We start from the raw sequence: 115343 nt of genomic DNA, 5'->3' as shown, positions 1-115343 counted from the left end.
AAAGAGCTGAAAAAAGGTATTAAACTCGTTAAAGCAGAAATGCTTCCTATAGAAGAAAGTATTACGCTCACCGGAGAAGTGGAGAGTAACTCGGATAAAACGGTTCCTTTTGTAAGTCTTGTAGACGGAGTAGTGATAGATACTTATTTTTCCCTTGGAGATTATGTAAAAAAAGGACAAACTCTGGCCAGTATAAAAAGTACAGCTGTCAACGAAATGCAGGATGATACCCAAACATTACAGGCTCAGCTTGCAGTAGCGAAAAGAAAGCTGTCTTCTGTAGAGGCCATGTATAAAGATGATATTGCTTCTCAGAAAGATTTACAGGAAGCAAAATCAGAAGTGGCCATCTTACAATCCAATATTTCCAAGACACAGAAAAATATGCAGCTTTATTCCGCAGGAGGAAATACCATTCAGATAAAAGCACCTGCGGATGGATATGTTATTTCAAAGAATGTTTCCAAAGGAATGCCGGTTACAACAGGAGGAGATCAGCTTTTTACGATTTCGAATCTGGATAAAGTGTGGGTAATGGCCAACGTGTATGCAACCAATATGAGACATGTTTATGTAGATCAGCCGGTAGTGGTAAAGACTCTTGCTTATCCGGACGACAGTTTCTCCGGAAAGATTGATAATATCTCTCAGGTTTTCAATGAAAACGAAAGGGTACTCAAGGCTAAAATCATTATGGATAATAATGGAATGAAGCTAAGACCGGGAATGTCTGCGGATGTTGTGTTACCAGTGAATTCACAAAACAAAAGTGCATTGGCTATTCCTGCGAAAGCTTTAATCTTTGATAATAACCAAAGCTATGTTGTGGTTTACAAAAAAGACTGTGAGCTAGAAATAAGACCGGTTGCGGAGATTGCTTCCAATAGCCAGTATATCTATGTAGAAGGCAATTTAAAACCAGGTGAAAATATTATTGCTTCCAACGGACTGCTGATTTATGAAAACCTGAAAAACCAATTAAATAATTCCACGAAGTAATGCGAAAATTTGTACAGAATATTGTATCCTTCTCTTTAAAAAACTCATTGATTGTTCTTTTGGGAACTTTTCTTTTGCTGGCCGGAGGAATCTATTCCTATATGCATACTCCTATTGAAGCATTTCCGGATGTTACCAATACCAGAGTAAGAGTTATTACCCAGTGGCCTGGAAGAAGTGCTGAAGAAATAGAAAAATTTGTCACACTTCCTATTTCCAAAGAAATGAATGCGATTCCGAACAAAACTTCGGTGCGTTCTATTTCCTTATTTGGATTGTCTGTGGTGACGGTTATTTTTGATGATCATGTCAATGATTTTTATGCCCAGCAATATGCTTCCAATAAACTCGGAAATGTAGAGCTTCCCACTGGAGCAGAATACAGTATTGAACCTCCCTCTGGTGCTACAGGTGAAATTTACAGATATATTATCAAAAGCAAACTTCCCATCAAAGAAGTGACAGCCATTCAGGACTGGGTGGTGGAAAGAGAATTACTGGCAGTTCCTGGTGTTGCTGATGTGGTAAGCTTTGGTGGAGAAGAAAAAACATATGAAATAAAAATTAATCCTACGGAATTACACAATTATGACCTTTCCCCCCTGGATGTGTATGAAGCGGTTTCCAAGAGTAATATTAATGTAGGAGGAGATGTAGTGGCAAAAGGAGATCAGGCTTATGTAGTGCGGGGGATTGGTCTTTTAGAGAAAAAAGAAGATATTGAGAATATTCAGATCGAAGTAAAAGGATCTACGCCTATTCTGGTAAAGCATGTGGCTGAAGTGAAAATTTCAGCAAAGCCAAGATTAGGTCAGGTAGGATATAACAAAGAAAATGATGTTGTAGAAGGAATTGTGATCATGCTTAGAGGTGAAAACCCAAGTGAAGTTATTGCAAGACTGAAAGACAGGATAGAAGAACTGAATGGGGGAGAACTTCCCGGTGATGTTCAGATTGTTCCGATCATTGACCGTACAGAATTGGTAAATACGACAGTTCATACCGTTTCCAAAAACCTTATTGAAGGAGTTATTCTGGTTTCTATCATCGTATTTATATTCCTTTACAACTGGAGAACAACCTTTATTGTAGCATCAGTAATTCCTTTGGCTTTCTTATTTGCCATTATTATGTTGAAAATTCAGGGATTGCCTGCCAACCTGATTTCCATGGGAGCTTTGGACTTCGGACTTCTGCTGGAAGGAACGCTCGTCATTGTTGAACATGTCTTTGTTGCTCTCGAACTTAAAGCTAAGAAGATAGGACTGAAGAGATTCAATAAAATTTCAAAACTTGGTATTATTAAGAAAAGTGCAGGAAGTGTAGCAAGTTATATTTTCTTCGCCCTATTGATTCTTATTGTTGCTCTGATGCCGATCTTCTCTTTCCAGAAAGTGGAAGGAAAAATGTTCTCTCCATTAGCATTTACATTGGGATATGCATTATTGGGATCTTTGATTTTAAGCTTGACTTATGTTCCGGCAATGTGTAAGCTTTTGTTAACGAAAAATATTGAAGAGAAAGAAAACTTTATCTCAAGATTCTTCAGAGTGAATATCTATAGAATTTACGAATTCAGCGACCGTTATAAAAAAGGATTCATCATTGGATTTGTTGCTTTACTTGCTGTCTGTGGATGGAGATTCTCCAATTATGGATCTGAATTTTTACCCAAGCTGAATGAAGGCGCAATCTATGTAAGAGCAACGCTTCCAAACAGTGTCAATCTGGATGAATCGGTACGGCTAACGAAAGAGATGAAAGGAATTCTTATGAAATATGATGAAGTGAAATTTGTCATGACCCAAACAGGCCGCCCGAACGATGGTACTGATCCCACAGGTTTCTTTAATATCGAATTTAATATTCAGCTAAAACCGGAGAATGAATGGAAGAAAAAAATATCCAAAGAAGAACTTCTTGAAGAAATGAGAGTTTCCCTTGAAAAATATCCGGGAATCAATTTCGGATTCAGCCAGCCTATTCAGGATAATGTGGAAGAATATGTAGCAGGAGTAAAAGCTCCGCTGGTAATTAAGATTTTCGGGAATGATCTTTTTGAACTTGAAAATTATGCCAATAAAGTTGCAAACTCTATCAGAACAGTTCCGGGAATATCTGATGTCAATGTTTTTAAAAATATTGGATTACCGGAATTGAGAATACAGCTTCATGATTCCAAAATGGCAAAATATGGAGTTTCCACAGCAGATGCGCAGGCCGTGATTGAAATGACAATCGGAGGACAGGCCGCTACCAAGTTTTATGAAGAAGAAAGAATGTTTGACGTAATGCTTAGGTTTGAAAAAGATTACAGGGATACGCCGGAAAAAATGGGAAATATTCTCATCCCGACTCAGGATAATAAGAAAGTACCGTTGAAAGAAATTGCAACAATTGATTATCATACCGGACCGTCATTTATTTACCGTGAAGGAAACAGCAGATATATCGGAGTTGGATTCAATATTGAAGGTCGTGACCTTGGAAGTACCATTAAAGAAGCCAAAGCTAAAGTAGATAAAGAAGTAAAACTTCCGAAAAATCATAAAATGACCTGGGCAGGAGAATTTGAAAGCAAAGAAAGAGCAGCAAAACAGCTGGCAATGGTAGTACCGATTTCTTTAGTTCTTATTCTGATGTTATTGTATTTCAACTTTGGGAACGTAAAAGATACGCTGATTTCTTCCATTACACTGGCATTTGCATTTATAGGAGGATTTTTATCCCTTTGGTTTACGGGAACCATCTTCGGAATTTCAGCGGGAATTGGTTTTATCATTCTTTTCGGAGTAGCAACCATAGATGGTATCGTTCTGATCGGCGTGATGAAAGAAAATCTGCAAAACAGGTTGTCTCTCAAAGAATCTATCGCAGAGGGAGTGAAAAGCAGAATCCGTCCGGTAGTAATGATCGCTCTGATGGGATCTATGGGACTTCTTCCGGCAGCAATGTCAAACGGGATGGGTTCCGAAATTCAGAAACCTTTAGCCATTATGATTGTTGGAGGACTGATTGTCTGTATGCTGCTGTCATTTACAATACTGCCAATTATTTTCCATTATGCTTATCGTAAAAAGCATAAGGAAGCAATATAGTTTCTTTTATTTTGTTCATTATGAGGCCGGAATCCGTGAGGAAGATCCCGGCCTTTTTTAGTTAAGAATTCTTTGTAGATTCTAAGATCTAAATATTTTTTACCACATCACTGCTTTCACATTTTTTAAATTCTTTTAAAAGGGAAGGAGTGAGGATCTTCGGGTTCAGAATTTGTGTAGCGACTTTAGCCGCCGCATAATCTACAATGCCGATCACAGATACTCTTAAGAAATTCGGAGTGTTGGATGCAATGACTGCCGTTGCCCAGGAAGTATCTCTTGCTTTGGAAATGGCAAAATCAAGTACAGCATTATCTTTCCCATTGGATAGTTTATCAATAAGATCTACAGGATAACAGATTTTGTTTAAAGAGTCCTGAACATTCTGATTAATGGAAGCAATGACATTATTAATATTTTCAAAATCTTTTTTCAAAGGATTTATCTTCCGGTAAGGCATTATGGAAGCTGCAGAAATACCAAGATCCAGATTGATGTGTGCATTCATTCCCAAAAATATATGCTGTAGAATCAACAGGTTTTTATTCTTGCTGGCTTCAAAGGCAATATACCATGAGTTGGTACATTTTTCTCCTTTGCTGTAGCTTTCCCATGCCTGAAGATATCTCTGTGCAAAAGCAAGGTCCAGTAATGTCATTCTGGGGTTGTCTTCAAATTTTTTCTGTTGAATACCTTTCAGAACCTGTGCGGTCATGATTCGATAGGTACAGGCGAAATATCCTGCAGGGCTATTATTTTCCTTGCACCAGATAATGATTTCATCCAGCTTTTTAAGAACTTCCTCAATAGTTTTCATGATGTTTTTTTGTTTAAAGATATCGAGAAATACATTATTACAGTATAATTGACCTATTGTTTTAATTAATTCCCTTATTTATGATTTATATCATTCTGGCTTTCGATGCAAAGAATTAAGTTTGCAGACTTAAAATAAAAATATGAAAAAACTAAGTTTCTTTTTTGCCAGTATTATATTACTGTTTGCAGCTTCTTGCTCTACTGATGAGCTTGAAAATCCTAACCTAAATGAAAACTCAAAAAAAAATTCAGGGAGAAATTTCGCTAAAAGCGCTGGTGATGGTATCTATGATGTCTTAGGGTATGGTTATAATGCCACTGGGGAATATGCTAATTCTAACTCGTCAGGATATCAGGTGATTGATATTGAGAGATTTAAAAATGAACAGGCGGGTAGATTGATCACTGATAATGTATTTTCTCAGGAATATCTTGAAGAATATGGGGAAAACGCAGAAGCTTATTCAAAAATGGTCTCTACAAAAGTGGGAGCTTCAGCTGGGTTCTCTTTATTTAAAAAACTTATTTCGGTTACTTTTAGTTCTGCGGTTAGCAACACTACTACTAATAAATTTGATGCTAAATATATTTATGGTAGTTATAATCTTTTAATTAAACAAAGAAGATTTAGATTTAATGCTACCCCTGTCTTATTATCTGATTATTTGACACCGGAGTTTTCTAGCGATTTACAGTCCAATAGCCCTGCGCAAATTGTAAACGATTATGGAACCCACGTTGCAATTGATATTTATACAGGGGCTAAGTTAGATGTTATGTTTCAATCTGAAACCACTAATCAAAGCCGTGAAAAAGCAGCTAGAGTTGGAGTTAAAGTTGGAGTAAAGAGTATTTTTGATGCCAATGTTGATAATGACATAGATACTTCAGAATCAAGTAAAAACTTTTCTAGAAAATTATCCTTTAAAACCAGAGGGGGAGATCCATCGAAGAGTTTGGTGGGAGAGCTAAACCTTGACCAGGCAAATCCTAAAATTAATATTTCCAGCTGGCAGAACAGTTCCACACCAACTAATGCTGTGTTGGTAGAATTTGGGAGTAATGGTTTGATACCTCTTTATGAATTGGTTAAAGATCCTGTGAAGAAAGCTCAATTAAAATCTTATATAGATCAATATTTAATTGATAATCAGGTGAGGCTGGATTATACAAATACTGCAAATCTTGTGAATGGTAATTTTGTTAGAAATCCTGCTACCAACCAGATATTTTTTATGTTTGAAAATAAACTGAGATATATCCAGAGCCCTATGACACTTTATGGATTATTTAATATTACGAGTGGTGAAATCGCTACTGTGAGTCCAAGTAATTTGTCAACAGTAGAACGTGGGGCTGATTTAACACCTGATAATGATCTTAAACAGGATAATTTTACCAATAAGATATATATGAGAGAAGGTAATATCTTAAGATATATTCCAAATATTGGTATTTATAATAAATATAGATTTAATAATAATGCGGTTAAAAAAATAAATGGTACAAATGGCTATATAATCGGTAGCGATATTTTTTAATTAAAATTATAATTGTAAAAAAGAGACTGTCTTTGTGACAGTCTCTTTTTATTTATTGTTCAGATTATGGAGTGATTATAATCGGATCCGGAAAAGGTTCAAGAACCAGTGGTTTGCACATTGCTGCCGGTTGACAGGTTCCTCCCATGCATATAAAATTCGTCATTGTGGTGGTGCCGTCAGGACATCTGATCATGCCTTCACCGTGGCATCCTCCGGGACATTCTGCCGGATAAAGAGTTCCTCCAAATACATCTTTCAAATCTGTTCTTAAAAGTTTTGTTAAGTTCTTTTTCATGGTTTAATTTTTTTTGTTTAGTAAATTAATTTATTCTTAACACTCTTATAATTAAATAAGTAGGGTTAAAAATATTAAACTAAAATAGTAAATTAATCTATGATAATTGAATTAATTTATGATAAATGTTAAAATGAAGGTTAGATTTTTCTAAAATGGCAAATAAGTTTAAAATAGAAGAATGTCAATTAGATTTGAAATCTAGCTATGAATAGTATTGTGATGTTATTTCTGTTTATTTGTACTTTGTTTTTGCCTCCAGTTTAGGTAAGTCTTTTTTATATTGTTCAGGATCCCATTTCATTTGCCAATTCTTTATATACTCAGCCAATGGAGGAAGTCCAACATCTGCGCGTCTTTTATCTACATTTTCAGGATCTTCTAGTGGGGATACATAATATACTTGTGTTTCAGGATCACGTCCGATCTGGCTGCCATAAATTTGTCTTTTACCTTGTCTCAGGGCCACCCTGTCTTCGAGAAGGGCCAAACTGCTGCTTTGTGCTTTACCATTTTTTACAGCATCTCTCATCATGGGTAAATACTTTTCCTGTGTTGCCTGATCTGCATGTTGGATAACAAGAAATAATGTAACGCTTCCCTGTCCGCCCACAACATCAGGACCCACCCAGCCATATTTATCAAGAATGGCTTTTACCTCAATAAGATTTAGTGAATCTTTTTTATTGATAAGCTGCCAGTGCTCGTCCATTTCTTTTGAGTTTCCACCGTATTTTTTTTCAATACCATCGATTTGTTTTCTGTACTTTTGGTCTTCATTATAAATGTCACCAAGCTTTGCGACCAAGGGTTTATTCAAATTTGCTTCTGCTTTCTCCTGATTCTGTTTGATTTTTTCGATGAGAGGCTTCCATCGTTTATCACTATGTAAAGAGCTAAGGTCTGTATCCGTTGTTATATGGTTATAATTACTGAATTTTACTGCAATCCTTTCAAGTTGGGAAAATGCACTGTCTGGCCCTGATGCCATTGCCCAAGAGCATGCTGCATTGTACCTGTCATTTAGAGATGCTTTCCAGCCGTTAGATTTAAATGCTTCAGAATAGTTGCTGGCAGAGTTTTTGAAATCCTTGGCATGGTAAAGTGATTCAGCCGTTTTTACTTTATCGGTGTATTCTTTGGGAACAGTTTGCCCGAAGAGTAGTTTTGTTGATGCTAAAAACAGCAAAACGAATAGTCTTATTTTCATGGGTATTATTTTTTTTGAGTTTGGTGATATCTGGTTCTGTTGGAAGAAGTATTGAAATAGTTATTTTTTTCCACTCATCTTTAATGATTTTTACATCCTCACTTTCTTTTTTGCTAAAGCCTTTCTTTTTTTTCTTAGTGTGCGATGTTTTTCTTTTGAATAATCAGTCTTTTTACAAAAATGTGAATTTAAATTTAATTCTTCAAGATTTTCAATGTGCTTTTTAAGATAATATCACGGGTTTTCTTTTGAAACTTCATCATGATGTTTAAGATACAATGGTAGAGCAGCAGATCCATACCAAGGAAAGATTTCATAACTGAAAACTCCAGCCTGAACTGCAGGGTCTGTTTTTACCCATTCCTCAGCTTCTTCCTTTGACTTGGTGTTGAAGATAAACATACCACGGTAGTTTTCTTTATTCTTTTCAAGGAAAGGACCGGCAACTACAATTTTGCCCTCATCTGCCAGTTTCCCGATATTGGCCATATGACCTTTCATGAGTTCGCTCATTTTGGCTTTGTCTTCAATTTTAGTATCGCCAGTTGTCAGCATGACAATCGTATAAGGTTTCATCCCGTATTTATCAGCTCCCAGTGATGTGGCCAATTCCTGATTGTACTTAAGTTTTTCTGCTTTCTTTTCCTGTGCAAAAGATAATGCTGATATGAGGAGGCATGCAGTTAGTAATGTTCTTGATTTCATCTTGTTTTATTTTGATAAATATAATAAAAACCTTAAAGATTTCTGAGAGCTGAATTTCAAAAATGATATGATACAAAAAAACCTCGATGGTTACGAGGTTATATCTAATAGTTCTGATGAAGTTATATTAATCTTTTATTCTTAAAAACTCTTTAGCCAGTTCAATCATCTTAGGATCGCCTGTGTATTTACCATGTTCATCAGAAAGCTTTACTGTTGGAATCCATTCTTTGTTAGGAGCCTGTACACCGATGAGCTTCATCACGATGTTCATTGGTTTCAATCCAACATCATTCGTAAGGTTGGTCCCAATTCCGAATGAGATACCAATTTTCCCTCTGCAGTAATTGGTGATTTCCTCTACTTTTTCAAGATTTAATGCATCTGAAAAAATAATGTATTTAAACATAGGATTAATGCCATTTCTTTGATAATGGGCAATGGTTTTATCTGCAAATTCTAATGCATCCCCGCTGTCGTGGCGTACACCGTCAAAAAGTTTTGCGAATTTTTTGTCAAACTGCTGGAAGAAAACATCCGTGGTATATGTATCAGACAAGGCAACTCCAAGATCACCTCTGTAAACATCTACCCAATGTTCCAAAGCCATTTCATTGGCCATTTTGAATCCATATTCAGCAGCATGGAACATAAACCATTCATGGGCATGGGTTCCGATGGGTTTTACACCATACTTCATAGCAAAATGAACGTTTGAACTTCCGATGAAAGTTGATTCTCTTTTTTGAGTTAATGCTTCCATCACCAGGTTCTGTACCTTATAAGAATGTCTTCTTCTTGTTCCAAATTCTGCAAAGGTTACTCCAAGTCTGCCTAATGAGTCTGCTTTTTCTATCGTTTTGCTCATCACCACTTCATTGGAATCTCTTTCCATATGGTTCATTTCATAATGCAGCTCACTGATCAAGGCCAGTAAAGGAACTTCCCAGAGAATTGTTCTGTACCAAAGCCCTTCTACAACAACGGAAAGGTCTCCTCCTTCCTGATGTATTTTCACTTCAGAAGGATCATAATGGTATCCTTCCAGGAAATCCAGATAAGGAAGATCAATATAAGGACATGTTCTTGCCATGAACTTTTTCTCGTCTTTCGTAAGTTTCAGTTCAGCCATTTTATTAACGGCTTCCCTTAACGCAACATCAAATCCTTCCGGAAAGTGGTGTTTTCCCCTGTTGATAAATTCATATTTTACAATAGAACTTGGGAATAGTTTTACCACTGCATTCTGCATGGTTATTTTATAAAAATCATTATCTAGGATAGAGTTCAGTCTTACGTCGTTCATGATATGTGTAATTTTAACGCAAATATAAAAATAAAAAATAAAATCGCCTAAATGTAAGGCGATTTTTTTGAAATATTTCAATACATTTTATGGAGTTATTTTCCAAGATAAGAATTGTACATCCAAACTTCTTTCTCCTGTTCAGTAATATAATCGCTCATTTGCGAATTGGTACCTTCATCTCCTGCTTCATCCGTAATATCTAAAAGTTCTCTCTGCAGATCAATGACTACTTTGAAAGAACTTAGAATCTGCTCAACACTTTTGATGCCATCAGTTACTTCTTTGCTTTCTTTAATGGTTGACACCTTTAGATAATCTGAGTAATTGTGTGCAGGAGTAGCTCCCAATGTCAGGATTCTTTCTGCAATTTCATCAATCTTTAAAACAAGACTGTTGTACAGTTCCTCAAATTTTGGATGAAGGGTAAAAAACTGTTCTCCTTTGATGTTCCAGTGAGAACCTCTTGTATTCTGATAAAATACAGAATAATTGGCTAACAGTACATTTAATTTTTCTGAGATTTTTTTACAATCGGCTTCTTTAAGGCCAATGATACTAGCATTTTTCATATGTATATATTTATTTTTTTAAGATTAGATACAATCACCGGTTTCAGTTGAGTATACTGTAAGCTCCATTAAGGTGATAGATGTGTTTATCATTTTGTATACTCCAAATTTACGAAATATCATGCCGAACTCCCTTGAATATTAATAGATGATAACTATACGAAAGTTTTTTAAAATAGTTTGGATACATCAGATGAGGTGTTCCGGGTTTTGTTTTAAATGAAGAATTGTGATGGTTATCTTTATAACATAAATTTCATAATTATTTAATACTCATTTTTTCAGCTGAGAAATTTATATTTTCTGTTCCTTTTCCTTATGTATATTATGGTTCTCTGATTGTCATGGAGAAACATGTTCAATTTCTGATGTAAGTATTTGATTTTAATTTTTATATAAGTGTTTGCAGATTAAAAAAATATTACTATTTTTGCACCCTAAAATAAAAAGCAATTAAATGCCTACTATTCAACAATTAGTAAGAAAAGGAAGAGCCACGCTTGCCAAGAAGAGCAAATCGGCTGCCCTTGATTCTTGTCCACAAAGACGTGGTGTATGTACGAGAGTATATACAACTACACCTAAGAAACCTAACTCTGCACTTAGAAAAGTAGCAAGGGTAAGACTTTCTAACGGTAAAGAAGTGAATGCCTATATCCCGGGCGAAGGACATAATCTACAGGAGCACTCGATAGTATTGGTTAGAGGCGGAAGGGTGAAAGACCTACCGGGAGTACGTTACCACATCGTAAGAGGTGCATTAGACACAGCTGGTGTAAATGGAAGAACTCAGAGAAGATCTAAGTACGGAGCTAAGAGACCTAAACCAGGACAAGCAGCTGCTGCTCCTGCAAAAGGAAAGAAAAAATAATCATTAAATAAGGTACAAAAGCAATGAGAAAGACAAAAGCGAAAAAAAGACCGTTGTTACCAGATCCGAAATTTAATGATCAATTGGTAACGAGATTCGTAAACAACTTAATGCTTGACGGTAAGAAGTCAATCGCATTCAAAATTTTCTATGATGCATTAGAGATCGTAGAAACTAAAAAAGGAGATAACGAAAAAACTGCACTTGAAATCTGGAAAGATGCACTTACAAATGTAATGCCTCACGTAGAAGTACGTTCTAGAAGAGTAGGTGGAGCTAACTTCCAAATCCCTATGCCAATCAGAGCTGATAGAAAAATTTCTATGGCAATGAAATGGTTAATCAAATATTCTAAAGCTAGAAATGATAAGTCTATGGCTTTGAAATTAGCTAATGAAGTTGTAGCAGCTTCTAGAGAAGAAGGTGCAGCTTTCAAAAAGAAATCTGATACTCACAAAATGGCGGAAGCTAACAAGGCTTTCTCACACTTCAAATTCTAATCTGAAATGGGAAGAGATCTTAAATTTACAAGAAATATTGGTATTGCCGCTCACATTGATGCTGGTAAGACAACCACTACAGAAAGAATTCTATTCTATACAGGGGTTAACCACAAAATTGGTGAAGTTCACGATGGTGCTTCTACAATGGACTGGATGGAGCAGGAAGCAGAAAGAGGTATTACTATTACTTCTGCAGCTACCACTTGTTCTTGGAACTTTCCAACGGATCAAGGAAAAGCTTTACCTGAAACTAAGCCTTACCACTTCAACATCATTGATACACCGGGACACGTTGACTTCACTGTAGAAGTAAACAGATCTTTAAGAGTATTGGATGGATTGGTATTCTTATTCTCTGCAGTAGACGGAGTAGAGCCTCAGTCTGAAACAAACTGGAGACTTGCTGACAACTACAAAGTTGCGAGAATGGGATTCGTAAACAAAATGGACAGACAAGGTGCTGACTTCCTTAACGTGGTAAACCAGGTTAAAGATATGTTAGGATCTAACGCCGTTCCAATCGTTTTACCAATCGGTGCTGAAGAAGATTTCAAAGGTGTTGTTGACTTAATTAAAAACAGAGCTATCATCTGGGATGAAGCAGGACAAGGAGCTACTTTCGAAGTAGTGCCAATCCCTGAAGACATGAAAGCTGAAGTTCTAGAATATAGAGAGAAATTAGTAGAAGCTGTTGCTGACTACGATGAGACTTTGATGGAGAAATTCTTCGAAGATCCAGATTCAATCTCTGAAGACGAAATCAACGAAGCTCTTAGAAAAGCTACTATCGATTTATCTATTATCCCAATGACTTGTGGTTCTTCATTCAAGAATAAAGGAGTACAGTTTATGTTGGATGCGGTATGTAAATACCTTCCTTCTCCATTGGATAAAGATGATATTAAAGGTACTGATCCAAGAACTGACGCTGAAATCACAAGAAAACCATCTGTAGATGAGCCTTTCTCTGCATTAGCATTTAAGATTGCTACTGACCCGTTTGTGGGAAGACTAGCATTCTTCAGAGCATACTCTGGAAGACTGGATGCAGGTTCTTATATCTTGAACACTCGTTCAGGTGATAAAGAAAGAATCTCTAGAATCTATCAGATGCACGCTAACAAGCAAAACCCAGTAGAATATATTGAAGCTGGTGATATTGGTGCAGCGGTAGGATTCAAATCTATCAAAACTGGTGATACTATGTGTGACGAGAAAAACCCAATCGTTCTTGAATCGATGGTTTTCCCTGATCCGGTAATTGGTATCGCTGTTGAGCCTAAAACTAAAGCTGACCAGGATAAAATGGGTAACGCTTTAGCTAAATTGGCTGAAGAAGATCCTACGTTTACGGTTAGAACTGACGAAGCTTCTGGACAAACGATTATCTCTGGTATGGGTGAGCTTCACTTAGATATCATTGTTGACCGTATGAAGAGAGAATTCAAAGTTGAAGTTAACCAAGGACAGCCTCAGGTAGAATACAAAGAAAACTTAACAAAAGTTGCTCAACACAGAGAAGTTTACAAAAAACAATCTGGTGGTAAAGGTAAATTTGCTGATATTGTATTTGAATTAGGACCTGCTGAAGAAGGTAAAATTGGTTTAGAATTCATCAATGAGATCAAAGGTGGTAACGTTCCTAGAGAATTTGTTCCTGCAATTGAAAAAGGCTTTAAAGCTGCAATGAAGAACGGTCCTTTGGCTGGTTTCGAAGTTGAAGGTATTAAAGTTGTTCTTAAAGACGGATCTTTCCACGCGGTGGATTCTGATGCTCTTTCATTTGAAATGGCTGCTAAATTAGGATTTAAAGAAGCGGGACGTGCTGCTAAGCCAGTAATTATGGAGCCTATTATGAAACTGGAAGTTGTAACTCCGGAAGAATATATGGGTAACATCATTGGTGACCTTAACAAAAGAAGAGGTACAATCAGTGGTCAGGAAGAGAAAAACGGTGCTGTTGTAATCAAGGGTTCTGTTCCACTTTCTGAAATGTTTGGATATGTTACTACTCTAAGAACACTTTCATCAGGAAGAGCTACTTCTTCTATGGAATTAGAGAAGTACCAAGCTACTCCACAAAACGTTGCTGAAGAAATCATAGCTAAAGCAAAAGGTTAATTTTTAAATTAAAGAAATGTCACAAAGAATCAGAATAAAACTAAAATCTTACGATTACAACTTGGTAGACAAGTCTGCTGAGAAAATCGTAAAAACGGTAAAGGCTACTGGTGCTGTTGTAAACGGTCCAATTCCATTGCCAACGAATAAGAGAATCTTCACAGTGTTGAGATCTCCGCACGTAAACAAAAAAGCAAGAGAGCAGTTCCAATTATCAGCTCACAAGAGACTAATGGATATCTACTCTTCTTCTTCTAAAACTGTTGATGCTCTAATGAAATTAGAACTTCCTTCAGGTGTAGACGTTGAAATTAAAGTGTGATAAATGCATACTTTGCAATGATTATACAAACCGTTCCTTTTTAGGAGCGGTTTTTTTTTGAATTGATCTGAAAAGCATATTGGATACATTATCAAATCTGTTTTTTTTGAATTATACTTTCTATACTCATAAAAAGTGTTAAGGAGATTAACCTTAACGATAGAGTAGTTCTGTTTAGGGATTTTAAAGAGTCCCTTCGAAGGATTAATGATCTGATATTAATAGTTCTTTTTCAGGTGACATATGTCACTCTTGTTTATTTATTTAGAATTAATAAAAATAATAATTTTGCCAAAAATTATCAGATGAATAAAGTAGTATCCTTTTCTCTGCTGCTATTGGGTGGAGTTCTGGCCAATGCGCAGAAAGTAAATGATTCAGTTAAACACAAGAAAATTGAAGAAGTAGAACTGTTTGGTGAAAAAAAGAAACAACCACAAGGGTTGGACGCAATTACCAGATTGCCATTGAAAACCAGAGATCAGATTCAAAGTATTTCTGTGATTTCCCATAAAGCAATTGAAGAATTAGGAGCGCTTACAGTCACTGATGTTGCGAAAAACGTTCCGGGGGTAACCCTATTTTCAAGCTATGGCGGAGGAAACGAAAGTATGTCAATCAGAGGATATCGTGGAGTTCCTGTACTGAAAAACGGAGTTCAGCTGGATTCAGATTTCCGTACCGCAGGGATGATCACTGATATGCAGGGTGTAGAAAGTATTCAGGTTATCAAAGGATCTGCTGCTATTGGTCAGGGAATAGGAAATGGTTTGGGATCTGCAGGAGGTGTGATTAATGTTGTAACAAAAAGACCTCAGTTTATTGATCAGACTAATGTAGGATTCCGTTATGGAAGCTGGGATTTTTACAGACCTACAGTAGACTTCCAAAGAGTATTGGATCCTCAGGGAAAAGTAGCTTTGAGGTTCAATGGAGCGTACCAAAATAATAATTCATTCAGAAGCCATGTACAGGGAGAAAGGATTTATGTAAACCCATCTGTCGCTTTCCGTCCGGATGATAAAACATTAATCAATGTGGAAATGGATTATCTTCATGATAAAAGAACACCGGACAGAGGAACAATAAACCTTGCTCCAGGAACTATTGAAGCATTATATCACATGCCAAAAGGAAAGTTTTTAGGATATACATCTGATTATTCAAAAACTGAAGCCTACAACTTTGCGACTACAATCGTACGTAACATTACGGACAAATTAAAAGTGAGAGCAGCTTTCGTGAATTCCGTAAGTAATACAGATTCTGAAGCTTCATCCGTGTCATTGCCTGCTGGTGAAACCAACTACAATATCAGACAGCGTACTATAGGAAAATCACAGGGAGAAGATATCAACAAAGTATTACAGTTAGACTTCATTGGAGAGCAGATAAAGACCGGATTTATTAAACACACATTCCAGGTTGGTTTTGACTGGAGAGAAACAGAAACCTCTTCTACAACCTTTGAAGCATACAAAAACTCAATTGCACCCGGGAATTTAATTACTGCACGTAATACAAAAATCGGAAATACAACCTATGCGGCTAATCCACTTGATATTGTTGACGTAGTGAACGGAAATATCCCGAACCAACTTCCGGTAAATGTCATTTATAAAAATCTGGGAAGATCAAACGCAGTATTGACACCAAGTATCGGTGCAATGGCTCAGGATGTGATGACGATTGGAAAATATGTAAAAGCTCATTTGGGACTTCGTTACAGCAGGCTCAATGGTTCCGCCAATGAATCTGTAGATACATGGAACCCTAATTTCGGATTGATTGTTTCTCCACTTCCAAATGTTAATGTATTTGGATCGTATACTACAACCACATCTTTAAGATCTTCTAATAATTTCCTTTTAGATGGTGGAAGAGTAGGCCCGTCAATGACTAAACAATGGGAAGCTGGTATTAAATCAGATTGGTTTAATGAGCGTTTAAGATTTAATGTAACGGTATTTGATATTAAAACAGATCATCTTTCCTTCACTATTCTTGACGAAAATTATAACCCTGTTGTAATTGACAAACAAACAATGTATGGCCTTGCAGGAAACCTTAGAAGAAAAGGAGTGGAAGTAGAGCTTATCGGAAGAATTCTGCCAAACCTTCAGGTAATGTCCGGATGGGCATATCTGGATGCTCAGTATCAGGACAGTCCTGCTTACATGAACGGATCTGCACCAATGAACGCTCCTAAACATACAGCAAACGGATGGCTGAATTATAAATTCAATAAAGGTACTTTATCAGGACTTGATGTAGGGGCGGGAATTTATTATGTAGGAAAAAGACCGGTTGACGAATGGACTCAGAAAACATTTACAGCAGGTCACCTGAACAGTGTGAAGCCTGGAGACAAACCTTTCGATATGCCGGAATATACTACCGTAGATGCCCAGGCAGGATATACACTGAAAAATGGAATGGGAATAAGAGTATTCTTTAATAACATTTTTGATAGCGTAGGATACAGCTCTTATTTCAGAGGAGGATATATCGATCAGATTCAGCCAAGAAACTTTGCTGTACAGGTAAACTATAAATTCTAATCAACAAAATTATTCATTATGAAAAGTATCAAAACTATATTCTTAGCATTGGCTCTTGGCGCAGCAGCTGTGTCATGTTCCGGAGACAAAAAGAAAGGAATAGATTATAATCAGTTTAAAACAGAAGTGAAACTTACTCCTGAACAGGAAAAGAGCTTTAACGAGATCACTGCAAAATATCAGCAGCTTCAGGAGCAGAATTTTCAGGCAGCAAAAGCTCAGGGTGGTAATATGGACCGCGTAGCTTTAGGAATAAAGAATGAAGAACTGAGAGCGCAGCAGTCTATTGAAATGGCTACCGTTTTAGATGGTCCTCAGATGGAAAAGTTCAATAAGTTTGTAGATGAAAATTCCAGAAAAAGACCAAGATATGACAATGTATTGTTAGAAAGAATCAAAACGGAAGCACAGCTTTCCGAAGAAGAGTTCAAAGTAGTAAATGCTGCGAATGATGCCTTTGAAAAAGCATTCAATGATGCGCACGATGTATATCATGGGAACAACGATCTGGCAAAAGAATACTGGGAGAAATTTGATACCCAGAGAAAAGCTGCTATTCAGAAAGCACTAAGTCCTGAACACTATACTAAATTTGAAGAAATCGTAAAAGAAGTTCAGTTCAAAGGAAGAAAATAAACGACATTGATACCAGTGAGGGCTGGAAGCAGGAAGAAGGAGATGGATATGATATTGGGCTAAAAGTTCTTACTACTTTTAAGAAAACGTATTCAATTTGGTGAATGTAGATTAAAGTTTGGTCAGTAATCTTTTAGACTAAATAACTTCCATCAAAAGCTTCATGCTTCCTTTCCCGAATTTGTATTAACTTTTTTTAATTTATTCATATCAATTTTAATTTAAAACATTAAGACGGTACAACTGTCTTAATGTTTTTGCTGTTAAATAATGAGAGTATTACTTAAAAGCCTTTACAGGAAAAGAAGAAAAAACGAATCGGTTACAAAATACCTGATGTGGATCATTCATCTCTGGCTGGGACTTTTATCAAGCAGTATTGTTTTTATCATGTGTCTTACCGGATGCCTCTATGCATTCAAAAATCAGATTACCGATTTTAGCAACAGAGATAAAGTTTACATAAGTCCGGGTTCAGGAAAGGCGATGAATCTTGATCTGATCCAGGTGGAATTATTAAAACATAGTAAAGAACTTACTTCTCTGATGATTCCCGATGATAAAGGGAAAAGTTACGTGGTCGGTTACCGTGAAAATAATTTGGATAAAAGTACTTACTACAACCAATATACAGGAGAAGTTCTTGGACAGCCCAATGTTGACTCCAGTAGATTCTTTGAAGTTGTTCTGGATCTTCATAGAAATCTGATGATGGGAAATGTAGGAAGACAGATTATAGGAGCTTCAGTTCTTATGTTCTGTATTCTGCTGATTTCAGGATTTATTCTTTGGCTCCCGAAGAAACTGAAGTTTTTGAAACAGGGACTCACTGTCATGTTCAAAGCAAAATTTCAAAGGGTCAATTATGATCTGCACAATACACTGGGGTTTTATACATTTCTCATGCTTTTCTTTATTGCTGTTACCGGATTGTATGTGACGTATCCGTGGGTAAAGAATACTCTCATCATAAGCCTGGGAGGATCGTCAATAGATAATATTTCAAAAGAAAAAGACAGTGGAGATGATGCTTTCGGGGGACTTCTGGAAGATATGCTTCAGAAACAGGACGAAAAGAAAAACCTGAAAGACGCTACTTCCGCTTCTGTGGATAATATTTTAAAGCTGGCAGACCGTCATCTTCCTTACAATGCTGTTACAAGTATAGAGCTCCCCAATAAAGAAAATCCGCGGTATGTTGTTATCAAAACCAACAGAGAAAACTTCCTTGGAATGATGTTCCCGGACGAAGTAACATTTGATAAAACGGGAGTTTTCAAAACAAAAGAACTGTTTTCTGACAAACCTTTGAACAAACAGTTTACATCTTTAGCAAAACCTTTACATACGGGAGAAATCATGGGATTGCCAAGTATTATTCTCTACTTTATAGTTTCTCTTATCGGTTGTTCACTGCCGGTGACAGGGTTTATGATCTGGTGGCATAGATTCAGAAAAATGAAATAAAAACAACCCAAAATATTTAGATACCTCATATTCTTAGCCTTTTCATGATTTCGGATTAATTTTTATACATTTAGTATATAAAAACAGAAGCTATGAGTCATAAAGGTCATCATTTTTTTGAACAATTTTCAAACTGGGCTGTAAAATTTACCGGAAGTCCATCTGCTTTTATCGGGGCCTTCCTTATCGTAGTAATATGGGCAGTTACAGGTCCTTTTTTTAACTATTCAGAAACCTGGCAGCTGGTAATCAATACCGGAACTACGATCATTACCTTTCTGATGGTTTTCCTCATTCAGAAAGCCCAGAATAAAGATTCAAAAGCCATACAGATCAAACTGAACGAAATTATAGCCGCTCACGAAAAGGCAAGCAACAGAATTGTAGATATTGAAGATCTTACGGAAGCAGAACTTGACCAGCTTCATCTTTATTACGAGAACCTGGCTCAGTTTGCTAAGGAAGATACTGATATTCATATGTCTCATTCTATTGATGCCGCAAAGAGAAATCAGAACTATAAACACGATTTTTTCAGAGAGAAGCATGAAGAATGGTTACAGAAGCAAGAACAAAAAAAGGAATCTAAATGATTCCTTTTTTTGTCTGATAAATAATAAGCTTGTCTTGAACTCCATCTAAAATATGTAATCTTCATTTTATACAAACTTCTATACATTCTCTTTAGAATCATCGTTTCATAAAATAGCTGAAATAACTACAGCTTCCCATCAGGCTTTTAGCAGCTTCGGTCTCAGAATACTGAGTTTTTAACTGAGCAAAATAGGTTCTGTACTTCTGATTTTTAAGATTGTCCATTTCCTTTTGGCGGGCGTCTTCTTTTTCGGACCACTTCGGATCAGAATAATCAAAATCTTTTGGAGCTTTTGCTTCGTACTGATAATATTTACCCTGTTCGGCACTTGCCATCTGGAATAAGATTCTTGCTTTTTCTTCTTTATTGTTGGAAAGCTTAAGTGCCTTTTGATAATAGTTGATCGACAGATCAAAATTATCAGGTTCAATATAAGAAGTGTCCAGGAAGTTCTTATAATAATACTTGTAAGGATTCTTTCTGTCTGTATTCCAGAAGTCATATTTGCCTCCGTTGCTGTTGTCAATATCCATTACAAACAACTCGCGGTAATATCCTAAAATAGAGGTGTTGTACAATAGATTTCCGATAAGCTGGTTAGCTTTTGCGGCTTTTTCATCCGTTCCGTTTCCTATCTTTTTAAGCTGAATCAATACATCAGCTAATTCAAGTTTGTCCATGTTGGTTTTAATGAAAGGAAAATCAGTATAGCTCTCAGCTTTCATACTTTCTGCATCAGGACTTCCGAAACTTTCCCAAACATTATGCCCGAATACAAGATTTGATATATTTTTAAATCCATCATACTCTGCAGAAGTATATTGTTTTGGAGTGATCGTTTGGCCATTCTTTTCTGTCCATTCGTAATTCTGTCTTGGAATACCGGCAAAGCTTTTTGCTTTTTCATAATAAGACTTCGCCTTTTCAAAATCGGCAAGTCTCATAGCTCTGTCCCCGTAAATGGTATTGAAGAAAGCATCAATATTACCTACGCTATCCATATTTTTAGCAATGATTTGCTGCTCAAACTGAGTTTTATTTGGCTTTCTGTAAAACTCTTCCACACTCTTCACAAGACCAGAGTTAGGATTGTATTGAAGATCCGAAAGCTTATTGTTCATCAGGAATGATTTTCCGTCTTCTCCCTGAAGGAAATAACGGTTTGCCATAACATCCTTTAGGAAATCTGCAGTAGAAGGTACTTCACCATAATAATCGAAATTATCTGTAGTGGCTGTGTCTTTCTCTACCTTTTTCTCCACAAAATATTCAGCATAATCTTTCATCAGGTGATCCTCATAGGCGGCGTCAATCCTTGGCTGGGAAACAATGTCATTCAGAACTTTCATTCGTTTAATCTCTTCCAGATATTCAGGATTCGTTGTTTTAATATCTTCCAGGATTTCTGTACTTCCTTTGTAATCTTTTTTCAGGAATTTAAGATAAGCATCTGCGATCTGCCAATATTCGTCCTTAGACTTCTCTTTCGTTTTGTCAGTGAATTTTTGAAGGTCGTCAAGATAGTCCTTCATCTTATCATCATATCCATAGCCGGAAGTGGTGTAGAATGGAATTCTGTTTGGATTGTCCAGCAATTCGTCATCGCTTTGATCCGTTTTCTTTCCATCAGCAGATTCTTTAGATTTTGAACCTCCGAACAGGTTTTTAAAAAACCTTACAATTTTTTGCCAGAAAGAAATCTTCTCCTCCTTTACTTCAGTTGTAGAAGTGGCTTTAGCATCTTTTGAAGAAGTATTGTTGTCAGCTTTTCCTCTTTGTATATACGGACTATTGGCAGCGTCTGAAGTGTAATAATAAGTAGGGAGATAACTTCTTTCCAGTTCATTGATGCTTCTTGCGGCCATTACCTTCAGGATCTCAGAATCAGGATTGATCTCATACATCTTTTCCATAGTAGGAATCGGATTGTTGAAATCTTCATACCCTAAAAGGAAATAAGCCATATTCTTTTCTTCATTAGTATTGGCTCTTTTCATAATATTGCTGAAAGATGCCGTATCAGAAAGTTTCATAGAAACAAATGCAGATTCCTTGCGGTCTTTGCTGTTCATGAATACCTGAAAGAAATTCCAGTTGGCATCGCTGTTCATTTCCAATCCTCTCTGTGCTCCTGCCAATTGGTCCAGAGACATGAAGTAAACCGTTCCTTTCAGTTTGATTGGAGCAACGTAGGTTTTGAAAGCCTGCATTGCGGAATCATAGTTTCTGGTATAATGATTCAGACGCACCAGCTGGTATCCGTAGCGTTGTTTGATCTCAGGGTTTCTTGCCGCATTGTACAAAGACGTTAACGCAGCAATGGTTTTATTATAATCAAGAGCTGTGGCATTTTTCCTGTTGGCATCTCTGTCATAATAAAATGAATTATCACTTTCAACATAATTGATGCTCATATAAGGTTCCAGATACTTGGCTTCAATCAAATAATCAAGACCTTCCTTATATTTTTGGTAGAATCCTGTTCCTAGCTTTTGTAGAAGTGGATTTGCTGGGCTTCCATTCTTTAAGGCATTCAGGTCGTTCATACTCATCTTATATACCAGATTCTGAGTTTCGGTATAGCTAAGCTGATTGTTAAAGAACTTTTTCCATGTTTCAATATTATCATCAGGAATCAATGATGGATTGTATCCTCCGTAGAACCTGCTCGAATAGTTGTGCAGAAAAGGAAGGTATGCTTTATCCTTAATAATGCTTTGCGTAAAAAGGTTGAAGTAATCATAATCAGGATCTGACCACGCACAGGCGTCAGATTTTGTATAGAAAAGTGATACAACCGCAAGTGAAAGAATATACTTTTTCATAGGGTTTGTGGTGTTTTTTTAATTTTGTGTAATAGTTTATGGTTTGGTCTTGACAGATGTGTGCCTCTATCTCTGAGAGATTAAAATTTCCGATCTGACACAAATTTACTATCTAATTGATAATAAATAATATTAAAATGCGGGATTTTTTTCTGTAAAAAAGAGATAACCTCTTCAAGCTGTTCTTCAGAGATTTCTTCTGCTTTTATTTTGAAGCCTTTGTTTAAATAACTTCCAAAATAGAATCCGTCCTTCAAAACCTGAATTTCATGATCGGATATCTTTTTGAAATTTGAATTTTCAAGATCTCTTTTGGATAAAGCATTGATCAGTTTATGTTTACCTAAATGATTGGTGACAATTCCCCAGGAATAGATAGGAAGGGCTACTTCAATTTTTTTGATAGGGTAGTCTTCCATTTTTGAAAGATAGCTTTTTAGGATGTTGATGTCCAGAATCGAGTTCTTGTCAGAATTTTCCAGTGGTGATGAAGTGGAGTAGCACATCAGATATACTTTTTCTACAGGAGGAATTCCGGTCTGCTTTTTATCTTTTACCTGGTGAAGACGAAGCGTGCAGGTAATTTCCTTTCCGGAGATCTTTTTGAGTTCTTTCAGAAATTTAAAATAATCATTTCGTGTTCCGGCTGTCCAGTCACAGTCGATCTGAATTTCATTATTGGTTTTCAGATGATACTCTTCCGTTTTCTTTAGAATCAAAAGATGAATACTTTCCGCTAGAAACCTTACCTCTTCTGTGGAAATACCCAATAAAGTCTGATTGGTAATGAAAACGGTGGGAACAATCTGTTTATCCGTCTGAAAACTCTTGTCTTTTGTAATAACAGCTACCGGCTGGAATTTTCCGTTCACTTTATCTACATCAAAAAATCTGGTGTACAAGTAAGGAACGGTTGCCTGATCTAATGTTTTCTTTTCTTCGTGATCCAGTTTCAGATGGGTTTTCCAGTAATAGAATGTGTAAGGATAATTTTCTTTCTTATTGCATGATACTACAAGAAAGAGAAGAAATACGAATAGAATTTTAAAATGTCTCATTGATACAAATCACTCTTGAAGCCACAATTCATTGTAGCTATATGTTTCTTCAAAAATAAAGATATTTAAACAAAGTATAAACCGTAAAATCCCGGTGATTAATCTGATGGGATTGCTTTTCACAACAAGAAAGCCGCCCCGGATGGAGCGACTCTCTATATATACTATTTTACTACTTGTAAAGTTCACTTTCACACTTACAGGTTTCTTTATCAATGCTCTCTCTGGAAGAACAGCATCCATCAAGATGTAGAATATTTCCCCTTTCATCGGTAAGATAAATCTTGTCTTTGTCGAATTTCACCAAAAATGTCTCGTCATATTCTTTGAAAACTACTTTCATGACTTTATTTGGAGCATATTTTCCGGCATTGATTTCCTCTGTTGTTTCTTTTCCGTCTGCCTGATTCACCTGAACATATCCAAAATGAACATCACCATTTGCTTTTATATTCAGATAATAGTGGGGAGTACCGGTGCCGCTGTATCCTTTCATGATATCAAAACTTCTGTGTCCGGTAAAAGGAAGCTTTACTTGCTGAGCCAATGTAAAAATACTGATACACAGAATGAGTAAACTGAAAATCTTTTTCATTCTTTTTTTTTTCAAAAGTAAATATATTTAAGTAAAATATTCTCCGTAAAAACCCGGTTATTGGTGGGATTTCCACCCTATTTTAAATTCTTTTAATCATTCTCTTTCTTAGGAAGAACGACGTCACAAAAAACCACTTCAAAAGAAGTGGCTTTTCTGTAATTTAGTTAAATTCAGATTAAAAAACGGTTGCTGCAAGCTGAATCCTTGCATACTTGTTAGACGGATTCCACATAGCCATCATGGATACAGGAAGACTGTAGTGATCTGTGATCTTAACCACTTTCCCTGCTTTCACCCCTACATTTACAATATCAAAGCTGTTTTTGCCATTACCATACAAAAAGGTTTTGTCATTAAGGGCAAATCCGGCTCCTACAAAAGCATCCAGGTTTACTTTCTGACCACTGATGACAGGATAACTTGCCTGAACATACGTAGAATATCTGTTTTTTTTATAACTTCCGTCAGCTTCCAGAATGACTTCTCCTGCATTGGCTCCTCCATACAGCATAATGTCAGCTTCAATATTGATTGGAAAAGAAGGACCAAAAGTATAATTTGTTCTTAGATCAATAATATGGGCAGTTCTTCTCTGTGAATAGCTGAAGATATCATCAGCAGCCACTGCAGTGTTGATATTTCTGGAGTTGTAAAGATCCCATACTCCAATATAAAAACGACCGTCAGAATACTGAACATAGTAGTTGATCTCTTTATAATGGGTATTGTCCTTATCGTCCGCTAATGCAGAAGCTCCCCAAATTCCCACTTTCCATTTCTTCTCCGCATCCAGAGCATAGGAAATATTTCCCATCACAACAGGCTTGTCTGTAATAATAAGCCCTCTCCATAAGTGATTGTTCTGAATGTTGGCCGTAAAATCAAGTCTCCCTTCTTTGGTTTCCTTGGTTTCACTATTTTCCTGTGAAAATAACCTTCCTGTGCCCATAGCAAGAAGAAAGATTCCCTTTAAGATTTTTTTCATCATTTGTTTATTTTAAAAATCCATATATAACTGCTGCGATAACAGCCCCTGTAATTGGGCCTATAACAGGAATCCAGGCATATCCCCAATCACTGCTCCCTTTTACAGGTAAGATGGCATGCATGATTCTTGGGGCAAGGTCTCTTGCCGGGTTTATGGCATATCCTGTTGTTCCTCCTAGCGATAAACCAATTGCCCACACCACAAACGTAACAGGAATGGCCCCAATAGAGCCTAGTCCAACTTTAGCGGTTGGATCTGCCTGTAAAGAAATGTTGGGGCCTGCAAAATAAAAAACACAGAATACCAGTACAAATGTTCCGATAATTTCACTAATCAGGTTAGAGGATGTTTTTCTGATAGCCGGACCAGTACTGAAGCAGGCTAATTTAGCTCCTTCATCTTCCGTGATCGCAAAATGATCTTTGTGGAACAACCACACCAAAAATGCACCCAGCATTCCTCCAATCATTTGAGCTGCGATATAAGACGGAACGAGATCCCAGGAAAATTTTCCTGCAATGGCCAGTCCAATGGTTACAGCTGGATTCAGATGGGCACCACTTATTGGCCCTGCAACGGTTACTCCCACAAAAACGGCCAATGCCCATGCGGTAGTAATAACGATCCACCCGGAATTATTTCCTTTCGTATCTTTTAAGACAACATTGGCTACAACGCCGTTGCCTAACAATATAAGAAGCATCGTCCCGATAACTTCTGCGATAAATGGGGTCATATAAGTTTTTTTTTGTGAGTGAATTAATCTTCTATCCAGCTTTGAGCACTTTTTACAGCTTTCTTCCAGAAGTGGGTCATTTTATCCACTTGTTCTCTGTCCAGTTGAGGGTAGAAGTCCTTGTCTACAATCCATTGTTCCTGGATTTCGTCTATACTTTTCCAGTATCCTACTGCAAGACCGGCAAGATAGGCTGCGCCTAGTGCTGTAGTTTCCAAGGTTTTTGGACGTGTTATTTTAACCGCGAATAAATCAGACTGTATCTGCATCAAAAGATCACTCGCTGATGCGCCTCCGTCTACTCTTAGCTCAAGACTCTCTCTTCCTGAATCAGCTTCCATAGCTTTTACAATTTCATAAACCTGAAATGCAATTCCTTCCAATGTAGCTCTTGCGATATGGGCATCGGTAGTACCACGGGTGATTCCTACAATCGTTCCACGGGCATATTGATCCCAATAAGGAGCGCCAAGACCCGTTAATGCAGGAACGAAATATACACCGCCATTATCTTCTACCGAAGCAGCCAGTTCGTTCACCTGATCTGAAGAATGAATGATTTTAAGACCGTCTCTTAACCATTGAATGGCTGCACCTCCTACAAATACACTTCCTTCTAATGCATAGTTCACTTCTCCATTGATTTTCCAGGCTACTGTTGTAAGAAGATTGTTTTTAGAAGAAACCGCTTCAGCTCCTGTATTCATTAATAAGAAACAGCCTGTTCCGTACGTGTTTTTTACCATTCCCGGAGTGGTACACATCTGCCCGAATAAAGCAGCCTGCTGATCACCCGCAATTCCGGCAATCGGGATTTTAGTAGAGAACAGAGTAGTGGCCGTTTCACCATATACTTCACTGCTTTGTTTTACTTCAGGAAGAATAGCTTTCGGAATGTTGAATAATTCTAATAAATCATTATCCCATTCTAGAGTATGAATATTCAGAAGCATTGTTCTGCTGGCATTGGAAACGTCCGTGATAAACATTTTTCCGCGGGTAAGTTTCCAGACAAGCCAGGTGTCAACGGTTCCGAAACATAATTTTCCTTCTTCAGCCTTTTGTCTTGCTCCTTCTGTATTATCGAGAATCCATTTTAGTTTAGTCGCTGAAAAGTAAGCATCCAGAACAAGTCCTGTTTTTTCTTTGACCATTTCCGCATGACCTTGTTCTTTCAGTTCATCACAGTATTTTGAGGTTCTGCGGTCCTGCCATACAATAGCATTGTAGATGGGGTCACCGGTTTCTTTATCCCATACTATGGTTGTTTCACGTTGATTTGTAATACCGATAGCGGCAACTTCCAGACCGGAGATTCCGGCTTTTGCTATAACTTCTGCTGCTACGGAGATCTGTGAAGACCATATTTCATTCGGATCGTGCTCTACCCAGCCCGGGGTAGGAAATATCTGTTCGAAATCTTTTTGCGATACATATTTGATTTCTCCACTGTGGTTGAAGAGAATCGCTCTGGAGGACGTTGTCCCCTGATCTAGAGCGAGAATTAGTTTTTCATTCATGTATATAATGCTAATTTAGGTTGATAACTTTAGGTGAATAAGGTGTTAATAAATACCCTCTTGCTAATTCAATAAATTCATTTTCCTGCTGCTGGGCCCATTCTTCAGAATATCCTTTTTCCTCAGCAATAATTCTTGCTATGTTATGAGCACTGTCTATAGCGGCTCTTGCGTCAAGGAACAGTAAACGAACTCTTCTTGCCAGGATGTCCTCAATAGTTTCTGCCATCTCCGTTCTTACAGCCCATACGATTTCTGCGACAGTAAAAGGATGATCTGGGTGAATCTTTTGAGCATATCGGGGATTGCTTTCCTGCAGTGCTTTTATAGAAGGAATATCAGATCCGTAAACGTACAGGTGATTCGTTCTGTCTACCTGTTCTGGTTTCACATTTCCATGGATGGAAAGATGTTCGGTTTTAGATGGGCTATTTCCCAACTTGTGAACTTTCATTGCTTCATCTACAGTATCTTCTGCCATTTTACGGTAGGTAGTCCATTTTCCTCCGATAATAGAAACCAATCCTGTTTCTGAAGTAATAACTTTATGGCTTCGGGAAACTTCTTTTGTGCTTTTGCTTCCGTCTTTAGGAGCGGCAAGAGGACGAAGTCCGGCGAAAACTGATTTTACGTCTTCACGAGTCGGTTTTTTAGCTAAATATTGTCTGGCAGTATTTAAAACAAAGCTAATTTCTTCTTCCAGTGCGCGGGGTTCAAAGCTTTCATCTTTTAAAAGAGTGTCTGTAGTTCCTACTAAGGCTCTGTCATGCCATGGAACAACAAATAAAACCCTGCCGTCTGAAGTTTTAGGAATCATGATCGCATCATCACTTTTCAGGAAGGACTTATCTAATACAAGGTGAATTCCCTGGCTTGGTACTACAAGTTTACCATGCTTAGGATTGTTCATATTAAGGATGTCATTCGTAAAGACACCAGTTGCGTTGATGACCACCTTACCATGAATCTGATATTGCTGCTTAGAAAACTGGTCTTCTGCAACGACACCAATTACTTTATCGGAAGCATCTTTTAGAAGATTAATAACTTTTACATAATTGACTGCACTTCCGCCTTTTTCAATGATGGTTTGGGTAAGGTTAATCGCAAGTCTGGCATCGTCAAATTGTCCGTCCTGGTAAACAACCCCACTCATCAAGTGCTTTTGTTCAATAGTTGGAAGCTTTTCAACAGTTTTTGATTTGCTGATGTATTTCGTTTTACCCAGACTCAGTTTTCCGGCAAGGAAATCATAAATGGACAGTCCTATTTTATAGTATATTCCTCCCCACCATGTGTAATTTGGAATAATGAAAGACTGATTTTTTACGATATGTGCTGCATTTTTTGCTAAAAGTCCTCTTTCCTTTAATGCTTCTTTTACCAATCCGACATCTCCCTGGGCAAGATATCTTACTCCGCCGTGTACCAATTTGGTACTTCTGCTGGATGTTGCTTTTGCAAAATCATGAGATTCAATCAATAAAGTTTTGAATCCCCTGCTTACTGCGTCTAATGCTGAACCTAAACCACTGGCTCCTCCTCCTATGACAATAAAGTCCCATTCTTTTACATTGGTTAACTTACTTAGTTCTTCGTTTCGTTTCATAAATGTTTCGTTTATGTTTCGTTTTCAAATATATAAATTAAAAATGAAAGCAAAAAGAAAATAAACGAAATTTTAAAAAGTGAAAAAAAAACGGTATTTTTGATGAAACGAATAAAATGGAAAAGCTAATACCAAGACAGGATGAAATATTGAAAGAGCTTGATGAAAAAGGACATGTTCTTGTTCAGGATCTGTGTGAAAAACTCAATGTTTCTTCAGTTACGATCCGAAAGGATTTGAACTATCTCGAAAGTCTGGGGCTTCTTTTCAGAAATCATGGAGGGGCAAGTAAGCAGATGAGGTATGCTTATGAAAAAAATGTTGTAGAGAAAGAAAGTATCAATGTAGAGGCGAAGCAGGCTATTGCCAGAGCGGCTTTATTGTTGATTCAGGAAAACGACTGTATTATTTTAGCATCTGGAACAACCATGCATTATCTTGCCAGGATGCTGATGAATTTTGGTCCGCTTACGGTACTCACATCTTCTTTGAGAGTGGCAATTGAACTTTGCAATAATCCTAATATTAATATTATACAGCTGGGGGGTGAAGTACGAAAAAGCTCTACTTCTATAGTGGGTTCTATTTCCGAAGGCATTCTTAAACAGTTTTCATGTAATAAACTCTTTCTTGGAGTTGATGGTATTGATCCGGAATTCGGAATCAGTACTTCCAATGCTGCAGAAGCCCATCTGAACCAGATTATGATGGAGTGCGCAGATCAAACTGTAATTCTTGCGGATTCTTCCAAACTGAATAAGAAAGGATTTGGTAAGATTGCCGCTTTGGATCAGGTGGATTATCTGATTACTGATAATGGTATTTCTGCTGAAGACAGGGCTGGGCTGGAAGAAGTTGGGGTGACAGTTGTTGCTCAATAAGGTCTTCATTTTAATTTCTTTTTTTTAAATCAAAATAAATCTTTGAGAAAGTTGTTCTAATTTTTTTCAAAATTACCTAATCGATTAAAAATCAAAATATTTTACTCGAAATATTTGTCAGTTATAAAATTATTCATAAATTTGCACACTCATTTTAGGAGCGTAGTATGCCTATATCAAAAGTAGAAATTACTTCAGACTTCCAAAAAATGGGGATAAATAAAGGATAAATTTTATTATAATATAAACAATGTCAGGTATTATTGGTAAAAAAATCGGTATGACGTCTTTGTTTAACGAAGAAGGAAAAAACATTCCTTGTACGGTTATTCAGGCTGGTCCATGCTCGGTTTTACAGGTCAGAACCATAGAAAAAGACGGTTATAAAGCTGTTCAATTAGGTTTCGATGACAAGAGTGAGAAGAACGTTGGTAAAGCGTTAGCTGGCCATTTTAAAAAGGCTGGTTCTGCTCCTAAAGCTAAATTAGTAGAATTCTACAGAGAATTCGTTGATGAAGTAAAAGTAGGAGAAGAAGTAAAAGTTGATCTATTCACGGAAGGTGAATATGTTGACGTAACAGGAACTTCAAAAGGTAAAGGTTTCCAGGGTGTTGTTAAAAGACACGGATTTGGAGGTGTAATGCAGGCAACTCATGGTCAGCACAACAGACTTAGAGCTCCAGGTTCTATCGGTGCTGGTTCAGACCCTTCAAGAGTATTCAAAGGGATGAGAATGGCTGGAAGAATGGGAGGTGAGCAGGTAACTGTTCAAAACCTTCAAGTGTTAAAAGTTGATCAAGAACAAAATCTTTTAGTAGTAAAAGGTGCTGTTCCGGGAGCTAAAAATTCTTATGTAATTATCAGAAAATGGAACTAGTAGTATTAAATACATCAGGAAAAGAGACCGGAAGAAAAGTAACTCTAGACGAAACAGTATTCGGAATTGAGCCAAATCAGCACGCGGTTTACTTAGAAGTTAAACAGTACCTTGCTGCACAAAGACAAGGAACTCATAAAGCAAAAGAAAGAAGCGAAATTACTGCTTCTACTAAAAAGCTTAAGAAGCAAAAAGGATCAGGATCTGCTAGATATGGTGATATTAAATCTCCAACTTTCAGAGGTGGAGGTAGAGTATTCGGACCTAAGCCAAGAGATTACAGATTCAAATTGAACAAAGCTCTTAAGAGATTAGCTAAGAAATCTGTTTTATCTCAGAAAATGAGAGACAACAGCATTAAAGTTTTAGAAGATTTGAGCTTTGGTGCTCCTAAGACTAAAGATTTCATCAATGTATTAAATGCATTGGAACTTAACGGTAAAAAATCTTTATTCGTTCTTCCTGAAGCTAACAAGAATGTGTATTTATCTTCAAGAAACTTGCCTAAAACTAAAGTAATGAACTTCAACGAGATCAGTTCTTACGATTTAGTAAATGCAGGTGAGATTATTTTCTTCGAAGGTGCAGTTGAAAAATTCCAGGAAAATTTAAAGAAATAAGTCATGTCTATTATTATTAAACCAGTTATTTCAGAAAAGGCTAATTACCTTACAGATTTAAGAGGTTCTTATTCTTTCTTAGTTGAACCTAAGGCGAATAAAATCCAGATTAAAAAAGCTGTTGAAGCAGCTTACGGTGTAAAAGTAGCAGACGTTAATACAATGATTTATGCTCCGAAGGTTTCTTCAAAGTACACTAAAAAAGGTCTTCAAGTAGGAAAGACAAACAAATTGAAAAAAGCGGTAATCAAACTTGCTGAAGGTGAGGTTATCGATATTTTTGCTGTAAATTAATTATTAATTATAAATAATAGTAATGTCTGTTAGAAAATTAAAACCTATCACCCCGGGACAGAGATTCAGAATTGTAAACAATTTTGAAGAAATTACTACCAACAAACCAGAGAAATCTCTAACAGTTGGTATTAGTAAGTCAGGTGGACGTAACCAAACTGGTAAAATGACCATGCGTTACACCGGAGGTGGACACAAAAAGAAATACAGAATTATTGACTTCAAAAGAAACAAAGCAAACGTTGAAGCAACTGTAAAAACTGTAGAGTATGATCCAAACAGAACTGCATTTATCGCTTTATTAGAGTATGCTGATGGAGAGAAGAGATATATCATCGCTCCAAACGGTATCAAAGTTGATCAGAAGGTAGTATCAGGAGAAAGCGTTGAACCAAACGTAGGTAACGCAATGAAATTGAAAAACATTCCATTGGGTACTGTAATCTCTTGTGTTGAAATGAAACCTGGACAAGGTGCTATTTTAGCAAGAAGTGCTGGTTCTTCAGCTCAATTAACCTCTAGAGACGGTAAATATGCAATCATCAAGTTGCCTTCAGGAGAATCAAGAATGATCCTTACTGAATGTATGGCAATGATTGGTTCAGTTTCCAACTCAGATCACCAATTAACTGTATCTGGTAAGGCTGGTAGAAGCAGATGGTTAGGTAGAAGACCTAGAACAAGAGCTGTTGTAATGAACCCTGTAGATCACCCAATGGGAGGTGGTGAAGGACGTTCTTCAGGAGGTCACCCAAGATCTAGAAACGGTATGCCTGCTAAAGGGTACAAAACCAGAAAGAAAAATAAAGCGTCTAACCGTCATATCATATCTAAACGTAAATAATTATGGCAAGATCACTTAAAAAAGGACCATTCATTCATCATACTTTAGATAAGAAGGTTCAGACAAATATAGAGTCTGGTAAGAAGACAGTTATCAAAACTTGGTCTAGAGCATCAATGATCTCTCCAGACTTCGTAGGACAAACTATTGCAGTACACAACGGGAAATCTTTTATCCCTGTTTATGTTACAGAAAACATGGTTGGTCACAAGCTAGGCGAATTTTCTCCAACAAGATCTTTCAGAGGTCATGGTGGTAACAAAAACAAAGGAAGCAGATAATCATGGGATCAAGAAAAAGAGAAAGTGCATTAGCACGTAAATTGACAAACCAAGATGTAGTAAAAGCAATACACAATGATTGCCCATCTTCTCCAAGAAAAATGAGATTAGTAGCTGATATCATTAGAGGAGAACAGGTAGACAAAGCTTTATACATTCTAAAATATTCTAAAAAAGACGCATCTAACAAGTTAGAAAAAGTATTGCTTTCTGCAATGGCTAACTGGCAAACTAAAAACGAAGGTGCTGATATTGAAGAAGCTAATCTTATCGTTAAAGAAATTTTTGTAGACAGTGCAAGACAATTGAAGAGACTAAGACCAGCTCCACAAGGTAGAGGGTATAGAATCAGAAAAAGATCAAACCACATTACATTAATCTTAGGTAAAAAAGAAAATTAATCAAGGTATGGGACAGAAGACAAATCCAATTGGTAATAGATTAGGTATCATCAGAGGTTGGGATTCTAACTGGTTTGGTGGAAAAGATTATGGAGACAGAATCGCTGAAGACTACAAAATCAGAAGATACCTTGAGGCTAGATTATCTAAAGGTGGTATTTCAAAAATTTATATTGAAAGAACACTAAAATTAGTAACAGTTACAATTACTACTGCTAGACCGGGACTTATCATCGGTAAAGGAGGTCAGGAAGTTGATAAATTGAAAGAAGAATTGAAGAAACTTACTGGTAAGGATATTCAAATCAACATTTTCGAAATCAAAAGACCTGAATTAGATGCTGTATTAGTTGCTGATAGTATTTCTAAGCAAATTGAAAACAGAATTTCTTACAGAAGAGCTGTTAAAATGGCAATGGCAAGTACTATGAGAATGGGTGCTGAAGGTATCAAAGTTCAAATCTCTGGTAGATTGAACGGAGCTGAAATGGCAAGATCAGAATCTTTCAAAGACGGAAGAATTCCATTGTCAACTTTCAGAGCTGATATTGATTACCACTGGGCAGAAGCTCACACTACTTACGGTAGACTAGGTGTAAAAGTTTGGATCATGAAAGGTGAAGTTTACGGTAAAAGAGAACTTTCTCCATTAGTGGGACAACAGAAAAAAGGAGGTCAGTCAGACAGAGGAAACAGAGGTGGAGACAGAGACAACAGAAGACCTAGAAAAAACAACAACAATAACAATAATAATTAAAATTTTAGATTAGAAATTTTGAATTTTAAATTACCGTTACTTTTTTAAAATTAAAAAAAATCTAAAATCTAAAATCTAAAATCTAAAATTTAGAAATTATGTTACAACCAAAAAGAACCAAATTCCGTAGAGTTCACAAGATGAAGATGAAGGGGAATGCCCAGAGAGGTAGTCAACTTGCTTACGGAACTTTTGGGATCAAAGCAACGGAAGGAGCTTGGATCACTGCAAGACAGATTGAAGCAGCTCGTATTGCTGCGACAAGATATATGAAGAGAGAAGGTCAACTATGGATCAAAATCTTCCCAGATAAGCCAATTACTAAGAAACCAGCGGAAGTACGTATGGGTAAAGGTAAGGGTGCTGTTGAATATTGGGTAGCTGTAGTAAAACCAGGTAAAATTATGTTCGAAATCGGAGGTGTACCTTACGAAATCGCTAAGGAAGCTTTAAGGCTTGCTGCACAAAAATTACCAGTAGTTACTAGATTCATCGTTGCTAACGATTTTGTTAAACCTCTATAATCTTTGAATACAATGAAAAATGCTGATATTAAAAATTTAAGCGCGGGTGATATTCAAGCTCAATTAACTGAAGCAAAAGCTCAATATTCTAAATTGAAATTAGCTCATGCCATCAGCCCAATTGAAAACCCGATTCAAATCAGAGATTTGAGAAAAACAATCGCAAGACTAAACACTGAGTTAACTAACAAACAATAATTTCATTTTACAATGGATAGAAATTTAAGAAAAGAAAGAATCGGAGTGGTTTCCAGCAATAAAATGGAAAAAACTATTGTTGTTAGTGAAACTACAAGAGTAAAGCACCCGATGTACGGTAAATTCGTTTTGAAAACGAAAAAATATACTGCACACGACGAGAACAACGAATGCACAGAAGGTGATACAGTTTTGATCCAAGAAACTAGACCTATGAGCAAGAGCAAGAGATGGAGATTAGTAAGAATCATTGAAAAAGCTAAGTAATAATGTTACAAACAGAATCAAGATTAAAAGTTGCTGATAACACAGGTGCTAAAGAAGTACTAGTTATTAGAGTTCTGGGAGGAACCAGAAGAAGATATGCTTCAGTTGGTGATAAAATCGTTGTTACTATCAAGGATTCTACACCATCAGGAAATGCTAAAAAAGGTCAGGTATCTAAAGCTGTAGTAGTAAGAACTAAAAAAGCAGTAAGAAGAAAAGATGGTTCATACATCAAATTCGACGACAATGCTTGTGTATTACTAAACGCAGCGGGAGAAATGAGAGGAACGCGTGTTTTCGGACCAGTTGCTCGTGAGTTGAGAGACAAAGAATATATGAAAATCATTTCATTAGCTCCTGAAGTACTTTAATTTTAAAAATTTTTAAAAGAAATGTCAAAGTTAAAAATAAAAAGAGGAGATAACGTAATCATTACTACTGGTAAGAAAGATATCAAAGGTAAGACTGGTGAAGTTATTGAAGTGATTAAGAAAGAAGGAAAAGACCCTAGAGTAATCGTTGCAGGACTTAACATCGTTAAAAAACACGTTAAGCCTTCAGCTTCAAATCCTCAAGGAGGAATTACTGAAAAGGAAGCTTCTATTCATATCTCAAACGTAGCTTTAGTTGGTAAAGACGGAAAAGCTATCAAAATCGGTTACAAAATCGAAGGAGATAAGAAAGTGAGAGTTAACAAAAAAACGGGTGAAACTTTATAATTTGAATTAACATGGAATTTATAGCAAGACCCAAAAAAATATACAAAGAGCAAATTGTTCCTGCAATGATGGAAGAATTTGGGTACAAGTCTATCATGCAAGTACCTAGATTAGAGAAAATCGTTATATCGCAAGGTTTAGGAGATGCTACTGCAGATAAGAAAATTATTGATTATGCTGTAGAAGAACTAACAAACATTACAGGACAGAAAGCTGTAGGTACAATCTCTAAGAAAGATGAAGCTGCATTCAAACTAAGAAAAGGAATGCCTGTAGGAGCGAAAGTAACATTGAGAGCTCACAGAATGTATGAGTTCTTAGACAGACTTACTGCTTCTGCTTTACCACGTATCAGAGATTTCTCTGGTATCAAAGCAGATGGGTTCGATGGTAGAGGTAACTACAACTTAGGTATTACTGAGCAAATTATCTTCCCTGAAATCGTAATTGACAAAGTGAAAAAAATCCAAGGGATGGACATCACTTTCGTAACTACTGCGAAAACAGATAAAGAAGCTAAAGCATTATTAACTCACTTCGGTTTACCATTTAAAAAGAACTAAGAAATGGCTAAAGAATCAATGAAAGCGCGTGAGCGCAAAAGAGAAGCACTAGTTGCTAAATACGCTGCTAAAAGACAAGCTCTTAAAGAAGCTGGTGATTACGAAGGACTTCAAAAATTGCCTAAAAATGCTTCTCCTGTAAGATTGCACAACAGATGTAAACTAACAGGTAGACCAAGAGGGTACATGAGAACGTTTGGTATTTCCAGAGTAACTTTCAGAGAAATGGCAAACAACGGTCTTATCCCAGGTGTAAGAAAAGCTAGTTGGTAATAATTACTAATTAAAAATCGGGACAATTAAGTTGTCAGGATACTAAAGAACAATAATATCAGACCGAAGTTCTCTGAAGTCTGATATTTTTCTCTTCAAGTCTTTTCAATACTGATTGTCTTTAACCAATAATTTATAAAAGAAAAATGGTAACAGATCCAATTTCAGATTTCCTAACAAGAGTAAGGAACGCACAAAGCGCAGGCCACAAAGTGGTGGAAATTCCTGCATCGAAAATCAAAAAGGAGATTACTAAGATCCTATTTGATCAAGGGTATATCTTAAACTTCAAGTTTGAAGATAACGCTGTTCAAGGAGTGATCAAAATCGCTTTAAAGTACGATAAGCAAACTAACAAACCTGCTATTAAGTCTATTCAAAGAGCTTCAAGACCAGGTTTGAGACAGTACAAAGGTTCTACTGAACTTCCAAGAGTACTAAACGGTTTGGGTATTTCTATCATCTCTACTTCTAAAGGAGTAATGACTGACAAGAAAGCTAGAGAAGAGAAAGTAGGCGGTGAAGTAATCTGCTATGTTTATTAATTTTTAATCAGAGGAAAATGTCAAGAATTGGTAAAGCAATTATAACAATTCCAGCTGGAGTTACAGTCACTGAAAACAACGGTGTAGTAACTGTAAAAGGAGCAAAAGGAGAACTTTCTCAGGAGCTTACGGCAGGAATTACTTTAGAACAAAAAGATGGTGAGCTTAATGTAAACAGACCATCTGATTCTAAGCAACACAAAGCGCTTCACGGTTTATACAGAGCGTTAATCGCCAACATGATTGTTGGTGTAAATGAAGGTTTCGAAAAGAAACTAGAACTAGTAGGGGTAGGATACAGAGCTTCTCACGCAGGTCAAAAACTTGAGTTAGCTTTAGGATTCTCTCACGGTATCGTATTAGAACTTCCAAGTGAAGTAAAAGTTGATACATTGACTGAAAAAGGTAAAAACCCAATTATTACTTTAGCGTCTCACGACAAACAACTTCTAGGAATGGTTACTGCAAAGATCCGTTCTTTCAGAAAGCCTGAGCCATACAAAGGAAAAGGTGTAAGATTCGTAGGAGAAATTGTTAGACGTAAAGCTGGTAAATCTGCTTAATAAATTATAAGTATTATGGCATTAAGTAAATTAGAAAAAAGAATAAGAATCAAAAGAAGAGTAAGAGGGAAAATCTCTGGATCTTCTGAATTGCCAAGATTATCTGTATATAAAAGTAATAAGGAAATTTACGCTCAGTTAATCGACGATAAAAATGGTAAAACTTTAGCATCAGCTTCTTCTAGAGAAAAAGGTGTAGACGCTAAAGGTACTAAGACTGAAATTTCTGCTGCTGTTGGTAAAGCTATCGCTGCTAAAGCTATCGCTGCAGGAATCGAAAGTATTGTATTTGACAGAAACGGTTTCGTATATCACGGTAGAGTAAAAGCTCTAGCTGATGGTGCGAGAGAAGGTGGACTTAAATTCTAATCATTAAATTTCGGAAAATATGTTAGGACTAGATAATATAGAAAGAGTAAAACCGGGAGGATTAGAATTAAAAGATCGTCTCGTAGCTGTTAACAGAGTAACAAAAGTAACTAAAGGGGGTAGAGCTTTCGGATTTTCTGCTATTGTTGTAGTAGGTAATGAAGAAGGTATTATCGGTTTTGGTTTAGGAAAATCTAAAGAGGTTGCTTCTGCAATTGCTAAAGCAGTTGAAGATGCTAAGAAAAATCTTGTGAAAGTTCCTGTAATGAACCATACTATTCCTCACCAAACTACTGCTAGATACGGTGGTGCAGATATCTTCTTAAGACCTGCTTCTCACGGTACAGGACTTATCGCCGGTGGTGCGGTAAGAGCGGTATTGGAATCTGCTGGTATTCACGATATCCTTTCAAAATCTAAAGGATCTTCTAACCCTCACAACGTGGTGAAAGCTACTTTCAAAGCGTTATTGGATATCAGAAGACCTGAAGAGATCGCAAGAATGAGAGGAATTTCTCTAAGTAAAGTGTTTAACGGTTAATATTAAAACAATGGCAACAATTAAAGTAAAGCAAGTAAGAAGCGCTATTGGTAGAACAAAAACCCAAAAGAGAACGCTTGAAGCATTAGGATTAAAAAAACTTCACCAAGTTGTAGAACATGAAGCTACTCCTTCTATCTTAGGAATGGTAGCTGCAGTAAGCCACTTACTTGAAGTTCAAAAATAATTTTATAAAAGAGAATTAAAATGAATTTAAACAATATACAACCTGCTGCAGGATCTACTTTCAACTCAAAAAGAATTGGTAGAGGTCAAGGTAGTGGAAAAGGAGGTACTTCAACAAAAGGACACAAAGGTCAGAAAGCTAGAGCTGGTTATTCTCAGAAAATCGGTTTCGAAGGTGGACAGATGCCTTTACAAAGAAGATTACCTAAATTCGGATTCAAAAACGTAAATAGAAAAGAGTTTAGAGGAATTAACCTTGATACTATTCAAACTTTAATCGAGAACAAATCCATCACTGGAGATATCACGAAAGAAGTTTTAGTAGAAAACGGGATAGTTTCTAAAAACGAATTAGTGAAAATTATGGGTAGAGGAGAATTGAAATCTGCGGTTTCAATCTCTGCTGACAAATTCACTAAGTCTGCTGAAGAGCTTATTGCTAAAGCAGGTGGAAAAGCAATTACCTTATAATACTTACTAATGAAAGAATTTATACAAACACTTAAAAATATATGGAGCCTAAAGGAGTTAAGAGATAAAATTCTCTTTACGTTAGGTATTATCCTTGTGTATAGATTCGCATCTTATATCTCACTTCCTGCAATTAACCTTGCAGAGGTGGGAGATCTCTTAGAGCATTATAAAAATCAAGGCGGTAACAAGCAAGGAGCAGGTCTCCTTGGCTTGCTTTCGTCGTTTACGGGGGGAGCTTTCAGCCACGCTTCCGTAATGGCGTTGGGTATCATGCCTTATATTTCTGCTTCTATTATTGTTCAGTTGATGGGAATGGCTATTCCTTATCTTCAGAAGCTTCAGAAAGATGGAGAGTCAGGTAGAAATACATTGAACCAAATTACAAGATGGTTAACAATTGGAGTTTGTCTGGTACAGGCACCTTCTTATTTAACTTCTATTACTCAATTATTCTTACCGTATGCTCAGTTCCAATCTGCATATTTTGTAGAGCCAAATTCTATCATGTTCTGGTTGCCAAGTATTGTTATCTTGGTTGCTGGTTCAGTATTCGCAATGTGGTTAGGTGAAAAGATTACCGACAAAGGAATCGGAAATGGTATTTCCATCCTTATTATGGTGGGAATCCTTTCAAGATTACCTGAAGCATTCGTACAGGAGATGGCCGTGCAGAACGGAAAAGGAGGAATGGGATCTATCATGATCCTTATTGAAGTATTATTCTGGATGGTAGTTGTTCTTTTAGCCGTGATTTTATCTGTGGCTGTTAGAAAAATTCCAATTCAGTATGTAAGCAGAGCTCAAGCAAGAGGAGGTGTAAACAAAAATCTTATGCAGGGCGCAAGACAATGGATTCCGTTGAAAGTAAATGCTGCTGGTGTAATGCCGATTATCTTTGCTCAGGCATTGATGTTCGTACCAGGATTATTAACAAAATTCGATGAGTCTAACACTTTTCTTGCAGGTTTCAAGAATGTTTTTAGCTGGCAGTACAATGTATTGTTTGCGCTATTAATTATTATCTTCTCGTTTTTCTATACTGCAATTACAATTCCGGTGAACCAAATGGCTGATGATTTGAAGAGAAATGGAGGTTTAGTACCGAAAGTAAGACCAGGGAAAGAGACAGCAGATTACTTAGATGATATTTTATCAAAAATTACCTTGCCAGGTGCAATTTTTTTATCTATCTTTGCAGTCCTTCCAGCAATTGTGCATGGAAGCTTTGTTCAGACAGATGCGTTTGCCTTATTTTTCGGGGGAACGTCACTATTAATTATGGTAGGTGTAATTTTAGATACCGTTCAACAGATTAATACATATCTGCTGAATCATCACTATGATGGCTTAATGCAGTCTAAACTGTCTAGAACGACTGGATATTAATTTATGGCAAAACAAAAACATATTGAACAAGACGGCGTTATAACGGAAGCACTTTCGAACGCTCAGTTCCGTGTAGAACTTGAAAATGGGCATATTCTTATCGCTCATATTTCAGGTAAAATGCGAATGCACTATATTAAACTTTTACCTGGTGATAAGGTAAAACTAGAAATGTCTCCCTACGATTTAACAAAAGGGAGGATCACATTTAGATATTAAAACAATTAGCCAAATGGAATACACTTTCCATTTGGCATTTGTAAAAAATAAATACTATCAAAATGAAAGTAAGAGCATCAATTAAAAAAAGAAGCGCTGATTGCAAAATCGTACGCAGAAAAGGTGTACTATTCGTAATCAACAAGAAGAACCCAAAATTTAAACAAAGACAAGGCTAACATTAAATTATGGCGAGAATTGCAGGTATTGATTTACCAAAAAACAAAAGAGGTGTTATCGGTTTAACTTACATCTATGGAGTAGGAAGAAATACTTCTTCCGAAATCCTTAAAGCTGCCGGTATCAGCGAAGACAAGAAAGTCAACGAATGGAATGACGATGAATTGGCTGCAATCAGAACATATATCTCTGAAAACGTTAAAGTAGAAGGAGAATTAAGATCTGAAGTGCAATTGAACATCAAGAGATTGATGGACATAGGATGCCAACGAGGAATACGTCACAGACTAGGATTACCTTTAAGAGGCCAGAGAACGAAAAACAACTCTAGAACCCGTAAAGGAAAGAGAAAAACAGTTGCTAACAAGAAAAAGGCAAGTAAATAATCGTTAGGAATTATGGCAAAACAAAGTAAAGTAGTTAAAAAAAGAAAAGTAAAAGTTGAAGCTATTGGTGAAGCACATATTCAAGCTTCTTTCAATAACATCATCATTTCTTTAACAAATAAAAGTGGAGAGGTTATCTCTTGGGCATCTGCCGGTAAAATGGGATTCAGAGGTTCTAAAAAGAACACTCCTTTTGCTGCTCAAATGGCAGCTGAAAATTGCTCTGCTGTAGCTCATGAAGCTGGATTAAGAAGAGTAAAGGTGTTTGTGAAAGGTCCAGGTGCAGGTAGAGAATCTGCAATCAGATCTATTCACAATTCAGGAATTGAAGTTAGCGAAATCATTGATGTGACTCCAATGCCGCACAATGGATGTAGACCACCAAAAAGAAGAAGAGTTTAATTTTTAGAATTTACCCATTATGGCAAGATATATTGGACCTAAAACTAAGATTGCTAGAAAGTTTGGTGCTGCAATCTACGGAGATGATAAAAACTTCGAAAAAAGAAAAAACCAACCGCCAGGACAACACGGTCCTAACAAAAGAAGAGGTGCTAAAAAATCAGAATATGCAGTTCAGTTAGCTGAAAAACAAAAAGCTAAATATACTTACGGTATTTTAGAAAGACAGTTTGCTAACTTATTTGAAAAAGCACACAGAAGCAAAGGAGTAACAGGGGAAGTTCTATTACAACTTTGTGAATCAAGATTGGATAACGTAGTGTACAGATTAGGTTTTGCTAAAACTAGATCTGGTGCAAGACAATTAGTTTCTCACAGACACATCACTGTGAACGGAGAAATTCTTAATATCCCTTCTTACTTGGTAAAAGCTGGTGATGTAATCACTGTAAGAGAAAAGTCTAAGTCTCTTGAGGTTGTTACCAATGCATTGGCTTCTAAGTCAAACTATGAGTGGTTACAATTCAACGATGAGAAGAAAGAAGGTACTTTCATTTCTGCTCCTGAAAGAATCCAAATTCCGGAGGACATTAAGGAGAACCTTATCGTGGAACTTTACTCTAAATAATTTTTTAATCAAATTTTTGCTCAACCCAATAATATGGCAATTTTACAATTCATAAAACCCGATAAAGTAATTTTACTTAACTCTGATGAATTTAAAGGTCAATTCGAATTCAGACCTTTAGAACCAGGTTTCGGGCTTACAATCGGTAATGCTTTGAGAAGAGTGTTGCTTTCTTCTCTGGAAGGATACGCTATTTCATCTATCAAAATAGAAGGTGTAGAGCACGAATTTTCAACTATTCCAGGAGTAATCGAAGATGTTACCGAAATTATTCTTAACCTTAAGCAGGTAAGATTAAAAGCTGCAGCAGAAGGCCAGGCTAACGAGCAGGTTGTTGCTAAAGTTTCAGGTCAGACGGTTATTACTGCTGGTGATTTAGGAAAGTCTATCAATGGATTTGAGGTTTTAAACCCAGATTTAGTGATTTGCAACCTAAACAGTGATGTAACTTTCGAAATTACTTTCAATATTGAAAAAGGCAGAGGGTATGTGCCTTCTGAACAAAATAAGTCAAACAATGCTCCTGTAGGAACTATTGCTATCGACTCTATTTTTACGCCGATCAAGAAAGTACAATATAGCATTGAAAATTATCGTGTAGAGCAAAAAACAGACTACGAAAAACTTGTATTAGATATAGAAACTGATGGGTCTATCAGCCCTCAAAATGCTTTAACAGAAGCTTCTAAGATATTAATTTATCACTTCATGCTATTCTCTGATGAGAGAATCACGCTTGAAACTGAAGCTGTAAAAGCATCTATCCAGTACGATGAAGAAACACTTCACACAAGACAACTTCTTAAGTCTAAATTAGCAGATATGGATCTTTCTGTAAGAGCCCTTAACTGTCTAAAAGCAGCTGAAGTAGAAACTCTTGGAGAATTAGTTTCTTACAGTAAGTCTGATTTGATGAAATTCAGAAATTTTGGTAAAAAATCTTTGACAGAACTAGAAGAATTAGTGCATTCAAAAGGTCTTAACTTCGGTTTCGACGTTGCAAAATATAAGTTAGACGCTGATAAATAATTAATAATGAGACACGGTAAAAAATTCAATCACTTAGGAAGAACAGCTTCTCACAGAAGTGCTTTACTTTCTAATATGGCTTGTTCTCTAATTGAGCATAAAAGAATCAACACTACTGTAGCTAAAGCTAAAGCTTTAAGAGTATATGTTGAGCCTCTATTAACAAAAGCAAAAGAAGATACTACACACAACAGAAGAATAGTATTCTCTTATCTTCAAAATAAATTTGCGGTTGCTGAATTATTCAGAACTGTAGCTCCTAAAATCGCTGAAAGAAACGGTGGTTATACAAGAATCATTAAGACAGGTTTCAGACCAGGTGATGCTGCTGATATGGCTCTTATCGAATTAGTAGATTTCAACGAGCTTTACAATCCTAATGCTGAAGAGAAAAAAGCTACAAGAAGAAGCAGAAGATCAACTGCTACTACAAAAAAAGCTGAAGCAGTAGTTGCTGATGCTCCTGTAGTAGAAGAAAAAGTAGAAGAAGCTAAAGCTGATACTACTGAAGAAAAAACTGAAGAATAATATTCATTCAGATATATAAAAAAAATCATCCGGAATCCGGATGGTTTTTTTATTTTCATTACTTAGAATAAAATGTCCCTCTATATTGAGGGACATTGCTATTTTAGATCTTTGTTCTTTTCAATTCAATAAGATTATTACCCTGTTCAAGGTGAAGGCTGTCTCCTTTTACCCTTGCTGTCATATCATCTTTCTTGTAAATTGTTTCACCACCCTTGGTTTCTGTCTTAGGTAATGTAAATGTTTTCTTGTTGCTGGTAATGGCTACTGTACTTTCTTTCGGATCGTTTTTGAATACTACTTTTACTAATGTTCCGTCTGTAGCTTTATAAACAAAATCTGTTTTTTCAATTTTCTGTCCGTTTACATCTACTGTAGAAGAACTTTGTGTTAACGAATCTATTTTTCCATTGTTATCTGTAACTACAGTTGTTGAGCTGTCTGTTTTGATAACACTTTTATTTCCACTCTCATTTTTTTTGCAGCCAATAGCTGTTAATGTAAGTACAGCACCTAGTGCTAAAAGACTTTTTTTCATGATTATATTATTTGATATTCAATATGATTTTTATATTTTAATTTTACAAAAATCATGCCTTACAATATGAGAAATTTTAGTCATTATTTATACATAATTCTTTTCTTTTTCTCCTTTAATACTATGTTTTCACAAAAAGGAAATTTTGAAATTAAGGATGGACATTTCATCTTAAATGGGAAACCGTTCACAGTGTATTCCGGGGAGATGCACTATCCGAGGGTTCCGTCAGAATACTGGAAGCACCGGCTGGAGATGATGAAAGCAATGGGTTTGAATACGGTTACCACTTATGTTTTTTGGAATTATCATGAAGAGGCTCCAGGAAAATGGAATTTTTCGGGTGAAAAAGATTTGAAGAAGTTTATAAAAACAGCACAAGAAGTCGGTTTGTATGTTATTATTCGACCGGGACCCTACGTTTGTGCGGAATGGGAATTTGGTGGGTATCCTTGGTGGCTGCAAAAATATAAAGATCTTGAGATAAGAAGAGATAATAAAGCTTTTCTGGAAGAATGCCGAAAATATATTAATCAGCTGGCAAAACAAATAGTACCCATGCAGATCAATAATGGTGGTCCGGTGATTATGGTTCAGGCTGAAAATGAGTTTGGTTCCTATGTTGCCCAAAGAAAAGATATTCCTCTCGAAGAGCATAGAAAATACAGCCACAAGATAAAAGAAATGCTTTTGAACAGCGGAGTTTCGGTTCCGTTATTTACTTCAGATGGAAGCTCACTTTTTAAAGGTGGTTCTATTGAAGGAGCGATACCAACAGCAAACGGGGAAGGTGATATTGATATTTTAAAGAAAAGCATCAATGAATATAATGGAGGACAGGGGCCTTACATGGTTGCCGAATACTACCCCGGATGGCTTGATCATTGGGCAGAACCTTTTGCTAAGGTTTCTACAGAAGAAGTGGTAAAGCAAACAGAGCTGTATATAAAAAATGGAATTTCTTTTAATTATTATATGATTCATGGCGGAACCAACTTTGGATTTACCAGCGGTGCAAATTACGATAGGGATCATGATATCCAGCCGGATCTTACAAGCTATGATTATGATGCTCCCATCAGTGAAGCAGGATGGGCTACTCCAAAATATAATGCGCTGAGAGAAGTTTTCCAAAAAATACATCAGAATAAGCTTCCTGATGTTCCAAAGCAAATGAAAGTCATCACTATTCCCACTATTAAATTTTCAAAAATAAATTGCCTCTTTGATCTTACTGATCGTCAGAAACCTGTTGTGAGTGATAAACCGCTTACATTTGAAGATTTGAATATCGGAAACGGATATGTTCTCTACAGAAGAAAATTTGATAATGATACGAAAGGAAAATTAGAGATAAAAGGATTACGTGATTATGCCAACATATACATCAATGGCAGATGGAAAGGAGAATTGAACAGGGTGAACAAAAAATATGATCTTGATATTGAAATTAAATCAGGAGACCGATTGGAAATTCTGGTTGAAAATATGGGTAGGATCAATTATGGAGCAGAGATTGTCCATAATTTAAAAGGCATTATCAGTCCAGTAAAAATCAACGGAACTGAAGTCTCCGGAAACTGGGAAATGCTTCCAATGCCTTTCGATACTTTTCCCAAACATACTTTTAAACAAAAAGAGATTGCAGCTCACTCACCCGTAATTCAGGAAGCTGAATTTACACTTGATGAGACAGGAGATACTTTTCTTGACATGAGAAATTTTGGAAAAGGAATTGTTTTTATCAACGGAAAAAATGCAGGAAGATACTGGAGTAAAGTAGGGCCGCAGCTGACTCTTTACATTCCTGGAGTTTGGTTGAAGAAAGGCAGGAATCTGATTCAAATCTTCGAACAAATTGAATCTCATAATACAGTAAGCAGCATTGATCATCCTATACTTGATTGTCTTGTGGAATAATTCTCTGTTTTAAAGGTTTTATTACGACTTTGTGACTTGTGTTTTAATTTATTATGAAATAGTTATATTAATATTGGTTTTTAAATGAGAAATTGATTAAATTTAATAGAGCTAAAAAAACTTGACCATAATTACAAACTCCAAAATCAATATTACACAAAGGTGTAATTGATTTCAATTTGTTTTCTGTTGAAATTTGCTACAAAGAAACAAAGTCATGAGCATTTCCATCGCCATAGTAGAGGACGAAAAAAACTACAACAATGCGTTGAAGAAAGTCATCAATTACCAACAGGATATGAAGGTAATTGCTCAGTTTTTTGATGGAAATGATGCCATGCAAAACCTCCCCGCTATTTCCCCGGACGTAGTGATGATGGATATCCAGTTACAAGATATGCTGGGAATTGAAATCATAGAAAAACTGCGAAAAGACATGCCCAATACACAATTTATCATGTGTACCAGCTTTGATGATGATGAGAAGATTTTTAATTCTTTAAAAGCTGGTGCGATGGGCTATCTTGTAAAAGGAGAAAGTATGGATAAAATCCTTTCTTCAATCCGGGATGTATATCAGGGTGGAGCTCCTATGAGTTTTTCCATTGCCCGAAGAGTTCTCAGACATTTTGAACGAAAACTTCCCGAAATTAAAGGCTTCGATGAACTTACAGTGCGTGAAAAAGAAATTCTTGACCTTCTTTCGGAGGGACTTCTTTATAAAGAGATCGCAGACAAAAAATGTATCAGCATTGATACGGTAAAAAAACATGTCGGAAATATCTACAGAAAACTTCACGTAAACAATAAAGTGGAGGCTATTAATAAATTTAACCAATCAAAAAACTAAGAAACAATGGAAAAAGAATTGCATGATTTTAAATGTGCTTTGGAAGCTGAGATTATTGCTAAGCAAAAGGCAGGAGCAATTAAGGATTTCTATGAAATGAAGGAGTTTACAGAACGTGAGCAATGGATAAAGGATTATATTACAAAGAATGGTGTGGAATTTTTCGTAACACACCCTATAGGAGATGAAGAATTTATAAAGAACAGAGAATTGTTTGAACAGCGGGCTCCTGATATTACTCAAGAATTGTACATAGATTTTAATTTATTTGAAACCCTTGTAAGAGACCATTTGAATGAGGGGTATACAATAATGAAGATCTCTTTTAGACAACTTCCAGAGAATGAAATTAGTGAATTTTCCAGAATCATGCCTGAAAATCAATCATCACTGAAAAGTATAGAAGGATATTTATATGCAAGCCTTTCCTTCCATGAGGCATCAGATACAACCAAACTGGATAAACATTATTTTGTTTTTAACCTGGATAGATATTATGAGGTAGATGAAAACCATTTGAGACGCTTTGATAATACAGATTTAGGGAGAATCCTCACTAACGTATCCAATGACGCTTATGTAGCAAACTGTATACGTTATGAGTTGATTCTTGTAAAACAGTACATTGATAGAATACACATGTATTTGGAAGGTTGCCTTAAAAAAAATATTTCTAGACTTGACTTCATACCATGTATTGGAAGAAAAAAGACGGTAAGTTTTGGAAGTGGGAAACAGTCAATATATCTTGCAACCATGCCATCAGATAATAATAAACAATTACTTAGCGCAGATTTTCCATATTACGATCAGGGAAGTTTAGAGCCATAAGATGCTTATTACAGCTTACTATATAATTTCTTTTATTGTTTTAATAAAAGGTCTAATAGTTTTGAGAGGAAGAAAATTATCCTCTCAAGACTATTTTTTGTTGTATCTGGTCGTAAATTTTGTTGTAGATTTTTTTTCAGAAATTAATATTATTTCAACCAGATCAATTCAGTATAATTATCTGAATCTTTTCAATACTTTCTATTTTATCATTTTTTATTTTCGACATATTAAAAACAAGAAAATAGCTCTTACGATATCTACCATTATTGTAATAGTAATACTATTGAATATTGAGCTTTTTTATGTTGATAAATATAATTTGAATATTGCTGTCACATATTGTGTTATCAATATATTACAGGTATTATATTGGTGCAGTTATAAATTAAACAATATTAATAAATCGAAAATTACAGATGATCCTGTCTTTTGGATCTCAACCTCAATACTTTTATGGAGTTGTTTTTTTCTTTTCAGAATTATTCCCATGTATCTGCTGAATGAAATTGATAAGCCATTTCTAAAGCTGCTGAAACAAATATTAAATGTAATCAATATTGTATGCGGTGGTTTATTTTATATTGCTTTACATAAATATAACTCAATGGATAAAAAATGAAGTCTTTACCTTCAGAAATAAAACTTATTTTTTTAATCGCATTACTTTTAGTTGTGCTCTTGGCTGCTTTTACAATTTTCGTCGTATTAATGTACAATAGAAAACAGCTTCTGTATCTGAAAGAACAGCAACTCAAAGAAGCCGAACACCAAAACCAGCTCCTTCAGAAAGAACTCGAAAAACAAAAAATTCTGGAACAGGAGCGGGAACGTATTTCCCACGATATGCATGATGATCTCGGAGCAGGGATTTCCGCATTGAAACTTCAGGCAGAGTTTTTAAAACAGAAAGCAGAAGATGGTGATCTGCAAAGTGATATTGATGAACTTCTGAAAACTTCTGAAGAAATGAATATCTCTATGAGAGAAATGCTTTGGAGTCTGAATTCAGGGAATGACACACTAGGCAGTTTTATTGATTATGCAATACTGTATACCGGAAATTTTTTAAAGAAAACAAAAATAGTATTGCATTCAGAATGTAATGATATCATTGCTGAAACCCCTGTTTCCACAGAAATGAGGCGTAATCTTTTCCTCTGTTTAAAAGAAGCGGTGAATAATGTATACAAGCACAGCCATGCAGATGTATTGAAACTTTCATTTTCACAGGAAAAAAATTGCTTTTCAATGAAAATTTCAGATAATGGAACTGGAATTCCGGATGATCAGCCAAAAGGAAATGGCCTCCGGAATATGAAAAGAAGAATGAATGAATTATCCGGTGAATGTAATATTTTATCTGAAAACCTTGGAACATGTCTGGTTTTTAAAATAAGTGTATGAAAATTACCCCTTTGTGTAATTGATTGGTGTGTTTTTTAGAGGGAAATTTGATATATAAAAACCAAAAGCCATGAAAACTCTTATTAATGACAGTATTGGAGATTTAGAAGCTGCTTTAAAAAACAACAGTGATCTTCAGGAGAAATTTAAAAATAATCCTATAGAGGCTATAAGGGATGTGGAAATTAGAAATCCCAGAGGAACAGATTTTTGGATTTATGGAATTATAGTGATTATGCTCGGGTTAGCAGTGATTGCCATCATTGCAGGGCTTATTCTTATTTCCGCATGGAGTAACGGACAGCCCAAAGACAATCAACTGGTGACAATCTTTGCTACCATTTCATCAGGAGCCATAGGCGCCTTAGCGGGTCTTCTATCTCCTACACCGAGAAAATAAACAACTTAAAAAACTAGACATTATGAAAACTATAACATTGAATATTACAGTAACGGGTGGAGCTTCAATTTTAGGAATTATTTATAAAATTTTTAAAAAAGGAAGCACAGTTCCTCTTTTTGAAAAAACAGAAAACGGAACTTTTTCTGAGGAATTTGAGTTGAATGAAGATGCAGAATATGATCTTTATATAATTGGATCGAATCCTTTATCAGCGGAAAGAAATACAAGAATAAAAATCGATGGAGATATTACGCTTAGTGAGGATTCTGATTTAAATCCTGCAAATAGAAAAGGGAATGGGTATTTGTTAACGTATCATTTTAAAGTAAATAATAAAAAAGGATCATGAAAACACTTATATATAAATTAGGGATTATTCTATTTCTTTTTAATGCATTATTGGTTTGTGCCCAAAATGGAGGTTTTACAAAAAAAGATTTAAAATCAGAAAGTTTTTATAATAAAATTGAAGAAACAAAATCAGGAAACTGGAAAGATGTATTGACTGATTATATGCAGGCTTCTTTTAAAGGATTAACAAGTGAAAACAAATCTTTTCAATTTAAAGCAAACATTTTTTCATTGAGATCAAAAGTTGATAGTACTTTATTAATTGACTATAACTATACAAGTAAACGAGAAACCTTTTATAGGAATTTTCAGATACAAATAGGACTGAACCTTGATAATGATTATAAATTTAAGGGATTTAATTATGGCTTTGATTGGGCAATCATTAATAAAAGAGATACAACCATAGCCAGTTTAGCCAGAGAAGAGTATGAATCCGGTAAATATTTTGCCAAGCTAAGTTCCGCTTTAATTTTTGCTTTACAAAAATATAGAAACGTAGCAACTTCTGAAAACTACCAAAAAATTGAGAAATTAGCAAAAGCTTCTATTGAAAAACAATATTACCTGCCCATAGATAATCTGCCGGAGGATTTTAAAAAGATATTGCTGGAAGAGCAAGATGGAGTAGAAGCTAAACAATTTTTAGATACTTTTCAAAATGAATTGGGAAGAGTAAAAAGGAGACCTTTATTAACTGTAGGATTTCATAGTAATTTTCAAAAGGATTCTAAGTTTTTAGACGAGTTTGATGCCAATTTGGTTTATCTGCAAGGATTGAAATCTAAGAAGGGAAGTAAGTTGGAAATAGACTTCCGAAATCAGTTTAAAGCAAAAGACAGTATCACGACATCGGTTATAAAACGAAAAGAATTTTCATCACAGTTAGGATTGAATATTTCGATTTGGGAAACTAAAGAGAGATCTATCGTGGAACTTAAACCTAATTTTGAATATAAAAGAATTGTTTCAGGAATAATGACAGATGAAAAAAATGACCAGTTCTTAGCCAATGCAGATTTAAGAATAAGAATTTTAAAAAACCTTTGGGTTCCATTGATTTTAAAATATGATATTAAAAACAATAATCTTTTTGGTTTCTTAAATGTCAGTTTCAATTTTGATGGAATGAAAAAAGAATAGTATAATAATTACATAATGAAAAACTCATCTTTACAATTTTAAAAGGTGAGTTTTTTTATCATTCTTTCCCTATTTTAAATCGGCAATTCTTCACAAATAAATTGTAGAATTATCATAATATAAATTAACTAAAATTTAACTTGGATTTATATCAAAAAAATCCCTCGAAATACCCCTAAAAGTTAAATTTTGATTAAATTTGTCTAAACTAAAAAAAATAAAAAATGAGTGCAATTTCTTATATAGAAGCAAGACAGATTTTAGATTCCAGAGGTAACCCTACCATTGAAGTAGATGTATTTACAGAAAGCGGGGCAATGGGCCGTGCTGCTGTACCTTCAGGAGCATCTACAGGAGAACACGAAGCGGTAGAATTACGTGACGGTGGTTCAGAATATCAAGGGAAAGGAGTTCTGAAAGCTGTTGAAAATGTAAAAGAAGTAATTGCAGAGAATTTAGTTGGACAGCCGGTTTTCGAACAAAATTATATCGATCAGATTATGATTGATCTTGACGGAACGGCTAACAAAGGAAATCTTGGTGCTAATGCTATTCTTGGTGTTTCTTTGGCCGTAGCAAGAGCTGCTGCTGCAGAATTGGGAATGCCACTTTATAAATATGTAGGTGGAGTGAATGCAAACACGCTTCCTGTTCCAATGATGAATGTAATAAATGGTGGATCTCACTCAGATGCTCCTATCGCATTCCAGGAATTCATGATCATGCCGGTAAAAGCGGATTCTTTCTCTCATGCATTGAGAAAAGGAACTGAAATTTTCCACAATCTGAAATCTATTCTTCATTCAAGAGGTTTATCTACTGCGGTAGGTGACGAAGGTGGTTTTGCTCCTACTTTCAAAGGAACTGAAGATGCTTTGGATACATTGCTTCAGGCAATTGAAAAAGCAGGCTATAAACCAGGTGACGACATTATGTTAGCACTTGACTGTGCGGCTTCTGAATTCTACAAAGACGGAATTTATGATTACAGAAAATTCCAGACTCAGGACGCAGCTCAGTTTTCAAGCAGCGAGCAGGTTTCTTACTTAGCTGAACTGGCTGCAAAATACCCAATCATTTCCATTGAAGACGGTATGCAGGAAAATGACTGGGAGGGTTGGAAAATGTTAACTGATAAAATCGGTGATAGAGTACAGCTTGTAGGTGATGATTTATTCGTAACCAACGTAGAAAGACTATCCAGAGGAGTAAAAGAAAATATTGCGAACTCTATCCTTGTAAAAGTAAACCAAATCGGTTCTCTTTCTGAAACAATGGCTGCTGTACAAATGGCTCAGAACAACAAGTTCACTTCAGTAATGTCTCACAGATCAGGAGAAACTGAAGATTCTACAATTGCTGATTTAGCGGTAGCAATGAACTGTGGACAGATCAAAACAGGTTCAGCTTCAAGATCAGACAGAATGGCTAAATACAATCAATTATTGAGAATTGAAGAAGCTTTAGGTGAAACTGCAATTTTCCCAGGATTGGAAGCTTTTAAAATCAAAAGATAATTAATCGAATTTATAAATCACGGCAAGCGAAATTTTTAGTTTGCCGTATTTTATGGAAAGTGGTATATTTAAAAAAAATAAATAAATAATGTCAGACAACAAAGTAATATTGAATTACGACGGTAATTCATATGAATATCCTATCGTGGATAGTACTATCGGAGACAGAGGGATTGATATTTCAAAATTAAGAGACCAGACAGGTTTGATCACTCTGGATTTAGGTTACAAAAATACAGGAGCTACTATTAGCGACATCACTTACTTAGACGGAGATAAAGGAGAATTGTTCTACAGAGGTTATCCAATCGAGCAGATTGCTGAGAAATCTAACTTCACAGAAGTAATGTATCTTTTATTACATGGAGAATTACCTACTCAGGATCAGTTTACTTCATTCGACAACAATATTAAAAAATATAACTTCATCGCAGACGAAATGAAAAAAATCATTGATGTTTTTCCTCGTTCTGCTCACCCTATGGGAGTTTTATCTTCTATGACTTCTGCTTTAACAGCTTTCAACCCGAAAGCCGTTAACGTAAATTCTAAAGAAGAAATGGATCATGCTGCTGAGCTGATGATCGCTAAGTTCTCTCACCTTTGTGCTTGGACTTACAGAAAAACTCAAGGTTTACCATTAAACCACGGTGATAACAACCTAAACTATGTAGAGAACTTCTACAAAATGGCATTCAGATTACCAAACGCTGATTTCGAAATCGATCCGGTAGTTGTAAATGCTTTAGATAAATTATTAATCCTTCACGCAGACCACGAACAAAACTGTTCTACTTCTACAGTGAGAATGGTAGGTTCTGCTCACACAGGTCTTTTCGCTTCTATCTCTGCTGGGGTATCTGCACTTTGGGGACCACTTCACGGTGGAGCTAACCAGGCGGTAATCGAAATGCTTGAACTTATTGAAAAAGATGGTGGTGACGTATCTAAATATGTTGCTAAAGCTAAAGATAAGGGTGATAGCTTCCGTCTAATGGGATTCGGACACAGAGTTTACAAAAACTTCGACCCAAGAGCGAAAATCATCAAGAAAGCTGCTGACGATATCCTTACTGCACTTGGTATTCAGGATAAAGCTCTTGACATTGCAATGCAGTTAGAAAGAGTAGCACTTGAAGATGAGTACTTCATTGAAAGAAAACTATATCCAAACGTAGATTTCTATTCAGGAATCATCTACAGAGCGTTAGGAATTCCTACAGAGATGTTTACAGTAATGTTTGCATTAGGAAGACTTCCAGGATGGATTTCTCAGTGGAAAGAAATGAGATTGAAAGGAGACCCAATCGGAAGACCAAGACAGGTTTACCAAGGTGCTCAGGAAAGAAACTACATTGACATCGCAAGCAGATAATATTTGCTTATACCATAAAAGAATCCCAAAGCAAACTTTGGGATTCTTTTTTTTACAACTTATTCAGTAATAGCTAACGCCATAATAAGATGGTCTTTCAACCGGAAATGAAAATTCAGCACTACCGGACTACCACTGAAAGAGCCGGAAATTTTGATTCTTAAAACAGTTGTATTATCCTTCTCCGAAAAATCTTTTACTTCAAACAAGGTTTTGTATTCATGATTAGATTTTTCATTCCATTGCTTTATTTCCTCTTTTCCCGTGTATATTTTTCCTTCATCAAATACGGATGCCTGTTCAGAAAAACAATTGGAAAAAGTTGTACTGTCAAAGAGCTTCTGTGCCTTTAAAAATTCCTGTAAAATGTTAGGTAAGTTCATATTGTTATTTTTAAATGATTAAACTGTAGGAATAGTACCACCATCTATTACATATTCGGTTCCTGTTAAATATTGTGCCCGTGGAGAAACTAAAAAACCAACAAATTCTGCAATATCTTCTGGCTGGGCAGGCTTACCGATCGGAATTCCACCCAACGCATCCATGACACTTTGAGTTGCCTCTTCTATTGAAGTTTCTGAACTTTTAGCAATACGCTCCATCATTCGGATGGCAGATGAAGTCATGATCCAGCCTGGAGAAACAGTAAGTACACGGACTCCCTTCGGGGAAACTTCTTTTGATAAACCTTTGCTGTAATTGATCAGTCCGGCCTTGGCAGCAGCATAGGGTAATGTGGAATCAAATAAAGGCAGTCTTCCCTGAATGGACGCAATATGAATGATCACACCTTCCCTTCGTTCCAACATTTGCGGAAGAAATCCTCTGTCTAAACGAACGGGTGCCAACAAATTGGTCTGAATTGTATTTTCCCAGTCTTCATCATTCAGAACAGAGAAGCCGCCACCAGGCGTTTCTGAGCCACCCAATGTATTAATTAAAATATCAAGCTTACCAAAAGTAGATAACACTTCTATTACCAGTTTTTCCGTGTCTTTTGCCTTACTCAGATCTCCTGAAATAAAATGAAGCTGATTATTCATCTCTTCAGACTGATTTCTTGCAGTAATAATTACAGTGGCACCGGCGGTTAGTAATCTTTCAGCAATAGCTTTTCCGGTTCCTTTTGTCCCACCCGTTACCAAAGCAATCTTACCTGATAATTCATTGTTGAAATTAAATGATTCTGTCATGATTTCTTTTTTGTACAAATTTCAGGAGTATAACAGGCTCTTACAAGTACGGTCTTACGAATCACATAGTGATAAATTAATCCCCTATTGTGATCTCACCTCATTGTGTTACATTTGTTTTATGTACGAAAGAAAAATCCCACCCAATCTGAACTGCGGGCTTGATCTGATTGCTGAGGTGCTCTATGGCAAATGGAAAATCCGTTTACTATGGTTTATTAATGAAGGATTTCAAAGACCCAGTGAATTGCAGCGGAAAATTCCAGATGCTTCCCGCAGAGTATTGAATGTTCAGTTAAAAGAACTGGAAGAGCATGAACTTGTCACAAAGAAGATTTATCCCGTTGTACCTCCAAAAGTAGAATACAGGCTTACAGAATTTGGACAGACATTGATTCCGGTTATTGCCACACTAGGGAAATGGGGGGATGACCATGATGAGCGCTTACGGACACTGATCCTGAAAAGGCTGGAAAAAGAATCCTAAAAAAGAGAAAGATATTTTTAATTTTTACAAAATATAATATAATAAATTGATTAAATTTACTACTGTAAAAAATTAATACCCAATGACTTTTGGAGAACAGATGTTATTTTTCTTCAGCGCAGTAGGAGCATTCAACGGACTTCTGCTGGGCTTCTATCTGCTGTTTGTTAAAAAACTGAAATACCCTCCGGATTTTTTCCTTGGAATTCTTCTCTTAATGCTAAGCTCAAGAGTAATGATTTCTGTATGCTTTTATTTTTATCCTGATTTACCCAGAATTATCGCGCATTTAGGGCTGTCAGCCTTATTTTTTACCGGACCAGCTTTATATTATTATGTGAAATCTTCCTTCCAGCAGGATCAGTTTGATTGGAAGGACTGTCAGAAATGGTTTGGGATATTAACTCTTATTTTAGGAATTGTTGGTTTATTGTATTTAGTGTTTCCCATTACGTGGGATAACTATTTTGGTACTTTTATCTATACCGTTTGGTCTGTATTTATATTTCTTACAGTCTATCAGTATTATATTTTGCTTAAGCAGCACCCTAAAAGTCCGAATAACTTTGTACTTCCGATTCTGGTCAGCAATGTGATTATATTTCTTAGCTATCAGCTGCTATCAACGGGCTGGGTACAGATATACTGTGCAGGAGGAAGTCTCGTGTTTTCATTTGTGCTGTATGCCAATTTTTTGATTTTATTTAACAAGAAATATCAGCAGCTTCCGGTAAAAGAAACAGAAAAGTATTCCAATAAAAAGATTTCCGGAGAACAAGTAGATAGTTTTGTATCAAGATTAGAGAGATTAATGGATACAGAAGAACTCTATAAAAATCCGAATTTAAAATTGAGCGACCTGTCTTCAAGAATGAATATGTCTACTCATCAACTGTCCCAATTGTTGAATGATAATTTGGGGAAAAGTTTTTCTACCTGTATCAATGAATACAGGATCAATGAAGCCTGTGAAAAAATAGAAAACGGGTCTTATTTAAAAATTGAGGAGATCGGGTATGAAGTAGGATTTAATTCTAAGTCCACTTTCTTTTCAACCTTTAAGAAAATTAAAAATACAACTCCTCTTTTGTATAAACAATCTCAAATCCTTGCTGAGCCTAGGTTTCAGAGTTCAAATTTATAATTCAGTACTGCGGAATTTCAATTTCAAAACCGCATTTTTACAACAAGCTGATACTTTTGATTTCATAAAATTTAAAATCTATGATAATCAAATTGTGGCTCTTGTTATTCATGCTATTTCTCTCAATTTTTGGAAAAGCGCAGGAAATTGTAAAAAGAAAAGTTCCGGATTCTCTGGCTCAGGCAAAATCTTCCACCACGACTATTTCAGAAATCATTCTTCAATCCGCTCCACGAAAGATGAAATTGAGTGATGGGAACCTCGTTGTTTCTGTTGCCGGAAACAGAGACTTTAAAACGTCTATGCATCTTCTTGATGTTTTAAGAAAAACACCTGGTGTAACAGTGGATCAGGAAGACGGAATTTTTATTGGCGGAAGAATTGCTCCGGCTGTTCTTATTGATGGAAAACCTGTTGTGATGAGTAATCAGGAACTGCAGGCTTATTTGCGGTCTTTATCCCCGGATATGGTAGAATCTGTAGAAGTGAATACCAATCCGTCTTCAAAATATGATGCCGAATTTAAAGGGATTATTGATATTAAATTAAAAAAGAATACCGGACTCGGCTGGAAAGCAAGCTATAATGGTAATGTGTATATTAATAAATTCAACTACAGGGAAAATGCATTCAATACATCTTATCATACGGGGAAAGTGACATACAGTCTTCAGGCAGGTTATAATGAAGGTATTTCAACCTATCGTTATCAGGCTTTGCAGCGACTGGCAAATACAAATATGATGCGCACCCATACCTATCAGGAAGATTTTGGAAAGATGTACAATATTCAGACGGGAGCCGATTTCAGACTGAATGATAAAAACAGACTAGGGATCAATCTGAGAGGTAATTTCAGGAATAATGACCGTTCACGAAACGGATCACTTTTTACTACCGATAAAAATGAAACCCAGACAATATTGAATACCACCAGTGAAAGTCCTACCCGTTATTCACAAAATAATTATGGAATTACCACCGATTATTCTTTTCAAAATAGAGGTTTTAAATTCGGTTTTTTAGGAAACTATCTTTCAGTTAAAAATAAACAGAATGATGATTTTATCAATAGAGATCAGACCACAGTAAATCTTCTGTCTTACTGGAAGTCTGACTTGATTAATAAAATTACTATCTATACTGCCCAGATAGATGTTTCGCAGAAAATTGATCATGCAGATGTTGAAGCGGGAGTTAAATATATCAATTCAGACACCCAAAACAATATCAGGTATGATACACTGTCTGCCGGAAACCATTTTGTCTTTGATCCTGCAAGAAGTAATGTGTTTTTATATAAAGAAAAAATATGGGCAGGTTATCTGGCATACAGACAGAAAATAGGAAGCTTACAGATCAATGCAGGCCTGAGATTTGAAAATACAAACAGTATTTCCAATGCAGTTACTGTGGATTCCGTTGTTGCAAGAAACTATCTGAAATGGCTGCCATCATTAAGTGCAAATTATACTTTTAACAAGTCCAGCGAACTTTCCCTTTCTTACAGCAGGAAAATAACAAGACCGGTCTTCTCTCAGCTCAATCCGTTCCGGTTTTATTTTAGTCCGCTAAATTACTGGATAGGAAACCCTTATCTGCTTCCTTCTTTTACAAGCCAGATCAAAGCAACCTACCGTTATAAAAACTGGATCACAAGCTTTACCGTTGGAAAAGAAAAAGATGTGATGACACGTTATCCCCTGTACAATCCGGAAACGAATGTATTAGAATATCTGGGAACAAATCTTCCTTACCGGAACTTTGCTGTCTTGGAAACCAGCTTTCCAATCAGAATTACAAAATGGTGGAATGTTACCAGTCAGATCACAGGATATTATAATGATGAATTCAGACCTTATCTGGATGAGGTCTTTGCATTGAAAATCTACAATTATGAAGTGAGGCTCAATCAGGTATTTTCCCTTCCAAAAGGATTTACTGTGAATGTATTTGCTAATTATGAATCTACAACGGGGAACAGTCTTTACATTATCAAACCAAGGTATACCATAGATGTATCAGTTCAAAAGTCATGGTTTGATAATAAACTGAACACTAAAATCGGGTTTAATAATCTCCTTGATTCTTATGACCAACGATTAGAATTTCGTCATAAACAGATCATGGATAATCGTTTTACCCATTGGTGGGATAGCAGCAGATTGGTATTTTCACTCAGTTATACTATGGGAAGTTCAAAATATCAGGTAAAAGAAACCCAGAGAACAGAAGAAGAAAACAGAGCGAGATAAGAAAGCCTGCTTGAAAAAGCAGGCTTTCGTTTTTATTATGGACATTGGCATCTGTCACAAGTCCAGATATAACATTTTCCTGTATCATCCCACTCACAGCATCTTCTGCCTGTTGAGATTGGCGCACCTCCCATTACGGATTTCTGTTGTTCTCTTCCTAATTTTTGTGCGTTTTTCAGCACCGGATTGTTCTTGTTCATAACTTTGATTTTTGGTGTTAATAGTTAAGTTTTATGAGATATAATTTCGCGAAAATTATATCACTAATATAGGAAATTAAATAATAGAATTATCTGTTTTTTTGTTCTTATGTAGATGGAAAATAGTAAGTTGTAGATGTTTTTGGAGCTATTCACTACAGTTGGCTGTGCAGACAAGGAAATTTTGTTGAAGGGTGTTGATTTTGGAGATCAAATTTAATACATAAAATAATCCAAAAGTTTTATAGGTAGAGACCTTTACTTATATTTGTAGTATTGCATAAATCTTTATGAGACTAAACATTAAAAACGAAACGGGTAGGCTGAAGTCAGTAGTTCTAGGCCAGCCTAATTCACTGGGGGCAGTTCCCACACTAGAGGAAAGTTATGACGCAAAGTCATATTACTCAATCGAACACAACATGTATCCTAAAGAAGAGGATATTATCAATGAAATGAACGCTTTTGAAGCGGTTTTAAAAAAGTATGACGTTGAAGTACTGCGTCCAAGTATCATCAAAGATTACAACCAGGTTTTCTCAAGAGATGTAGCCTTTGTGATTGATGACAAGATGATCATTTCCAATGTGATTGCAGACAGAGCAGACGAGCAGGAAGCATACAAAAGCGTTTTTGAGAAAGTAGCATGGAGAAAGATTATCAACCTTCCGGAAACAGCACATATTGAAGGAGGAGATGTTATCGTATGGAATGATTTTATTTTTATCGGAACCTGCTTCAGCGAAGATTACAGAAACTATAAGACGGCAAGAACAAATGAGTATGCCATTGAAATCTTAAAAGAATATTTTCCAAAGAAAAGAATCATCGACCTGGAGCTGAAGAAAAATGATAAAGTTCCGTTTGAAGGAATTCTGCATCTGGATTGTACATTTAATCCGGTAGGAGAAGACAAATGTATCATTTATAAAAACGGATTCGTGGACGAAAGCGACTACCGCTTGATTATCGACATTTTCGGAGAAGAAAACTGCTTCCATATCAATGATGAAGAAATGTTTGAAATGTTCCCGAATATTTTCTCTATTGCTCCTGATATAGTAGTTTCAGACAAAGCATTCACCAGAATGAATGACCATTTGAGAAACGTGTGGGGAATGACCGTTGAAGAAATCCCTTATAGAGAAATCTCTAAAATGGGCGGTTTGTTGAGATGCTCCACAATGCCGCTTGTGAGAGAATAATCAGGTAGGAGAGTTTTAGTGTTTGAAAGTGAGAGAGTTTTTAATCTTTCAATCTTTTTAATTTTTCAATCTTTTAATCAAAAAAAATGCAAACAACAGATACAGTATTAATGATAGAACCGATTGCATTCGGTTACAACGCTGAGACAGCGAAAAACAATTACTTTCAGGTAGAGCAGACGGGTTCTGATATCCAGTCGAAAGCTTTGGCTGAGTTCAACACCTTTGTCGGAAAGCTGAGAGGAAAAGGAATCAATGTGATCACCATAAAAGATACATTGGATCCTCATACTCCGGATTCTATTTTCCCGAACAACTGGGTGAGTTTCCATAAAGACGGGAAAGTGGTTTTATATCCGATGTTCGCTTCCAACAGAAGAGTAGAAAGAAGAGAAGATATTATTGAAAGCATCAAAGATCAGGGCTTTGAAGTTGCTGAAATTGATGACTGGTCTTTTCCTGAAACTCAGGGGCATTTCCTGGAAGGAACGGGAAGTATGATTTTCGATCACGATAATAAAATTGCTTACGGTTCCGTTTCTTTGAGGCTGGATGAAAAACTGTTCAGAGAATTCTGTGCAAAATTCGGGTTCACTCCGGTTGTTTTCCATTCATTCCAGACGGTAGGAACAGAAAGACTTCCTATCTATCACACTAATGTAATGATGTGTGTAGCGGATAAGTTTGTCGTAATCTGCCTGGACTGTATTGATGATGAGCTGGAAAGAGAAAAAGTAGTTGAAACTATTAAAGGTTCCGGAAAAGAAATCATCGAAATTTCAGAAGAGCAGATGCAGCAATTTGCAGGAAATATGCTTCAGGTTCAGAACAAAAACGGTGAGAAATTTCTGGTGATGAGCCAGACTGCTTATCAATCTTTAGCTGCAGATCAGGTAGCCGCTATTGAAAAATACTGCGAAATTATCTATTCTGACCTGAATACCATTGAAGTAAATGGAGGAGGAAGCGCAAGATGTATGCTTGCTGAGGTTTTTCTTCCAAAAAAATAATATATTTACGAAAAAATTAATTGAACCCATTATCAAGTAAAGGTTTACATATTCTTCTGACTTTGGAAACAGAGTCAGAAGATTTGTTATTAGACAGCAAAGGTTTTCTCACATTTACACAAGAGATTCTGAAAACCAAAGAGGTGGAAATTGTAGGAGTAACCAATCATATTTTTGAGAATGATAGTTTTACTTCTGCAGTGATCCTTAAAGAGTCTCACCTTTGTATCCACACGTGGCCAGAATTTAAACAGCTTACTTTCGATGTTTTCCTTTGTAATTATACACAGGACAATACCACAAAAGTAGAGCAGATTGCAGATGAAGTGGTTCAGTATTTTAAAGCTAATACCATTCAAAAACACAAAATTTACAGATAACAATGCACTATGTCTGCCCAGCATGCGAATCAGAAAATAAATTAGATCTCACCTTTCCTGTTGAAGAATATGTTTGTCAAACCTGTTCTCATCTCATTGATGTAGCCGGAAATAAGAATATCAAACATTTGAAGGTACCGACGGAAAACGTTGTTTTAGACGTCGGACAGAAAGGAAAAATTGAAGGTGTAGAATATACCGTCGTAGCAATTGTGGTCAAGAAATACGGAAACAGTATCTTTTGGCGCGAATACTCTTTAAAAGACAGTAAAGGAAATGATGCTTTCCTGAGTGAAAGTGACGGACATTGGGTTTTCCTGATTCCTATGCATCCCGATGATTTTAAAGGTAAAAACTCGAAATTACCAACCTATCTAGGACGAACCTATCGCTGGTACGAAAACTCTCAGTGCAGTGTTGAAGCTGCAGCCGGTTTTTTTGAAGAACACGTGGATTTTAGTCTTGCCACTTACAAAGAATATGTCAACGGAACCCGTATGATCTCTCAGGAAAAGACCAGCAAGAAAAGCCAGTATTTTTATGGAGTTCACATTTCAAAACATGATGTTAAAAAGGCTTTTAAAATAGGACATATGCCCTATTATACAGGAGTAGGAATTGTTCAGCCTTATTATTTTGATATCAAACAGGCTATAAACATTTTCTGTATAGCAGCATTATTGATATGTCTGTTTCAGCTGTATGTTTATACATCAAGAACTAACGAAACCGTTTTTGCGCAGACCATCAACTTTACAGATGTACGGGATAAAGAAATGGTGAGCAGCAGTTTTACCCTTTCAGGAGGTTCGGCACCATTAAAGGTAAATGCGTTTTCAGGGGTTGATAATTCCTGGGCAAATATTCAGCTGAGTCTTGTGAATGAAAAAACCAATGAAATTATCTATACCTCCAAAGATATCGAACAGTATCATGGTTACGAAGATGGGGAAAGCTGGTCAGAAGGAAGTCAGTCCGAAGATTTTAATCTTTGTGGAGTAAGTTCCGGGCAGTATCACTTTCTTATTTCTGCAGAGAAGGATGGCTCTTTACCTGCCTTTTCCGGTCTTATGTCTCCGGATTCAAAGGTAACGTTATCACGGGATAAATCGGGAATTATAGAGATTACTGACCTGTTGAGCGGGCAAACCACATCTTTTACAGATGGAAAGATACTGGAAAAAGATACTTCGGAAGTGGCCAGACTTACTAAAACGTCTTTCGGGACTCAAAAGCTGGACTCCCTGATTAATGTTGAAGCACCTAAACTCACTACAGATCCCATTTCAAGCAATACCTATGTACAGCTCAAAGCAACCTGGCTTCCCGTTTCATTCTGGAACTTCGGATTTATTATATTCATTATGGCCGCTTTGTTTATAGCTATGTGGATAGGAAAGCATTTCTTTAATGTGAATAAATGGAAGAACAGTTCAAACTCACCTTATTCTGCATCATGATGACTAATATTTTAAACTATATAAGACAAAACTGGATACTCTGCCTGATTGGGAGCTTTTTCCTGACATGGTTCGTATATCTTACTTATCAGGGAAATCAGGTCTGCGACTGTGCCAAAACGGAAACATACCGCGATGGAACCACAAGAAGTCATTCCAGAGTAGGATTCTACAGATACTATCACAAATAAAAATATAAAACTATGGACAACATCAATTTATTACCAATATTCAATTCGGTTCTTTACTCATTTTTAGGAATCGCTATTTTGCTGGTGTGTTATTTCATTATTGAAAAACTTACTCCGGAAAAAACATGGCATGAGATCGCTCAGAACAAAAATATAGCACTGGCTATTGTATTCGGAGCATTTATCATAGGAATTTCAATGATTATAAGCGCCGCAATTCATGGATAAGAAGAGGATTCCTCTTGAGCTGCTTTTATTGTTTTCAGTATTCGTCATTGCTACATGTGGATTGATTTATGAATTGGTGGCCGGAGCCCTGGCGAGCTATCTTTTAGGAGACTCTGTAAAGCAGTTTTCTTTCATTATCGGGGTGTACCTATTTTCAATGGGAGTAGGTTCCTATTTTGCGAAATTCATCAAAGGAAATCTGATCGATAAATTTATTGAGATTGAGATTCTGGTTGGAATCGTGGGCGGAGTCAGCTCTGTGGTGCTCTTTACTTTGTTTAATACACTGGCACATTTTGAGAGTGTTCTCTATCTCTTTGTCTTCTTCACAGGATGCCTCGTTGGAGTGGAAATTCCGCTTTTGATGAATATTCTGAAAGACAGGGTGCAGTTTAAAGACTTAGTTTCAAATGTCTTTGCATTCGATTATATCGGAGCTTTGCTGGCATCCATTCTATTTCCATTGGTTTTGATTCCGAAACTGGGAATTGTAAAAACACCTTTGTTTTTTGGGCTCATTAATATTTCGATCGCTATATTCCTCTGCTACTATCTTAAAAAGGAATTGTCAAAACCGCTATCATTAAAAGTAAAATCAATTTCAGCGTTTATTGTATTGGTAGGACTTTTTATTTTTTCTGATACTATTTTGTCTTATTCTGAAGAAAAATTATATGGTGAAAATGTGGTTTATACCAAAAGTTCTCCCTACCAAAGAATTGTTCTCACCAGAAATACTCACGAATTCCGTCTGTATTTAAATAATAACTTACAGTTTTCTTCCACCGATGAATACCGTTATCATGAAGCTTTAGTGCATCCGGCGATGTCTATGGCAAAAAACATTGATAACGTTTTGATTCTTGGAGGAGGTGATGGTTTTGCAGCAAGAGAAGTATTAAAATACAAAGACGTTAAAAAAATAACGCTTGTAGATCTGGATGGAGAAATGACACAGTTTTTTAAGACCAATGAAACCATGCGAAAGCTGAATCAAAGTTCTTTTTCCAATCCTAAAGTAGAAGTAATCAATAAAGACGCCTACATTTGGGTAAAAGAGAACAAAAAAAAGTTTGATGTCATCATCATAGACTTTCCGGATCCCTCCAATTACAGCTTAGGGAAACTCTATTCCCTGCAGTTTTATAAAGAACTGGAGAAACTGACGACTTTGGACACTAAAATTGTAGTTCAGACCACTTCTCCGTATTTTGCTCCCAAATCATTCTGGTGTATAGAAAAAACGATCAATCAGATTTTTCCTTTCACAGCGGCGTATCATACTTATGTTCCGTCTTTTGGAGAATGGGGATTTTCTATGGCTTCGTTTGAACCTGTCAACAACAGAATCTACAGAAAGCTTCCCGGTTTAAAATTTTATGATTACAACTTTTCACAGATGTCTTATTTCAGTAAAGATATGAAAGTGAAAGAAGTAGAAGTTAACCGTCTGGATAACCAGATACTAGTTCGTTATTTCGATGAAGAGTGGGGGAAAGTACAGTAGAAAGGATTTTCTTAAAACTATATTTTTAGGTAGCCTTATGCTTCCCTTTTTGCAATATTGCGGAAAGAAGGTGAAGTCACTGCTCCTGAGGATTACGGGTACTAATCATGTTCTCGGACATCGGCTGTGGGCAAAAGATTTTCCACAGTTTTCAGAAGTTATCCACACCAAATATCTTATTGTGGGTGGTGGAATTTCCGGACTTTCGGCATGCCGTTTTTTTAATCTGAATAATGAAAATGATTACCTTCTCCTTGAAATGGAAAATCATCTCGGTGGAAACTCTTCCAACGGACAGAATTCATTTTCAAAATTTCCTTTAGGTGCTCACTATTTACCATTGCCAAACAAAGAGAATACAGAAATCATCGAGTTTCTGAAAGAATGTGGAATCTGTCTTGGAACGGAAGAGAACGGAGAGCCCATTCTTGATGAATACCAAATGACTTTTCCACAACAGGAAAGACTGTTTTATAAAAACTCTTGGCAGAATGATATTGTTCCCCAAAGAGGAATTTCAACAGAAACCCAGCAGGAACTTAACCGCTTTTTCAAGCTGATGGATGAGTTTCGTGTAAAGAAAGATGCACAGGGGAAATATTGGTTTGCTATCCCGGTACATGATTCAAGCAGAAAAGATGAGGCTGTAAACCTTGAAAAGCTCATTTTCAAAGACTGGCTCAAAGAAAATAATTATCACTCCGAAGAACTTCTTTGGCTTCTGGATTATTCCTGCAGAGACGATTTCGGATTAGGGATAGATTATGTTTCAGCATGGGCGGGAATTCATTATTTCGCTGGAAGAAAGAATAACTGGAGTACTCAATATAAAGATCAGGTTTTCACATGGCCGGAAGGCAATGCAAGGCTTGCAAAACATTTCTCAAAATATACTGAAGGAAAACAGATGTCCGGTAATCTTGTCTTTGATGTAACGCTCAATGGTAAAGTTGAGGTCCTGAGTTTTGACAATACCCAGAAAAAAACAAAAAAAATCATTGCTGATAAAGTGCTGTTTGCATCACCACAGTTTGTAAACGAAAGAATTTTCAATCATCAAAAAGCGGCTTCTTTCAACTATGTTCCCTGGCTTTTAACAACAATTACCCTGAGGAATGAATTCGGAGGAGATGAAGAACTGGCCTGGGATAATGTAATCTATGGATCTTCTGGATTGGGTTATATCTTTGATCAGCATCAGAATCTTAACCAGATTATGGGTGAAAAGGTGATTACCCATTACAAAAGTTTTTCAACCGGGGACTGCAGAAAAGCAAGAAAAAAATTGTATGCCATGAAAGATGCCGAACTGAAAGATTTAGTTTTAAATGATCTGAAGAAAGCACACCCTCTGATAGAAGACTTTGTTCTGGAAATGCAGTTTCATAAAATAGGGCATGCGATGATCGCGCCGGTTCCCAACCAGATTTTTGGAGAAGAAACCAGAACAGCAAAAGAACCTATTGAAGATAAAATTTTCTTTGCCCATTCCGATCTTTCAGGAATATCTATTTTTGAAGAAGCCTTTTATCAGGGAATCCGGACTGCAGAAAAAATGATATAAAATTACTATATGAAACAACCCTGGATACATAATGTCAAAACAGACTGGTGGTTTATTTTATCACCACCTTTCCTGGTATTGCTGATTATTTTTCTTTTTCAGCAACAGATTCAGGGGCTGGAAAATCAGTATTCTTTTTACACATGGCTCTTTCTGATTGTTTTTGTGGATGTAGCCCACGTCTATTCTACCTTGTTCAAGACCTATTTTGTAAAAGGTGAGATCCAGAAAAATAAATTACTTTATCTCGGAATTCCTGCTATAAGCTGGATTTTGGGTGTTATTCTGTTTCAATTCGGGAATCTGACCTTCTGGTCGGTATTGGCTTTGGTTGCAGTTTTCCATTTTATACGCCAGCAATACGGGTTTATGAGAATCTATGCGCGTTTTGAACCGAATAACTGGAGCAAAAAAATAGATGAGGTAGCTGTTTATTCCGCAACAATCTATCCCATGTTATATTGGTTCATGACACCACGTGCCTTTACATGGTTTGTCAATAATGAGTTTGACTGGCTTAAAAATCTCCCGGATTATACTCATTTAATCACAGTCATATATTTTACAATTCTGATTATTTGGATTGCTAAAACTGTTTTTGAAGCTTTTAAAACCAAAAGAATTAATATTCCCAAAACTGCACTGATTACCGGAACTTTCCTTTCCTGGTATTTCGGAATCGTGTACTTCAACAATGATCTTCTTTTTACTTTTCTGAATGTGATTTCCCACGGAATTCCTTATATCGCATTGATTTATATCCGGGAAATACAGCAAAAGGAAAATAGTACGTTGAATGGAATGCAGATTTTTAAATCTTTTTCCGGAGTATTTTTATTTATAGGAGTTCTTTTGGGATTTGCCTTTGTTGAAGAATTTTTGTGGGAAACGCTGGTCTGGAACGAGCATTTTTCCATGAATGTGATGATCTCGGAGAAATGGTTTCAGTTTCTGCTTCCGTTATTAGTAGTGCCTCAGCTTACTCATTATCTCCTGGACGGCTTTATTTGGAGAAAACCAAAAAAAGTTAGCTAACTTTGCGGTAATCTTTAAAATCTAAAAATGAGACAATACTTTCTGTTATTAGCAATTTTTCTCGGAATCATTGCAGGAGCACAGCAGAAGACTTTCTGTAATCCTATCAATATTGATTATGGTTATACTCCTTTCGAAGTTTTTTCTAAACAGGGAAAACACCGTGCTACGGCAGATCCGGTGATTGTTAATTTTAAGAATAAACTGTTCCTTTTTTCTACGAATCAGGAAGGATATTGGTACAGTGACGATATGCTGGACTGGAAGTTTGTAAAAAGGAAATTTCTCAGAGACAATAAATACACTCATGATCTTAATGCTCCGGCAGTTTGGGCTATGAAAGACACTTTGTACGTTTATGGTTCTACCTGGGAGCAGGATTTTCCGATCTGGAAAAGTACAAATCCTACCAAAGATGATTGGAAAATTGCTGTAGATACCTTAAAAGTAGGAGCGTGGGATCCGGCATTCCACTATGATGAAGATAAAAATAAACTCTATCTGTACTGGGGTTCAAGTAATGAATGGCCATTGCTGGGAACAGAAGTGAAAGTGAAAAACCTTCAGTCTGAAGGTTTTGTAAAACCGATTATTAAATTAAAACCAGAAGACCACGGCTGGGAACGTTTCGGGGAGTATAATGATAATGTTTTTCTTCAGCCTTTTGTGGAAGGAGCATGGATGACAAAGCACAACGGAAAATATTATATGCAGTATGGTGCTCCGGCAACAGAATTCAGCGGATATTCTGATGGAGTATACGTAAGCAAAAATCCTTTGGAAGGCTTCGAATACCAACAGCATAATCCGTTTTCCTATAAACCGGGAGGTTTTGCCAGAGGAGCAGGTCACGGAGCTACTTTTGAAGACAATTATAAAAACTGGTGGCACATTTCAACCATCTTTATCTCCACTAAAAATAATTTTGAAAGAAGACTGGGAATTTGGCCGGCAGGTTTTGATAAAGATGATGTAATGTACTGTAATACAGCTTATGGTGATTACCCCACATACCTTCCGCAATATGCACAGGGAAAAGATTTTACAAAAGGTCTTTTTGCCGGATGGATGCTGTTGAATTATAATAAACCGGTTCAGGTTTCATCTACTTTAGGTGGATATCAGCCGAATAATGCTGTAGATGAAGATATCAAAACCTATTGGAGTGCCAAGACCGGAAATTCTGGAGAATGGTTCCAGACAGATCTTGGTGAGGTCTCTGCTATCAATGCCATTCAGATCAATTATGCTGACCAGGATGCAGAGTTTATGGGGAAAACCTTAGGAAAAATGCACCAGTACAAGATCTATGGATCCAATGACGGCAAGAAGTGGAGTGTAATTGTAGATAAAAGCAAAAATACAAAAGATGTTCCTCACGATTATGTAGAGCTGGAGCAGCCTGCAAAAGCCCGTTTCCTTAAAATGGAAAATCTGAAAATGCCTACAGGGAAATTTGCACTGAGCGGTTTCAGGGTATTTGGAAAAGGAGCAGGGAAACAGCCTTCAAAAGTTGAGGGATTTGTACCTTTAAGAGCTGATCCCAAGAAATATGGTGAAAGAAGAAGTATCTGGATGAAGTGGCAGCAGAATCCTGATGCAGACGGCTATGTAATCTATTTCGGGAAGTCTCCTGATAAATTGTATGGAAGCATTATGGTATACGGAAAGAATGAATATTTCTTTACAGGAGCAGACAGAACAGATGCTTATTATTTCCAGATTGAAGCTTTCAATGCCAATGGGGTTTCAGAAAGAACAGCCGTTGCAAAATCTGAATAAATACCATTAATAGATAAAAGAATAACACGTTTTGAAGTATCAGAACGTGTTATTTTTTTGTTAGTCTTTTAAGAAAAGCTTCAATTTTATTGATAAGAAATTCATCATTAGGCTGTTTATCCCAATCCAGATGTCCACCATTGAATGGATAAGACTCATGGATAACATGATTTTTATTTAAAACTGAATCTAAGATTTTTTCCTGAGTAGAAGGTATGACATGATCCGAATTTCCATAATAAGATAAGGTAGGAGGGGAGTTTTCTCTTATCCATTTTACAGGACTTGCAAAATCTATTCGTGTTGTGCCCTTTTTCGGTACAGCGGGATCTACAAGCCTTTTTTCCACAAAAGAATATTCCTGATAATTTCCGAAACCCGGATCTGATAGATCTGCAGGGCCAACAATATTAATTACAGCTTTTACTTTTTTGTCAATATCGAATTGATAGGCATATAACATAGACAAATGCCCGCCGGCACTGTTTCCTAATAAAATCAGGTTGGGGTGGTAACCCAGTTTATTTTTAGCAACTCAGTCACTTTTCTAATATCCTCAGCCTGATTCGGAAGTCTAAATTGAGTTGCTGAAGCCAGTCTATAATTCATGTTGACGAAAATATGATCAGGAAATCTCTGCATCAGAGAAAGTGTGAAGAAAGTCAATTGTGACTTATTTCCACTGCGCCAGCCTCCACCATGGATAATGATGAAGACTTCTTTTTTGGTATTTGTTTTTTTGTTTGGAATATAAAGATCCATGACCTGCTTATCGCTATTCCCATAATGAATATTTTCTTCTTTATCAAAGCTGGCATTTTTACCCAGTTCTATCTTTTTTTCCTTGCAGCCAATCCATAGAAAAAGCAGGATTAAGCAAACCGAAATAATATGTATATCTTTTTTCATAGCAATTAAATATAAAAAATCCGCTGAAAAGAATCAGCGGATACTGTAAGAATAATTAATTGAATATGAAGAAAGATAGTTCTTTATCTTGTTCTGCTTTTGATAGCATCTGATGCACCTTCGATGTCTCGTACTTTTTTCACTTTCTGGTTTCCGAAATTGTAGGTAAGGCTTACCATCACATTTCTGTTGTAACGGTTTTGGTGGATGTAATTATAATTTCCATTCTCCTGGAAGTCTTCAATTTTAACGATATTGGTATTAAGAATATCATTGGCATTAACTGCGAAGGTCCACTCGTTCCACACTTTCTTGATGCTGAGGTCTAAACTCATTAAACTTTTCAGTAATCCAAGTTCGATCTGCTGCTTGTCTACGAAGAAATAATTAACTCCAAAGAACCATGTTTTCTTTTTATCAAGACGGATCGTGTTGTTGGTCTGGATCAAAAGACTGGTAGAATTAGTCTTGTTGGTGTATACAATATCTTCGCCCTTCTGATTCCTAAATCGATCTCCCGTAGTAGGATCCATATCAAGGCTTCCATTGTTGATATTATGCTGAACTCCAATATTGAAGTTGGTGGTCCAGTATTGTTTGAAGAATGATTTCTGAACCCCTACCATTGCAGACATTTCCTGTTTATTTCCGAAATTGGTTCTTATATATCTCAATACAGGATTGGGACCCACCGTACCATCAGGAGATACCGGATATCCCTGCAGCGGAACCTGAGTGATGGCATCCTGAATATAAGAATGGTTTAAAATCAGGAAGTATGAGTTTTTAAACATATAAGTTAATTCCTGATTGTAAGTAGATGAAGCCTTTACAAAAGGGTTGTTCTGAGTATAATTATCATCTGTCAGAATGTTTCTCACCGGATTGATTTCCCAGAAGCTCGGTCTTCTCATTCTGCTTGAAAAGGAATAAGAAATATTGTTTTTATCATTGATTGCATAGTTGAAGCTCAAATAGGGAAGAAGGTTGTTATAATTTCTTTCAATCCTTTTAAGTTCATCTGTAGGGGCATTGTCAGAGGTTCCAAGACTGTTTGTAATTTCATATCTCGCTCCGATTTTTCCAGAGATTTTATCCGATAATTTCTTTTCTATCGTCAGATAAGCACCATAAATATTTTCATCATAGATAAAGTGGTTCGGTCTTGAATCCGGAACTTCTGCGGGATTAAAAGAATACGTAATGTTTTTAGAATCGTTGTCTGTTTTGGTTTTATTATAATTTCCCCCTATTGAAATAGTCAGATCATTTTTAAATTTCTGATTATAATCTACCATTCCGGAGAAGTTATTAATGATCTGTGGAAGATCCTGGAATAACTGTGTAGTCATTTTTCCAACTCCCATATTCGCATCAGACATATGTGTTCTGTTGTCTGTAAACTGGAATCTTTTATAATTAAGATAAGCCGCATTTACATTAAGCTTACTGCCTAAGGAATCGGTCTTTAATTCATAATTTAAATTCACGGAATTGTTGTAAGATCTTGCATCTTCTTTATTCTTGGACCATGTATATTTTGTTCCGTTTTCTGTCTTAATGGTATTGAAAAGATTTACGGTAGAATTATAACTTTTATTAGCCCATGTGTTCCATGATAAAGCCAAGTTGCTTTTATCGTTCAGCTGATAGTCAATATTCAGATAACCTCCGATATTTTTGTTCGGATCATCAATATCTCCCGTAGATTCGTTAGATGTTTTGGCAGTTCCGTTTCTTAAAGTGTAGGTTTGTGCCTCTATATTTTCACCACCGCTTAGGTTGGCGCTCACTCCCAGTTTACCTTTTCGATAGTTGGCAGAGAAACTGGCCTGGCTTCCGTTGTATTTACCGGTTGTATTAGACATTCTCATATTTCCGTTGAGACCGTCACTCATTTTTTTCTTTAAAACGATATTGATGATACCATCCGATGATTCTACCTGATACTCACTGCCAGGAACAGTAATCACTTCAATTTTCTGGATGTTTTCTGCCGGAGTATTTTTCAGGAACTGAGCCAGCGACTCAGAGTCCATATTGCTTTTTCTTCCGTTGATATAGATCAGAGCATTATTTTTCCCTGCGATTTTTAATGTTTTATCATCTGTGGAAGACAATAGAGGAGTCTGTTTCAGAAGGTCAAAAGTGGTATTTCCTTTAGCTACTGGTGATGCTGCCACATCATATACAAAACGGTCACTTTGCTTTTTGAAAACCTGTTTTGTAATGGTAACTCCTTCTATATTTTTTGTTTTTGCCGTATCAGATTTCTTCTCCTGTGCAAGTGCACAAGTACCGAATACGATAGCCATTGACAAAATTATACGTTTCATGTTTGTTTTTATTTAAGAGTGGATTTGTGATATAAGTTGTGCAGATTAGGTTCTTGATTTTACAGCATCATTAGCTGATTTCATTTCCCTTGCCTTTTTCAGTTTCTGATTTCCGAAATTATAAGTAACCCCGATGCTCATGAGCCTTGGATAGTTGAAGTTGGTTATATTGTTATATTTTCCGTTTGGCTGTACTCCTTTAACGCTGTAAAAGCTTTGGTTAAATAAATCGCTTACTTCCGCTACAATGGTCCAGTCGCCTGCAATTTTTTTCAGACTAAGATCAAAGCTTTGTCTTGCTCCTATCATACCTCCTTCCATAGCGGTCTGGCTTGCAAAGAAGTAATTAACTCCTAAGAACCAGTCTTTTTTAGATGAAAGTCTGATAATATTATTGATCGTTACAGACATATTGTAGTTTTTTACATCAATGATATAAGGATCCAGTGACTCGGATTCGTACTGACCTAGCTGAGACGTTGGATCTTCCCATACTCCGCCTTTGTAGGTAACATAACCCAAATTAACAGAATAGTTAGTTGTCCATATGTCTTTGAACCATGACTTGTTCATTCCCAGCGTAAGAGCGAGCTCTCTGTTTTTACCGTAATTGGTTCTTATATACCTTAGGAATCTAGTTGTTCGCATGATCATATTTCCGCCTGGACCATAGACTATATTTCCATTTTTATCCCTTTCTGGAGTTGTTAAAGTCCCTTGTAATGGAAGCATGTCAGAAGCAGATGCATCTTCTACCATATTAAAGCTAAGATTGGCATAAAATGCATTTTTGTACATATAGTTCAGCTCCTGATTATAAAATTTTGAAGCAAGAACAAATGGATTGTTCTGTGTATAATTCGTAGGAGTGAAATACGTTCTGGACGGATTGAGTTCCCAGAATCTTGGTCTTCGGATTCTGCTTGAGAAAGTATAGCTCAGATTGTGATCAGAATTGATGGCATAATTTAAATTCAGATAAGGTAAAAGATTGTTGTAATTTCTTTCAAACCCTGTTTTTTCCAGAATTTCTCCGGTACTTCTTGTCATTTCATATCGGGCTCCTATTTTTCCGGATATTTTCTCAGTCAGTTTACGTTCATAGTTCAGGTAAATACCTAAAATATTTTCTTTATAAATGAAGTGATTGGTTTGTTTAGGATCTATCACAAAATCACTACCTATTAATTTGTCTTGTTTGGTATCATTATCAGTGTTCGTATGATTGTAGCTGATTCCCATTAACCATGTTGCGCCTTTAGCCGTTTTTTTCAGGTAGTCGATATTTGCTGCATAGTTGTTAATGATCTGAGGTACTGATTGATGAAGTGCAGAATATTTGTTGATGGTATCATTAGTTAAAGGAAAACTTTCATTAAAACTTACTTTATCTCTGTTGAACCATAAGTAAGAAATGTTTGAGGTAAGTCTGCTTCCCAGAGAATCGGTTTTCATTTCATAATTTAAATTGAAAGAATGATTTCTCGTTTGTGCATCTTCATTATTGACCGTTCTATTATTTAAAACCCCATTTTGCCAGTTGGTAATATCCAATACAGAATTGAAACTTTTATTATATCTCATGTTGTAGGAGAAACCAAGACTATGCTTTTTATTGATCTCATAATCAACATTAAACCCTCCGCCAAAATTTTTATTGGGATCATCATTAAATCCAAATGATTCATTTTTGAATGTAGGATCTCCGTTAGAGAGTGTATATCTTTGTCTGTCTGTCCAGCTTCCCGTTCTGAAGTTTGAGTTACCGGACCACTTTCCTTGTCTGAAGTTAAAAGAAGCTCCTGCATTAGGGTTGTTGTAATAAGCCTGCTCATTCTGCATTTTCAACGTTCCGTTATAACCGTTGTTTTTGCTTTTTTTCATTACAATATTGATTACGCCTTCTTTGGATTCAACCTGAAATTCACTTCCCGGAACTGTAATCACTTCAATTTTCTGGATATCCTCTGATGGAGTAGATTTCAGCATTTCAATCAATGCCTCAGAATCCATATTTGTTTTCTTATTGTTGATGTAGATCACCGCATCATTTTTTCCCAAAATCTTCAGTGTTTTTCCATCAATGCTGGAAATCATTGGAGTTTGTTTCAAAAGATTAAAGGTGTTGGTTCCCTTAGCAATAGATGAAGAAGCTACATCGTAAACTAAACGGTCTCCTTGTTTTTTGAAAACCTGCTTCTTGATATTCACTGCATCAATAGCATTTACTTTCAAACTGTCTTTTTTCTGCTGGGCAGTTACAAGTCCACCGAAAAATAGTGCTGCAATAAGAATTTGAGTTTTCATGATATTATTTTTTAATTAATAGCTTGTATGGTTTGTTATTTTACATTACAAAGATATATAATAAATTTAGTATCATGCAATGCAAAGTACTTAAAATGTTTTTAAACTTTATTTAAGTATTTGATTATCAGTAACTAAAATTTTATATCAATTTTGAGTTTCAATGGTTTTATTACTTAATTAGACAATTTGAAGTTCATTTTTGTTACATGACAATATGAAATTGATGGAAATTTTAAAAAATATTTAATGAGAAATCAGAAAAGATAACAATGATTGTATTTTATTATTAATTTAGTAAAAACTAAAAATTAATACCATATGCGAAAATTTTATCTTTTATTATTGTTGTTTGTGTTGATGTTTTCATGTAAAAATGAAACTTTCTCAGAAATAGAGGACGACACAACAAACCCTCCATCCAATTATAATTTTGGGAATACGGCGCAAAAGAATTTCCAGGGTGTCGTTCTTGATACGAACGGGCTTCCGGTATCAGGAGCAACGGTTACAATCGGAACAAGTACAGTTACAACCAATCTTAAAGGTTTCTTTACATTTAAAAATGCTTCGGTAAAAGAAAATTTTGCCCATATAAAAGTGACAAAATCCGGCTATGTAAATGCATCTAGGGTTTTGGTACCTACCAACGGAATAAATAGGGTGAATATCATGATGATTCCAGCAACAACGACATCTACAATTACCACGGGTTCTACCTCTACAGTTTCATTACCAAACGGAACAAAAGTAAAATTTGACGGAAGTTTCAAAGATGCAAACGGAAACGCCTATTCAGGAAATGTGAGTGTTGGGGTCTTTCATTTAGCACCATCCAATCAATATCTTAATGAATTAATGCCTGGATCATTTTTGGCAACCAATTCAGGAGGTAATGCCAGAATAATGGAAACATTTGGAATGCTACATGTACAGTTGACAGGAACTGCGGGACAAAACCTTCAGCTTGCAAACGGACATACCGCAGAAATAACTGTTCCTGTGGATGCCACACAAACTTCCAGTTCACCGACTACAATTCCATTATGGTCTTATAATGAAGATACAGGAATGTGGAAAGAAGAAGGTTCTGCTACAAAGATTGGAAATGCTTATGTAGGAACAGTAAGTCATTTTTCCTGGTGGAATTATGATGCACAGTTTGAACAGGCAACCATGAAAGTAACTGTAAAAAACTCTGCAGGGCAGGTTTTACCTAATACCAAGGTAGCTTTAAAGAGAAGCTCTCAAACGTATGAGACTTACGGAATGACGGATAATGCAGGGGTGGTTTCCGGAATTGTTCCGGCAGGTGAAACTCTTAGTTTAAAAGTTTATGATGTCTGTAATAATGTAATTTATACATCGAACGTAGGCCCTTTTCCAACAGGAGTCATAACGACTATTTCTGATATTGTTGTAAACCCTTCTACATCTACCAGCTATACCATTCAGGGAGTTCTGAAAACATGTGCCAATGCCAATGTGAGTGATGGTTATGTAGAATTGAAACCAACAGTAAGTACAAATTATTTCCAGTATATGTCAGTCCCGGTAGATAATAACGGAGGTTTTATATTCAATACGTATTCATGCACAGCAAATCCACAGTTTAGGTATGAAGGATTTGATAACGTTAATTTTCTGAGTACTAATGAAGTTACTTTCACTGCCACATCTACTACTATGAATTTGGGGAATATCATGGCTTGTAATTCTGTGAATGAATTTGTGAGTTATAAAATTGATAATCAACCTATTATTAATTTGTCAGGATCGTTCAATGTGCAATGGACAGGTCTTACTTCTACATCACCTAATCTGCCAGCCAAACAATTAAGAATAATCTCAACAAATCCAATTGGGCCAACTTTCTTTATGACTCAAAACAATATGACAGGAATTACTGCAAGTTTTACCAATAACTACATGTTTGAGTTTTCGGGGGGATCCATTACATCAAATAACGGGAATTTGGTTGTTGATATAACTGCTTTTGGAGCTTTGGGAGACTACATTGATTTTACAGTTAACGGAACTTTTACAGATAATTCCGGCAATCATACCTTTACAGCAACAGGACATGTAAAACGGGATATGTAATACTATTCAAAATAAAAAGGACCGAAAAGGTCCTTTTTTTATGCAGTATATTTATCATTTATTCTCTGTCGAATCGGGCTAGTTTTTTGTCTACCCAAACCGTTGCAAAAGGGAAGAATGCAGATAATAAGGCAAAAACAAAATCTTCATCATCCCAATTATAAATTTTTCTTGCAGGAAGGCAGAGTAAAAGGTAAAGCGTAAAAAATAATCCGTGTAAACTGCCAATAACACTGATGAAGATAATGGAATACAAATTTTCATCATATCGGATCCATATCATCGCAACACAGTACAGTAAAAGACATGAAACAGCTTCTGCAACACATATCTGTTTAAACCATTTGATGATTTTTTCCTGAGAATATTTTGAGAAAAATTTTTCGATGAAGTCCATTTCTTGAGTTATGAGGTGAGAGTTAAAAGGTAAGAGTCTTTCTCTGGCTTTTAGTTTTTACCCTCTCATTTCTGATTTGCAAAATTACTTATAAAAACTGCTACCATCCAAATATTCAAAAACTTCAGGAGGTAACATCGGCCTTACATTTTTGCCGTCTTTAATCATATTACGGATTTCAGTGGCAGAAAGTTCTATGACCGGCGCCTTGATCAGAGAAATATTTTCATGCTGTAAATAGTCAGAATCTGCTTTTTCGCCTTCAAATACTCTTGGATAAACTATGATATGATGATTTTTGATCAGAACATCAGAATTTTTCCACTTGTGAAGACTCTTCAGGTTATCTTCTCCCATAATCAGGCTGAAAGAATATTCAGGATGCTTCTCATGGAGGTAAGTAAGGGTATCGATTGTATAACTTGGCATCGGAAGAGAAAATTCTACATTAGAAGCTCTCATATTCGGATAGTGCTTTACCGCAAGCTGTACCATATCGAGTCTGTTATGATCTTTCAGTAAAGACTTTTTGTCTTTAAACGGATTTTGTGGGCTCACTACAAACCAAAGCTCATCCATATCAGAATTTTCCAGAATATAATTCGCCAGAATAAGATGTCCGATATGAATAGGATTAAATGATCCGAAAAATAAACCGATTTTTTTCATTGTTACAAGGAGTTAGGTTGCAGGAATTAGGTCTTAGGGAGTTTGAAGTTTTGTAATTACTACATTCAGCATTTTTGATATTTCGGATGTTTTTTCGATTAAAATTTGAAAATTTTCAGGATTCAAATAATTTAAATTTTTTGAAATAATCAATTGGTTTCCAATTCAGCACTGCTGCCTCTTGCAATTTTCAAAAACTGAAGATAGTCACTAGTAGATCTTCTGGAGTGACCTTCAGCAATATTAGATGGAATTGAAATTGAGGATCTGCGGATCTGACTTGTAAGCCCATACAGTTCTTCTTTTGGAAAAGCTGTTGTTACTGTATAGATTTCTGTAACGAGATCTACAGATTTTTGCCAGACGATTAATTCCTTATAATTTCCCATATGCATTTCCCTATTCCCTTATTGCTAAATCCTAATCCCTATTCTCAATCCCTAAACTTCACATCCTTAATATTTAGATAATGAGTGACGTTGCCTTTCCAGTGGTTTTCTTCAAGGGTAAAAGCAAGGTCGAAATTTTTATTTTTAAAATCTTCAACAAATGGTCCTAGTTTGAAGCCTACACATTCAATGTTTCGTCCTGTGGATTCCTGCTTGATATAAAACTTCAGGTGATTATTATCTTTTCCCATTGTTTTTACATAACCAGACAGTTTCTGATCCGTCAATGTAAAAATAGGTTTCATATTGTGAGGTCCAAATGGAGCCAGTTTTCTGTGGAAATTGATAAACTCTCTGTTGATTTCATCAATTGTAATCTCAGTATCAATGGCAATGGAAGGTTCTTTTTGATGGTCTTTGATTTTTTCAGAAACAATTTTTTCAAACCTTTCCTTGAAAGCATCAAACTTGTCTTTTTCCATAGAAAGTCCGGCAGCTGCGTGATGGCCTCCAAACTTAAGGAAATATTCCGAACACATATCAAGAGCTTCATGCACATCAAAATCAGAAACAGATCTCGCAGAAGCTACCATTTCCCCATTGTTACCATCAGTAAATACCAGTGTGGGTTTATAATAAGTTTCAATAAGCCTGGAAGCTACAATACCAATCACTCCTTTATTCCATTCAGGATGATAAACGATTGTTGTATGTTTTGTTTCTTGCTGAGACTCTATAATTTGGTTTAATGCCGAAAGAGTGGAATTCATATCCAGTTCTCTTCGTTCATCGTTAAGGTTCATGATATCACTCACAATCTGATTGGCATGTTTCAGATTGTCGGAAACCATAAGTTCTACGGCCGCTTTGCCATGAGAGATCCTTCCGGCTGCATTTATTTTAGGAGCTATTTCAAAAACAATATTGGAAATTTCAAAATGAGAAAGTTTATCCTCAGGAATCAACAGTCTTAGTCCCAGATTTCTGGTCTTTCTAAGAATTTTTAGTCCCATTTTAGCCAGTACTCTGTTTTCTCCTGTCATGGAAACAATATCAGCTGCAATAGAAATGGCCAGAAGATCAGTCAGTTCAAATAATTCTGCTTCCGGTAATTTATAAATTGTATTTAATCCCTGGCAAAGTTTAAAGCCAACACCGCATCCTGAAAGTTCTTTGAAGGGATATCGGCAGTCATTTCTTTTAGGGTCAAGTACAGCCGCAGCATCAGGAATTTCTTCACCCGGAAGGTGATGGTCGCAGATAATAAAATCTATATCCAGGTTACTGGCATAGCTGATCATATCAAGCGCTTTTATTCCACAATCCAGAGCGATGATTAATGAAAAACCATTTTCTTTGGCAAAATCAATTCCTTCAGTAGAAATTCCATATCCTTCAGAATTTCTGTCCGGAATATAATAGTCTAAATATTTTTTCTCAACAATTTTGCTGAGATAAAGGTACATCAAAGCAACTGCAGTGGTTCCATCCACATCATAGTCACCATATACCAATATTTTTTCGCCATTTTCAATAGCCGTTGCAATACGCTCTACAGCTTTTTGCATATCTGCCATTAAAAACGGATTATGTATATCGTTAAAGTTCGGTTTGAAGAATTCTCTGGCCTTTTGATAGTTGTCAATCCCTCTTAAAACGAGGATTTTAGATTCAAAAGTACCAAAACCAAGTGACGAACTTAGTCTGTCCACAACTTCCTCATCGGGTTCAGGCTTATAAATCCATTTTTGACTCATTTCACAAAAATAAGGAAAAAAGTTCTAAAAGCCTCTTTAAAAATCAGCAAATTAGATTTTAAAAATGAGCAGGATATCGCTTAATAAAACTCATACTTGTTGATGAAAATAAGAGTAGAATCTATCTTTCCATTCTTTTCTGAAACCATCTTTACGGGAACATTGTACTCATCCAAATCAAATTTTTCCAATGTCTTTTCATTGTTATCCTGAGTAAAGCTATCATCAAAAATCAGTGTTTTTCCAAAGTATTTTCTTTTCTGGTCAAATTTATATTCAGTATTTGCTGTTTCAATAAGAGTAAATTTATTTTCAGGATATTCCACTGTTGTCTGAGTTAGATTCTTTTCCTCGTCATATTCTTTTGTTATTTTTTTATTGTCTTTATAATCAATGAAATAAGAATTGTTATAATAAATTTTACCTTGATCAAAAACAGTCTTTGATATTAACTGATTTGAGGTATTAAATTGATATATAATATAATTATAATCCGAAGGCTGATCCTTAGACAATGCTTTTACTAGTTTTTTATTAAAATCATATTCAAAAACATAGGAACTTTTATTCTTTTTATTATTCAGCTTCAGAATGTTTTTATCCTTGTCGAAATCTTCGGTCCTTCGTAAGTTTTCAATATATTCCCATTGGTTTTCATTGTTGCCCGTGATGGCTATTCCGGTGCTGTTCACAAGGATTATATTTCCTGCAGAATCATAGTGATATTCATTTAAACTTGCTCCGGTATTGGAGTGCAGAATAAGGGTTTTAACCGGCTGGTTTTTATCATTGTAAATATTTCTTTCAATAATAGTCAGGTATTTTCCATTCCAGTTTTCACTTACATATTGTCGATAATATTTATAAATCAAATTTCCATTTTTATCATATTCTAAAATATTAAGGTATTCTCCATTACTTTTTTGCTCAAGCCTTTTTAAATTTTTGGGGTAAGTTGATGATGTGAAGTTGACATTAAAGGGTAGATTATAAGTAGTAGAGGTCATCATTACATCTTCATAATCAGGCATATTATATCTTGTTTTTTCCTGCCCTGTGAATAGAGAAAAGAAAAATATAGTAAAAAGGTAAATGGTCTTCATTTTTCTTTTAAAATTAAAAAAATTGAGATTACTCTTTTAATTTAATAATTGTTTAAAAAAAGGCTATCTTCGTGCTCCAAATTTTAAATGATTATGAAAAAAATTACTCTATGCCTTATCTTATTAGGGGCTATGCATTCTATCAATGCACAAAAAATCAACCTCGGGAAAGCTGCCGGAATGGTTTCAAATGGTGCAAAAGCATTGACATTTACGAACGAAGATGCGGTTAAATTATCCAAAGAATCAGTAGACTGGATGGATAAAAATAATACCGTAGCAGGACCTAAAGATCCGTATACCGTGAGATTGAACAAATTGTTTGGAAAACACAAATCTCAGGACGGTCTGAATTTGAATTATAAAGTTTATAAAGTAAAAGATATCAATGCATTTGCCTGTGCAGACGGAAGCGTACGTGTGTTCTCTTCTCTGATGGATATCATGACAGACAATGAATTGCTTGCCGTTATCGGGCATGAAATAGGGCACGTGAAAAATCAGGATACAAAAGATGCAATGAAATCTGCTTATCTGAAAGCAGCGGCATTAGATGCAGCATCATCAGCTTCTTCTGCAGTAGCTACTCTTAATGAGAGCCAGGTAGGAAAGATGGCTAATGCATTTTTGGATGCTTCGCACAGTAAAAAACAGGAATCAGAAGCAGATACCTACTCATACGACTTTATGAAAGCTAATAAATATGATGTTGTGGGAGCTTATACGGCTTTCAAAAAATTAGCGCTGCTTTCAGAAGGAAGTACACAAAGTAATTTTGAGAAAATGTTCAATTCTCATCCTGACAGTAATAAAAGGGCAGAGTCTATTAAAAAGAGAGCAGAAAAAGACGGGATGTGGAAAGACCCGGGAACGGTAACTTTGCCTACTGCAAAACTTACGAAATAATTGATTATATATTTCTAACAAAAAACCTCAAAGCACTGCCTTGAGGTTTTTTTATATAAATTTTAATGTTGTTCGATTAAGAATACATTTTTTCTCTTAATTCTTTTACCTTTTTATCAGCAAGGTATTCGTCATAAGTCATTTCTCTGTCGATGATTCCGTTAGGAGTCAGTTCAATGATTCTGTTACAGACTGTTGAAAGCATTTCGTGGTCATGAGATGCCAGTAAAAGATTTCCTTTGAAGTTAGATAAAGAGTTGTTCAAAGTGGTAATACTTTCAAGGTCTAAGTGGTTGGTAGGTTCATCTAATAAAAGAACGTTTGCTTTCTGAAGCATCATTCTGCTGAACATACATCTCATTTTTTCACCTCCTGAAAGTACTTTACAAGATTTTAAAGCTTCATCACCTGAGAAAAGCATTCTTCCAAGGAATCCTCTCATGAATTCTTCGTGACGCTCTTCATCATTTTTAGTGAATTGTCTCAACCAATCAACCAAGCTGATATCTTCCTGGAAGAATTTAGTGTTGTCTAAAGGCATTTGAGATTGGTTTGTTGTAACTCCCCAAGCAACAGTTCCTTTGTCTGCCTCAATATTTCCTGCTAAAATTTCGAAAAATTCTGTGATAGCTAAAGAGTTTTTTGAAAGAATAGCAACTTTGTCCCCTTTTTTAAGGTTTAAATCAATGTTTGAGAATAATAATTCTCCGTCTTTTGTTTTTTCAAGACCTTTTACATCTAAAATCTGATCTCCCACTTCTCTTTCCATTTCGAAAATAATAGCTGGATATCTTCTTGAAGATGGTTTAATATCGTCAATGTTTAATTTGTCGATCATTTTCTTTCTTGCTGTAGCCTGCTTTGCTTTAGCAACGTTTGAGCTGAATCTGGCAATGAAGTCCTGAAGTTCTTTTTTCTTTTCCTCAGCTTTCTTATTGGCTTGAGCTCTCTGTCTTGTTGCCAATTGAGAAGCCTGATACCAGAACGAGTAGTTACCTGTGTAAAGGTTAAGTTTAGCATAATCCAAGTCACCGATGTGCGTACAAACCGTATCTAAGAAGTGACGGTCGTGAGATACAACGATTACTGTATTTTCATAATCTGCAAGGAAATCTTCCAGCCATGAGATGGTATCAATGTCAAGGTCATTGGTAGGTTCATCCAGAATCAACACATCCGGATTTCCGAAAAGAGCCTGAGCCAAAAGAACCTTCACTTTGTCTTTGTTCTCAAGTTCGCTCATCACCTGCCAATGCATATCATCTTTTACTCCAACGTTTGAAAGCATTGTCTGTGCATCAGATTCTGCAGTCCAACCTCCCATTTCATCATAGATTACACCTAGTTCACCAGCTTTTATTCCGTCTTCATCAGAGAAATCTTCTTTTGCGTATAACGCATCCATTTCCTCTTTTATCTCAAATAATTTCTTGTTACCTCTCAAAACTGCTTCAAGAACAGTATACTGATCATAAGCAAAGTGATCCTGCTCCAAAACTGACATTCTTTTCCCTGGTTCCAGAGATACATGTCCTGTTGTAGGATCCTGCTTTCCTGTTAATATTTTAAGGAATGTAGACTTTCCCGCACCGTTTGCTCCGATGATCCCGTAGCAGTTTCCTTTGGTAAACATAATATTTACCTCGTCAAAAAGAACTCTTTTCCCGAATTGTAAAGATAAGTTAGATACTGTTAACATATAGTTTTGTAAATTTGGCGCAAAAATACGAAAAGAATTTGGGTATATTGTAATAATATAATAGTCAAGTTTTTAATTGTATGGTATTTTTTATATATTTCATTAACGAAATTTTAAAATGATGAAGATTGAGAAAACAGTTAGTATATTAAATAGAAGAGCCCGTTTTGAATATGAAATTCTTGAAGAATATGAAGCAGGGATGGTTTTGACGGGTACCGAAATAAAATCTTTACGTTCATCCAAAGCATCTATCACAGAATCCTTCTGTCAGTTTATTGATGGGGAATTGTACATCATTAACATGATGATTGATGAGTATAAATTGGGAACTTTTTACAATCATAAAACAAAAAGGGAACGGAAATTGCTCTTGCACAAAAAAGAATTACAAAAACTTGAAAAAAAGTTAAAGGATGCTGGGAACACCATAATACCTTTAAAATTATATATCACTGACCGAGGTAAAGCAAAGGTTCTGATAGCGCTGGGTAGAGGGAAAAAACTTTTCGATAAAAGAGAGGCGATAAAAGATAGAGAAAACAAACGGAACCTGGACAGAATATTAAAGAAAAGTTAAAAATCATTTGAAAAACTTTGTATATAAAGAAAAATTATATTTATTTTGCATTATCAATTATTTAATCATTTAATTCTATGAAAAATCTAAAATTAGGAATTTCAGCATTGGCGCTTACTGTTGCCTCTACTGTTTTCGCACAGACTACCAACAATCCGTGGTTAATCGGAGTTGGTGCTCATGCAGAAAACCACGTAGCAGCGAGAGGTACTTTCAGTAATACGTTCTCTGCTAACAATTTGACAAAGAACATGTTCAATGTGAACAACTTCTCTATTACACCTCCATTATCTAAGTTAACAGTTGCTAGAAATGTTGGTAAAGGTTTAGTAATTGACTGGCAGACTTCTGTTGGGAATGTTGAAAACAAAAGATTCAACATGGGGAAAGAATTTTTCCTAATGACAGGTCTTGGTTTCCAGGCTCACGCTGCAGGTCTTTTATGGAACGAAGAATCTTGGTTTGATCCATATTTAAGAGTTGGTGCTAACTACTTAAGACATGACTATACTGCTCTTACTTTCCCAAGAACTTCTGTTGACGCTAATGGTAATCCAATCGAAAACATTACTAACGGAAAAGACGGTAATGAGAATGGTAAAGCTAACCACTTTACTGTAGCTACAGGTGCTGGTGCTAACTTCTGGGTAACTAAGAACTTCGGTCTTGGTGTTCAAGGAGATTATGTATCAACTCCAGGTGACCACTCTACAGTGGCTAACTTCTGGCAAGCTTCTGCTTCTATCTTATTCAGATTCGGAAACAGAGATAGAGATAAGGATGGTATCCTAGATAAAGATGATCTTTGTCCAGATACTCCAGGTCTACCAGAATTCCAAGGATGTCCTGATACTGACGGTGACGGAGTTCCAGATAAAGACGATCAATGTCCAGAAGTGGCAGGTCCAGTTGAAAACAACGGATGCCCTTGGCCAGATACTGACGGTGATGGTGTAATCGACAAAGATGACGCTTGTCCTACAGTAGCAGGTCCTGCTGAAAACAACGGATGCCCTTGGCCAGATACAGACGGTGACGGTATCTTAGATAAAGATGATGCTTGTCCTACTGTTCCAGGTCTTCCTGAATACAACGGATGTCCTAAGCCAAAAGATGTTATCGCTAAAGAAGCTACAGGTGCTCTTAAAGATATCTTATTTGATTTCAATAAAGCTACAATCAGACCTGAATCTAGCGGTAAATTAGATCAAGCTGCAACAATCATTAAGCAATCTAACGATGGTACTTTCTTAGTAACTGGTCACACAGATAAGAAAGGTGCTGATGCATACAACTTGAAACTTTCTAGACAAAGAGCTGCTTCAGTAGTAGGTGCTCTAGAAGCTAGAGGTGTTAGTGGTAATCAGTTAAAATCTGTAGGAGTTGGTGAAAGAGACGCTACTGTTTCTGAAAAAGCTTCTGATGCTGAAAGAATTGTTGACAGAAAAGTAGTTGTTGAGGCTATCAACGGTGCTGCTTGGGATGCACTTAAGAAATCTGATCTAGAAGTTGTAGAGAAGAAGACTGTAGTGAAAAAAGCTAAAAAAGCTCCAGCTAAGAAAAAAGCTGCAGCTAAAAAGAAAAAATAATTAATTTTTCTAAATAATGAATACCTCCAAATTTTTTGGAGGTATTTTTTTTTTGTTGACTTTTGAGTAATTTTGTTGGAAATTTAAAAATTAAAATGGGAAGAGCATTTGAATATAGAAAAGCTTCTAAAATGGCCAGATGGGATAAAATGGCCAAAACATTCTCTAAAATAGGTAAAGACATCGCATTAGCTGTAAAAGCTGGTGGAACAGATCCGGAAGCGAATCCGGCCTTGAGAAGATGTATCCAGAATGCGAAAGGGGCAAACATGCCTAAGGACAACGTAGAACGTGCGATTAAGAAAGCAAGCGGTGCCGATGCAGAGAACTATGAAGAAATTACGTATGAAGGATACGGGCAAGGTGGTGTTGCTTTTTTTGTAGAATGTACTACAAACAATACAACAAGAACTGTAGCGAACGTGAGAGCTATTTTTAACAAGTTTGATGGTAACCTCGGGAAAAATGGTGAATTGGCATTTATTTTCGATAGAAAAGGAATTTTCACGCTTGATTTGGCTCAGATCAAAATGGATTGGGATGATTTTGAAATGGAAATGATTGATGGCGGAGCAGAAGATGTAGAAAAAGATGAAGAAGAAGTAATGATCACAACTGCTTTTGAAGATTTCGGTTCTTTATCTCACAAATTAGATGAGCTTGGTATTGAAGCGAAGAGTGCAGAACTTCAAAGAATTCCAAATAATACAAAAGAAGTAAATGCAGAACAGTTCAAAGCTAACATGAAAATGCTTGAGCGTTTCGAAGATGATGATGACGTTCAAAACGTTTACCACAATATGGAAATCACAGAAGAGCTGATGGACTCTTTATAAAAAATAATATAGCATTCATATACAGTTAACGTTCAATTAGTTTCTTTGTACAAAACTATGAAAAGAAACGTTGAATTAGTTGTTATATCGGATGTTCATTTGGGAACTTATGGATGTAAGGCTAAAGAATTGTTGAGATATCTCAATTCTATCCAGCCTAAAACTTTAGTTTTGAACGGTGATATTATTGATATCTGGCAGTTTAAAAAGTCTTACTTCCCTAAACCTCATTTGAAAGTAATCAGAAAGATTCTTTCATTGGCAACCAAGAACACAGATGTCTATTATATCACGGGTAATCATGATGAAATGTTTCGAAAGTTCACAGATTTTGAACTTGGAAAACTTAAAGTCTGCAATAAAATCTGCCTGAATATTGATCAGAAAAAGACCTGGATATTTCACGGTGATGTTTTCGATGCATCCGTCCAGCACTCAAAATGGATCGCCAAACTTGGCGGAAAAGGCTACGACCTCCTGATTATTATCAATAATGTTGTAAATTGGTTCTTAGAAAAAATGGGTAAAGAGAAATATTCATTTTCGAAAAAGATCAAAAACAATGTGAAAAAAGCGGTAAAATATATTGGTGATTTTGAACTTACAGCTTCTGAGCTGGCTATTGACAATAATTATGATTATGTAGTTTGCGGACATATCCACCAGCCACAGATCCGTGAGGTTGTTAATAAAAAAGGATCCTGTACTTATTTGAATTCCGGGGATTGGATTGAAAATCTCTCTGCCTTGGAATACAATAATAAAGAATGGTCAATTTTTTATTATGACGAGCATAAACATTTGCTGAAAGATGATGAAGTAGAAGAAATTCAGGAAATGGATAATTCTGCTCTTTTAAAAATTGTAACCAACTTTTCCTAAATGAAGATTTTGTACGCATTCCAGGGTACTGGAAACGGTCACATTGCCAGAGCACAGGAAATTATTCCTATTCTCAAAAAATATGCATCCGTTGATACGTTGATCAGTGGACACCAATCGCAATTAAAGGCTGATTTTGACATTAATTTCCAATATAAGGGTATTTCCCTCCTTTATAACAAAACAGGCGGTTTATCCTACCGAAAAACGTTTACAGAAAATAAATTCCTTGAAGCGGCCAAAACAATACGAGAATTGGAGCTCTCACAATATGATTTAATAATTAATGATTATGAACCTTTAACGGGCTGGGCTTCCAAATTGAAAAAGCTTCCGATGATAGAACTGAGCCATCAGGCTTCTATGAGTTTTCCGGAAACACCAAAGCCAAAGAAAAAGGATTTTCTGGGAGAAATGATTTTAAAATACTATGTTCCCAGTGAAAGGAAAATAGGATTTCATTTTGAAAACTATCATCCTCAGATCAAAAAGCCTGTGATCAGAAGAAAAATAAGAAACCTTAATCCTTATAAACAGGGATATTATCTTGTATATCTTCCAAGTTTTGCAGATGAAAATATCATCAAGGTTTTAAGAAAAATTCCTGTGGAATGGAAAGTATTTTCAAAATACAGCAAAGTACAGGTTAAAGTAAAAAATGTGGAAGTATTTCCTATTGATGAAATGCAATACCTGAAGTATTTTGAAGGCTGTGACGGAATTTTGTGTAACGCAGGTTTTGAATCTCCTGCAGAAGCATTGTTTATGGATAAAAAACTATTTGTTATTCCTATCCACAATCAGTATGAACAGGAATGTAATGCATGTGCCCTTGACAAAATGGGAATACCCAATTCCAAGGTTTTAAATCTTCAGGAAATTATGGAATGGGTAGCTTCTGATCATCATCTGAAAGTAGATTACCCGGATGATATTGAAGATATTCTGCTCAATGAGGTTTTAATTCTTTAAAAAAATATCGTCCACATCACTCATTCTCATCATCACAGATCTTGCATAGGAACAGTGTGGATATACTTTCCAGTTGTTTTCTCGGGCAAATTTGATGGCTTCTTCTACTAAGAATTTTCCCATTCCTCGGCCTTCAAATTCGGGATGTACCAATACAAAAGAGATAATGAATTTATGATCTTCAGGGAAAATAGTATAGGTAAGCCTGCCTACTTCTTTTATTTCGTTATTGAGGGTAAGAACTCCGCCGTTTCCGGATTTATTGTTTTCAAATTTCATAATGCTGAACTTTACGATTAAAGATACAAAAATTGCACCGACCTTGCTGGTATGAGTAATAAGTAATGAATTCCGCAATCAAATTCTCAATATTTTTAAATTGACAATTCACTTGCGGAGCAACCTGCACTATTGGCCTGATTAATTATCTTTTCCCGTGTAGTAGTTATAATCTTTAATAATCACATTGATAAACTGTCTTTCCGTCATTTTAGAAGTGTCTATTTCCAGTTTTAGAATACTTTTAATTTTCTCAGACAGCTTACTGATGATCTGGCGGTCATCTACTTTCAACGCTTTGGTATAATTATCTTTGATGATTCTCATATCATTATCGCTCAAAGCAATGACTTGTGGAAAAGAAGGAATGTAATCTTGGTGGATATTCTCCAGGATTGTATGCGAGATATTGATATTGTTTTTCAGAGAAATGACAGCGGTTCCCGAAGCAATATCTCCCAAACGCTGGTTGTTTTTAGAAACAATCATAGAGATAAGTCCTATAACTCCAGCAAATGAAACATCAACAATTCTGAAAACCCAGCGGATCATATAATCGGCGAAACTGGCCTGATAGCCGTCAATCTTTACCACTTTGATTTTCATCAGCCTTTTGCCGGGTGTCTGGCCTTCCATTAAGCTTTCCAATACAAGCGGATAAATGTAAATAGGAAAAGTAAGGATAAGATATACAGCTCTTATAGACCATTCATCAAGGCCGTTTAATAAATATCCTAAGTCGAAAATATTGAAGAACAAATACAGGATAATCACCACATAAGCGATCCTGATCAGAAGATCAATAATGAAGGCAAGCATCCTTTCTCCTACGCCTGCAATATTAAAATTAATATTTACATTTTGTGAGGTATTTATCGCAATTTGAGACATATTTTTTATTATTTTAGCCTTAACAATTATGAGAGAAGTTTATTTCATTAAACAAAATAAAGAAAAATGGTTGGGAATAGAACAGGTTATTCAAGGGAAAATTAAAAAAAATCCTGATGACCTGTCTTCATTGTATATTAACCTGATCAATGATCTTTCTTTTGCCCAGACCTATTATCCCAAAAGTAACACTACTGTTTACCTGAACCATCTGTCTGCCCAGATTTTTCAGAAGATCTATAAAACAAAAAGGGTAGAGGAGAACAGGCTGGTTTATTTTTTCAAAACTGAAGTTCCGTTGCTGATGTATCAGTACAGGAGATATCTGATGTATGCTTTTCTCTTTTTCATTTTATTTACTTCAATAGGAGTACTTTCTGCCATTTATGATAAAGATTTTGTAAATATTATTCTGGGTGAAGGTTACGTAAATGAAACCATTGAAAATATTAAGCATAATAATGCGGTAGGAGTTTATCAGAGTGGCAGTACATGGGGAAGTACCATCGGGATTATTTTTAATAATATCCAGGTAGGAGCGAAACTGTATATTTACGGAATTGCAGGCGGAGTGGGAACATTATTCGCATTGCTTTCCAATAGTGTGATGCTGGGTGCTTTCCAGTATTTTTTCTATGATTATGGAGCATTGAAAGAGAGTGCAAGAGGAATATGGCTTCATGGAGTTTTTGAGATCTTTGCCATGGTGGTAGAAGCGATGTGTGGCCTGATTCTGGGTGCATCTATTTTATTTCCGAGAACGTTTTCAAGGTTTAACTCTTTTAAAAAAGGATTTAAAGATTCATTTAAAATATTTTTAAGTACTGTTCCTTTCACAATTTGTGCAGGAATTATAGAAGGTTATGTTACAAGACATGCTTTGAAAATGCCTTTGTTTCTGAACCTGATCATTATTTTTGGCTCACTGGCAATTATAGGATTCTACTATTTTGTATATCCGTCTGTTGTCTATAAAAAAACTAATAAACACATCCATGATACAATTATATAAAAAAAGAGATTTTGGAAACTTTATCAGCGATAGTTTTAATTTCTTCAAAATATATGGGAAGAATTATTTTAAGAACTATATTCTGATCAATGGCTTGCTTTTGATCTTAATGGTAACCGTTGCAATCTTCGGGTATAAAGAACTCTTTTCGCAGGTATTCGCATCCAACCTTGGGGGAGAAACATCTTATTTTGAACAGTATTTTTCGGATAATGCCGGTATGCTGATTACAGTAGGATTACTGACTTTTCTGCTTTTCATGGTCCTGATGATTGTCAATTACCTGTATCCTGTTTTCTATTTAAAAAGAATTGCAGAAGGTTCAGAAAAGATAAAAGCGGATGAAATTCTGAGTGATTTTAAAAGCAATGCAGGGAGAATAGCTAAGCTGTGCCTTGGAATGATTTTTATTGTCACTCCGATGGTATTGTTTGTCGTAGGATTTTCTTATATCCTCATTTTTATTATTATCGGACTGTTTTTGATACTGCTGCTTTACCCAGCGATATTTAATTTCACTACATTTCTAATGTATGATTATTTTAATTCGGACAGAGGTTTCTGGGGAAGTTTGAGCTATGCTTTACGGTCACAGTTTTCTTACCCGAATGGCAGTGAGAAATCTCCGTTCTGGAAATATTGGGGATCTGCGTTTGTGATGTTTATTATTATTTACATGATAACATCTGTATTTACATTTATTCCGATGATATTCTTTTACGGATCGCTTCTTACGTCTGCACCGGACGGAAATTTTGAGCAGAACCCTTTTACCGGAACTGCCGGAATTTTGTTTTTTGTATTCTATGGAGTTTCAATGCTGATTTCATTTTTTCTTTCAAACCTGATGTATGTGAATGCTGGATTGATGTATTATGACAGCAGAACAGATTTTCACCAGAAAGTAGAACTTGCAGAAATAGACACGATTGGAATCAATGAATAAAATTTTCCTTTTCTTACTCCTTTTTCTCTCTCTTGGGCTGGTTCAGGCTCAGGACGATAATCCTGATGATGATCTGGTAGATTCATTATATACAACCGGGCATTACAGAAATATGCTGCGTGCAGATTCTGTGCTGATGAAAAATCCAGTGTCAGAAAATGAGGTTCATCCGAAAACATTTAAAGAAAATATTCCGTCAAGATATAAAGGACGTGAATTTGATTATTCAGTATCAAAACCAAGAGAATCTTTCTTTCAAAAACTGATGCGGAAGCTCAATCAGATTATACAGGGGATTTTTGGCGAAACAACATTGACTAAGTCGGGGGAATTTACAACTGTTCTTATCCGTCTGTTTGCGATTATCCTTGTAGGTTTTCTGCTTTATTTCATTATTAAATATCTGATGGGGAAAGATGGGAATTTTATTTTTGGTAAAAAGAATAAGAAACTGGATATCAACGTTCAGGAACTCCATGAGAATATCCATGAAATCAATTTTCCTGAAAGTATCGCGAAATTTGAGATGGCGGGAGATTATCGGTCAGCAGTTCGTTACCAATTCCTGTTTGTTCTTAAAAAACTGAGTGATAAAAAGCTGATCAACTGGAATCCGGAAAAAACCAATAAAGATTATGCCGCAGAGTTGAAAGCTCCCCATCTTAAAAACGATTTCTCTAATCTTTCTTATATCTTTGATTATGTCTGGTACGGAGAATTCAGTATTGAAGAAGAAAGCTATCAGAAATTTAAAAATCAGTATCAGGCATTTAAACCTTAACAATAGTAACCATGAATAAAACTTTCAAAACATATGCTGTAATTTTCGTCATTGTGATGATTGTTCTGGCATTGCTTGAAGTTAACAAAAAAGAAACGACAGACTGGCGAAAGAATTTTGACATCAATGAGAAGTCTCCGTTCGGACTATTTGTTTTTAATAATGAAGCTAAAGATCTGTTTAAAAATAATCTGAAGAAGATTGAACAGGTTCCCTACGAATACTACAGTCAGCATAAAAAGGATCCTCACAATATTATTGTTATTGAAAATAATCTTGACAAAGAGTCCTGGAATAAAATCCTGACTCAGGTATCTGAAGGTTCGGATGCATTTTTACTGGTGGTTCGGATGCCGAAGGAAATTTCAGACAGTATCGGGTATTATGATTCCGAAATCTCCTTTGAAGAGGAAAATGTGCTGAAACTTACAGACAAAAAATATCAGAATGATTTTGTTAAGCTGGATAAATTTCCGTCAGGAAGAGGATTTTCATTCATTAAACCTAAAGTTGAAGTCCTGGGGAAAACTGTGGAAAAAAAGAATAACGATCAGGCCAACTTTATCAAAGTGAAATTTGGAAAAGGATATATTTACGCTCATACTGAACCTCTTTTTCTGACCAATTATTATCTTCTGAAACCTGGGAACGTAAAATATGCACAGGATGTGTTTTCATATCTGCCAGATAGAGAAACCATTTGGTTTGTATCCAACAAAAGTTCAGCATCACGCTTCTTCATGAGATTTGTATTGTCAAATCCGGCTTTAAAGTATGCCTGGTGGGTGCTTTTGGGTGGACTTGTCCTTTTTATTTTCTTTAATGCGAAAAGAAAACAGAGAATAGTACCGGTAACAGAGCCACTAAGGAATACTTCTCTGGATTTTGTGAAAAGTATTGGAAATCTGTATCTTCAGGAAGGTGATTTTCATGATATGATGGCCAAGAAGGCACAGTATTTTCTGAACAAAGTGAGGATGGATCTGTTGATAGATACCCAGAATTTAGATGAAGAATTTGCAAAAAAATTACAGCTGAAAACCGGGAAAACCATAGAGATGATCAATGAAGCGATAACGCTTGTAAAAAAAGCTCAGGACCCTTACGCCAGCGTAATGAAGGAAGACCTTACAAGGATCAATAAGCTCCTTGATGAAATATTTAAATAATACAACAATATAATGATGTAACAAGTACCAATGCTAATAATGACTTTTCCAGGAAGAGATTTGATTATTACATTGACAGCCATTGTTAGATCGGCAAATTAAAATTTATTATGGAAAACTTTGATAACCCTAATATAGAAAACCAAAGCTCTATAGACCTTAATAAGCAGGAAGAGCAGTTTCATTCGAGAATAGATATGATCGAACTTCGTGCAAGCCTGGAGAAAGTAAAATCTGAGATCGGAAAAGTAATTGTAGGGCAGGAGAAGATGATTGAACATCTTTTGGCAGCGTTACTTTCAAACGGTCATGTTTTGATTGAAGGAGTTCCGGGAGTGGCGAAGACAATCACCGCAAAATTATTAGCCAAAACCATTGACGTAGGTTTCAGCAGAATTCAGTTTACTCCGGATCTTATGCCTTCCGATATCTTGGGGACATCCATATTCAATGTGAAAAATTCAGAATTTGAATTTAAAAAAGGACCTATCTTCTCCAACTTCATCCTGATTGATGAGATCAACAGATCGCCGGCAAAAACACAATCTGCATTATTTGAAGTAATGGAAGAAAGACAGATCACCATGGATGGTACCCGTTATATTTTGGAAGAACCTTTTCTTGTTATCGCTACACAAAACCCTATAGAACATGAGGGAACGTACAGACTTCCGGAAGCCCAGCTGGATCGTTTTTTATTCAAAATCAATGTAGGATATCCTAATCTTGAGCAGGAAATCGCGATCATTAAAAATCAGCACGAAAGTAAAAAAGAAGATAAAACAGAAGGCGTAAACCGCGTGATCACAGCTGTACAGCTGAAAAACTACCAGAATCTGGTAAAAGAAATCATTGTGGAAAGTCAGCTGATGGAATATATTGCTAAGATTATCATCAATACAAGAGAAAACCAATTCTTATATCTGGGAGCTTCACCGAGAGCTTCATTAGCACTTCTTACAGCATCAAAAGCATTTGCAGCGCTGAGAGGAAGAGATTTTGTGACTCCTGAAGATATCAAAGAAGCAAGCTATGCTGTTTTAAGACACAGAGTCATCGTATCTCCCGAAAGAGAAATGGAAGGTCTTACTGCAGATGAAATTATCCGCCAGATTTTAGAAGGAATAGAGATTCCGAGATAGGTTATTAGATAATAGGTGACAGGGCAATAATCCCTAATCCCTTTTTTCTAAATCCTAATCCCTATACCCTAACCAATGAAAAACTTATACATCAATACACGTTTCTTTTTTGCACTCATCGGAGTGGGGATTCTGTATGTTCTGGCATTTTTCTTTCCGGTGCTGATGTGGGCAGCCTATATCGTGCTTCTGATTTGTTTTCTGGCTGCAATGGTAGATTTCCTGTTGCTTTTTAACCAAAAGAATGCGCTGCAGGTTCAAAGAATTTTACCGGAAAAACTGTCTAACGGAGATGAGAATTTTGTAAAAATTGACATCAAAAATAATTATAGCTTTACCATATCCACTAAGATTATTGATGAAATTCCTTTTCAGTTTCAGAAAAGAGATTTTTTAATCGAAAAACAGATCGCTTCAGGAGCGAATACATTCTTTCAATATTCATTAGAACCTAAGGAAAGAGGAGAATATCATTTCGGAGGTTTGAATATTTACGCATCTTCACCATTAGGTTTAATTTCAAAAAGATTTATTTTTCAGAAGGATGCTATGCTGCCATCTTATCCATCCTTTATTCATCTCAGAAAATATGAGCTGATGGCCATTCAAAGTGAATTTCTATTAGGTGGAATCAAAAGAGTCAGAAAGCTGGGACACACGATGGAATTTGAGCAGATCAAAGAATATGTTCCCGGAGATGATATCAGAACGATCAACTGGAAAGCTACTTCCAAGACCAACCGTTTGATGGTAAACCAGTTTCAGGATGAAAAATCACAGCGTATTTTTATGCTGATTGATAAAGGAAGAACCATGAAAATGCCTTTCAATGGATTAAGCTTGCTGGATTATTCCATCAATGCAACAATGGCACTTTCTCATATTATTTTGAGAAAGGGAGACAGAGCCGGTATGATGACCTTTTCCAAGAAAGCTGAAAATAAAATTGCAGCCGATAATAAATCCGGGCAGCTGAAAAAAATCTCTGAAGCGCTTTATAATATTAAAACAGATTTCTTTGAAAGTGATTTCAACCGCCTGTATCAGGATGTAAAATATTCTATCAATCAAAGAAGCTTAATTCTGCTTTTTACCAACTTTGAAACATTGGACGGACTGAACCGACAGCTGAAATATCTACGTGGAATCGCAAAAAACCATTTGCTGGTAGTTGTATTCTTCAAAAATTCAGAATTGCAGACGCTGATCAACAAAAATCCTGAAAATATGCAGGAAATCTATGATGAGATCATTGCTGAGAAATTTGAGTTTGAAAAGAAACTGATCATCCAGGAACTTCGCAAATATGGAATCTATACCGTATATACACTTCCGGAAAATTTGAATATCGATGTTATCAATAAATATCTTGAGATAAAAGCGAGAGGAATTTTATAACTTTGCAAAAGCAATAAGCAATAAATAATGAAAATTACACTTAACAGAATAAACGACGATTTTTTATTTGAATGTACAAATGCACAAGGAAATTCTATTCTTCTGGATAATACTTCCCAGCCGGGAGCAAAAGGCGTTTCTCCAATGGAAAGTGTACTGATGGCAGTCGCGGGCTGCAGCGGAATTGATGTGGTTTCTATTTTAAAGAAGCAGCGTCAGGATATCAAAAGTTTTCAGGCAGAAGTAGAAGGAGAAAGAGTACAGGTAGATGAAGCAAAACCTTTTAAATCCATTAATGTTAAGTTCCTTTTAGAAGGAGAAATTGATCCTAAAAAAGCATTAAAGGCAGCAGAACTTTCTTTTGAAAAATACTGTTCCGTATCAAAAACGTTAGAACCGAATGTAGAAATCGGATATGAAGTCTATGTAAACGGAGAAAAAATTTAATCTCTTATTTAAAAATAGAAAAAGCCGGATGACTCATCCGGCTTTTTTATTATTTATTACTCATTGCTGATTAAAAGGTAAGTCTTGGTTTTATCAGTTTCGCCACAGTGGCAGTCCATCCTGTCTGGTGAGAAGCCCCTACACCACGGCCGTTATCACCATGAAAATATTCAAAGAAGGTGATATAATCTCTGAAATGCTCATCGTAATTGAATTTTGGATTGCCTCCGTTGAAAGCCCTTTGCCCATGTTCATCCTTTAAAAATATTGAACAGAGCCTTTTGCTGATATTCTGAGCGACTTCATCAAGATTTCTTTTATCGCCGCTTCCTGTTGGAAATTCTACCTTAAGACTGTTTCCATAATAATAATGAAAACGCTGCAGGCTTTCAACAATCAGGAAATTGATAGGAAACCAGATCGGCCCACGCCAGTTGCTGTTTCCACCAAACATTCGGCTGTCACTTTCTGCAGGAGTATAGTATACCATATTTTCGGCTCCATGCACAGAGAATACAAAAGGATTTTCTTCGTATACTTTAGACATAGCACGGATTCCGTAAGAGCTTAGAAATTCTTTTTCATCAAGCATTCTTGTAAGAACCTTTGTTAATCTGTTTTTACGTAAAATACTCATCAGATGTTTTCTGCCTTGTCCCTCCTCATCCCAATGAGAAACGAGCTTGGTGAGTTCCGGCTTATTTTTTAGGATCCATTCCATTCTGGTTTTGAAATTAGGCATCTTTTCCAACAGCCTGTGATCCACAATTTCTACTGCGAATAAAGGAATTAAGCCGACAATACTTCTTAATTTCAAAGAAACACTGTCTCCGTTTCCAAGCTGCAATACATCATAGAAGAATCCGTCTTCTTCATTCCACAAGCCTTTTGTTCCTTCACCCAGGTTTTCCATAGCTTCAGCGATATAAAGATAATGTTCAAAAAACTTGATCGCCATATCCTCATATACCTGATAATATTGGGCAAGTTCCATCGCAATACGCATCATATTCAATGCATACATCGCCATCCAGCTTGTTCCGTCTGCCTGCTCAAGATGCTGACCGTCCTTTAGTTCCATATTCCGGTCAAAAGCACCAATATTATCTAGACCAAGGAAGCCGCCTCCGAAAATATTTTTACCATTTTTATCCTTTCTGTTGACCCACCATGTAAAATTCAGCAACAACTTCTGAAAGACTTTTTCTAAAAATAATAAATCCGGCTTTCCATTGTTTTTTTCATCAATCTTAAAAACACGGAAGCAAGACCAGGCATGTACAGGCGGGTTTACATCGCTCATGTTCCATTCATAAGCAGGAAGCTGTCCGTTAGGATGCATGTACCATTCTTTGGTAAGTAATAAAAGCTGTCCTTTGGCGAATTCCGCATCTATAATGGAGAAAGGGACGCAGTGAAATGCCAGATCCCACGTAGCATACCATGGATACTCCCATTTATCAGGCATGGAAATGATATCCTTATTATGAAGATGATTCCATTCTGTATTTCTTACATATTCGTTGAAATTTCTTGGAGCTTCAAAATTGGGATCTCCTTTCAACCATTTTCCGATATTGTAATGATAGAACTGTTTATTCCAAAGAAGCCCTGCAAAAGCCTGTCGCTGAACATTTCTTTCATCTTCATTTACTGTATCATTCTGAATATCGTTATAAAACTCTTCAGCTTCAGCTTGACGGATATTGAAAATATGATCAAAACTGTCAAAAGGTTCATCCATTTCGTCAGGAGACAACCTGAACTCAAAAACTTTTGATTCCCCAGCATCAATAATTTCATCAATAAGAAAAGAAGCTTTTGTTCCTCTTTTTTCAGGATTTACAGTATCTCCCTGATGAATAATAAAATTATTGATTCCATCTTTGAAATAAGTATTCTCTGCTTTGGGAGCTCCGTAAAGTTTGGAAGTATTGGTTTCATTATCACAAAATACACTCTGTGCATTTGAGTTTCGGGAATATAGCTTTTTGATCGAAATACTGTCATGACCAATATTAATACTTCCGTCATGAGACGCATTAACCTCTCCTTTATAAGTATTGTATCCCCATTTCCAGTTGTTTCTGAACCAGATTGTGGGAGCTACCAGAATAGGAGCCTCATGCTGGCTTCGATTACAAACGGTGACTCTGGCTAAGATATCGTTGTGATCGGCTTTACAGTATTCAATGAAAATATCAAAATATTCATCGTTATCAAAAATTCCGGTATCGAAAATCTCATATTCCGGTTCCTTTTTGCTTCGTTTTCCATTTTCTGTAACAAGATCATCGTAAGGAAATTCATTAATCGGATATTTATACACCATTTTCATATAGCTGTGGGTAGGCGTATTGTCCAGGTAATAAAAGATTTCTTTGATGTCTTCACCATGATTTCCCTGAGGGTTACTCAATCCGAAGAATCGTTCTTTTACCATTTTATCTTTCTTGTTCCAGAATGAAAAAGCAAAACAGAAAAGTTGCTTTACATCAGAAATTCCGGCGATGCCTTCTTCTCCCCAGCGGTAAGCATAGCTTTCAGCATTATTATGATTGGTAAAATCCCAGGCATTCCCGTTTGAGCTGTAATCTTCACGTACATTTCCCCACTGTCGGTTGCTTACATAAGGTCCCCAGTTTTTCCATTTAGTATCTTGTAATCTTTCTTTTTCGGCGGTCATATCTCATCATTTTTCCATACGAAGTTAGTTTTTTTGAAAAATAATTCCAATTTTTTTCATCTGAACAATTATTAATATAGTTTTGAAATACTTGTATTTAAGGGCTTTTTTAAATATTAAAATATTTTTTTTTTGAAATTAAAAGAAAAGAACTACCTTTGCATCATTCGTTCATTCAAATATTGAAAATGTTATCAAGAAAGGTTGAGGGATTAGACCCTATGAAACCTTAGCAACCCTTTGCGCAAGCAAAGAAGGTGCTACGTTCTACCAAAGTATTTTGGACAGATAACTTACTGAAGTTCTTTTCAGCCATTTCCTGTGGCATTTTCAATTGTATTTGTATTAAAATATAATAGAATTGAAAACAGAACTAAACTATATAAATCTTTCGTATCAAACCAATTCCCAAAAGGAATACCATATCCCGTTAAGCTATCAGCTTTTTGGGAAAGATCTGTTTACAGCACCCATTGTTTTAATCAATCATGCACTTACCGGAAACTCAGATGTATCCGGAGAAAAAGGTTGGTGGAAACAATTGGTAGGAGAAAATCAGATTGTTGATACCAATCAATATACGGTTCTGTGTTTCAATATACCCGGAAACGGTTATGACAATTTTTTAATTGAAGATTATGAAGATTTCACGCCTTCAGATATCGCCGCGATATTTCTAAAAGGGCTTGAAGCTTTACATATCAAAAATCTATACGCCATTATTGGGGGCTCTCTGGGAGGAGGAATTGCCTGGGAAATGCTTGCCAAGCAGCCGGATCTTGCAGAAGTATTTATTCCTATTGCCTGTGATTACAGAACACACGACTGGCTTCATGCACAATGTCTGGTTCAGAAATTTTTATTGAATGATAAAGAAGAACCATTACAGAAAGCAAGAATTCATGCCATGCTGTGTTATAGAACACCACAGTCGCTCAATGACAGATTTCAAAACCAATATAACCAGGACAAACAATGTCTGGAATCAGAAGACTGGTTGGTTTATCATGGTAATGCACTAAACGAAAGATTTAGTTTAAAAGCGTACAAACTGATGAATCATCTCTTGATGAATATTAATGCTGATGAACCATCATTGGATAAAATACAGGCACGAATGCACATGATCTCCGTAGATACAGACTTATTCTTTCCTGCTTCTGAAATCCGAATGTGTTTTGAAAACTTAAAAGAGAAAAATAAGAATGTTTCTTACCACGAGATCCAATCTATACACGGGCATGATGCCTTCTTAATGGAATATCAACAATTAAATAATATCATTAAAAACATTTTACAGAAGTAATGAAAAATGCTAACGAAATAAAATTTTTGAAGAACAGATCAATCATCAAATTTGAAGGAGAAGATTTCCTGGGAGAAATCGGGATTGACGGACGAATTTTTAAAGCGCTTACCTTAGCGCGTATCAGTGTAGGAGTAATTTCCCAGCAGGCCATAGAAAACGGAATTTCTATCTTGGTTCAGGAAATTGATGCAGAAAAAGCAGTTGCTTGTCTTATTGATGAGTTTGAAGCAGAAAGAAAATCTGGAAAAGTTTCTCAGATCTATAGTATCAATAATGTTTCTGTGATCGGTTTTGTAGCAGAAGATTTCAATAAAGTCTTTGCTGAGCTGGCAAGAAACAATGTTTTCCCATTACTTTTGAATCAGGTTGCGGGAGAAAACAGAGTCAACATCGTAGTAACTTCTTCACAGGATGAAAAAACCAGAAATATCATCGAGTCTGAAATTTTCAAAAAGCCAAAGACAGTTCATTTAGCAATTATAGGTCACGGAAATGTAGGAAAAACTCTGATACAACAGGTATTGGAATCTTCAGAAGAAATAAAAAGACGTAAAAAAATAGATCTTAAAGTTGTTGCAGTAGCCAATTCAAAGAAAATAGCTTTCAACAAAAAAGGATTTGATGCGAATTGGAGCGATGAGGTTTTGACTGCAGAACATCCTTCGAGTGTTCAGGAGCTGATTAATTTCTCCAACGAAAACCAGCTGGAGAACCTTATCGTTGTTGATAACACGGCAAGTAAGGATTTTGTGAAAAACTATCATGCTTTGGCAGAAAACGGATTTGATCTGGTTTCTTCAAACAAGATTTTTAATACCCTTCCGATTGAAGAATACAGAAAACTAAGATATACGTTGAATAAAAACAACAGACGTTATCTGTATGAAACCAATGTGGGGGCAGGTTTACCATTAATTGATACGATAAAATTATTACACCTTTCAGGAGAAAATATCACCAGAATCAAAGGAGTATTCTCCGGAACATTAAGCTATGTTTTCAACAATTTTTCTTTAAGAGACGATAAATTTTCAACCATTATCAATGAAGCTTTGGAAAAAGGATACACAGAACCGGATCCAAGAGAAGACCTATCGGGAAATGACGTAGCAAGAAAATTATTGATTCTGGCGAGAGAATTAGACTTAATTAATGAATTCGGAGATATCAATATTCAAAATCTGGTTCCGGAAAGTCTGCTTGAGGTTTCAAAATCAGAATTCCTTTCAAGACTTGAAGAACTGGACGAAGAGTATCAGAAAATAAAAGAAAATCAGGCGCCTGGGCATGTATTGAGATATGTAGGTGATTTGCATGGTGATCTGCAGAAAGATAAAGGTGAGTTAGATGTAAAATTGATTTCTGTTCCGGCAACTTCAGCTTTAGGACAATTAAAAGGTTCAGATTCAATCTTTGAAATTTACACAGAAAGCTATGGTGAAAATCCTATCGTTATCATGGGAGCAGGAGCAGGTGCACAGGTAACAGCCAGAGGAGTATTCGGAGATATTTTAAGAGTAAGTGAAACTAAATAATATTTAATCTAACATCTATCAATTTGGCAGTGTAACCATAACGGCAATTGTCATTCTGAGCATAGCGAAGAATCTGATGGTTACAATGTAAAATTGATCAATTAAAACTATATGGAAAATTTTGAAACATCAGCAATAAGAACCCAGACTGAAAGAAGTCAGTTTGACGAGCATTCTACACCATTATACCTTACTTCCAGTTTTATATTTCAGGATGCGGAAGATATGAGAGCAAGCTTTGCAGAAGAAAAACCAAAGAATTTATACAGCCGTTTCTCTAATCCAAACGTAACAGAATTTACAGATAAGATTGCTAAGATGGAAGGTGCAGAAGCAGGATATGCGTTTGCTACAGGAATGGCTGCCATCTATTCTACATTTGCTGCTTTATTGAATGCCGGAGATCATATCGTGAGCTGCCAGTCAGTTTTCGGATCTACGCATACTTTATTTACTAAGTATTTCCCGAAATGGAATATTGAAACCTCTTATTTCAAAGCAGGAGATGCTGAGAATGTTGAACAATATATCAAGCCCAATACAAAGATCTTATATCTTGAAACTCCTACCAATCCGGCTATTGAAATTCTGGATCTTGAGTTCTTCGGACAGATTGCGAAAAAGCACAACCTTATTTTTATTGTAGATAACTGCTTTGCAACACCTTATCTTCAGCAGCCGATCAAATATGGTGCAGATATTGTTGTACATTCAGCGACGAAATTGATTGACGGACAGGGAAGAGTGTTAGGAGGAATAGCAGTAGGAAAAGAAGACCTGATCAGAGAAATTTATCTTTTCGCAAGAAATACAGGACCTGCATTATCTCCTTTTAATGCCTGGGTATTATCAAAAAGTTTAGAAACATTGGCGATCCGTGTAGAAAAGCACTGTGAGAATGCATTGAAAGTAGCTGAGTTTTTAGAAAGTCATCCGAACGTAGAATTAGTAAAATATCCATTTCTGAAATCCCATCCAAGTTATGAAGTCGCTAAAAAGCAAATGAAGCTTGGAGGAAATATCGTAGCATTTGAAATAAAGGGAGGAATAGAAGGCGGAAGAAACTTTTTAGATAAGATACAAATGTGCTCACTGTCTGCTAATTTAGGTGATACAAGAACGATCGTTACCCACCCGGCATCTACAACCCATTCTAAATTATCCGATGAGGAAAGAAATGAAGTAGGTATTACGGCAGGATTGGTTCGCTGTTCGGTAGGTTTGGAAAATGTAGAAGATATCATAGCAGATCTGAAACAGGCTTTAGATTAGTTAATCGTTGACAGTTTATAAAAAACCAAATGAATAGAGAATACACAGAATTAGTAATTTGGATGGAGGGAAGAAAGTTGGTTAATCTAACTTATATCCTGACTGCCAACTTTCCTAAAGAAGAATTATTGGCTTTAACAGGTCAGATAAGAAAAATGGTAACTTCAGTTTCGTTCAATATAACGGAAGGAAGTAGAAGGCAGAATCCCGAAGATACTTTACCGTTTCTGCAGATTGCCGGGAAATCTCTTTATAAACTGGAAACTCAATTCCATTTGGCTTCAGACCAACAATATATTTCTAAAGAAGATTTTAAAATAATCAATAAAAAAATCCTCTTATGCAAAAAACTGGTCAGCGGATTTATAAACTGTTACAAATTGATAGAAAATGAAAAATAATATACAAGACGCTCAGCTTTCAGCACTCAATGTTCAACTTCAGAAGAGAATTCTGGTTCTTGACGGAGCTATGGGAACAATGCTTCAGAGATACAAGTTTGAAGAAGATGACTATCGTGGAGAGCGTTTCAAGGATTGGGAGCATCCGGTAAAAGGAAATAATGACCTTCTTTCTCTCACACAGCCTCAGGCGATTGAAGAAGTTCACAAGAAATACCTGGAAGCAGGGGCTGATATCATTGAAACCAATACATTCTCGGGAACTACCATAGCGATGGCAGATTATCACATGGAAGAGCTGGTATACGAACTGAACTATGAGTCCGCAAAAATTGCAAGAAAAGCCTGTGACGAATATACCGCGAAAAATCCGGACAAACCGAGATTCGTAGCAGGATCTATCGGGCCAACAAACAGAACGGCAAGTTTAAGTCCAGACGTTAATGATCCCGGATACAGAGCCATCACTTTTGAAGAATTGAGAGTAGCTTACAGGCAGCAGTGTGAAGCTTTGCTGGACGGAGGCTCAGATATTCTTTTGGTAGAAACCATCTTTGATACCCTGAATGCAAAAGCAGCTTTGTTTGCCATTGATGAACTACAGGATGAAAGAGGAATAAAAATTCCGATCATGGTGTCAGGAACCATTACCGATGCTTCAGGAAGAACACTGAGCGGTCAAACAGCAGAAGCTTTTCTGATCTCCGTTTCCCACCTGAATTTATTAAGTGTAGGTTTCAACTGTGCATTGGGAGCAGATCAGCTGACGCCTTATCTTGAAACTCTGGCCCATAATTCAGAATTCTATATTTCAGCATACCCGAATGCAGGTTTACCGAATGCTTTTGGAAAATATGACGAAACTCCTGAAGATATGGCAAGACAAATTAAAGAATATGTAGAAAAAGGACTGATCAATATTATCGGTGGTTGCTGCGGAACCACGCCTGAGCATATAAAAGCGATTGCAGATTTGGTAGAACAATATCAGCCAAGGAAATTGAAGGAATTTGTGTGATTTGATAGATTTTTTTAATTAAAATCAAGAATGAAGGCTAATTATAAATAGTAACTTTATGTAAACCACAAAGTTAAATATAATGAAAAAGCCAATTTACTTAAAAGATTCGGAGGATATCAGATTATTTAATGAGCTGAGAAAGAAAGTAAACCAAAGAGTAGAAACCATTTCTGAGAACAGGGATATCTACATTCAGATCAAAGCGGTTATTCTGCCACTGGTCTATATAGGGTTATATTTTCTTGCTGTTTTGAATGCTGAAAAACATTGGATGTATATTCTGAGTTTTGTTTTAATGGGAATTTCTCTGGTTTTGATTTATTTAAACCTAATTCATGAGGCAGCCCATAACAACATATATAAAAGTAAAAGACTGAACGGGCTGGTTCTTCACATTTTTGATTTTATAGGAGCCAACTCCTATATCTGGAAAAAAAGACATATCGCAAGCCATCATGCATATCCCAATGTAGATGGATGGGACACGGATATCGAGCAGAGCGGATTGCTGTTAATCGTACCGTGGATCAAAGCAAAAGGAGTACAGAGGTATCAGGATAAGTTTTTCTTTTTAGTATATCCATTCTATTTGTTCAATTGGATGTTTATAAGAGACTTCAGAGACTTCTTTGACAAAGAAAGAGTGATTTTAAAGACTCAGGGGAGAATACCGGTTATGGAAAAAGTAAAAATGATAAGCTATAAGCTGTTCTATTTCTTTTATCAGATTGTGGTTCCTGTGATGTTCTTTAAAGTATCAATAGGGTTGGCTTTAGGAGCGTGGTTTTTACAGGTAATTTCAGCAAGTATTTTTGCATTGTTTGTTTTACTGCCTTTGCATCCGCTTCCTGATAATGCCTTTCCAAAATTAAATAAAGAAAATGGTCTGCCATTTAGCTGGCTTCGTCATCAGTTTGAAGTGACCAATGATTTAAAAGAAAATAACTGGCTGGTAAGGAATATGTTGGGGAATTTTAATTTCCATGTAGCACATCATCTGTTTCCGAACTACAGTTATATGTATTACAACGAGATCACAGAGGAGATTGAAGAATTTGCCAGAGAATATGATCTTGCATATAAAAGATTTCCATTGTTGACTGCTTTAAGCAAGCATAGGGATTTATTGAGACAGAATGCCAATAATGCCTACTATATTTTAGAAGAATAAAATGAAATATTTAAGATTATCAGGCCTCGAGCCTCTTATCATAACACCGGAGAGCAATTTCATCAATGTTGGTGAAAGGACTAACGTTGCCGGTTCCAAAAAGTTTTTAAGACTGATCAAAGAGGAGAAATTCTCCGAAGCATTAGATATTGCCCGCCATCAGGTAGAAGGAGGTGCCCAGATTCTGGATGTCAACTTTGATGATGGATTGATTGATGGAAAAGCATCCATGATCAAATTCCTGAACTTAATTGCCTCCGAACCGGATATCGCAAGAATCCCGATCATGGTAGATTCTTCCAAGTGGGAAATCCTTGAAGCAGGTCTTCAGGTAGCTCAGGGAAAATGTGTGGTAAATTCTATCAGTTTGAAAGAAGGCGAGGAAGAATTTATCAAACATGCCAAAGCTATTAAAAGATATGGAGCAGCAGTTATTGTAATGGCATTTGATGAGGTAGGGCAGGCTGACAGTTTTGAACGAAGAATTGAAATTTCAAAACGTTCTTATGATATTCTTGTCAATCAACTTGGTTTTCCGGCAGAAGACATCATTTTTGACTTAAATATCTTTCCTGTGGCAACGGGAATGGATGAGCACAGAAGAAATGCCATCGACTTTATTGAAGCTACACGTTGGGTAAGACAAAATCTTCCTTATGCATCCGTGAGTGGGGGAGTGAGTAATGTTTCCTTCTCTTTCCGTGGAAATGATACTGTGAGAGAAGCAATGCACTCTGTTTTTCTTTATCACGCCATCCAGGCAGGAATGAACATTGGTATTGTAAACCCGGCGATGCTGGAAGTTTATGATGAAATCAATAAAGAATTACTGGAGCTTGTAGAAGATGTAATCCTGGATAAAAGAGAAGATGCTACAGAAAGACTTCTTGACTATTCAGAAAAACACAAATCAGTCAAAAAAGAAAAAACCGAAGACTTAGAATGGAGAAACAATCCATTACAGGAAAGAATTACCTATGCATTGGTAAAAGGGATCGACCGTTTTATTGAAGAAGATGTAGAAGAAGCAAGACAGTCAGCTGCAAGACCACTTCATGTAATCGAAATTAATCTGATGACCGGAATGGGAGTAGTAGGAGATTTATTCGGAAGCGGGAAAATGTTCTTACCTCAGGTCGTAAAGTCTGCAAGGGTAATGAAAAAAGCTGTGGCTTATCTGCAACCTTTCATTGAAGCTGAAAAAGATGGAGCAAAACCTGCCAACGGAAAGATCTTAATGGCAACAGTAAAAGGGGACGTTCATGATATTGGTAAAAATATTGTGAGTGTCGTTTTGGGTTGTAACAACTATGAAATCGTCGACCTTGGAGTAATGGTTCCGGCTGAAAAAATTATTCAGACGGCTATTGCAGAAAAAGTAGACGTTATAGGATTAAGCGGATTGATTACACCAAGTTTGGATGAAATGGTGTATATCGCCTCAGAATTAGAAAGACAAAATTTAGATTTTCCTTTATTAATCGGTGGTGCTACAACTTCAAAGGCGCATACCGCAGTGAAAATTGATTTAAAATATAAAAATGCAGTCGTTCACGTGAATGATGCATCAAGAGCTGTAAACGTAGTAAGTTCATTATTGGGTGACAGAAATAAAGAATATGTTTCGGATTTAAAGAATGACTATTCCGACTTCAGAGAAAAGTTCCTGAACAGACAGGTGGATAAAGATTATGTATCCATCCAGGAAGCAAGAGAGAATCATTTTAAAATTGATTGGGAGAATGAAGAGATTTTCACTCCGAATACGATAGGAATAAAAGTTATAGAAAATCAGGATTTGAGGGAACTTCTTCCTTTCATCGACTGGTCACCGTTTTTCAGAAGCTGGGATCTTCACGGAAAATACCCGAATATCCTGGAAGATGAGGTGGTAGGAGCTCAGGCGAAAGAATTATTCAAAGATGCTCAGGTGATTCTAAAGAGAATTCTGGATGAAAAGCTTTTAACAGCAAAAGCCATTTTCGGGATCTTTAAAGCCAATTCCAATGAATCTGATGATATCTTGATTTTTGATGAAAATAACAATGAGCAGGCGAAGTTTTTAACCTTAAGACAGCAGGCTCAAAGATCAAAAGGAAAAGATTATCTGGCGCTCAGTGATTTCATCGCTCCTCAAAGCTCAGGAAAAACCGATTATGTGGGGGCATTCTGTGTAACTACCGGATTCGGAACCGATGAATTGTCCAGTGAATACGAAAAAGCCAACGATGATTACAATTCCATTATGGTAAAAGCTCTGGCCGACCGTTTTGCAGAAGCTTATGCCGAATTTTTACATAAAAAAGTAAGAACTGAATACTGGGGATATGCCAATCAGGAAAGCTTAAGCAATGAAGAATTGATTGCCGAGAAATACAAAGGAATCCGTCCGGCACCGGGATATCCGGCTTGCCCAGACCATCTGGAAAAGAAAACAATCTGGGATCTTTTAAAAGTAGAAGAAAATACAGGTGTTTTCCTTACAGAAAGCCTGGCGATGTTCCCGACAGCATCCGTTTCCGGGTATTATTTCGGAAGCCCGCATGCCAAATACTTCGGATTAGGAAAAATTACAGAGGACCAGCTTAAAGATTATGCATCAAGAAGAGGTTGCAGTATCCAGGAAGCGAGAAAATGGTTGTCACCAAATTTAGCAGATTAACATTGACATGAAGATAACAGAACACATTAAAAATGCAAATGGAAAAACTTTATTCTCCTTAGAAGTTGTTCCGCCACAGAAAGGAATCGGGATTGAAGATCTCTATACGAATATAGATCCATTGATGGAATTCAAACCGCCTTTCATTGATGTTACAACATCCAGAGAAGAATATATCTATCTGGATAAAGGCAATGGACTTATGGAACGCCGTATTACGAGAATGCGTCCGGGAACCTTAGGAATTTGTGCTGCTATTCAACATAAATATAATGTAGATACGGTTCCTCATCTTCTTTGCGGAGGTTTTACAAAAGAAGAGACAGAATATCTTCTGGTAGACTGTATGTACCTCGGGATAGATAATGTAATGGCCCTAAGAGGAGATGCTATGAAAGGACATCAGTATTTTGAGCCTACTCAGGGAGGACATCCAAGTGCCATGGATCTTGTGGATCAGATCAATAACCTGGGAAGAGGAAAATACCTTCATAACGAAGAACAGGCATGTGATGAATTGAATAAATTCTGCATCGGTGTTGCCGGATATCCGGAAAAACATATGGAGGCACCTTCCATGAATTATGATCTGAAGTGGCTGAAACAAAAAGTAGATGCCGGAGCAGATTATATTGTTACCCAAATGTTCTTTGACAATAAAAAGTATATAGAATTCGTTCAGAAAGCAAGGGAAATTGGAATTACAGTTCCGATTATTCCGGGAATAAAACCCATTGCCACAAAAAAACATTTGAAAATCCTGCCGCAGGTATTCAAAATAGATCTTCCTGAAGAGCTGATCAATGAAGTTGAAAATGCAAAAAACAATGAAGCAGTGAAGCAGATCGGAGTAGAATGGGCGATTGCCCAATGCAAAGAATTGCTGGATTTTGGAGTTCCTGTTCTGCACTTTTACTCAATGGGGAAGAGTGATAATATCAAAAAAGTAGCCGGTGAGCTATTCTAATAAAAGTACCAAAATGAAGGAACCCCTGTGAGTTTTCACAGGGGTTTATTTTTTACTGATTTAAGAACTTAACCAGTTTGATGAGGTCTTCTTCTTTATTTACTTTAATGTTATTAGATTTTGCAAATTTTTCAATATCATCTTTTTTCGCTGGGAAAGCATTTGCTATATCTTTTATTTTCTTTGGTTTTTTAATATATCCTGATTCTGTTTTGATATAATAAACAGGATCTAATGTTTTAAAAGATGCAGGTCTATCAGTAGCATAAGAGTTTGCTGCAGGAACCGCATCAATAAATTTTGTTTGAATTTTTTTATATAATCCAGTTTTATCATTTACTAGTTCAAAAAAATATCCATTTAAATCGTCTTGTGTATCTAAGCTAACTAAAATTGTTTTGGGAGAGAATATTTCTATTCTGGAGAATTTTTCTTCTTTAGGAAGTGCTAATGTAGTTCCGTTTTTTTGAAACTCTATTTCATCTCTCAACGTATTATATCTAACAGGTGCTTTTTCATAATCATCAGCAACTTTGGCAATACTAAAATTTTTATTTAAGTATGGTGAGCCAATAATTTCATCATAATTTAAAGCTCTTCCTGCTCCTTCTGATTTAATTTTAAAGAAAACCTCATGTGTTCCTCCTGCTGAATTTAATCCTATTGTATTTGCTTGGCTAAATAGTAAGGAGGACATTCCCAATAATGCAATTAATGTAATCTTTTTCATTAGTTATTAATATGTTTTTAATTAAGTTACCAAAAGTACAAATATTATTGTATCTGCCTACAAAAATAATTTATAAAATAGAATGCCTCTCAAACTCCTTATTCCTGTCAAACAGATACCGGTAAGTAGCCAGCTTTCGCGTTACTGTGGTATCCAGAGTTTCAGCAATCTTAATCATTTTAGGATTAAAATCACCAATCCACTGTAGTTCTGTAATCTTAAAATCTGTATGTTTTCTCAAATGTTGAGTTCCTTCCCAAATCATATATCCGTCAATACCTTTCTTTTGCCATTCCGGAACTACACCAAAAACAAGCCCCAACATTTTCTCATTTTTCTTAAATCGTTTTAAAAATAAGAACTTGAGTTTTTCAAAAATTCCGAACTTTCCATTCAAATATTTAGCCCACTGGTTAAGGTCAGGAATATTGATCCACATCGCAATCGGTTTCTCATTTTCATATACAAACCAGGAGATATGCTCATTGATAATGGGTTTCATCGCATTGAACATTTTCAGAACCTTTGCTTCTTCCAAATGTTTTCCTTCTCCATGAGATGCCCATGCTTTATTATAAACTTCAGTAAAATCTTTTGCAAATTTCGCCAGATTATTCTTTTTCATAGGCTGAGCTGAAATGGCAGGATTTCTTCTGTTTTTTTCATGGGCAATCGTGAAGATTCGCGAAACTTCAGCAAAAACAGGTCTGGTAAAACAAAGCTGCTCAAAATAGATCTGAAATCCATAATTTTCAAAAAGATCTTTGTAGTAAGGGAAGTTGTAATTCATTCCAAACAAAGGCTCAGCAAAACCATCAATCAAAAGCCCCCAGAATTTATCCCGCTCCCCAAAATTGATCGGACCATCCATAGCTTCCATTCCTTTTTTCTGAAGCCAGTTTTTACAATGGTCAAAAATAAAATTGGCGGTATTCTGATCATTGATACAGTCAAAAAAACCAATTCCTCCCGTAGGTTGCTTTTGCTCATAACAATGGTTAATGAAAACAGCTACTTTACCAACCGTTTTGTGATTCTTTTTAAACAAAAATCTCTTACACTCGCCGTTTTGAAAGAATTTATTCTTTTCAGGCTCAAAAATTTCCTCAATATACTTATCTAAAGGGCGGATATAATTTTTGTCACGTTGATAAAGTTGTGCCGGGAATTCCAGAAATTCCCTTTTATGGAGTCGGTTTTGTACTTCCTCGACAATAATCATAGGCTTTTTAATCAGAAATGGCTATAAAAGATAATGTTTTTCACCTTATTTGAAATAGAGAAATAGATATTATCCGTATTTTTGCTGCAAATTAAATAAAAATGGTTGATTTTACTGATAACGACGATGATATTTTCACTGGAAAAGAACATACGCCTATAAGGAAAGATGCTTTTGATAAATCGCCACAGGAAAAAATAGAAAAAATTACTGAGCTTTTTGGCGAGATTATGGAAACATTGGGTATGGATATGACAGATGATTCTCTGAAAGATTCTCCCAGACGTGTTGCCAAAATGTATGTGAACGAGATTTTCGGAGGACTTCTTCCCGAAAACAAACCGGGAATTTCCACTTTTTCCAATAAATACAAATACCGCCAGATGCTGGTGGAAAAAGATATCACTGTATATTCTTTCTGTGAACATCACTTCTTACCTATCATAGGAAGAGCCCATGTTGCTTATATTTCCAATGGAGAAGTAATAGGCCTTTCAAAAATCAATAGAATTGTTGATTATTATGCGAAAAGACCACAGGTTCAGGAAAGACTTACCATGCAGATTGTAGATGCTTTGAAAGAAGCTTTGGGAACAAAAGATGTTGCTTGTATTATTGATGCAAAACACCTTTGTGTCAACTGCAGAGGGATAAAAGATACAGCAAGTTCTACTATTACTGCTGAGCTAAGTGGTATTTTCAGAACAAATCCTATTACAAGACAGGAATTCTTGCATTACGTAGGAAGCCATGCAAAACTAGATTATTAATCAATGAACTACCAAATTCTTAAAAATATTATTGATGCCGAACTTCAGAGATTTCAAAATATCCCTGAAGAAGAATGGTCATACAAAAGCTCTCAAGAAAAATGGTCTAAAAAAGAAATTATAGGCCATCTTTGTGACAGTGCTTTAACAAATATCCGTAGATTTGTCGTAACCCAATATAAAGAGAACGAAAATATCGTATATGATCAGAATATCTGGGTAAAAGCTCAGAATTATCAGAATGTTCCTACTTTGGATCTTATTGATCTGTGGAAGTCTTTGAACTACCAGATTGTTCATGTAGTTGAAAATATTCCCGATGACGCATTACAGAGAACTTGTGATACAACCAAAATAGAACCTCAGGTTTTTACATTGGAGTTTATTATTAATGATTATGTAGACCATCTGCAGCATCATTTAAAAGCGATTTAATTATGATAAAATTTAAAAAAGTTTCACATAAGATTTTTATCACAACAATTATTTGTTGTGACAAAAGTAATTTTTAACTAATTTTTGAATCTTTAAAATCATTAAATCTTTTAACTTAAAAATAAATGCAATTAAAAATATATAACTCCCTTACAGCGGAAAAAGAAATATTCAAACCTATTTTAGAAGGAAATGTCGGAATGTATGTCTGCGGACCTACAGTATACAGCAATGTGCATTTAGGAAATGTAAGAACTTTCCTTTCCTTCGATTTTATCTACCGTACCTTGACGCATTTGGGGTATAAAGTAAGATATGTAAGAAATATCACGGATGCTGGACACCTTACTGATGATGGGAATGTAGATAATGACAGATTCGTAAAGCAAACCAGACTTGAAAAACTGGAGCCTATGGAAATTGTACAGAAATATACAGTAGATTTCCATAAAGTATTGGATATGTTCAATCTTTTGCCACCCAATATCGAACCTACTGCTACAGGACATATTGTGGAGCAGATCGAATTGACTCAAAAACTTATTGAAAAAGGATTTGCCTACGAAAGCAACGGTTCAGTATACTTCGATGTATTAGAATACAACAAAAGAGGATTGAACTATGGTGAACTTTCAAAACGTAATATAGAAGAACTTTTTGCCAATACCAGAGACCTTGATGGCCAGGGAGAAAAGAAAAATCCACAGGATTTTGCTTTGTGGAAAAAAGCATCTCCAGCTCACATTATGAGATGGAATTCCCCTTGGGGAGAAGGCTTCCCGGGATGGCACCTTGAATGTACTGCAATGAGTACGAAATATTTAGGTGAAACATTTGATATCCATGGAGGAGGGATGGACCTTAAATTCCCTCACCACGAATGTGAAATTGCACAAGGAAAAGCTTGTAATGGTACAGCTCCGGTAAACTACTGGATGCATGCCAATATGTTGACGATGAATTCTCAGCGTATGAGCAAATCCACTGGGAACTATATCCTTCCGATGCAGCTGGTTACAGGAGATAATGACTTCTTTGAAAAACCTTTCCACCCTTCAATTGTACGTTTCTGCTTCCTGCAGGCACACTACAGAAGTGTTCTGGATATTTCAAACGATGCAATGATAGCCAGCGAAAAAGGATTTATCAGGCTAATGGAAGCGGTGAAAGTATTGAACTCAATCACCCCTGATGATACCAAACAATCCGGTTTCAGCCTGAAAGAATGGAAAGATAAAGCATATGAAGCTTTGACTGATGATTTCAATTCACCAATCCTGATTGCTCACCTGTTTGAAGCTGTGAAATACATCTTTGCCTTGAACGATGGTAAAGAAACAATTTCAACTGCAGATCTAGAAGATTTAAAGTCAACATTGAATGCCTTTATCTTTGACGTTCTGGGATTACAGACCGTGGAAGAAAATAACAATGAAAAACTTGATCAAACTTTAAAAGTTTTAATTGAACTGAGAAATCAGGCAAGAAAATCCAAGAATTTTGACCTTTCAGATCAGATCAGAGACAAACTGCTTGCAGAAGGAATCGAATTAAAAGACGGAAGAGATGGAACATCATACGTTCTGAACTAAAAATATAACTTTATTTTATAAAACATTCCGTAGGAGTCCCACACGTAGGATTCTTACGGAATGTTTTTTTTGGAACCATTTCGGAAAATATATCTTATCCATTATTATACAGATGATCTTTTTCAGGAGCTATTTCCTGCTATGCATTCATACTCCTCACGCCCGGGCTGTGCGATTCTCAAATCCGCCTGCTCTCCAA

At 36.1% G+C, this 115343-nt stretch carries 119 protein-coding genes and 1 riboswitch (1 of these 120 running past the window's edge); of the genes, 87 read left to right on the top strand and 32 right to left on the bottom strand.

Annotation, left to right across the window (positions count from 1 at the left end):
* Window positions 1-999, top strand: partial view of an efflux RND transporter periplasmic adaptor subunit gene (locus ACTJIP_RS15010; RefSeq protein ID WP_180565042.1) — the 3' portion only. Its footprint begins 117 nt before the window's first position; only the last 999 of its 1116 coding nucleotides appear in the window; its start codon lies off the left edge, out of view; it ends in the stop codon at window positions 997-999.
* Complete coding sequence (locus tag ACTJIP_RS15005; RefSeq protein ID WP_077413574.1) at window positions 999-4097, top strand: efflux RND transporter permease subunit; 3099 nt, start codon at window positions 999-1001, stop codon at window positions 4095-4097. The genes ACTJIP_RS15010 and ACTJIP_RS15005 overlap by 1 nt, the downstream gene beginning before the upstream one ends.
* An 88-nt stretch (window positions 4098-4185) precedes the next feature.
* Here ACTJIP_RS15005 and ACTJIP_RS15000 read toward each other — a convergent pair whose 3' ends face one another.
* Window positions 4186-4914: a DUF5995 family protein gene (locus tag ACTJIP_RS15000; protein ID WP_440704792.1), complete on the bottom strand. Its 729-nt coding sequence runs from the start codon at window positions 4912-4914 to the stop codon at window positions 4186-4188.
* Window positions 4915-5056: 142 nt separating this feature from the next.
* Between ACTJIP_RS15000 and ACTJIP_RS14995 the strand changes: the two genes are divergently transcribed.
* Window positions 5057-6457 carry an MAC/perforin domain-containing protein gene (locus ACTJIP_RS14995; RefSeq protein WP_077413576.1) on the top strand — a complete coding sequence of 467 codons (1401 nt, stop codon included), beginning with the start codon at window positions 5057-5059 and terminating at the stop codon, window positions 6455-6457.
* A 64-nt stretch (window positions 6458-6521) separates the two neighbouring features.
* Here the strand turns inward: ACTJIP_RS14995 and ACTJIP_RS14990 are convergent, their stop codons facing one another.
* From ACTJIP_RS14990 to ACTJIP_RS14970, 5 genes are all read right to left on the bottom strand, one after another.
* A complete protein-coding gene (locus ACTJIP_RS14990) occupies window positions 6522-6755 on the bottom strand; it encodes a hypothetical protein (protein WP_077413577.1) in 234 nt (77 codons plus the stop codon).
* A 235-nt stretch (window positions 6756-6990) separates the two neighbouring features.
* The gene (locus ACTJIP_RS14985; protein ID WP_180565043.1) at window positions 6991-7965 is read right to left on the bottom strand and encodes a DUF6624 domain-containing protein; all 975 of its coding nucleotides are present in this window, start codon (window positions 7963-7965) and stop codon (window positions 6991-6993) included.
* 234 nt (window positions 7966-8199) lie between these two features.
* The gene (locus ACTJIP_RS14980) at window positions 8200-8670 is read right to left on the bottom strand and encodes a YciI family protein (protein ID WP_077413578.1); all 471 of its coding nucleotides are present in this window, start codon (window positions 8668-8670) and stop codon (window positions 8200-8202) included.
* 127 nt (window positions 8671-8797) lie between these two features.
* Window positions 8798-9976: a nicotinate phosphoribosyltransferase gene (pncB, locus tag ACTJIP_RS14975; RefSeq protein WP_077413579.1), complete on the bottom strand. Its 1179-nt coding sequence runs from the start codon at window positions 9974-9976 to the stop codon at window positions 8798-8800.
* Window positions 9977-10071: 95 nt separating this feature from the next.
* A complete protein-coding gene (locus ACTJIP_RS14970; protein WP_077413580.1) occupies window positions 10072-10548 on the bottom strand; it encodes a Dps family protein in 477 nt (158 codons plus the stop codon).
* 457 nt (window positions 10549-11005) lie between these two features.
* On the opposite strand from ACTJIP_RS14970, the gene rpsL reads away from it, so the two are divergent.
* The 8 genes from rpsL to ACTJIP_RS14930 all read left to right on the top strand — a co-directional run bounded on the left by rpsL (window position 11006) and on the right by ACTJIP_RS14930 (window position 19622).
* Complete coding sequence (gene rpsL / locus ACTJIP_RS14965; RefSeq protein ID WP_002983146.1) at window positions 11006-11419, top strand: 30S ribosomal protein S12; 414 nt, start codon at window positions 11006-11008, stop codon at window positions 11417-11419.
* 23 nt (window positions 11420-11442) lie between these two features.
* On the top strand, window positions 11443-11919 hold the full coding sequence (rpsG, locus tag ACTJIP_RS14960) for a 30S ribosomal protein S7 (RefSeq protein WP_034694654.1): 477 nt from the start codon (window positions 11443-11445) through the stop codon (window positions 11917-11919).
* A 6-nt stretch (window positions 11920-11925) separates the two neighbouring features.
* On the top strand, window positions 11926-14043 hold the full coding sequence (gene fusA / locus ACTJIP_RS14955) for an elongation factor G (protein ID WP_077413581.1): 2118 nt from the start codon (window positions 11926-11928) through the stop codon (window positions 14041-14043).
* Between the two features lie 16 nt (window positions 14044-14059).
* A complete protein-coding gene (rpsJ, locus tag ACTJIP_RS14950; RefSeq protein ID WP_002661363.1) occupies window positions 14060-14365 on the top strand; it encodes a 30S ribosomal protein S10 in 306 nt (101 codons plus the stop codon).
* 305 nt (window positions 14366-14670) lie between these two features.
* Complete coding sequence (locus ACTJIP_RS14945; RefSeq protein ID WP_077413582.1) at window positions 14671-16926, top strand: TonB-dependent siderophore receptor; 2256 nt, start codon at window positions 14671-14673, stop codon at window positions 16924-16926.
* 18 nt (window positions 16927-16944) lie between these two features.
* On the top strand, window positions 16945-17562 hold the full coding sequence (locus ACTJIP_RS14940) for a hypothetical protein (protein WP_077413583.1): 618 nt from the start codon (window positions 16945-16947) through the stop codon (window positions 17560-17562).
* Between the two features lie 270 nt (window positions 17563-17832).
* On the top strand, window positions 17833-19029 hold the full coding sequence (locus tag ACTJIP_RS14935) for a PepSY-associated TM helix domain-containing protein (protein ID WP_440704791.1): 1197 nt from the start codon (window positions 17833-17835) through the stop codon (window positions 19027-19029).
* Between the two features lie 92 nt (window positions 19030-19121).
* Window positions 19122-19622, top strand: coding sequence for a low affinity iron permease family protein (locus tag ACTJIP_RS14930; RefSeq protein WP_077413585.1), 501 nt, complete (start codon window positions 19122-19124; stop codon window positions 19620-19622).
* A gap of 97 nt (window positions 19623-19719) precedes the next feature.
* On the opposite strand, the gene ACTJIP_RS14925 is transcribed toward ACTJIP_RS14930, so the two are convergent.
* The 7 genes from ACTJIP_RS14925 to ACTJIP_RS14895 all read right to left on the bottom strand — a co-directional run bounded on the left by ACTJIP_RS14925 (window position 19720) and on the right by ACTJIP_RS14895 (window position 28958).
* Window positions 19720-22449 carry a hypothetical protein gene (locus ACTJIP_RS14925; protein ID WP_440704790.1) on the bottom strand — a complete coding sequence of 910 codons (2730 nt, stop codon included), beginning with the start codon at window positions 22447-22449 and terminating at the stop codon, window positions 19720-19722.
* 80 nt (window positions 22450-22529) lie between these two features.
* The gene (locus ACTJIP_RS14920) at window positions 22530-23507 is read right to left on the bottom strand and encodes a hypothetical protein (protein WP_426480961.1); all 978 of its coding nucleotides are present in this window, start codon (window positions 23505-23507) and stop codon (window positions 22530-22532) included.
* A gap of 172 nt (window positions 23508-23679) precedes the next feature.
* Window positions 23680-24102, bottom strand: a complete 423-nt coding sequence (locus ACTJIP_RS14915; protein WP_440704789.1) for a hypothetical protein — start codon at window positions 24100-24102, stop codon at window positions 23680-23682.
* A 178-nt stretch (window positions 24103-24280) separates the two neighbouring features.
* A complete protein-coding gene (locus tag ACTJIP_RS14910; RefSeq protein WP_440704896.1) occupies window positions 24281-25054 on the bottom strand; it encodes a hypothetical protein in 774 nt (257 codons plus the stop codon).
* A 43-nt stretch (window positions 25055-25097) separates the two neighbouring features.
* Window positions 25098-25853, bottom strand: coding sequence for an MIP/aquaporin family protein (locus ACTJIP_RS14905; protein WP_440704895.1), 756 nt, complete (start codon window positions 25851-25853; stop codon window positions 25098-25100).
* Window positions 25853-27349: a glycerol kinase GlpK gene (gene glpK / locus ACTJIP_RS14900; protein WP_077413591.1), complete on the bottom strand. Its 1497-nt coding sequence runs from the start codon at window positions 27347-27349 to the stop codon at window positions 25853-25855. Before glpK ends, ACTJIP_RS14905 begins: the two co-directional genes overlap by 1 nt.
* Before the next feature lie 10 nt (window positions 27350-27359).
* On the bottom strand, window positions 27360-28958 hold the full coding sequence (locus tag ACTJIP_RS14895) for a glycerol-3-phosphate dehydrogenase/oxidase (protein WP_077413592.1): 1599 nt from the start codon (window positions 28956-28958) through the stop codon (window positions 27360-27362).
* Window positions 28959-29074: 116 nt separating this feature from the next.
* Between ACTJIP_RS14895 and ACTJIP_RS14890 the strand changes: the two genes are divergently transcribed.
* From ACTJIP_RS14890 to rplQ, 29 genes are all read left to right on the top strand, one after another.
* On the top strand, window positions 29075-29839 hold the full coding sequence (locus ACTJIP_RS14890; RefSeq protein WP_077413593.1) for a DeoR/GlpR family DNA-binding transcription regulator: 765 nt from the start codon (window positions 29075-29077) through the stop codon (window positions 29837-29839).
* A gap of 250 nt (window positions 29840-30089) precedes the next feature.
* Entirely contained in the window at window positions 30090-30716 is a 627-nt protein-coding gene (gene rplC, locus ACTJIP_RS14885; RefSeq protein ID WP_077413594.1) for a 50S ribosomal protein L3, read from the top strand.
* The gene (gene rplD, locus ACTJIP_RS14880) at window positions 30707-31336 is read left to right on the top strand and encodes a 50S ribosomal protein L4 (RefSeq protein ID WP_045491156.1); all 630 of its coding nucleotides are present in this window, start codon (window positions 30707-30709) and stop codon (window positions 31334-31336) included. The genes rplC and rplD overlap by 10 nt, the downstream gene beginning before the upstream one ends.
* A gap of 3 nt (window positions 31337-31339) precedes the next feature.
* On the top strand, window positions 31340-31630 hold the full coding sequence (gene rplW / locus ACTJIP_RS14875) for a 50S ribosomal protein L23 (RefSeq protein WP_047380577.1): 291 nt from the start codon (window positions 31340-31342) through the stop codon (window positions 31628-31630).
* A 22-nt stretch (window positions 31631-31652) separates the two neighbouring features.
* Window positions 31653-32474, top strand: coding sequence for a 50S ribosomal protein L2 (gene rplB / locus ACTJIP_RS14870; RefSeq protein WP_047380579.1), 822 nt, complete (start codon window positions 31653-31655; stop codon window positions 32472-32474).
* A 2-nt stretch (window positions 32475-32476) separates the two neighbouring features.
* Entirely contained in the window at window positions 32477-32755 is a 279-nt protein-coding gene (rpsS, locus tag ACTJIP_RS14865) for a 30S ribosomal protein S19 (protein ID WP_034702850.1), read from the top strand.
* Window positions 32756-32757: 2 nt separating this feature from the next.
* Window positions 32758-33156, top strand: coding sequence for a 50S ribosomal protein L22 (gene rplV, locus ACTJIP_RS14860; RefSeq protein WP_034694674.1), 399 nt, complete (start codon window positions 32758-32760; stop codon window positions 33154-33156).
* Between the two features lie 7 nt (window positions 33157-33163).
* Window positions 33164-33913: a 30S ribosomal protein S3 gene (gene rpsC / locus ACTJIP_RS14855; protein ID WP_077413595.1), complete on the top strand. Its 750-nt coding sequence runs from the start codon at window positions 33164-33166 to the stop codon at window positions 33911-33913.
* Window positions 33914-34011: 98 nt separating this feature from the next.
* On the top strand, window positions 34012-34437 hold the full coding sequence (gene rplP, locus ACTJIP_RS14850; RefSeq protein ID WP_077413596.1) for a 50S ribosomal protein L16: 426 nt from the start codon (window positions 34012-34014) through the stop codon (window positions 34435-34437).
* Window positions 34438-34449: 12 nt separating this feature from the next.
* Window positions 34450-34635, top strand: coding sequence for a 50S ribosomal protein L29 (gene rpmC, locus ACTJIP_RS14845; protein ID WP_034694678.1), 186 nt, complete (start codon window positions 34450-34452; stop codon window positions 34633-34635).
* Between the two features lie 12 nt (window positions 34636-34647).
* Window positions 34648-34902: a 30S ribosomal protein S17 gene (rpsQ, locus tag ACTJIP_RS14840; RefSeq protein ID WP_027387210.1), complete on the top strand. Its 255-nt coding sequence runs from the start codon at window positions 34648-34650 to the stop codon at window positions 34900-34902.
* A gap of 2 nt (window positions 34903-34904) precedes the next feature.
* The gene (gene rplN, locus ACTJIP_RS14835; protein ID WP_002983226.1) at window positions 34905-35273 is read left to right on the top strand and encodes a 50S ribosomal protein L14; all 369 of its coding nucleotides are present in this window, start codon (window positions 34905-34907) and stop codon (window positions 35271-35273) included.
* Between the two features lie 21 nt (window positions 35274-35294).
* The gene (rplX, locus tag ACTJIP_RS14830) at window positions 35295-35621 is read left to right on the top strand and encodes a 50S ribosomal protein L24 (RefSeq protein ID WP_047376572.1); all 327 of its coding nucleotides are present in this window, start codon (window positions 35295-35297) and stop codon (window positions 35619-35621) included.
* 11 nt (window positions 35622-35632) lie between these two features.
* Window positions 35633-36184 carry a 50S ribosomal protein L5 gene (rplE, locus tag ACTJIP_RS14825; protein ID WP_047380587.1) on the top strand — a complete coding sequence of 184 codons (552 nt, stop codon included), beginning with the start codon at window positions 35633-35635 and terminating at the stop codon, window positions 36182-36184.
* Between the two features lie 3 nt (window positions 36185-36187).
* Window positions 36188-36457: a 30S ribosomal protein S14 gene (gene rpsN, locus ACTJIP_RS14820; protein ID WP_002983233.1), complete on the top strand. Its 270-nt coding sequence runs from the start codon at window positions 36188-36190 to the stop codon at window positions 36455-36457.
* A 146-nt stretch (window positions 36458-36603) separates the two neighbouring features.
* On the top strand, window positions 36604-37002 hold the full coding sequence (rpsH, locus tag ACTJIP_RS14815) for a 30S ribosomal protein S8 (protein WP_047376575.1): 399 nt from the start codon (window positions 36604-36606) through the stop codon (window positions 37000-37002).
* A gap of 17 nt (window positions 37003-37019) precedes the next feature.
* Window positions 37020-37565, top strand: coding sequence for a 50S ribosomal protein L6 (rplF, locus tag ACTJIP_RS14810; protein WP_047380589.1), 546 nt, complete (start codon window positions 37020-37022; stop codon window positions 37563-37565).
* A gap of 15 nt (window positions 37566-37580) precedes the next feature.
* Window positions 37581-37934: a 50S ribosomal protein L18 gene (gene rplR / locus ACTJIP_RS14805; RefSeq protein ID WP_077413597.1), complete on the top strand. Its 354-nt coding sequence runs from the start codon at window positions 37581-37583 to the stop codon at window positions 37932-37934.
* A gap of 19 nt (window positions 37935-37953) precedes the next feature.
* Complete coding sequence (gene rpsE, locus ACTJIP_RS14800) at window positions 37954-38475, top strand: 30S ribosomal protein S5 (protein ID WP_047376577.1); 522 nt, start codon at window positions 37954-37956, stop codon at window positions 38473-38475.
* A 10-nt stretch (window positions 38476-38485) separates the two neighbouring features.
* Window positions 38486-38662 carry a 50S ribosomal protein L30 gene (rpmD, locus tag ACTJIP_RS14795; RefSeq protein WP_047376578.1) on the top strand — a complete coding sequence of 59 codons (177 nt, stop codon included), beginning with the start codon at window positions 38486-38488 and terminating at the stop codon, window positions 38660-38662.
* 20 nt (window positions 38663-38682) lie between these two features.
* Window positions 38683-39132 (top strand): 50S ribosomal protein L15, encoded by a 450-nt coding sequence (rplO, locus tag ACTJIP_RS14790; RefSeq protein WP_077413598.1) that lies wholly within the window; start codon window positions 38683-38685, stop codon window positions 39130-39132.
* A gap of 9 nt (window positions 39133-39141) precedes the next feature.
* Window positions 39142-40521 (top strand): preprotein translocase subunit SecY, encoded by a 1380-nt coding sequence (gene secY, locus ACTJIP_RS14785; protein WP_047376580.1) that lies wholly within the window; start codon window positions 39142-39144, stop codon window positions 40519-40521.
* A 3-nt stretch (window positions 40522-40524) separates the two neighbouring features.
* Window positions 40525-40740 carry a translation initiation factor IF-1 gene (gene infA, locus ACTJIP_RS14780; RefSeq protein ID WP_034684855.1) on the top strand — a complete coding sequence of 72 codons (216 nt, stop codon included), beginning with the start codon at window positions 40525-40527 and terminating at the stop codon, window positions 40738-40740.
* Window positions 40741-40802: 62 nt separating this feature from the next.
* Window positions 40803-40919 (top strand): 50S ribosomal protein L36, encoded by a 117-nt coding sequence (gene rpmJ, locus ACTJIP_RS14775; RefSeq protein ID WP_007839480.1) that lies wholly within the window; start codon window positions 40803-40805, stop codon window positions 40917-40919.
* Window positions 40920-40928: 9 nt separating this feature from the next.
* A complete protein-coding gene (gene rpsM / locus ACTJIP_RS14770; RefSeq protein WP_034738759.1) occupies window positions 40929-41306 on the top strand; it encodes a 30S ribosomal protein S13 in 378 nt (125 codons plus the stop codon).
* Window positions 41307-41318: 12 nt separating this feature from the next.
* The gene (gene rpsK / locus ACTJIP_RS14765; protein WP_047376581.1) at window positions 41319-41708 is read left to right on the top strand and encodes a 30S ribosomal protein S11; all 390 of its coding nucleotides are present in this window, start codon (window positions 41319-41321) and stop codon (window positions 41706-41708) included.
* A 19-nt stretch (window positions 41709-41727) separates the two neighbouring features.
* The gene (rpsD, locus tag ACTJIP_RS14760; protein ID WP_047096812.1) at window positions 41728-42336 is read left to right on the top strand and encodes a 30S ribosomal protein S4; all 609 of its coding nucleotides are present in this window, start codon (window positions 41728-41730) and stop codon (window positions 42334-42336) included.
* Between the two features lie 33 nt (window positions 42337-42369).
* Complete coding sequence (locus ACTJIP_RS14755; RefSeq protein ID WP_047376582.1) at window positions 42370-43365, top strand: DNA-directed RNA polymerase subunit alpha; 996 nt, start codon at window positions 42370-42372, stop codon at window positions 43363-43365.
* 6 nt (window positions 43366-43371) lie between these two features.
* Window positions 43372-43893, top strand: coding sequence for a 50S ribosomal protein L17 (gene rplQ / locus ACTJIP_RS14750; protein ID WP_077413599.1), 522 nt, complete (start codon window positions 43372-43374; stop codon window positions 43891-43893).
* 103 nt (window positions 43894-43996) lie between these two features.
* Here the strand turns inward: rplQ and ACTJIP_RS14745 are convergent, their stop codons facing one another.
* Window positions 43997-44431 (bottom strand): hypothetical protein, encoded by a 435-nt coding sequence (locus ACTJIP_RS14745; protein WP_077413600.1) that lies wholly within the window; start codon window positions 44429-44431, stop codon window positions 43997-43999.
* 66 nt (window positions 44432-44497) lie between these two features.
* On the opposite strand from ACTJIP_RS14745, the gene ACTJIP_RS14740 reads away from it, so the two are divergent.
* The 9 genes from ACTJIP_RS14740 (at window position 44498) to ACTJIP_RS14700 (ending at window position 54228) form a co-directional block, all read left to right on the top strand.
* Window positions 44498-46351 (top strand): glycoside hydrolase family 35 protein, encoded by a 1854-nt coding sequence (locus ACTJIP_RS14740; protein ID WP_440704788.1) that lies wholly within the window; start codon window positions 44498-44500, stop codon window positions 46349-46351.
* Window positions 46352-46568: 217 nt separating this feature from the next.
* Window positions 46569-47201, top strand: a complete 633-nt coding sequence (locus ACTJIP_RS14735; protein WP_077413601.1) for a response regulator — start codon at window positions 46569-46571, stop codon at window positions 47199-47201.
* A 6-nt stretch (window positions 47202-47207) separates the two neighbouring features.
* Window positions 47208-48032, top strand: coding sequence for a hypothetical protein (locus tag ACTJIP_RS14730; RefSeq protein ID WP_077413602.1), 825 nt, complete (start codon window positions 47208-47210; stop codon window positions 48030-48032).
* A 618-nt stretch (window positions 48033-48650) separates the two neighbouring features.
* Window positions 48651-49439: a sensor histidine kinase gene (locus ACTJIP_RS14725; protein ID WP_440704787.1), complete on the top strand. Its 789-nt coding sequence runs from the start codon at window positions 48651-48653 to the stop codon at window positions 49437-49439.
* Window positions 49440-49509: 70 nt separating this feature from the next.
* Window positions 49510-49839 (top strand): hypothetical protein, encoded by a 330-nt coding sequence (locus ACTJIP_RS14720; protein WP_440704786.1) that lies wholly within the window; start codon window positions 49510-49512, stop codon window positions 49837-49839.
* A gap of 22 nt (window positions 49840-49861) precedes the next feature.
* Complete coding sequence (locus ACTJIP_RS14715) at window positions 49862-50191, top strand: hypothetical protein (protein WP_077413605.1); 330 nt, start codon at window positions 49862-49864, stop codon at window positions 50189-50191.
* Window positions 50188-51336: a hypothetical protein gene (locus ACTJIP_RS14710; protein WP_440704785.1), complete on the top strand. Its 1149-nt coding sequence runs from the start codon at window positions 50188-50190 to the stop codon at window positions 51334-51336. Before ACTJIP_RS14715 ends, ACTJIP_RS14710 begins: the two co-directional genes overlap by 4 nt.
* A gap of 224 nt (window positions 51337-51560) precedes the next feature.
* Window positions 51561-52853 carry a phosphopyruvate hydratase gene (eno, locus tag ACTJIP_RS14705; protein WP_077413607.1) on the top strand — a complete coding sequence of 431 codons (1293 nt, stop codon included), beginning with the start codon at window positions 51561-51563 and terminating at the stop codon, window positions 52851-52853.
* 88 nt (window positions 52854-52941) lie between these two features.
* Complete coding sequence (locus ACTJIP_RS14700) at window positions 52942-54228, top strand: citrate synthase (protein WP_047380612.1); 1287 nt, start codon at window positions 52942-52944, stop codon at window positions 54226-54228.
* Between the two features lie 59 nt (window positions 54229-54287).
* On the opposite strand, the gene ACTJIP_RS14695 is transcribed toward ACTJIP_RS14700, so the two are convergent.
* Complete coding sequence (locus tag ACTJIP_RS14695) at window positions 54288-54611, bottom strand: hypothetical protein (RefSeq protein ID WP_077413608.1); 324 nt, start codon at window positions 54609-54611, stop codon at window positions 54288-54290.
* 18 nt (window positions 54612-54629) lie between these two features.
* On the bottom strand, window positions 54630-55424 hold the full coding sequence (locus ACTJIP_RS14690; protein ID WP_077413609.1) for an SDR family oxidoreductase: 795 nt from the start codon (window positions 55422-55424) through the stop codon (window positions 54630-54632).
* A gap of 121 nt (window positions 55425-55545) precedes the next feature.
* On the opposite strand from ACTJIP_RS14690, the gene ACTJIP_RS14685 reads away from it, so the two are divergent.
* The 3 genes from ACTJIP_RS14685 (at window position 55546) to ACTJIP_RS14675 (ending at window position 59310) form a co-directional block, all read left to right on the top strand.
* Window positions 55546-55911: a winged helix-turn-helix transcriptional regulator gene (locus ACTJIP_RS14685; protein WP_077413610.1), complete on the top strand. Its 366-nt coding sequence runs from the start codon at window positions 55546-55548 to the stop codon at window positions 55909-55911.
* 82 nt (window positions 55912-55993) lie between these two features.
* On the top strand, window positions 55994-57055 hold the full coding sequence (locus ACTJIP_RS14680) for a helix-turn-helix domain-containing protein (protein ID WP_077413611.1): 1062 nt from the start codon (window positions 55994-55996) through the stop codon (window positions 57053-57055).
* 80 nt (window positions 57056-57135) lie between these two features.
* Entirely contained in the window at window positions 57136-59310 is a 2175-nt protein-coding gene (locus ACTJIP_RS14675; RefSeq protein ID WP_428169241.1) for a TonB-dependent receptor domain-containing protein, read from the top strand.
* A 35-nt stretch (window positions 59311-59345) separates the two neighbouring features.
* Here ACTJIP_RS14675 and ACTJIP_RS14670 read toward each other — a convergent pair whose 3' ends face one another.
* Entirely contained in the window at window positions 59346-59510 is a 165-nt protein-coding gene (locus ACTJIP_RS14670; protein WP_156118387.1) for a hypothetical protein, read from the bottom strand.
* Between the two features lie 290 nt (window positions 59511-59800).
* On the opposite strand from ACTJIP_RS14670, the gene ACTJIP_RS14665 reads away from it, so the two are divergent.
* The 10 genes from ACTJIP_RS14665 (at window position 59801) to ACTJIP_RS14620 (ending at window position 69872) form a co-directional block, all read left to right on the top strand.
* Window positions 59801-60715 carry a dimethylarginine dimethylaminohydrolase family protein gene (locus tag ACTJIP_RS14665; protein ID WP_077413613.1) on the top strand — a complete coding sequence of 305 codons (915 nt, stop codon included), beginning with the start codon at window positions 59801-59803 and terminating at the stop codon, window positions 60713-60715.
* An 86-nt stretch (window positions 60716-60801) separates the two neighbouring features.
* Window positions 60802-61725 carry a citrulline utilization hydrolase CtlX gene (ctlX, locus tag ACTJIP_RS14660; RefSeq protein ID WP_077413614.1) on the top strand — a complete coding sequence of 308 codons (924 nt, stop codon included), beginning with the start codon at window positions 60802-60804 and terminating at the stop codon, window positions 61723-61725.
* A gap of 20 nt (window positions 61726-61745) precedes the next feature.
* Window positions 61746-62105 (top strand): S-adenosylmethionine decarboxylase family protein, encoded by a 360-nt coding sequence (locus ACTJIP_RS14655; protein WP_077413615.1) that lies wholly within the window; start codon window positions 61746-61748, stop codon window positions 62103-62105.
* Between the two features lie 2 nt (window positions 62106-62107).
* Entirely contained in the window at window positions 62108-63565 is a 1458-nt protein-coding gene (locus tag ACTJIP_RS14650) for a DUF4178 domain-containing protein (RefSeq protein WP_440704784.1), read from the top strand.
* Window positions 63562-63756, top strand: a complete 195-nt coding sequence (locus tag ACTJIP_RS14645) for a hypothetical protein (RefSeq protein WP_175627182.1) — start codon at window positions 63562-63564, stop codon at window positions 63754-63756. Before ACTJIP_RS14650 ends, ACTJIP_RS14645 begins: the two co-directional genes overlap by 4 nt.
* Window positions 63757-63768: 12 nt before the next feature.
* Complete coding sequence (locus ACTJIP_RS14640; RefSeq protein WP_077413617.1) at window positions 63769-63984, top strand: DUF350 domain-containing protein; 216 nt, start codon at window positions 63769-63771, stop codon at window positions 63982-63984.
* Window positions 63977-65491, top strand: a complete 1515-nt coding sequence (locus ACTJIP_RS14635) for a polyamine aminopropyltransferase (protein WP_219072119.1) — start codon at window positions 63977-63979, stop codon at window positions 65489-65491. Before ACTJIP_RS14640 ends, ACTJIP_RS14635 begins: the two co-directional genes overlap by 8 nt.
* Window positions 65492-65561: 70 nt before the next feature.
* Window positions 65562-67055: an NAD(P)-binding protein gene (locus ACTJIP_RS14630; protein ID WP_440704783.1), complete on the top strand. Its 1494-nt coding sequence runs from the start codon at window positions 65562-65564 to the stop codon at window positions 67053-67055.
* A 9-nt stretch (window positions 67056-67064) separates the two neighbouring features.
* Window positions 67065-68090, top strand: a complete 1026-nt coding sequence (locus tag ACTJIP_RS14625) for a hypothetical protein (RefSeq protein ID WP_077413620.1) — start codon at window positions 67065-67067, stop codon at window positions 68088-68090.
* Window positions 68091-68117: 27 nt separating this feature from the next.
* On the top strand, window positions 68118-69872 hold the full coding sequence (locus tag ACTJIP_RS14620; protein ID WP_219072121.1) for a discoidin domain-containing protein: 1755 nt from the start codon (window positions 68118-68120) through the stop codon (window positions 69870-69872).
* A gap of 49 nt (window positions 69873-69921) precedes the next feature.
* Here the strand turns inward: ACTJIP_RS14620 and ACTJIP_RS14615 are convergent, their stop codons facing one another.
* The 4 genes from ACTJIP_RS14615 to ACTJIP_RS14600 all read right to left on the bottom strand — a co-directional run bounded on the left by ACTJIP_RS14615 (window position 69922) and on the right by ACTJIP_RS14600 (window position 75424).
* The gene (locus ACTJIP_RS14615) at window positions 69922-70335 is read right to left on the bottom strand and encodes a hypothetical protein (protein ID WP_317619681.1); all 414 of its coding nucleotides are present in this window, start codon (window positions 70333-70335) and stop codon (window positions 69922-69924) included.
* A 35-nt stretch (window positions 70336-70370) separates the two neighbouring features.
* The gene (locus ACTJIP_RS14610; RefSeq protein WP_257468823.1) at window positions 70371-70781 is read right to left on the bottom strand and encodes an alpha/beta hydrolase; all 411 of its coding nucleotides are present in this window, start codon (window positions 70779-70781) and stop codon (window positions 70371-70373) included.
* An 83-nt stretch (window positions 70782-70864) separates the two neighbouring features.
* Complete coding sequence (locus tag ACTJIP_RS14605; RefSeq protein WP_180565063.1) at window positions 70865-73117, bottom strand: TonB-dependent receptor domain-containing protein; 2253 nt, start codon at window positions 73115-73117, stop codon at window positions 70865-70867.
* Between the two features lie 45 nt (window positions 73118-73162).
* Window positions 73163-75424 carry an outer membrane beta-barrel family protein gene (locus ACTJIP_RS14600; RefSeq protein ID WP_077413624.1) on the bottom strand — a complete coding sequence of 754 codons (2262 nt, stop codon included), beginning with the start codon at window positions 75422-75424 and terminating at the stop codon, window positions 73163-73165.
* Between the two features lie 321 nt (window positions 75425-75745).
* Here ACTJIP_RS14600 and ACTJIP_RS14595 point away from each other — a divergent pair, with 321 nt between their 5' ends.
* Window positions 75746-77527: a carboxypeptidase-like regulatory domain-containing protein gene (locus tag ACTJIP_RS14595; RefSeq protein ID WP_139348457.1), complete on the top strand. Its 1782-nt coding sequence runs from the start codon at window positions 75746-75748 to the stop codon at window positions 77525-77527.
* A gap of 58 nt (window positions 77528-77585) precedes the next feature.
* On the opposite strand, the gene ACTJIP_RS14590 is transcribed toward ACTJIP_RS14595, so the two are convergent.
* From ACTJIP_RS14590 to ACTJIP_RS14570, 5 genes are all read right to left on the bottom strand, one after another.
* Window positions 77586-77924 (bottom strand): DUF3817 domain-containing protein, encoded by a 339-nt coding sequence (locus tag ACTJIP_RS14590; RefSeq protein WP_077413626.1) that lies wholly within the window; start codon window positions 77922-77924, stop codon window positions 77586-77588.
* A gap of 84 nt (window positions 77925-78008) precedes the next feature.
* On the bottom strand, window positions 78009-78593 hold the full coding sequence (nadD, locus tag ACTJIP_RS14585) for a nicotinate (nicotinamide) nucleotide adenylyltransferase (protein WP_077413627.1): 585 nt from the start codon (window positions 78591-78593) through the stop codon (window positions 78009-78011).
* Between the two features lie 149 nt (window positions 78594-78742).
* Window positions 78743-78982, bottom strand: coding sequence for a four helix bundle protein (locus tag ACTJIP_RS14580; RefSeq protein WP_317043591.1), 240 nt, complete (start codon window positions 78980-78982; stop codon window positions 78743-78745).
* 44 nt (window positions 78983-79026) lie between these two features.
* On the bottom strand, window positions 79027-80739 hold the full coding sequence (gene recJ, locus ACTJIP_RS14575) for a single-stranded-DNA-specific exonuclease RecJ (RefSeq protein WP_077413628.1): 1713 nt from the start codon (window positions 80737-80739) through the stop codon (window positions 79027-79029).
* A gap of 80 nt (window positions 80740-80819) precedes the next feature.
* Complete coding sequence (locus tag ACTJIP_RS14570) at window positions 80820-81842, bottom strand: hypothetical protein (RefSeq protein WP_440704782.1); 1023 nt, start codon at window positions 81840-81842, stop codon at window positions 80820-80822.
* 93 nt (window positions 81843-81935) lie between these two features.
* On the opposite strand from ACTJIP_RS14570, the gene ACTJIP_RS14565 reads away from it, so the two are divergent.
* Window positions 81936-82748 carry a M48 family metallopeptidase gene (locus ACTJIP_RS14565; RefSeq protein ID WP_440704781.1) on the top strand — a complete coding sequence of 271 codons (813 nt, stop codon included), beginning with the start codon at window positions 81936-81938 and terminating at the stop codon, window positions 82746-82748.
* Between the two features lie 76 nt (window positions 82749-82824).
* Here the strand turns inward: ACTJIP_RS14565 and ACTJIP_RS14560 are convergent, their stop codons facing one another.
* Window positions 82825-84447, bottom strand: coding sequence for an ABC-F family ATP-binding cassette domain-containing protein (locus ACTJIP_RS14560; protein ID WP_077413630.1), 1623 nt, complete (start codon window positions 84445-84447; stop codon window positions 82825-82827).
* Window positions 84448-84568: 121 nt separating this feature from the next.
* Between ACTJIP_RS14560 and smpB the strand changes: the two genes are divergently transcribed.
* The 5 genes from smpB to ACTJIP_RS14535 all read left to right on the top strand — a co-directional run bounded on the left by smpB (window position 84569) and on the right by ACTJIP_RS14535 (window position 89306).
* Window positions 84569-85027, top strand: coding sequence for an SsrA-binding protein SmpB (gene smpB / locus ACTJIP_RS14555; RefSeq protein ID WP_045501613.1), 459 nt, complete (start codon window positions 84569-84571; stop codon window positions 85025-85027).
* A 77-nt stretch (window positions 85028-85104) separates the two neighbouring features.
* The gene (locus ACTJIP_RS14550) at window positions 85105-86616 is read left to right on the top strand and encodes an OmpA family protein (protein WP_077413631.1); all 1512 of its coding nucleotides are present in this window, start codon (window positions 85105-85107) and stop codon (window positions 86614-86616) included.
* A gap of 95 nt (window positions 86617-86711) precedes the next feature.
* Window positions 86712-87452 carry a YebC/PmpR family DNA-binding transcriptional regulator gene (locus ACTJIP_RS14545; protein WP_047376616.1) on the top strand — a complete coding sequence of 247 codons (741 nt, stop codon included), beginning with the start codon at window positions 86712-86714 and terminating at the stop codon, window positions 87450-87452.
* 57 nt (window positions 87453-87509) lie between these two features.
* Entirely contained in the window at window positions 87510-88334 is an 825-nt protein-coding gene (locus tag ACTJIP_RS14540; protein WP_047380663.1) for a UDP-2,3-diacylglucosamine diphosphatase, read from the top strand.
* The gene (locus ACTJIP_RS14535; RefSeq protein WP_180565070.1) at window positions 88335-89306 is read left to right on the top strand and encodes a glycosyltransferase family protein; all 972 of its coding nucleotides are present in this window, start codon (window positions 88335-88337) and stop codon (window positions 89304-89306) included.
* Here ACTJIP_RS14535 and ACTJIP_RS14530 read toward each other — a convergent pair.
* Window positions 89295-89585, bottom strand: a complete 291-nt coding sequence (locus ACTJIP_RS14530; protein WP_089692650.1) for a GNAT family N-acetyltransferase — start codon at window positions 89583-89585, stop codon at window positions 89295-89297. The two genes, ACTJIP_RS14535 and ACTJIP_RS14530, sit on opposite strands and share 12 nt — an antisense overlap.
* 141 nt (window positions 89586-89726) lie before the next feature.
* Window positions 89727-90476: an RDD family protein gene (locus ACTJIP_RS14525; RefSeq protein ID WP_077413635.1), complete on the bottom strand. Its 750-nt coding sequence runs from the start codon at window positions 90474-90476 to the stop codon at window positions 89727-89729.
* A gap of 28 nt (window positions 90477-90504) precedes the next feature.
* On the opposite strand from ACTJIP_RS14525, the gene ACTJIP_RS14520 reads away from it, so the two are divergent.
* From ACTJIP_RS14520 to ACTJIP_RS14490, 7 genes are all read left to right on the top strand, one after another.
* Entirely contained in the window at window positions 90505-91488 is a 984-nt protein-coding gene (locus ACTJIP_RS14520; protein ID WP_077413636.1) for a stage II sporulation protein M, read from the top strand.
* Window positions 91472-92434, top strand: coding sequence for a DUF4013 domain-containing protein (locus tag ACTJIP_RS14515; RefSeq protein ID WP_428169249.1), 963 nt, complete (start codon window positions 91472-91474; stop codon window positions 92432-92434). Before ACTJIP_RS14520 ends, ACTJIP_RS14515 begins: the two co-directional genes overlap by 17 nt.
* Entirely contained in the window at window positions 92427-93215 is a 789-nt protein-coding gene (locus ACTJIP_RS14510; RefSeq protein WP_180565072.1) for a DUF4129 domain-containing protein, read from the top strand. The genes ACTJIP_RS14515 and ACTJIP_RS14510 overlap by 8 nt, the downstream gene beginning before the upstream one ends.
* An 11-nt stretch (window positions 93216-93226) precedes the next feature.
* Window positions 93227-94384, top strand: coding sequence for a hypothetical protein (locus ACTJIP_RS14505; protein WP_077413639.1), 1158 nt, complete (start codon window positions 93227-93229; stop codon window positions 94382-94384).
* 110 nt (window positions 94385-94494) lie between these two features.
* Entirely contained in the window at window positions 94495-95526 is a 1032-nt protein-coding gene (locus ACTJIP_RS14500) for an AAA family ATPase (protein ID WP_077413640.1), read from the top strand.
* A 75-nt stretch (window positions 95527-95601) separates the two neighbouring features.
* Window positions 95602-96924, top strand: coding sequence for a DUF58 domain-containing protein (locus tag ACTJIP_RS14495; RefSeq protein ID WP_440704780.1), 1323 nt, complete (start codon window positions 95602-95604; stop codon window positions 96922-96924).
* A 27-nt stretch (window positions 96925-96951) separates the two neighbouring features.
* Entirely contained in the window at window positions 96952-97371 is a 420-nt protein-coding gene (locus ACTJIP_RS14490; RefSeq protein ID WP_077413642.1) for an OsmC family protein, read from the top strand.
* Between the two features lie 70 nt (window positions 97372-97441).
* Here the strand turns inward: ACTJIP_RS14490 and ACTJIP_RS14485 are convergent, their stop codons facing one another.
* Entirely contained in the window at window positions 97442-100057 is a 2616-nt protein-coding gene (locus tag ACTJIP_RS14485) for an MGH1-like glycoside hydrolase domain-containing protein (protein ID WP_440704779.1), read from the bottom strand.
* A 188-nt stretch (window positions 100058-100245) separates the two neighbouring features.
* Window positions 100246-100352, top strand: a riboswitch (SAM riboswitch).
* A 66-nt stretch (window positions 100353-100418) separates the two neighbouring features.
* Between ACTJIP_RS14485 and ACTJIP_RS14480 the strand changes: the two genes are divergently transcribed.
* The 8 genes from ACTJIP_RS14480 (at window position 100419) to metF (ending at window position 110395) form a co-directional block, all read left to right on the top strand.
* Complete coding sequence (locus ACTJIP_RS14480; RefSeq protein ID WP_077413644.1) at window positions 100419-101363, top strand: alpha/beta fold hydrolase; 945 nt, start codon at window positions 100419-100421, stop codon at window positions 101361-101363.
* Entirely contained in the window at window positions 101363-102901 is a 1539-nt protein-coding gene (locus ACTJIP_RS14475) for an ACT domain-containing protein (RefSeq protein ID WP_077413645.1), read from the top strand. The genes ACTJIP_RS14480 and ACTJIP_RS14475 overlap by 1 nt, the downstream gene beginning before the upstream one ends.
* Window positions 102902-103012: 111 nt before the next feature.
* Window positions 103013-104173, top strand: a complete 1161-nt coding sequence (locus ACTJIP_RS14470) for an O-succinylhomoserine sulfhydrylase (RefSeq protein ID WP_077413646.1) — start codon at window positions 103013-103015, stop codon at window positions 104171-104173.
* 29 nt (window positions 104174-104202) lie between these two features.
* On the top strand, window positions 104203-104574 hold the full coding sequence (locus tag ACTJIP_RS14465) for a four helix bundle protein (RefSeq protein WP_077413647.1): 372 nt from the start codon (window positions 104203-104205) through the stop codon (window positions 104572-104574).
* A complete protein-coding gene (locus ACTJIP_RS14460; protein WP_175627183.1) occupies window positions 104564-105592 on the top strand; it encodes a homocysteine S-methyltransferase family protein in 1029 nt (342 codons plus the stop codon). The genes ACTJIP_RS14465 and ACTJIP_RS14460 overlap by 11 nt, the downstream gene beginning before the upstream one ends.
* Before the next feature lie 82 nt (window positions 105593-105674).
* Window positions 105675-106766 (top strand): fatty acid desaturase family protein, encoded by a 1092-nt coding sequence (locus tag ACTJIP_RS14455; protein WP_077413648.1) that lies wholly within the window; start codon window positions 105675-105677, stop codon window positions 106764-106766.
* A gap of 1 nt (window position 106767) precedes the next feature.
* The gene (gene metH, locus ACTJIP_RS14450) at window positions 106768-109428 is read left to right on the top strand and encodes a methionine synthase (protein WP_440704778.1); all 2661 of its coding nucleotides are present in this window, start codon (window positions 106768-106770) and stop codon (window positions 109426-109428) included.
* A gap of 7 nt (window positions 109429-109435) precedes the next feature.
* Window positions 109436-110395: a methylenetetrahydrofolate reductase [NAD(P)H] gene (gene metF / locus ACTJIP_RS14445; protein ID WP_077413650.1), complete on the top strand. Its 960-nt coding sequence runs from the start codon at window positions 109436-109438 to the stop codon at window positions 110393-110395.
* A gap of 52 nt (window positions 110396-110447) precedes the next feature.
* Here metF and ACTJIP_RS14440 read toward each other — a convergent pair whose 3' ends face one another.
* Both ACTJIP_RS14440 and ACTJIP_RS14435 read right to left on the bottom strand, forming a co-directional pair.
* The gene (locus tag ACTJIP_RS14440) at window positions 110448-111125 is read right to left on the bottom strand and encodes a hypothetical protein (RefSeq protein ID WP_077413651.1); all 678 of its coding nucleotides are present in this window, start codon (window positions 111123-111125) and stop codon (window positions 110448-110450) included.
* Between the two features lie 70 nt (window positions 111126-111195).
* Window positions 111196-112347 carry a hypothetical protein gene (locus ACTJIP_RS14435; protein ID WP_077413652.1) on the bottom strand — a complete coding sequence of 384 codons (1152 nt, stop codon included), beginning with the start codon at window positions 112345-112347 and terminating at the stop codon, window positions 111196-111198.
* 101 nt (window positions 112348-112448) lie between these two features.
* On the opposite strand from ACTJIP_RS14435, the gene folE reads away from it, so the two are divergent.
* The 3 genes from folE to cysS all read left to right on the top strand — a co-directional run bounded on the left by folE (window position 112449) and on the right by cysS (window position 115144).
* On the top strand, window positions 112449-113117 hold the full coding sequence (gene folE / locus ACTJIP_RS14430) for a GTP cyclohydrolase I FolE (protein WP_047376638.1): 669 nt from the start codon (window positions 112449-112451) through the stop codon (window positions 113115-113117).
* Between the two features lie 3 nt (window positions 113118-113120).
* A complete protein-coding gene (locus tag ACTJIP_RS14425; RefSeq protein WP_440704777.1) occupies window positions 113121-113552 on the top strand; it encodes a DinB family protein in 432 nt (143 codons plus the stop codon).
* Between the two features lie 125 nt (window positions 113553-113677).
* Complete coding sequence (cysS, locus tag ACTJIP_RS14420; RefSeq protein ID WP_077413654.1) at window positions 113678-115144, top strand: cysteine--tRNA ligase; 1467 nt, start codon at window positions 113678-113680, stop codon at window positions 115142-115144.
* Window positions 115145-115343: the final 199 nt, after the last annotated feature.

Source organism: Chryseobacterium sp. 22543 (genome assembly GCF_052044565.1).
In the GTDB taxonomy this organism is placed as follows: Bacteria; Bacteroidota; Bacteroidia; order Flavobacteriales; family Weeksellaceae; genus Chryseobacterium.
The sequence above is the reverse complement of the archived record's forward strand: the minus strand, read 5'-3'. Positions and strand labels throughout refer to the sequence as shown.

What these genes read in the sequence shown, in the direction of transcription:
- ACTJIP_RS15005 (WP_077413574.1), top strand. Translation starts at nt 999, where the DNA reads ATGCGAAAATTTGTACAGAATATTGTATCCTTCTCTTTAAAAAACTCA.
- ACTJIP_RS15000 (WP_440704792.1), bottom strand. Translation starts at nt 4,914, where the DNA reads ATGAAAACTATTGAGGAAGTTCTTAAAAAGCTGGATGAAATCATTATC.
- ACTJIP_RS14995 (WP_077413576.1), top strand. Translation starts at nt 5,057, where the DNA reads ATGAAAAAACTAAGTTTCTTTTTTGCCAGTATTATATTACTGTTTGCA.
- ACTJIP_RS14990 (WP_077413577.1), bottom strand. Translation starts at nt 6,755, where the DNA reads ATGAAAAAGAACTTAACAAAACTTTTAAGAACAGATTTGAAAGATGTA.
- ACTJIP_RS14985 (WP_180565043.1), bottom strand. Translation starts at nt 7,965, where the DNA reads ATGAAAATAAGACTATTCGTTTTGCTGTTTTTAGCATCAACAAAACTA.
- ACTJIP_RS14980 (WP_077413578.1), bottom strand. Translation starts at nt 8,670, where the DNA reads ATGAAATCAAGAACATTACTAACTGCATGCCTCCTCATATCAGCATTA.
- pncB (WP_077413579.1), bottom strand. Translation starts at nt 9,976, where the DNA reads ATGAACGACGTAAGACTGAACTCTATCCTAGATAATGATTTTTATAAA.
- ACTJIP_RS14970 (WP_077413580.1), bottom strand. Translation starts at nt 10,548, where the DNA reads ATGAAAAATGCTAGTATCATTGGCCTTAAAGAAGCCGATTGTAAAAAA.
- rpsL (WP_002983146.1), top strand. Translation starts at nt 11,006, where the DNA reads ATGCCTACTATTCAACAATTAGTAAGAAAAGGAAGAGCCACGCTTGCC.
- rpsG (WP_034694654.1), top strand. Translation starts at nt 11,443, where the DNA reads ATGAGAAAGACAAAAGCGAAAAAAAGACCGTTGTTACCAGATCCGAAA.
- fusA (WP_077413581.1), top strand. Translation starts at nt 11,926, where the DNA reads ATGGGAAGAGATCTTAAATTTACAAGAAATATTGGTATTGCCGCTCAC.
- rpsJ (WP_002661363.1), top strand. Translation starts at nt 14,060, where the DNA reads ATGTCACAAAGAATCAGAATAAAACTAAAATCTTACGATTACAACTTG.
- ACTJIP_RS14945 (WP_077413582.1), top strand. Translation starts at nt 14,671, where the DNA reads ATGAATAAAGTAGTATCCTTTTCTCTGCTGCTATTGGGTGGAGTTCTG.
- ACTJIP_RS14940 (WP_077413583.1), top strand. Translation starts at nt 16,945, where the DNA reads ATGAAAAGTATCAAAACTATATTCTTAGCATTGGCTCTTGGCGCAGCA.
- ACTJIP_RS14935 (WP_440704791.1), top strand. Translation starts at nt 17,833, where the DNA reads ATGAGAGTATTACTTAAAAGCCTTTACAGGAAAAGAAGAAAAAACGAA.
- ACTJIP_RS14930 (WP_077413585.1), top strand. Translation starts at nt 19,122, where the DNA reads ATGAGTCATAAAGGTCATCATTTTTTTGAACAATTTTCAAACTGGGCT.
- ACTJIP_RS14925 (WP_440704790.1), bottom strand. Translation starts at nt 22,449, where the DNA reads ATGAAAAAGTATATTCTTTCACTTGCGGTTGTATCACTTTTCTATACA.
- ACTJIP_RS14920 (WP_426480961.1), bottom strand. Translation starts at nt 23,507, where the DNA reads ATGAGACATTTTAAAATTCTATTCGTATTTCTTCTCTTTCTTGTAGTA.
- ACTJIP_RS14915 (WP_440704789.1), bottom strand. Translation starts at nt 24,102, where the DNA reads ATGAAAAAGATTTTCAGTTTACTCATTCTGTGTATCAGTATTTTTACA.
- ACTJIP_RS14910 (WP_440704896.1), bottom strand. Translation starts at nt 25,054, where the DNA reads ATGGGCACAGGAAGGTTATTTTCACAGGAAAATAGTGAAACCAAGGAA.
- glpK (WP_077413591.1), bottom strand. Translation starts at nt 27,349, where the DNA reads ATGAATGAAAAACTAATTCTCGCTCTAGATCAGGGGACAACGTCCTCC.
- ACTJIP_RS14895 (WP_077413592.1), bottom strand. Translation starts at nt 28,958, where the DNA reads ATGAAACGAAACGAAGAACTAAGTAAGTTAACCAATGTAAAAGAATGG.
- ACTJIP_RS14890 (WP_077413593.1), top strand. Translation starts at nt 29,075, where the DNA reads ATGGAAAAGCTAATACCAAGACAGGATGAAATATTGAAAGAGCTTGAT.
- rplC (WP_077413594.1), top strand. Translation starts at nt 30,090, where the DNA reads ATGTCAGGTATTATTGGTAAAAAAATCGGTATGACGTCTTTGTTTAAC.
- rplD (WP_045491156.1), top strand. Translation starts at nt 30,707, where the DNA reads ATGGAACTAGTAGTATTAAATACATCAGGAAAAGAGACCGGAAGAAAA.
- rplW (WP_047380577.1), top strand. Translation starts at nt 31,340, where the DNA reads ATGTCTATTATTATTAAACCAGTTATTTCAGAAAAGGCTAATTACCTT.
- rplB (WP_047380579.1), top strand. Translation starts at nt 31,653, where the DNA reads ATGTCTGTTAGAAAATTAAAACCTATCACCCCGGGACAGAGATTCAGA.
- rpsS (WP_034702850.1), top strand. Translation starts at nt 32,477, where the DNA reads ATGGCAAGATCACTTAAAAAAGGACCATTCATTCATCATACTTTAGAT.
- rplV (WP_034694674.1), top strand. Translation starts at nt 32,758, where the DNA reads ATGGGATCAAGAAAAAGAGAAAGTGCATTAGCACGTAAATTGACAAAC.
- rpsC (WP_077413595.1), top strand. Translation starts at nt 33,164, where the DNA reads ATGGGACAGAAGACAAATCCAATTGGTAATAGATTAGGTATCATCAGA.
- rplP (WP_077413596.1), top strand. Translation starts at nt 34,012, where the DNA reads ATGTTACAACCAAAAAGAACCAAATTCCGTAGAGTTCACAAGATGAAG.
- rpmC (WP_034694678.1), top strand. Translation starts at nt 34,450, where the DNA reads ATGAAAAATGCTGATATTAAAAATTTAAGCGCGGGTGATATTCAAGCT.
- rpsQ (WP_027387210.1), top strand. Translation starts at nt 34,648, where the DNA reads ATGGATAGAAATTTAAGAAAAGAAAGAATCGGAGTGGTTTCCAGCAAT.
- rplN (WP_002983226.1), top strand. Translation starts at nt 34,905, where the DNA reads ATGTTACAAACAGAATCAAGATTAAAAGTTGCTGATAACACAGGTGCT.
- rplX (WP_047376572.1), top strand. Translation starts at nt 35,295, where the DNA reads ATGTCAAAGTTAAAAATAAAAAGAGGAGATAACGTAATCATTACTACT.
- rplE (WP_047380587.1), top strand. Translation starts at nt 35,633, where the DNA reads ATGGAATTTATAGCAAGACCCAAAAAAATATACAAAGAGCAAATTGTT.
- rpsN (WP_002983233.1), top strand. Translation starts at nt 36,188, where the DNA reads ATGGCTAAAGAATCAATGAAAGCGCGTGAGCGCAAAAGAGAAGCACTA.
- rpsH (WP_047376575.1), top strand. Translation starts at nt 36,604, where the DNA reads ATGGTAACAGATCCAATTTCAGATTTCCTAACAAGAGTAAGGAACGCA.
- rplF (WP_047380589.1), top strand. Translation starts at nt 37,020, where the DNA reads ATGTCAAGAATTGGTAAAGCAATTATAACAATTCCAGCTGGAGTTACA.
- rplR (WP_077413597.1), top strand. Translation starts at nt 37,581, where the DNA reads ATGGCATTAAGTAAATTAGAAAAAAGAATAAGAATCAAAAGAAGAGTA.
- rpsE (WP_047376577.1), top strand. Translation starts at nt 37,954, where the DNA reads ATGTTAGGACTAGATAATATAGAAAGAGTAAAACCGGGAGGATTAGAA.
- rpmD (WP_047376578.1), top strand. Translation starts at nt 38,486, where the DNA reads ATGGCAACAATTAAAGTAAAGCAAGTAAGAAGCGCTATTGGTAGAACA.
- rplO (WP_077413598.1), top strand. Translation starts at nt 38,683, where the DNA reads ATGAATTTAAACAATATACAACCTGCTGCAGGATCTACTTTCAACTCA.
- secY (WP_047376580.1), top strand. Translation starts at nt 39,142, where the DNA reads ATGAAAGAATTTATACAAACACTTAAAAATATATGGAGCCTAAAGGAG.
- infA (WP_034684855.1), top strand. Translation starts at nt 40,525, where the DNA reads ATGGCAAAACAAAAACATATTGAACAAGACGGCGTTATAACGGAAGCA.
- rpmJ (WP_007839480.1), top strand. Translation starts at nt 40,803, where the DNA reads ATGAAAGTAAGAGCATCAATTAAAAAAAGAAGCGCTGATTGCAAAATC.
- rpsM (WP_034738759.1), top strand. Translation starts at nt 40,929, where the DNA reads ATGGCGAGAATTGCAGGTATTGATTTACCAAAAAACAAAAGAGGTGTT.
- rpsK (WP_047376581.1), top strand. Translation starts at nt 41,319, where the DNA reads ATGGCAAAACAAAGTAAAGTAGTTAAAAAAAGAAAAGTAAAAGTTGAA.
- rpsD (WP_047096812.1), top strand. Translation starts at nt 41,728, where the DNA reads ATGGCAAGATATATTGGACCTAAAACTAAGATTGCTAGAAAGTTTGGT.
- ACTJIP_RS14755 (WP_047376582.1), top strand. Translation starts at nt 42,370, where the DNA reads ATGGCAATTTTACAATTCATAAAACCCGATAAAGTAATTTTACTTAAC.
- rplQ (WP_077413599.1), top strand. Translation starts at nt 43,372, where the DNA reads ATGAGACACGGTAAAAAATTCAATCACTTAGGAAGAACAGCTTCTCAC.
- ACTJIP_RS14745 (WP_077413600.1), bottom strand. Translation starts at nt 44,431, where the DNA reads ATGAAAAAAAGTCTTTTAGCACTAGGTGCTGTACTTACATTAACAGCT.
- ACTJIP_RS14740 (WP_440704788.1), top strand. Translation starts at nt 44,498, where the DNA reads ATGAGAAATTTTAGTCATTATTTATACATAATTCTTTTCTTTTTCTCC.
- ACTJIP_RS14735 (WP_077413601.1), top strand. Translation starts at nt 46,569, where the DNA reads ATGAGCATTTCCATCGCCATAGTAGAGGACGAAAAAAACTACAACAAT.
- ACTJIP_RS14730 (WP_077413602.1), top strand. Translation starts at nt 47,208, where the DNA reads ATGGAAAAAGAATTGCATGATTTTAAATGTGCTTTGGAAGCTGAGATT.
- ACTJIP_RS14725 (WP_440704787.1), top strand. Translation starts at nt 48,651, where the DNA reads ATGAAGTCTTTACCTTCAGAAATAAAACTTATTTTTTTAATCGCATTA.
- ACTJIP_RS14720 (WP_440704786.1), top strand. Translation starts at nt 49,510, where the DNA reads ATGAAAACTCTTATTAATGACAGTATTGGAGATTTAGAAGCTGCTTTA.
- ACTJIP_RS14715 (WP_077413605.1), top strand. Translation starts at nt 49,862, where the DNA reads ATGAAAACTATAACATTGAATATTACAGTAACGGGTGGAGCTTCAATT.
- ACTJIP_RS14710 (WP_440704785.1), top strand. Translation starts at nt 50,188, where the DNA reads ATGAAAACACTTATATATAAATTAGGGATTATTCTATTTCTTTTTAAT.
- eno (WP_077413607.1), top strand. Translation starts at nt 51,561, where the DNA reads ATGAGTGCAATTTCTTATATAGAAGCAAGACAGATTTTAGATTCCAGA.
- ACTJIP_RS14700 (WP_047380612.1), top strand. Translation starts at nt 52,942, where the DNA reads ATGTCAGACAACAAAGTAATATTGAATTACGACGGTAATTCATATGAA.
- ACTJIP_RS14695 (WP_077413608.1), bottom strand. Translation starts at nt 54,611, where the DNA reads ATGAACTTACCTAACATTTTACAGGAATTTTTAAAGGCACAGAAGCTC.
- ACTJIP_RS14690 (WP_077413609.1), bottom strand. Translation starts at nt 55,424, where the DNA reads ATGACAGAATCATTTAATTTCAACAATGAATTATCAGGTAAGATTGCT.
- ACTJIP_RS14685 (WP_077413610.1), top strand. Translation starts at nt 55,546, where the DNA reads ATGTACGAAAGAAAAATCCCACCCAATCTGAACTGCGGGCTTGATCTG.
- ACTJIP_RS14680 (WP_077413611.1), top strand. Translation starts at nt 55,994, where the DNA reads ATGACTTTTGGAGAACAGATGTTATTTTTCTTCAGCGCAGTAGGAGCA.
- ACTJIP_RS14675 (WP_428169241.1), top strand. Translation starts at nt 57,136, where the DNA reads ATGATAATCAAATTGTGGCTCTTGTTATTCATGCTATTTCTCTCAATT.
- ACTJIP_RS14670 (WP_156118387.1), bottom strand. Translation starts at nt 59,510, where the DNA reads ATGAACAAGAACAATCCGGTGCTGAAAAACGCACAAAAATTAGGAAGA.
- ACTJIP_RS14665 (WP_077413613.1), top strand. Translation starts at nt 59,801, where the DNA reads ATGAGACTAAACATTAAAAACGAAACGGGTAGGCTGAAGTCAGTAGTT.
- ctlX (WP_077413614.1), top strand. Translation starts at nt 60,802, where the DNA reads ATGCAAACAACAGATACAGTATTAATGATAGAACCGATTGCATTCGGT.
- ACTJIP_RS14650 (WP_440704784.1), top strand. Translation starts at nt 62,108, where the DNA reads ATGCACTATGTCTGCCCAGCATGCGAATCAGAAAATAAATTAGATCTC.
- ACTJIP_RS14645 (WP_175627182.1), top strand. Translation starts at nt 63,562, where the DNA reads ATGATGACTAATATTTTAAACTATATAAGACAAAACTGGATACTCTGC.
- ACTJIP_RS14640 (WP_077413617.1), top strand. Translation starts at nt 63,769, where the DNA reads ATGGACAACATCAATTTATTACCAATATTCAATTCGGTTCTTTACTCA.
- ACTJIP_RS14635 (WP_219072119.1), top strand. Translation starts at nt 63,977, where the DNA reads ATGGATAAGAAGAGGATTCCTCTTGAGCTGCTTTTATTGTTTTCAGTA.
- ACTJIP_RS14625 (WP_077413620.1), top strand. Translation starts at nt 67,065, where the DNA reads ATGAAACAACCCTGGATACATAATGTCAAAACAGACTGGTGGTTTATT.
- ACTJIP_RS14620 (WP_219072121.1), top strand. Translation starts at nt 68,118, where the DNA reads ATGAGACAATACTTTCTGTTATTAGCAATTTTTCTCGGAATCATTGCA.
- ACTJIP_RS14615 (WP_317619681.1), bottom strand. Translation starts at nt 70,335, where the DNA reads ATGTTATATGCCTATCAATTCGATATTGACAAAAAAGTAAAAGCTGTA.
- ACTJIP_RS14610 (WP_257468823.1), bottom strand. Translation starts at nt 70,781, where the DNA reads ATGAAAAAAGATATACATATTATTTCGGTTTGCTTAATCCTGCTTTTT.
- ACTJIP_RS14605 (WP_180565063.1), bottom strand. Translation starts at nt 73,117, where the DNA reads ATGAAACGTATAATTTTGTCAATGGCTATCGTATTCGGTACTTGTGCA.
- ACTJIP_RS14600 (WP_077413624.1), bottom strand. Translation starts at nt 75,424, where the DNA reads ATGAAAACTCAAATTCTTATTGCAGCACTATTTTTCGGTGGACTTGTA.
- ACTJIP_RS14595 (WP_139348457.1), top strand. Translation starts at nt 75,746, where the DNA reads ATGCGAAAATTTTATCTTTTATTATTGTTGTTTGTGTTGATGTTTTCA.
- ACTJIP_RS14590 (WP_077413626.1), bottom strand. Translation starts at nt 77,924, where the DNA reads ATGGACTTCATCGAAAAATTTTTCTCAAAATATTCTCAGGAAAAAATC.
- nadD (WP_077413627.1), bottom strand. Translation starts at nt 78,593, where the DNA reads ATGAAAAAAATCGGTTTATTTTTCGGATCATTTAATCCTATTCATATC.
- ACTJIP_RS14580 (WP_317043591.1), bottom strand. Translation starts at nt 78,982, where the DNA reads ATGGGAAATTATAAGGAATTAATCGTCTGGCAAAAATCTGTAGATCTC.
- recJ (WP_077413628.1), bottom strand. Translation starts at nt 80,739, where the DNA reads ATGAGTCAAAAATGGATTTATAAGCCTGAACCCGATGAGGAAGTTGTG.
- ACTJIP_RS14570 (WP_440704782.1), bottom strand. Translation starts at nt 81,842, where the DNA reads ATGAAGACCATTTACCTTTTTACTATATTTTTCTTTTCTCTATTCACA.
- ACTJIP_RS14565 (WP_440704781.1), top strand. Translation starts at nt 81,936, where the DNA reads ATGAAAAAAATTACTCTATGCCTTATCTTATTAGGGGCTATGCATTCT.
- ACTJIP_RS14560 (WP_077413630.1), bottom strand. Translation starts at nt 84,447, where the DNA reads ATGTTAACAGTATCTAACTTATCTTTACAATTCGGGAAAAGAGTTCTT.
- smpB (WP_045501613.1), top strand. Translation starts at nt 84,569, where the DNA reads ATGAAGATTGAGAAAACAGTTAGTATATTAAATAGAAGAGCCCGTTTT.
- ACTJIP_RS14550 (WP_077413631.1), top strand. Translation starts at nt 85,105, where the DNA reads ATGAAAAATCTAAAATTAGGAATTTCAGCATTGGCGCTTACTGTTGCC.
- ACTJIP_RS14545 (WP_047376616.1), top strand. Translation starts at nt 86,712, where the DNA reads ATGGGAAGAGCATTTGAATATAGAAAAGCTTCTAAAATGGCCAGATGG.
- ACTJIP_RS14540 (WP_047380663.1), top strand. Translation starts at nt 87,510, where the DNA reads ATGAAAAGAAACGTTGAATTAGTTGTTATATCGGATGTTCATTTGGGA.
- ACTJIP_RS14535 (WP_180565070.1), top strand. Translation starts at nt 88,335, where the DNA reads ATGAAGATTTTGTACGCATTCCAGGGTACTGGAAACGGTCACATTGCC.
- ACTJIP_RS14530 (WP_089692650.1), bottom strand. Translation starts at nt 89,585, where the DNA reads ATGAAATTTGAAAACAATAAATCCGGAAACGGCGGAGTTCTTACCCTC.
- ACTJIP_RS14525 (WP_077413635.1), bottom strand. Translation starts at nt 90,476, where the DNA reads ATGTCTCAAATTGCGATAAATACCTCACAAAATGTAAATATTAATTTT.
- ACTJIP_RS14520 (WP_077413636.1), top strand. Translation starts at nt 90,505, where the DNA reads ATGAGAGAAGTTTATTTCATTAAACAAAATAAAGAAAAATGGTTGGGA.
- ACTJIP_RS14515 (WP_428169249.1), top strand. Translation starts at nt 91,472, where the DNA reads ATGATACAATTATATAAAAAAAGAGATTTTGGAAACTTTATCAGCGAT.
- ACTJIP_RS14510 (WP_180565072.1), top strand. Translation starts at nt 92,427, where the DNA reads ATGAATAAAATTTTCCTTTTCTTACTCCTTTTTCTCTCTCTTGGGCTG.
- ACTJIP_RS14505 (WP_077413639.1), top strand. Translation starts at nt 93,227, where the DNA reads ATGAATAAAACTTTCAAAACATATGCTGTAATTTTCGTCATTGTGATG.
- ACTJIP_RS14500 (WP_077413640.1), top strand. Translation starts at nt 94,495, where the DNA reads ATGGAAAACTTTGATAACCCTAATATAGAAAACCAAAGCTCTATAGAC.
- ACTJIP_RS14495 (WP_440704780.1), top strand. Translation starts at nt 95,602, where the DNA reads ATGAAAAACTTATACATCAATACACGTTTCTTTTTTGCACTCATCGGA.
- ACTJIP_RS14490 (WP_077413642.1), top strand. Translation starts at nt 96,952, where the DNA reads ATGAAAATTACACTTAACAGAATAAACGACGATTTTTTATTTGAATGT.
- ACTJIP_RS14485 (WP_440704779.1), bottom strand. Translation starts at nt 100,057, where the DNA reads ATGACCGCCGAAAAAGAAAGATTACAAGATACTAAATGGAAAAACTGG.
- ACTJIP_RS14475 (WP_077413645.1), top strand. Translation starts at nt 101,363, where the DNA reads ATGAAAAATGCTAACGAAATAAAATTTTTGAAGAACAGATCAATCATC.
- ACTJIP_RS14470 (WP_077413646.1), top strand. Translation starts at nt 103,013, where the DNA reads ATGGAAAATTTTGAAACATCAGCAATAAGAACCCAGACTGAAAGAAGT.
- ACTJIP_RS14465 (WP_077413647.1), top strand. Translation starts at nt 104,203, where the DNA reads ATGAATAGAGAATACACAGAATTAGTAATTTGGATGGAGGGAAGAAAG.
- ACTJIP_RS14460 (WP_175627183.1), top strand. Translation starts at nt 104,564, where the DNA reads ATGAAAAATAATATACAAGACGCTCAGCTTTCAGCACTCAATGTTCAA.
- ACTJIP_RS14455 (WP_077413648.1), top strand. Translation starts at nt 105,675, where the DNA reads ATGAAAAAGCCAATTTACTTAAAAGATTCGGAGGATATCAGATTATTT.
- metH (WP_440704778.1), top strand. Translation starts at nt 106,768, where the DNA reads ATGAAATATTTAAGATTATCAGGCCTCGAGCCTCTTATCATAACACCG.
- metF (WP_077413650.1), top strand. Translation starts at nt 109,436, where the DNA reads ATGAAGATAACAGAACACATTAAAAATGCAAATGGAAAAACTTTATTC.
- ACTJIP_RS14440 (WP_077413651.1), bottom strand. Translation starts at nt 111,125, where the DNA reads ATGAAAAAGATTACATTAATTGCATTATTGGGAATGTCCTCCTTACTA.
- ACTJIP_RS14435 (WP_077413652.1), bottom strand. Translation starts at nt 112,347, where the DNA reads ATGATTATTGTCGAGGAAGTACAAAACCGACTCCATAAAAGGGAATTT.
- folE (WP_047376638.1), top strand. Translation starts at nt 112,449, where the DNA reads ATGGTTGATTTTACTGATAACGACGATGATATTTTCACTGGAAAAGAA.
- ACTJIP_RS14425 (WP_440704777.1), top strand. Translation starts at nt 113,121, where the DNA reads ATGAACTACCAAATTCTTAAAAATATTATTGATGCCGAACTTCAGAGA.
- cysS (WP_077413654.1), top strand. Translation starts at nt 113,678, where the DNA reads ATGCAATTAAAAATATATAACTCCCTTACAGCGGAAAAAGAAATATTC.